Source organism: Paenibacillus sp. 79R4 (assembly GCF_013393165.1).
Lineage (GTDB): Bacteria > Bacillota > Bacilli > Paenibacillales > Paenibacillaceae > Fontibacillus.
The window spans coordinates 1-115,343 of the sequence record NZ_QJOT01000011.1 but is presented as its reverse complement, the minus strand read 5'-3'; the positions used below and the strand labels follow the sequence as shown (position 1 = coordinate 115,343).

103 protein-coding genes, 1 rRNA gene, 2 pseudogenes and 2 riboswitches are annotated in these 115,343 nt (G+C 48.6%); of the genes and pseudogenes, 85 read left to right on the top strand and 21 right to left on the bottom strand.

The window, feature by feature from the left end:
• Nucleotides 1-1,553 precede the first annotated feature (1,553 nt).
• A pseudogene (gene thrS / locus DMN77_RS16740) lies at nucleotides 1,554-3,227 on the top strand (threonine--tRNA ligase); the annotation flags it as partial.
• Nucleotides 3,228-3,594: 367 nt separating this feature from the next.
• On the opposite strand, the gene DMN77_RS16735 reads toward thrS, so the two are convergent.
• Nucleotides 3,595-5,073, bottom strand: coding sequence for an MFS transporter (locus DMN77_RS16735; RefSeq protein ID WP_179015746.1), 1,479 nt, complete (start codon nucleotides 5,071-5,073; stop codon nucleotides 3,595-3,597).
• 151 nt (nucleotides 5,074-5,224) lie between these two features.
• On the opposite strand from DMN77_RS16735, the gene DMN77_RS16730 reads away from it, so the two are divergent.
• The 3 genes from DMN77_RS16730 to DMN77_RS16720 all read left to right on the top strand — a co-directional run bounded on the left by DMN77_RS16730 (nucleotide 5,225) and on the right by DMN77_RS16720 (nucleotide 7,576).
• The gene (locus tag DMN77_RS16730; protein WP_068778425.1) at nucleotides 5,225-5,650 is read left to right on the top strand and encodes a MarR family winged helix-turn-helix transcriptional regulator; all 426 of its coding nucleotides are present in this window, start codon (nucleotides 5,225-5,227) and stop codon (nucleotides 5,648-5,650) included.
• Nucleotides 5,651-5,777: 127 nt separating this feature from the next.
• Nucleotides 5,778-6,707, top strand: a complete 930-nt coding sequence (gene panE / locus DMN77_RS16725; protein ID WP_179015745.1) for a 2-dehydropantoate 2-reductase — start codon at nucleotides 5,778-5,780, stop codon at nucleotides 6,705-6,707.
• A 35-nt stretch (nucleotides 6,708-6,742) separates the two neighbouring features.
• Nucleotides 6,743-7,576 (top strand): class I SAM-dependent methyltransferase, encoded by an 834-nt coding sequence (locus tag DMN77_RS16720; RefSeq protein WP_068778423.1) that lies wholly within the window; start codon nucleotides 6,743-6,745, stop codon nucleotides 7,574-7,576.
• 122 nt (nucleotides 7,577-7,698) lie between these two features.
• On the opposite strand, the gene DMN77_RS16715 is transcribed toward DMN77_RS16720, so the two are convergent.
• Complete coding sequence (locus tag DMN77_RS16715; protein ID WP_256872452.1) at nucleotides 7,699-9,213, bottom strand: aminotransferase class V-fold PLP-dependent enzyme; 1,515 nt, start codon at nucleotides 9,211-9,213, stop codon at nucleotides 7,699-7,701.
• 374 nt (nucleotides 9,214-9,587) lie between these two features.
• Nucleotides 9,588-10,064, bottom strand: a complete 477-nt coding sequence (locus DMN77_RS16710; RefSeq protein WP_068778422.1) for a DsrE/DsrF/DrsH-like family protein — start codon at nucleotides 10,062-10,064, stop codon at nucleotides 9,588-9,590.
• Between the two features lie 141 nt (nucleotides 10,065-10,205).
• Between DMN77_RS16710 and DMN77_RS16705 the strand changes: the two genes are divergently transcribed.
• Nucleotides 10,206-10,757 carry a hypothetical protein gene (locus tag DMN77_RS16705; RefSeq protein WP_068778421.1) on the top strand — a complete coding sequence of 184 codons (552 nt, stop codon included), beginning with the start codon at nucleotides 10,206-10,208 and terminating at the stop codon, nucleotides 10,755-10,757.
• Nucleotides 10,758-10,837: 80 nt separating this feature from the next.
• A complete protein-coding gene (locus tag DMN77_RS16700; protein ID WP_179015744.1) occupies nucleotides 10,838-11,011 on the top strand; it encodes a hypothetical protein in 174 nt (57 codons plus the stop codon).
• A gap of 117 nt (nucleotides 11,012-11,128) precedes the next feature.
• Here DMN77_RS16700 and DMN77_RS16695 read toward each other — a convergent pair whose 3' ends face one another.
• Nucleotides 11,129-12,127, bottom strand: a complete 999-nt coding sequence (locus DMN77_RS16695) for a ketoacyl-ACP synthase III (protein WP_179015743.1) — start codon at nucleotides 12,125-12,127, stop codon at nucleotides 11,129-11,131.
• A gap of 231 nt (nucleotides 12,128-12,358) precedes the next feature.
• Here DMN77_RS16695 and DMN77_RS16690 point away from each other — a divergent pair, with 231 nt between their 5' ends.
• The 5 genes from DMN77_RS16690 (at nucleotide 12,359) to DMN77_RS16670 (ending at nucleotide 16,844) form a co-directional block, all read left to right on the top strand.
• Nucleotides 12,359-12,667: a rhodanese-like domain-containing protein gene (locus DMN77_RS16690; RefSeq protein ID WP_179015742.1), complete on the top strand. Its 309-nt coding sequence runs from the start codon at nucleotides 12,359-12,361 to the stop codon at nucleotides 12,665-12,667.
• A 21-nt stretch (nucleotides 12,668-12,688) separates the two neighbouring features.
• The gene (locus tag DMN77_RS16685) at nucleotides 12,689-13,105 is read left to right on the top strand and encodes a rhodanese-like domain-containing protein (RefSeq protein WP_068778419.1); all 417 of its coding nucleotides are present in this window, start codon (nucleotides 12,689-12,691) and stop codon (nucleotides 13,103-13,105) included.
• 88 nt (nucleotides 13,106-13,193) lie between these two features.
• Nucleotides 13,194-13,454, top strand: coding sequence for a metal-sensitive transcriptional regulator (locus DMN77_RS16680; RefSeq protein WP_068778418.1), 261 nt, complete (start codon nucleotides 13,194-13,196; stop codon nucleotides 13,452-13,454).
• A gap of 249 nt (nucleotides 13,455-13,703) precedes the next feature.
• Nucleotides 13,704-14,588 carry a putative RNA methyltransferase gene (locus DMN77_RS16675; RefSeq protein WP_068778417.1) on the top strand — a complete coding sequence of 295 codons (885 nt, stop codon included), beginning with the start codon at nucleotides 13,704-13,706 and terminating at the stop codon, nucleotides 14,586-14,588.
• Between the two features lie 18 nt (nucleotides 14,589-14,606).
• Entirely contained in the window at nucleotides 14,607-16,844 is a 2,238-nt protein-coding gene (locus tag DMN77_RS16670) for an ATP-dependent helicase (RefSeq protein ID WP_179015741.1), read from the top strand.
• A 129-nt stretch (nucleotides 16,845-16,973) separates the two neighbouring features.
• Here DMN77_RS16670 and mgtA read toward each other — a convergent pair whose 3' ends face one another.
• Complete coding sequence (gene mgtA, locus DMN77_RS16665; RefSeq protein WP_372776076.1) at nucleotides 16,974-19,616, bottom strand: magnesium-translocating P-type ATPase; 2,643 nt, start codon at nucleotides 19,614-19,616, stop codon at nucleotides 16,974-16,976.
• 346 nt (nucleotides 19,617-19,962) lie between these two features.
• Nucleotides 19,963-20,130: riboswitch (M-box (ykoK) riboswitch) on the bottom strand.
• A gap of 197 nt (nucleotides 20,131-20,327) precedes the next feature.
• Here mgtA and DMN77_RS16660 point away from each other — a divergent pair.
• Entirely contained in the window at nucleotides 20,328-21,086 is a 759-nt protein-coding gene (locus DMN77_RS16660; RefSeq protein WP_179015740.1) for an SDR family oxidoreductase, read from the top strand.
• A gap of 184 nt (nucleotides 21,087-21,270) precedes the next feature.
• Here the strand turns inward: DMN77_RS16660 and DMN77_RS16655 are convergent, their stop codons facing one another.
• Complete coding sequence (locus DMN77_RS16655) at nucleotides 21,271-21,702, bottom strand: DUF2500 domain-containing protein (RefSeq protein WP_068778414.1); 432 nt, start codon at nucleotides 21,700-21,702, stop codon at nucleotides 21,271-21,273.
• Between the two features lie 805 nt (nucleotides 21,703-22,507).
• On the opposite strand from DMN77_RS16655, the gene hflX reads away from it, so the two are divergent.
• On the top strand, nucleotides 22,508-23,794 hold the full coding sequence (gene hflX, locus DMN77_RS16650; RefSeq protein ID WP_068778486.1) for a GTPase HflX: 1,287 nt from the start codon (nucleotides 22,508-22,510) through the stop codon (nucleotides 23,792-23,794).
• A gap of 70 nt (nucleotides 23,795-23,864) precedes the next feature.
• Here the strand turns inward: hflX and DMN77_RS16645 are convergent, their stop codons facing one another.
• Nucleotides 23,865-25,397 carry a sensor histidine kinase gene (locus tag DMN77_RS16645; protein ID WP_179015739.1) on the bottom strand — a complete coding sequence of 511 codons (1,533 nt, stop codon included), beginning with the start codon at nucleotides 25,395-25,397 and terminating at the stop codon, nucleotides 23,865-23,867.
• Nucleotides 25,394-26,080, bottom strand: coding sequence for a response regulator transcription factor (locus DMN77_RS16640; protein ID WP_068778412.1), 687 nt, complete (start codon nucleotides 26,078-26,080; stop codon nucleotides 25,394-25,396). Before DMN77_RS16640 ends, DMN77_RS16645 begins: the two co-directional genes overlap by 4 nt.
• 269 nt (nucleotides 26,081-26,349) lie before the next feature.
• Between DMN77_RS16640 and DMN77_RS16635 the strand changes: the two genes are divergently transcribed.
• Nucleotides 26,350-27,282, top strand: coding sequence for a manganese-dependent inorganic pyrophosphatase (locus DMN77_RS16635; protein ID WP_179015738.1), 933 nt, complete (start codon nucleotides 26,350-26,352; stop codon nucleotides 27,280-27,282).
• 107 nt (nucleotides 27,283-27,389) lie between these two features.
• On the opposite strand, the gene DMN77_RS16630 is transcribed toward DMN77_RS16635, so the two are convergent.
• The gene (locus DMN77_RS16630; protein ID WP_068778410.1) at nucleotides 27,390-28,661 is read right to left on the bottom strand and encodes an MFS transporter; all 1,272 of its coding nucleotides are present in this window, start codon (nucleotides 28,659-28,661) and stop codon (nucleotides 27,390-27,392) included.
• A 223-nt stretch (nucleotides 28,662-28,884) separates the two neighbouring features.
• Entirely contained in the window at nucleotides 28,885-29,187 is a 303-nt protein-coding gene (locus tag DMN77_RS16625; protein ID WP_068778409.1) for a hypothetical protein, read from the bottom strand.
• 216 nt (nucleotides 29,188-29,403) lie between these two features.
• Here DMN77_RS16625 and DMN77_RS16620 point away from each other — a divergent pair, with 216 nt between their 5' ends.
• The 22 genes from DMN77_RS16620 to trxB all read left to right on the top strand — a co-directional run bounded on the left by DMN77_RS16620 (nucleotide 29,404) and on the right by trxB (nucleotide 50,893).
• A complete protein-coding gene (locus DMN77_RS16620; RefSeq protein ID WP_179015737.1) occupies nucleotides 29,404-30,144 on the top strand; it encodes an MBL fold metallo-hydrolase in 741 nt (246 codons plus the stop codon).
• Nucleotide 30,145: 1 nt separating this feature from the next.
• On the top strand, nucleotides 30,146-30,721 hold the full coding sequence (locus DMN77_RS16615; RefSeq protein WP_068778405.1) for a TetR/AcrR family transcriptional regulator: 576 nt from the start codon (nucleotides 30,146-30,148) through the stop codon (nucleotides 30,719-30,721).
• A gap of 55 nt (nucleotides 30,722-30,776) precedes the next feature.
• A complete protein-coding gene (locus DMN77_RS16610) occupies nucleotides 30,777-31,034 on the top strand; it encodes a YqkE family protein (protein ID WP_179015767.1) in 258 nt (85 codons plus the stop codon).
• Between the two features lie 120 nt (nucleotides 31,035-31,154).
• Entirely contained in the window at nucleotides 31,155-31,736 is a 582-nt protein-coding gene (gene def, locus DMN77_RS16605) for a peptide deformylase (protein WP_068778403.1), read from the top strand.
• Between the two features lie 524 nt (nucleotides 31,737-32,260).
• Nucleotides 32,261-33,214 carry an ABC transporter ATP-binding protein gene (locus DMN77_RS16600; RefSeq protein ID WP_179015736.1) on the top strand — a complete coding sequence of 318 codons (954 nt, stop codon included), beginning with the start codon at nucleotides 32,261-32,263 and terminating at the stop codon, nucleotides 33,212-33,214.
• Nucleotides 33,207-35,357, top strand: a complete 2,151-nt coding sequence (locus DMN77_RS16595) for an ABC transporter permease/M1 family aminopeptidase (RefSeq protein WP_179015735.1) — start codon at nucleotides 33,207-33,209, stop codon at nucleotides 35,355-35,357. The genes DMN77_RS16600 and DMN77_RS16595 overlap by 8 nt, the downstream gene beginning before the upstream one ends.
• Complete coding sequence (locus tag DMN77_RS16590; protein ID WP_179015734.1) at nucleotides 35,354-36,076, top strand: hypothetical protein; 723 nt, start codon at nucleotides 35,354-35,356, stop codon at nucleotides 36,074-36,076. The genes DMN77_RS16595 and DMN77_RS16590 overlap by 4 nt, the downstream gene beginning before the upstream one ends.
• Nucleotides 36,077-36,104: 28 nt before the next feature.
• Complete coding sequence (locus DMN77_RS16585) at nucleotides 36,105-36,722, top strand: RNA polymerase sigma factor (RefSeq protein ID WP_069188274.1); 618 nt, start codon at nucleotides 36,105-36,107, stop codon at nucleotides 36,720-36,722.
• On the top strand, nucleotides 36,706-37,569 hold the full coding sequence (locus DMN77_RS16580; protein ID WP_068778400.1) for a hypothetical protein: 864 nt from the start codon (nucleotides 36,706-36,708) through the stop codon (nucleotides 37,567-37,569). The genes DMN77_RS16585 and DMN77_RS16580 overlap by 17 nt, the downstream gene beginning before the upstream one ends.
• Entirely contained in the window at nucleotides 37,556-38,416 is an 861-nt protein-coding gene (locus DMN77_RS16575; RefSeq protein ID WP_179015733.1) for an ATP-binding cassette domain-containing protein, read from the top strand. Before DMN77_RS16580 ends, DMN77_RS16575 begins: the two co-directional genes overlap by 14 nt.
• Nucleotides 38,417-38,597: 181 nt before the next feature.
• Nucleotides 38,598-39,890 carry a homocysteine synthase gene (locus DMN77_RS16570; RefSeq protein ID WP_179015732.1) on the top strand — a complete coding sequence of 431 codons (1,293 nt, stop codon included), beginning with the start codon at nucleotides 38,598-38,600 and terminating at the stop codon, nucleotides 39,888-39,890.
• A gap of 197 nt (nucleotides 39,891-40,087) precedes the next feature.
• Complete coding sequence (locus tag DMN77_RS16565) at nucleotides 40,088-40,429, top strand: cupin domain-containing protein (RefSeq protein WP_179015731.1); 342 nt, start codon at nucleotides 40,088-40,090, stop codon at nucleotides 40,427-40,429.
• A gap of 275 nt (nucleotides 40,430-40,704) precedes the next feature.
• The gene (locus DMN77_RS16560) at nucleotides 40,705-41,229 is read left to right on the top strand and encodes a hypothetical protein (RefSeq protein WP_179015730.1); all 525 of its coding nucleotides are present in this window, start codon (nucleotides 40,705-40,707) and stop codon (nucleotides 41,227-41,229) included.
• Nucleotides 41,226-41,879, top strand: a complete 654-nt coding sequence (locus DMN77_RS16555) for a phosphate starvation-inducible protein PhoH (protein WP_179015729.1) — start codon at nucleotides 41,226-41,228, stop codon at nucleotides 41,877-41,879. Before DMN77_RS16560 ends, DMN77_RS16555 begins: the two co-directional genes overlap by 4 nt.
• Nucleotides 41,876-42,481: a hypothetical protein gene (locus DMN77_RS16550; protein ID WP_179015728.1), complete on the top strand. Its 606-nt coding sequence runs from the start codon at nucleotides 41,876-41,878 to the stop codon at nucleotides 42,479-42,481. The genes DMN77_RS16555 and DMN77_RS16550 overlap by 4 nt, the downstream gene beginning before the upstream one ends.
• A gap of 26 nt (nucleotides 42,482-42,507) precedes the next feature.
• Entirely contained in the window at nucleotides 42,508-44,154 is a 1,647-nt protein-coding gene (locus DMN77_RS16545) for an ABC transporter substrate-binding protein (protein WP_179015727.1), read from the top strand.
• The gene (locus DMN77_RS16540; RefSeq protein ID WP_179015726.1) at nucleotides 44,141-45,136 is read left to right on the top strand and encodes an ABC transporter permease; all 996 of its coding nucleotides are present in this window, start codon (nucleotides 44,141-44,143) and stop codon (nucleotides 45,134-45,136) included. The genes DMN77_RS16545 and DMN77_RS16540 overlap by 14 nt, the downstream gene beginning before the upstream one ends.
• Nucleotides 45,133-45,912 (top strand): ABC transporter permease, encoded by a 780-nt coding sequence (locus DMN77_RS23990; protein WP_256872451.1) that lies wholly within the window; start codon nucleotides 45,133-45,135, stop codon nucleotides 45,910-45,912. Before DMN77_RS16540 ends, DMN77_RS23990 begins: the two co-directional genes overlap by 4 nt.
• A 27-nt stretch (nucleotides 45,913-45,939) precedes the next feature.
• Entirely contained in the window at nucleotides 45,940-46,755 is an 816-nt protein-coding gene (locus DMN77_RS23985; RefSeq protein WP_256872449.1) for an ABC transporter ATP-binding protein, read from the top strand.
• A 1-nt stretch (nucleotide 46,756) separates the two neighbouring features.
• Nucleotides 46,757-47,521: an ABC transporter ATP-binding protein gene (locus DMN77_RS16530; protein WP_179015725.1), complete on the top strand. Its 765-nt coding sequence runs from the start codon at nucleotides 46,757-46,759 to the stop codon at nucleotides 47,519-47,521.
• Nucleotides 47,522-47,839: 318 nt separating this feature from the next.
• Entirely contained in the window at nucleotides 47,840-49,774 is a 1,935-nt protein-coding gene (locus DMN77_RS16525; RefSeq protein WP_179015724.1) for a heavy metal translocating P-type ATPase, read from the top strand.
• Nucleotides 49,775-49,942: 168 nt separating this feature from the next.
• Complete coding sequence (gene trxB, locus DMN77_RS16520) at nucleotides 49,943-50,893, top strand: thioredoxin-disulfide reductase (protein WP_068778389.1); 951 nt, start codon at nucleotides 49,943-49,945, stop codon at nucleotides 50,891-50,893.
• Between the two features lie 217 nt (nucleotides 50,894-51,110).
• Here the strand turns inward: trxB and DMN77_RS16515 are convergent, their stop codons facing one another.
• A complete protein-coding gene (locus DMN77_RS16515) occupies nucleotides 51,111-51,308 on the bottom strand; it encodes a hypothetical protein (RefSeq protein WP_068778388.1) in 198 nt (65 codons plus the stop codon).
• 283 nt (nucleotides 51,309-51,591) lie between these two features.
• Between DMN77_RS16515 and DMN77_RS16510 the strand changes: the two genes are divergently transcribed.
• Nucleotides 51,592-52,713: a transglutaminase domain-containing protein gene (locus DMN77_RS16510; protein ID WP_068778387.1), complete on the top strand. Its 1,122-nt coding sequence runs from the start codon at nucleotides 51,592-51,594 to the stop codon at nucleotides 52,711-52,713.
• A gap of 5 nt (nucleotides 52,714-52,718) precedes the next feature.
• Here DMN77_RS16510 and DMN77_RS16505 read toward each other — a convergent pair whose 3' ends face one another.
• On the bottom strand, nucleotides 52,719-54,191 hold the full coding sequence (locus DMN77_RS16505; protein ID WP_068778386.1) for an amino acid permease: 1,473 nt from the start codon (nucleotides 54,189-54,191) through the stop codon (nucleotides 52,719-52,721).
• 180 nt (nucleotides 54,192-54,371) lie between these two features.
• Nucleotides 54,372-54,571: riboswitch (Lysine riboswitch) on the bottom strand.
• A gap of 93 nt (nucleotides 54,572-54,664) precedes the next feature.
• The gene (locus tag DMN77_RS16495) at nucleotides 54,665-55,798 is read right to left on the bottom strand and encodes a virulence factor (protein WP_179015723.1); all 1,134 of its coding nucleotides are present in this window, start codon (nucleotides 55,796-55,798) and stop codon (nucleotides 54,665-54,667) included.
• A 340-nt stretch (nucleotides 55,799-56,138) separates the two neighbouring features.
• Here DMN77_RS16495 and DMN77_RS16490 point away from each other — a divergent pair, with 340 nt between their 5' ends.
• The 10 genes from DMN77_RS16490 (at nucleotide 56,139) to DMN77_RS16450 (ending at nucleotide 73,325) form a co-directional block, all read left to right on the top strand.
• Nucleotides 56,139-57,251, top strand: a complete 1,113-nt coding sequence (locus tag DMN77_RS16490) for a BMP family lipoprotein (RefSeq protein WP_068778383.1) — start codon at nucleotides 56,139-56,141, stop codon at nucleotides 57,249-57,251.
• A 256-nt stretch (nucleotides 57,252-57,507) separates the two neighbouring features.
• The gene (locus DMN77_RS16485) at nucleotides 57,508-59,037 is read left to right on the top strand and encodes an ABC transporter ATP-binding protein (protein WP_179015722.1); all 1,530 of its coding nucleotides are present in this window, start codon (nucleotides 57,508-57,510) and stop codon (nucleotides 59,035-59,037) included.
• Nucleotides 59,034-60,110: an ABC transporter permease gene (locus DMN77_RS16480; RefSeq protein WP_179015721.1), complete on the top strand. Its 1,077-nt coding sequence runs from the start codon at nucleotides 59,034-59,036 to the stop codon at nucleotides 60,108-60,110. The genes DMN77_RS16485 and DMN77_RS16480 overlap by 4 nt, the downstream gene beginning before the upstream one ends.
• Nucleotides 60,094-61,047, top strand: coding sequence for an ABC transporter permease (locus tag DMN77_RS16475; RefSeq protein WP_068778380.1), 954 nt, complete (start codon nucleotides 60,094-60,096; stop codon nucleotides 61,045-61,047). Before DMN77_RS16480 ends, DMN77_RS16475 begins: the two co-directional genes overlap by 17 nt.
• Before the next feature lie 408 nt (nucleotides 61,048-61,455).
• The gene (locus tag DMN77_RS16470; RefSeq protein ID WP_256872446.1) at nucleotides 61,456-67,731 is read left to right on the top strand and encodes a 5'-nucleotidase C-terminal domain-containing protein; all 6,276 of its coding nucleotides are present in this window, start codon (nucleotides 61,456-61,458) and stop codon (nucleotides 67,729-67,731) included.
• 290 nt (nucleotides 67,732-68,021) lie between these two features.
• Nucleotides 68,022-69,371, top strand: a complete 1,350-nt coding sequence (locus DMN77_RS16465; protein WP_068778377.1) for a cytochrome ubiquinol oxidase subunit I — start codon at nucleotides 68,022-68,024, stop codon at nucleotides 69,369-69,371.
• Nucleotides 69,368-70,399 carry a cytochrome d ubiquinol oxidase subunit II gene (locus DMN77_RS16460; protein WP_068778376.1) on the top strand — a complete coding sequence of 344 codons (1,032 nt, stop codon included), beginning with the start codon at nucleotides 69,368-69,370 and terminating at the stop codon, nucleotides 70,397-70,399. Before DMN77_RS16465 ends, DMN77_RS16460 begins: the two co-directional genes overlap by 4 nt.
• A 6-nt stretch (nucleotides 70,400-70,405) precedes the next feature.
• On the top strand, nucleotides 70,406-70,507 hold the full coding sequence (gene cydS / locus DMN77_RS24295) for a cytochrome bd oxidase small subunit CydS family protein (protein ID WP_372776063.1): 102 nt from the start codon (nucleotides 70,406-70,408) through the stop codon (nucleotides 70,505-70,507).
• Nucleotides 70,508-70,620: 113 nt separating this feature from the next.
• A complete protein-coding gene (locus DMN77_RS16455) occupies nucleotides 70,621-71,571 on the top strand; it encodes an MBL fold metallo-hydrolase (RefSeq protein WP_068778375.1) in 951 nt (316 codons plus the stop codon).
• 128 nt (nucleotides 71,572-71,699) lie between these two features.
• Complete coding sequence (locus DMN77_RS16450; protein ID WP_068778374.1) at nucleotides 71,700-73,325, top strand: ABC-F family ATP-binding cassette domain-containing protein; 1,626 nt, start codon at nucleotides 71,700-71,702, stop codon at nucleotides 73,323-73,325.
• 122 nt (nucleotides 73,326-73,447) lie between these two features.
• Here the strand turns inward: DMN77_RS16450 and DMN77_RS16445 are convergent, their stop codons facing one another.
• Nucleotides 73,448-73,633 (bottom strand): hypothetical protein, encoded by a 186-nt coding sequence (locus DMN77_RS16445; protein WP_068778373.1) that lies wholly within the window; start codon nucleotides 73,631-73,633, stop codon nucleotides 73,448-73,450.
• Between the two features lie 281 nt (nucleotides 73,634-73,914).
• Between DMN77_RS16445 and DMN77_RS16440 the strand changes: the two genes are divergently transcribed.
• Together DMN77_RS16440 and DMN77_RS16435 are read left to right on the top strand one after the other, a co-directional pair.
• Nucleotides 73,915-74,802 (top strand): cation diffusion facilitator family transporter, encoded by an 888-nt coding sequence (locus DMN77_RS16440; protein ID WP_068778372.1) that lies wholly within the window; start codon nucleotides 73,915-73,917, stop codon nucleotides 74,800-74,802.
• Nucleotides 74,803-75,162: 360 nt separating this feature from the next.
• Nucleotides 75,163-76,173, top strand: a complete 1,011-nt coding sequence (locus tag DMN77_RS16435; RefSeq protein ID WP_179015720.1) for a C40 family peptidase — start codon at nucleotides 75,163-75,165, stop codon at nucleotides 76,171-76,173.
• 107 nt (nucleotides 76,174-76,280) lie between these two features.
• On the opposite strand, the gene DMN77_RS16430 is transcribed toward DMN77_RS16435, so the two are convergent.
• Nucleotides 76,281-76,595: a hypothetical protein gene (locus DMN77_RS16430; protein ID WP_068778370.1), complete on the bottom strand. Its 315-nt coding sequence runs from the start codon at nucleotides 76,593-76,595 to the stop codon at nucleotides 76,281-76,283.
• Between the two features lie 116 nt (nucleotides 76,596-76,711).
• On the opposite strand from DMN77_RS16430, the gene DMN77_RS16425 reads away from it, so the two are divergent.
• Nucleotides 76,712-77,284 (top strand): hypothetical protein, encoded by a 573-nt coding sequence (locus tag DMN77_RS16425; protein WP_179015719.1) that lies wholly within the window; start codon nucleotides 76,712-76,714, stop codon nucleotides 77,282-77,284.
• Nucleotides 77,285-77,333: 49 nt separating this feature from the next.
• Here DMN77_RS16425 and DMN77_RS16420 read toward each other — a convergent pair whose 3' ends face one another.
• A complete protein-coding gene (locus tag DMN77_RS16420) occupies nucleotides 77,334-77,504 on the bottom strand; it encodes a DUF1328 domain-containing protein (protein WP_082789908.1) in 171 nt (56 codons plus the stop codon).
• 264 nt (nucleotides 77,505-77,768) lie between these two features.
• Here DMN77_RS16420 and DMN77_RS16415 point away from each other — a divergent pair, with 264 nt between their 5' ends.
• From DMN77_RS16415 to DMN77_RS16375, 9 genes and pseudogenes are all read left to right on the top strand, one after another.
• Nucleotides 77,769-78,251: a DUF948 domain-containing protein gene (locus DMN77_RS16415; RefSeq protein ID WP_068778367.1), complete on the top strand. Its 483-nt coding sequence runs from the start codon at nucleotides 77,769-77,771 to the stop codon at nucleotides 78,249-78,251.
• Nucleotides 78,252-78,455: 204 nt separating this feature from the next.
• The gene (locus DMN77_RS16410) at nucleotides 78,456-78,797 is read left to right on the top strand and encodes a YflT domain-containing protein (protein ID WP_068778366.1); all 342 of its coding nucleotides are present in this window, start codon (nucleotides 78,456-78,458) and stop codon (nucleotides 78,795-78,797) included.
• A 296-nt stretch (nucleotides 78,798-79,093) separates the two neighbouring features.
• The gene (locus DMN77_RS16405; RefSeq protein WP_179015718.1) at nucleotides 79,094-80,254 is read left to right on the top strand and encodes a PP2C family protein-serine/threonine phosphatase; all 1,161 of its coding nucleotides are present in this window, start codon (nucleotides 79,094-79,096) and stop codon (nucleotides 80,252-80,254) included.
• Nucleotide 80,255: 1 nt separating this feature from the next.
• A complete protein-coding gene (locus DMN77_RS16400) occupies nucleotides 80,256-83,927 on the top strand; it encodes a response regulator (RefSeq protein ID WP_179015717.1) in 3,672 nt (1,223 codons plus the stop codon).
• 54 nt (nucleotides 83,928-83,981) lie between these two features.
• Nucleotides 83,982-84,857 carry a CheR family methyltransferase gene (locus DMN77_RS16395; RefSeq protein WP_068778363.1) on the top strand — a complete coding sequence of 292 codons (876 nt, stop codon included), beginning with the start codon at nucleotides 83,982-83,984 and terminating at the stop codon, nucleotides 84,855-84,857.
• Nucleotides 84,858-84,887: 30 nt separating this feature from the next.
• Nucleotides 84,888-86,072 (top strand): annotated as a pseudogene (locus tag DMN77_RS16390) (response regulator); the annotation flags it as partial.
• A 211-nt stretch (nucleotides 86,073-86,283) separates the two neighbouring features.
• Nucleotides 86,284-86,619: an STAS domain-containing protein gene (locus DMN77_RS16385; protein ID WP_179015716.1), complete on the top strand. Its 336-nt coding sequence runs from the start codon at nucleotides 86,284-86,286 to the stop codon at nucleotides 86,617-86,619.
• 19 nt (nucleotides 86,620-86,638) lie between these two features.
• A complete protein-coding gene (gene rsbW / locus DMN77_RS16380; RefSeq protein WP_179015715.1) occupies nucleotides 86,639-87,091 on the top strand; it encodes an anti-sigma B factor RsbW in 453 nt (150 codons plus the stop codon).
• Nucleotides 87,088-87,870: a sigma-70 family RNA polymerase sigma factor gene (locus DMN77_RS16375; RefSeq protein WP_068778359.1), complete on the top strand. Its 783-nt coding sequence runs from the start codon at nucleotides 87,088-87,090 to the stop codon at nucleotides 87,868-87,870. The genes rsbW and DMN77_RS16375 overlap by 4 nt, the downstream gene beginning before the upstream one ends.
• A 59-nt stretch (nucleotides 87,871-87,929) precedes the next feature.
• Here DMN77_RS16375 and DMN77_RS16370 read toward each other — a convergent pair whose 3' ends face one another.
• The 3 genes from DMN77_RS16370 to DMN77_RS16360 all read right to left on the bottom strand — a co-directional run bounded on the left by DMN77_RS16370 (nucleotide 87,930) and on the right by DMN77_RS16360 (nucleotide 89,034).
• The gene (locus DMN77_RS16370; RefSeq protein WP_068778358.1) at nucleotides 87,930-88,154 is read right to left on the bottom strand and encodes a hypothetical protein; all 225 of its coding nucleotides are present in this window, start codon (nucleotides 88,152-88,154) and stop codon (nucleotides 87,930-87,932) included.
• A gap of 33 nt (nucleotides 88,155-88,187) precedes the next feature.
• Nucleotides 88,188-88,505 (bottom strand): DUF5665 domain-containing protein, encoded by a 318-nt coding sequence (locus DMN77_RS16365; RefSeq protein WP_179015714.1) that lies wholly within the window; start codon nucleotides 88,503-88,505, stop codon nucleotides 88,188-88,190.
• Nucleotides 88,506-88,602: 97 nt separating this feature from the next.
• Complete coding sequence (locus DMN77_RS16360) at nucleotides 88,603-89,034, bottom strand: YtxH domain-containing protein (RefSeq protein ID WP_179015713.1); 432 nt, start codon at nucleotides 89,032-89,034, stop codon at nucleotides 88,603-88,605.
• 217 nt (nucleotides 89,035-89,251) lie between these two features.
• On the opposite strand from DMN77_RS16360, the gene yyaC reads away from it, so the two are divergent.
• From yyaC to DMN77_RS16335, 5 genes are all read left to right on the top strand, one after another.
• Nucleotides 89,252-89,788: a spore protease YyaC gene (gene yyaC / locus DMN77_RS16355; protein ID WP_068778355.1), complete on the top strand. Its 537-nt coding sequence runs from the start codon at nucleotides 89,252-89,254 to the stop codon at nucleotides 89,786-89,788.
• Nucleotides 89,789-89,823: 35 nt separating this feature from the next.
• The gene (locus DMN77_RS16350) at nucleotides 89,824-90,612 is read left to right on the top strand and encodes an alpha/beta fold hydrolase (protein WP_179015712.1); all 789 of its coding nucleotides are present in this window, start codon (nucleotides 89,824-89,826) and stop codon (nucleotides 90,610-90,612) included.
• Nucleotides 90,613-90,682: 70 nt separating this feature from the next.
• A complete protein-coding gene (locus DMN77_RS16345) occupies nucleotides 90,683-91,345 on the top strand; it encodes a DUF6483 family protein (protein ID WP_068778353.1) in 663 nt (220 codons plus the stop codon).
• Nucleotides 91,346-91,426: 81 nt separating this feature from the next.
• Nucleotides 91,427-92,620 carry a class I SAM-dependent methyltransferase gene (locus tag DMN77_RS16340; RefSeq protein WP_068778352.1) on the top strand — a complete coding sequence of 398 codons (1,194 nt, stop codon included), beginning with the start codon at nucleotides 91,427-91,429 and terminating at the stop codon, nucleotides 92,618-92,620.
• Between the two features lie 1,852 nt (nucleotides 92,621-94,472).
• A complete protein-coding gene (locus DMN77_RS16335) occupies nucleotides 94,473-96,842 on the top strand; it encodes an O-antigen ligase family protein (RefSeq protein WP_179015711.1) in 2,370 nt (789 codons plus the stop codon).
• On the opposite strand, the gene DMN77_RS16330 is transcribed toward DMN77_RS16335, so the two are convergent.
• Nucleotides 96,797-97,108 carry a dehydrogenase gene (locus tag DMN77_RS16330; RefSeq protein ID WP_068778347.1) on the bottom strand — a complete coding sequence of 104 codons (312 nt, stop codon included), beginning with the start codon at nucleotides 97,106-97,108 and terminating at the stop codon, nucleotides 96,797-96,799. The two genes, DMN77_RS16335 and DMN77_RS16330, sit on opposite strands and share 46 nt — an antisense overlap.
• 137 nt (nucleotides 97,109-97,245) lie before the next feature.
• Here DMN77_RS16330 and uptA point away from each other — a divergent pair, with 137 nt between their 5' ends.
• The 19 genes from uptA (at nucleotide 97,246) to DMN77_RS16235 (ending at nucleotide 112,984) form a co-directional block, all read left to right on the top strand.
• Nucleotides 97,246-97,863: an undecaprenyl phosphate transporter UptA gene (uptA, locus tag DMN77_RS16325; protein WP_068778346.1), complete on the top strand. Its 618-nt coding sequence runs from the start codon at nucleotides 97,246-97,248 to the stop codon at nucleotides 97,861-97,863.
• On the top strand, nucleotides 97,860-98,426 hold the full coding sequence (locus tag DMN77_RS16320) for a thioredoxin family protein (protein ID WP_179015710.1): 567 nt from the start codon (nucleotides 97,860-97,862) through the stop codon (nucleotides 98,424-98,426). The genes uptA and DMN77_RS16320 overlap by 4 nt, the downstream gene beginning before the upstream one ends.
• Before the next feature lie 5 nt (nucleotides 98,427-98,431).
• Nucleotides 98,432-99,058 carry an MBL fold metallo-hydrolase gene (locus DMN77_RS16315; protein WP_179015709.1) on the top strand — a complete coding sequence of 209 codons (627 nt, stop codon included), beginning with the start codon at nucleotides 98,432-98,434 and terminating at the stop codon, nucleotides 99,056-99,058.
• A 296-nt stretch (nucleotides 99,059-99,354) separates the two neighbouring features.
• A complete protein-coding gene (locus DMN77_RS16310) occupies nucleotides 99,355-99,567 on the top strand; it encodes a hypothetical protein (protein ID WP_068778343.1) in 213 nt (70 codons plus the stop codon).
• A 230-nt stretch (nucleotides 99,568-99,797) separates the two neighbouring features.
• Complete coding sequence (gene sigY / locus DMN77_RS16305; RefSeq protein WP_068778342.1) at nucleotides 99,798-100,328, top strand: RNA polymerase sigma factor SigY; 531 nt, start codon at nucleotides 99,798-99,800, stop codon at nucleotides 100,326-100,328.
• Nucleotides 100,318-100,653: a DUF5345 family protein gene (locus tag DMN77_RS16300; RefSeq protein WP_179015708.1), complete on the top strand. Its 336-nt coding sequence runs from the start codon at nucleotides 100,318-100,320 to the stop codon at nucleotides 100,651-100,653. Before sigY ends, DMN77_RS16300 begins: the two co-directional genes overlap by 11 nt.
• Nucleotides 100,650-100,862 carry a sigmaY antisigma factor component gene (locus DMN77_RS16295; protein WP_179015707.1) on the top strand — a complete coding sequence of 71 codons (213 nt, stop codon included), beginning with the start codon at nucleotides 100,650-100,652 and terminating at the stop codon, nucleotides 100,860-100,862. Before DMN77_RS16300 ends, DMN77_RS16295 begins: the two co-directional genes overlap by 4 nt.
• A 29-nt stretch (nucleotides 100,863-100,891) precedes the next feature.
• Nucleotides 100,892-101,083, top strand: coding sequence for a PLDc N-terminal domain-containing protein (locus tag DMN77_RS16290; protein ID WP_068778339.1), 192 nt, complete (start codon nucleotides 100,892-100,894; stop codon nucleotides 101,081-101,083).
• A 4-nt stretch (nucleotides 101,084-101,087) separates the two neighbouring features.
• Complete coding sequence (locus DMN77_RS16285) at nucleotides 101,088-102,014, top strand: ABC transporter ATP-binding protein (protein ID WP_218653010.1); 927 nt, start codon at nucleotides 101,088-101,090, stop codon at nucleotides 102,012-102,014.
• Nucleotides 102,011-102,790, top strand: coding sequence for an ABC transporter permease (locus DMN77_RS16280; protein WP_068778338.1), 780 nt, complete (start codon nucleotides 102,011-102,013; stop codon nucleotides 102,788-102,790). The genes DMN77_RS16285 and DMN77_RS16280 overlap by 4 nt, the downstream gene beginning before the upstream one ends.
• Nucleotides 102,791-102,954: 164 nt before the next feature.
• Nucleotides 102,955-103,620: an MgtC/SapB family protein gene (locus tag DMN77_RS16275; protein WP_306294256.1), complete on the top strand. Its 666-nt coding sequence runs from the start codon at nucleotides 102,955-102,957 to the stop codon at nucleotides 103,618-103,620.
• 144 nt (nucleotides 103,621-103,764) lie between these two features.
• Nucleotides 103,765-104,148, top strand: a complete 384-nt coding sequence (locus tag DMN77_RS16270) for an ATPase (protein ID WP_068778337.1) — start codon at nucleotides 103,765-103,767, stop codon at nucleotides 104,146-104,148.
• Nucleotides 104,149-104,302: 154 nt separating this feature from the next.
• Nucleotides 104,303-104,590: an Asp-tRNA(Asn)/Glu-tRNA(Gln) amidotransferase subunit GatC gene (gene gatC / locus DMN77_RS16265; protein ID WP_068778336.1), complete on the top strand. Its 288-nt coding sequence runs from the start codon at nucleotides 104,303-104,305 to the stop codon at nucleotides 104,588-104,590.
• Nucleotides 104,591-104,829: 239 nt separating this feature from the next.
• The gene (gene gatA, locus DMN77_RS16260) at nucleotides 104,830-106,284 is read left to right on the top strand and encodes an Asp-tRNA(Asn)/Glu-tRNA(Gln) amidotransferase subunit GatA (protein WP_179015706.1); all 1,455 of its coding nucleotides are present in this window, start codon (nucleotides 104,830-104,832) and stop codon (nucleotides 106,282-106,284) included.
• A gap of 262 nt (nucleotides 106,285-106,546) precedes the next feature.
• Nucleotides 106,547-107,986, top strand: a complete 1,440-nt coding sequence (gene gatB / locus DMN77_RS16255) for an Asp-tRNA(Asn)/Glu-tRNA(Gln) amidotransferase subunit GatB (protein ID WP_068778334.1) — start codon at nucleotides 106,547-106,549, stop codon at nucleotides 107,984-107,986.
• A 64-nt stretch (nucleotides 107,987-108,050) separates the two neighbouring features.
• Nucleotides 108,051-108,530 (top strand): GNAT family N-acetyltransferase, encoded by a 480-nt coding sequence (locus DMN77_RS16250; RefSeq protein WP_068778333.1) that lies wholly within the window; start codon nucleotides 108,051-108,053, stop codon nucleotides 108,528-108,530.
• 187 nt (nucleotides 108,531-108,717) lie between these two features.
• Entirely contained in the window at nucleotides 108,718-110,520 is a 1,803-nt protein-coding gene (locus DMN77_RS16245; RefSeq protein WP_179015705.1) for a DUF4097 family beta strand repeat-containing protein, read from the top strand.
• Between the two features lie 160 nt (nucleotides 110,521-110,680).
• Complete coding sequence (gene perR / locus DMN77_RS16240) at nucleotides 110,681-111,109, top strand: peroxide-responsive transcriptional repressor PerR (protein WP_068778331.1); 429 nt, start codon at nucleotides 110,681-110,683, stop codon at nucleotides 111,107-111,109.
• 132 nt (nucleotides 111,110-111,241) lie between these two features.
• A complete protein-coding gene (locus DMN77_RS16235) occupies nucleotides 111,242-112,984 on the top strand; it encodes a glycosyl hydrolase family 18 protein (protein WP_256872444.1) in 1,743 nt (580 codons plus the stop codon).
• Nucleotides 112,985-113,121: 137 nt separating this feature from the next.
• Here the strand turns inward: DMN77_RS16235 and DMN77_RS16230 are convergent, their stop codons facing one another.
• Nucleotides 113,122-113,499, bottom strand: coding sequence for a YgzB family protein (locus DMN77_RS16230; protein ID WP_068778330.1), 378 nt, complete (start codon nucleotides 113,497-113,499; stop codon nucleotides 113,122-113,124).
• Between the two features lie 439 nt (nucleotides 113,500-113,938).
• On the opposite strand from DMN77_RS16230, the gene DMN77_RS16225 reads away from it, so the two are divergent.
• Nucleotides 113,939-114,808 carry a nucleotidyltransferase-like protein gene (locus DMN77_RS16225; protein ID WP_179015703.1) on the top strand — a complete coding sequence of 290 codons (870 nt, stop codon included), beginning with the start codon at nucleotides 113,939-113,941 and terminating at the stop codon, nucleotides 114,806-114,808.
• 343 nt (nucleotides 114,809-115,151) lie between these two features.
• Nucleotides 115,152-115,343, top strand: a 16S ribosomal RNA gene (locus tag DMN77_RS16220); the annotation flags it as partial.

Sequence of the window (115,343 nt, the reverse complement as noted above, 5' to 3'; positions counted from 1 at the left end):
GAGGGAGTAAGAATTTACCGCCTTGTAGCTGCAATTTTGAAATCATGTTTGTAACGACGGAGTGCCGTAACGCAAGTTCTGAATGGGAGCGACGTGCGGTGCGAAAGGCTGCAGCATGAGTGTAAGGATTGCCGGGAATTCCCGTTACAGAAGTTATAAGGATTCGCTTCACAGTGCGAGTTCAAAAAGGGCCGGTTTTCAGCATGGAGAACATATTTTGTTCTACATCTGAATGTTCTGGCGGACTTTTTGAATCATCTCTAAATTAGCGAATTGAACTTGGGTGGAACCACGAGCGCGCTCGTCCCTATGCGGACAGTGCGCTTTTTTGAATTTTTTTAAGATGGGTTTCAGCAGCACTGAAGCTTATGCCTCGATAGGCGCTTTTTTCAAAACGTTTCAGTCGAATGAAGCCAGGGCATGAGGAGTGCAGTTTACTCGAAGTATACTGTGAGATACAGCATTTATGGATGATCAGCATGGGCTGAAGAAATGCTATATCGCAAGAAAGCCAACTTTTGGATCGCGGTCGCTGTTCTTTAAATGACTTCGACGGTTTTCTTATCAACAGCAGACTTTATGAACAACCTCAAAAAGCGAGGATCAAGGACAAAAGTGTTTATGGATACCATGCCAGAGAACGGGGCCTTAGGCTGGAAGCCCCTATGGAGGAAGTAAGGATTTACCGCCTTGTAGCTGCAATTTTGAAATCATGTTTGCAACGATGGAGCGCCATAACGCGAGTTCCCAATGGGGGCGAGGGGTGCGAAGGGTTGCAGCATGAGTGTAAGGATTGCCGGGAATTCCCGTTACAGAAGACATAAGAATTCGCTTCACAGCGCGAGTTCAAAAAAGCCGGTTTTCAGCACGGAGAAACCTTCCGTTTTACATCTGAAATCCCAAGCGGACTTTTTGAACGATCTCTAATTAGCGAGTTGAATATGGGTGGAACCACGAGCGTGCTCGTCCCTATGCGGACAGCGCGCTTTTTTAGTTTTGCAAATGATCAAAAAGCGAGGATCAAGGATAAAAATGCTTATGGATACCATACCAGAGAACGGGGTCTTAGGCTGGAAGCCCCTATGGAGGAAGTAAGGATTTACCGCCTTGTAGCTGCAATTTTGAAATCATGTGTGTAACGATGAAGTGCCATAATGCAAGTTCCCAATGGGGGCGATGTACGGTGCGAAAGGTTGCAGCATGTGAGTGTAAGGATTGCCGGGAATTCCCGTTATAGAAAACATAAGGATTCGCTTTACAGTGCGAGTTCAAAAAGACCGGTTTTCAGTACGAAGGACGCATTCCGTCCTACATCTGGAATCCAAGGTGAACTTTTTGAACGGTCTCTAATTAGCGAGTTAAATATGGGTGGAACCACGAGCGCGCTCGTCCCTATGCGGACAGCGCGCTCTTTTGTTCATATAATCATAAAATTTAGGAGTGATATTACAATGTGTAGTCCAATTTCAAAGCAAGTACTGGGAAGAAGATATGCTGCCATGCTGATGGCAAGAGTCGTACAGAACAAGATTCAAGGCATCAGACTGGGGATGTTCGCGGATACTCCACAGGGCTTCTACTATGATTTTGACGCTGCCAATCCAGTGACTGAGGAGGAGGTTGCAGAGATTGAGCAGGCCATGAAACAGCTTGCCGTTCAGGATGAGCCTGCGAATTGCCGTTACTACTCCCGAATGGAGGCGATTCAGCTTTTTGAGGCGAAGGGGGAGCATTGGAAGGTAGAATGGCTCAAAGAAGGGGCGATGGAGGAGCCGATTGTTATTTTTGAACAGGGGGACTATGCGGATATTCTTCCAGGGAGTTGTGCGGCGGAGTCTGGTCATCATAATGAGGAATTAGACCCGAGTGCTGCACGGGATTTGCTTCGTTCCAAGCCGTTCTTCAAGCTCTTAAATGTATCCGGGGCCTATTGGCAAGGGGATAGCCAGAAGCCGATGCTGCAGCGCATTTATGGGGTAGCATTTGCAAGCAAGCGGGAGCTTGATGAATATTTGAAGTGGCAGGAAGAAGCTCAGAAGCGCGATCACCGCAAGCTCGGCAAGCAGCTTCAATTGTTTATGTTTGCGGATGAGGCCCCCGGGATGCCGTTTTATTTACCTAAAGGCACAGTGCTCCGCAATGAGCTGGAGGGTTTGTCACGGGAATATTTACTGAAGTACGAATATGAGGAGGTTCGTACCCCGTTTATGATGGATCGCCATATGTGGGAGCAGTCCGGGCACTGGGATCATTATCGCGACAATATGTATTTCTCCGAGCTTGATCATCATCATTTTGCCGTTAAGCCGATGAACTGCCCAGGGCATATGTTGATGTACCGGAACAGCCTGCATTCTTATAAAGATCTGCCCATTCGTTATGCCGAATTCGGTCAGGTACATCGCCATGAATTCAGCGGGGCGCTAAATGGCCTGTTTCGGGTCAGAACTTTTTGCCAGGACGATGCTCATATTTTTGCAGCGCCGGAACAGATTGAAGCGGAGATTATGCATACGATCGATCTGATTAAAGAGATCTACGGAATCTTTGGCTTCGAATATTCACTCGAGCTGTCGACTAGGCCGCTGGATTCAATGGGCAGCGATGAACAGTGGGAAGCGGCGGAAGGTGCGCTTCTGAAAGTGCTCGAAGCATCGGGGCTGAAGTACAGTTTAAATCCCGAGGATGGCGCCTTCTACGGACCGAAGATTGATTTTCATATTAAGGATGCCTTGCATCGCAGTCACCAATGCGGAACCATTCAGCTGGATTTTCAAATGCCGGAGAAATTCGGGCTATCCTATGTGGATGAGCAGAACAATAAGCAAATTCCAGTCGTTATACACCGGGCAATTTACGGATCAATCGACCGTTTCCTCGGTATATTGATTGAGCATTATGCAGGGGCTTTTCCGATTTGGCTAGCACCGGTGCAGGCGGTGGTTGTTCCCGTTGCCGAGGCTCATGCCGCATACGCCAATGAGCTGCGTGAACGCCTGATCGATGCAGGGATTCGGGCCGATGTAGACTCGCGGGAGGAGAAGCTTGGTTATAGGATCCGGGAGGCGCAAATGCAAAAAATCCCATACATGCTGATCGTTGGTGATGCCGAGCTCGCCGCAGGAAATGTGCAGGTTCGGGCTTACGGCCAGAAGGAGCAGGAGTTATATGAGCCTTATGCCTTCATCTCCATGATGAAAGGGAAAATAAATGAGCGGGCGCAGTAACTTACCTTTCTATCCTGGCAGATCATCTGAGCGCGGTGGAGGATGAAGCCTTCCGTGTGATAAAAATCGATAATGGGGAAGTTGGCGATAGGGGGAGAGGTTGCTTAACGGGATTAGGCTTAACCCTAATAGCAACCTGAAGTAGAGGCAGAGTTGGAGGGTTAGAACCCGAAAACTGCAATCATGCAGGTTTTCAAGCCCTAAAATACAGAACAAAGAAACAACCTGCAAAAATGCAGGTTGTTTCTCGCTCATTAGAAGTATGACACGTAAATACGAGCCAAAGTTTCCACGTAAATCTTGAATCTCACGTCCTGCTCGCCATATCAGTTCACTGGCTGGAGGCCATAATTGCATAATCGTACTCTTAGTTCGAATGGACAGCTTCATTTTGCGGCGAACGTCTGGACGACCAAAGACGCCAGCCGGTTAGCAAAGCGGCTGCAAGGCAAATTATCGCTGACGTCTGGAAGACGACATGCATTCCGGTCAGAAAGATATCGGGGCGATCCGGAATCAACCCGGTGACACGATAGCCTGCTTTGTGGCTCATCACGCTGAACAGGGTTGTGGTTGCGACTGTAATCCCTACTACCATCCCTATATTGCGGATCAAGCCGTTGATGCTGCCGGCAATCCCAAGCTGTGTCCGCGGTACCTTGGACATGACAAGCGAGTTGTTCGGAGATTGGAAGATCCCGCTGCCAAGCCCAAGCATAGCAATCCATAGCGATACGAAGGCAATATGGCTGCCGTTGTGCAATGAAGCAAGGCCAAACTGGGCGATAACCATCACGATCAGACCGATGAAGGTTAACAGTTCGGAGCCAATCTTATCCGATAGGGTGCCGCTAATCGGGGCGATGATGACCATGACAATCGGGAAGATCATCAGCAGGAACCCGGCTTGAGACGGTGACAGATTAAGAATGCTCTGTGCATAGAAAGGTGCGATAATGTTGTAGCAGAAGTTCGCAACGAAGACGAGAAATCCGCATAAAATGCTCAGTGTGAACAGCGGATTCTTAAAGAGCGATAGCTGAAGCAGCGGCTCCTGCTTACGCATCTGCACCCAGATAAAGGCGATAAATACAACTACAGAAACGATCAATGAGGTAATGATGCGGTAATCTCCATAACCAACCTGTTGTCCAAGTAGCAATCCGGAGAATAGGGCAAGGATAAATAGCGTAAATAACAGGTTGCCTGCCTTGTCGATCTTTACCTGCAGCTTCGTAAGATCCTGTGGCAGCGTCTTAATGCCAATGATAAAGGCGATGATCCCGATCGGAACATTCACCCAGAATATATACTCCCAACCAAGGCCGGAAATGATAATGCCGCCGAGACTTGGACCGGCAATACTGCCCAGCGATACGAAGGTTCCAATGAACCCGAGCGCCTTACCGCGTTCACTTGGCGGGAAGATGTCAGTAACAATCCCTTGATTGTTCGCCATCGTCATCGAGGCGCCAAGGGCCTGTATAAGCCGCGAAGCAATCAAGGTGGTCAAGCTGTGGCTTAATCCGCAGAACAGGGACCCGATCGTAAAAATGATCATGCCCAGCTTGAATATTTTTATTTTACCAACGATATCCCCGAGCTTGCCGAAGAAGAGAATCGCCGCACAGATCATCATAAGGTAGCTGGTCACAACCCATTGCGTCTGGGCTACCGGTAAATCGAGCTGCTTCGAAATGACGGGTAGGGCGATGTTGACGATGCTTCCGTCCAGTGTGGACATGAAAGTGAATAAATTAATGACGATCAGTATCAGCCAGCGTCTCTTCTGGACAGCGGGATCATCCTGATATGTTTTTCTTACTATTCCTGGATTTGAACTCATGCTGATGACCTCACTTTATAATTGCGTTATAAATTTGTTGCACGTACAACTAAATCGCACATTCAAAGTGTACTCCAATTTAGTTGCGCCTGCAACAAAAATACGATAAAATTTTAGACATGTATATAAATCCCGTTATAGAAGGGCAAGGATGGACATGAACTCGATCGGCAAGTTGATATCTTTTATCAACCGAATCAATCAGAAGGAATTGGCCAATAAACTGAGAGATTATAATATAGGTGGTGGCGGACACCACAGCTATCTGAAGACGATCCTTATGAATCCCGGCTTGAATCAGGATCAGCTTACTTGTGAAGTAAAGTTCGATAAAGCTACTACGACCCGGTGTATCAAGCAATTGGAGGAGGAGGGCTATGTCGAGAGGATCGTCGACGATCATGATCGAAGATCCTACCGGTTATATCCGACCGCCAAGGCCAAGGAGTTCGAGCCCGTGTTGATCTCGATTCTGGATGAGTCCAACAGGAGCCTGGACGGGTGCTTGTCCGAGGAAGAGAAGGAACAACTGAGAGCATTGCTGCAAAAGGTGTATGACAACTACAATTCTCGCTAAGTAATATACGCAAAATGGTTGCAGTCATACATTGAAGCGAATTCGTCAATATAGAGATGGATTCGCTTTTTTCTTTTATCTAGTATAATTGGATTAATAGGATACAGGTCAGGAGATGAAACGATCGATGCGGATATTAGTGCTTGGTGCCGGAGGAGTTGGCGGTTATTTTGGCGGGAGATTGGTTGAACAAGGAGCAGATGTTACCTTTTTCGTAAGGGAGCACCGCAAGCAGCAGCTTGAACAAGAGGGGCTTGTGATTCGCAGTGTGCATGGGGATATGACTCTGGAGCCGCGTGTTATCACTTCGCAGGATGAAGCGAGGCCTTTTGATTTGATTTTGTTCTCGACGAAGGCCTACCATCTGAATGGTGCTATGCAGGATGTCAAGCCGTTCGTAGGGGAAAATACGGTGATTCTGCCGTTACTGAACGGTGTGGCCCATATCCCGGAATTGCAGCGGGAGTTCGGTAAGGACAAGGTCATCGGCGGACTATGCTTCATCGAGACTACTTTAAATGAGCAGGGGCATATTATTCAGACGAGCCAGGGACACTATGTTCGATTTGGAGAGTTCGGGAATAGAGCTACAGAGAGAATACGGGCAATTGAAGAAGCGCTGGGCGGAACGAAGGCTTCATTCGTGCGGAGTGCTCATATCGAGCAAGATATTTGGCATAAATATTTGTATATTACTACCATTGCAGGCGTTACTACTCTGATGCGGGCCCCGTTGGGTCCGATTCGGGACAGCGATAACGGATATGAGTACATACGCGGCGTGTTCCAGGAGGGGGCGGCGATCATGATGGCGCACGGTGCGCCGCTGGATCCGGAGATTGTTGTCAAGCATATGATCACGATGGAGAAGACGGGCTATATGATGAAAGCCTCTATGCTGCGTGACATGGAGAAGGGACTGGCTATTGAAGGCCGTCATCTACATGGTTATTTACTCGATTTGGCTAAGCAGCATAAGATGGAGGCTCCATTGCTTGAGGTCATTTATCGCAACCTGCAGGTTTATGAGATAACGCAAAAACAGCAAGAGCAGTAGTACCTAGCGAAAATATAGAAAATGGAGGAGATCATATGGTACCGGAGATTCCAAAGGGGAATTTACAGAGCAATGTCGCGAGGTTCTCAGGGTTCGCAGATGTATACGATAATTATCGTCCTGAAGCTCCTGAGCTGGTTACCGAGATTTTGACCCAATACTTGCAGAGAGAACCCGAACTGGTCATGGATCTGGGCTGTGGCACAGGGCTTTCGACACTGATCTGGAAGGGGCGTGCGACACGAATTATCGGGGTAGAGCCTAATGAAGATATGCGAAGTGTAGCCACTGCCAAGCTCCGGCACTTCCCGGAGGGATCGTCTGCGATCAGCTTCGTTCCCGGGTATTCCAATCAACTTGAGGTGGAGTCGGAATCGGCCGATATTATTACCTGCTCACAATCATTTCATTGGATGGAACCTGTAAGTACATTACGTGAGGTACACCGGGTTCTAAGGCCGGGAGGCGTATTTGCTGCTTACGACTGCGATTGGCCGCCGATGATCAGTTGGGAGCTGGAGAAGCAGTATATGGAGCTGTATGATAAAAGCGATGAGATTCTGGAGCGCGAAGCGACCGCGGAATCAAAGGCCATGAAGCGCGACAAGAATGAGCATCTGCATAATCTACAGGCCAGCGGAGCTTTCAGATATGCGAGGGAAATCGTATTTCACCATCGGGAGCTGTGCAATGCCGAGCGTTATATCGGACTGGCGCTAAGTCAAGGCGGCTTGCAGAGCGTAATGAAGCTCGGCAGCACAGAGCTTGATGGCGAGATAGCTTCTTTCCGCGAACGGACGGAGAAGTATTTTAACGGTCATACGAAGGAAATTATGTTCAGCTACCGGATGCGTCTTGGCATCAAATAAATCTTCAAGATTCACTTGCTGTGTTTCCTCAAAATTACTTCAAGAGTATTTCAAGAAAACCTGGTGCTGAATCGCGGTCATTCTTGCATTAAGCTTGATTGCCTTTCTTAGCAGTAGCGGCCTTAATTAAGTTCGAACATGGCTGCGACGTCTGGCACAAATTGCCCGTGAATATGAGACCAGTCATTGGTGAGCGGATTATAAATATAATCATGCCGCCAGGTCTCGATATGACGGGTTATTTCTGTTACGGCGTGAATAATATCGTCTACCTCCTGTAGGGTCATGACCGGATGCAATGATGTGCGTACCCAGCCGGGCTTAAAGGAGTAATCCCCGCTAATGACGCTCTGCTCAATCAGGTGAGACAGCTCAGCGGTAATGCCAAGCAAGTAATGTCCATACGGACCCGCACAGGAACAGCCGCCGCGTGCCTGAATGCCGAAGCGATCGCTCAGCAGCTTCACAACAAGATTGTAATGGTAACCGGGAAGCATCCATGAGACGATCCCCAGTCGATCTTCGGATTTCGAATCCAATACGGAGACCCCGGGAATCCGTCTCAGTCCCTGGAGCAGGCGGATAGTCATTTGATGCTCGCGCGCCAGAATCAGCTCCGTTCTCATTTGATCTTTGAGCTTCACGCATAATGCGGTCTTGATTGCCTGGATGATTGGAGGGGTACCGCCATCCTCACGTCTCTCTATATCATGGACATAATGCTTCGTTCCCCAAGGATTCACCCAATCGACGGTACCCCCGCCGACCTGGTCGGGAATTCGCTGGTTGCATAGAGACTTATGCATGATCAATACCCCACAGGTGCCAGGACCGCCAAGGAATTTATGCGGGGAGAAAAGGATGCCATCCAGTTGCTCCAGCGGCTGCTCGGGATGCATATCGATCGGGACATAAGGAGCGGATGCGGCAAAATCGACAATACCTATTCCCCCATGGAGATGCATCACTTTCGCTAACTGATGATACGGCGTCATTCTTCCGGTTACATTGGAGCAGGCGGTGAATGCGCCAATCTTAAAATGGCGATGCCGATAAAGGCTGAGCGACCGCTCCAATTGAGCGGGGCTCACTTCTCCGTCTTTTCCGGGCTCAAGCACGACAACATCCCCAATGGTCTCCGCCCAAGAGATATGGTTGGAATGATGCTCCATATGGCTGACGAAGATGACCGGGCGATCTGCCGCAGCAAGCCCATATGAAGCAGCTTGCCACTCAGGCACCTTCAGACCAAGCAGACGCTGCAATTTATTAATGCCCGAGGTCATTCCGGATCCCGTCAGCATCAAGATGTCGTCAGGGCCGGCATTCACATGCTGCTTGATCATTTGACGGGCCATTCTGTAGGCTTGGGATATCGTCTGGCCAGTCAGGCTGGACTCGCTATGTGTATTAGCTACATAAGGGCCAAACTGTTTGGCAATCACCGATTCAATCGGTTCATACAGCCGTCCGCTTGCCGTCCAATCGGCATAGATCATCTTTTGCTTGCCATAAGGCGTGGAATAAGGCTGCTGAATGCCGACCGTTTTATCGCGGAAAGAGAGAAAATGCGCTTCAAGGGCCTCCGGATTTTTGATGTTAGTCGCATCAATCGCGTGCATTGCATTTTTCAACATAACATTTATTCCTCGCTCATTTTCATTGATGACTCAGTATATGCCGGGGACAGTGGGGAAGGCGAATGCCTAGACCCGATTTTTTTGTATTTTCCAAGAAAAAAGCGATACTCCCGGCCTGCGGGAATATCGCTTGCTGGATTACTTCCTCTATCTGTAACGGACATCAGCAACGTTTATAAGCTAAATACTATCGTTTTTTAAGTTTTGTTGGACCCCAGGGACACCTAGATGCCGCAAACCGCTAAAATGAACGTTTTTACTGAATAGCCGGCAGACATGTCCGTTAGATATCATAGTGCAAAATGTTTGGAATTAGCTTGCTAAGCAGCCGTGGTGTCCGTTAAATGAGGAGGGCGGCGATCGTCTACCCTCTAAATGAATAGCTGAATGTCAGCTTCCAGGGCGTCCCTTAAGTAGCTTTGGGCATCAACGATGTCTACGCCAGGCAGAAATTCTTCGGGTTTCAGGCCCATAATTTCTACAGATAGCTTGCAGGCGGAGAATTTAATATTTTTCTTGCGCGCGCCTTTTAAGAAATGAATTAGCTTCGGAGCCTCTTGATCCTCTATCATTTCTTCAAGCATCCATTTGCCCAATCCGCTGAAATTCATTTTCGATAATGGCAGCTGCTCAGGACCTTTAGGCGTTGCCAGACTCATAATTTTTTCGTAAAGCGATTTATCCTCCAGAGTCATCTTATCGGGATCTCTGATAAGGAACAGACCCCAAAAGCTGAAGAACATCGTCACTTCCATATCCATATCATGCGCCGAGTTGGCCAGTATCAATCCGGCCATCGCTTTATCGTACTCTCCGCTGAACATGAGCAGACTCAGCTTCTTGCTCATTAGGAAACACCTTCTTTAATTGGAATGTTCATAGTATGAGACTACGGAAAGGGTTCTATGCTTTGTTCACATATGGGTAACGTACGACTGCAACCTTTCCGCAGATGTACCACGTCATTTTATATAAAAGGGAGGGTCGTGATGAAGAGAATAGGGTTAATTCTGTTTATACTACTGCTGCTGAATCCTTTATATGCGCGGCAGACATCGGCCTTATCATGCGCCGAGCTGCCCAGTATCTCCGAAGCGTATCAGAGATACGACGGCGTAGTCACCGGACGGGTGGAGAGCATCCGGGAGAGGCGGGAGAACAATCAGATCGGGCTGACGATCACGAGAAGCTTCAAGGGGATTACAGACCAGAAGCTGGTCATTTTCGAGGATAAAACCTGGGGAGCTGTTTCAGGACCAAGCATTCTTCACGGGGAGTATCTATTCTTCCTTAGTTACAAGGAGGGGACAGGCTGGGAAAATCCGCTCTGTTCACCATCCAAGATGGCTGTCAATATAACTAGTGAGGAATCTGCATTTCTCGATGCCAGGGAATTAAAGCTTGCAGACGAAGATAGGGGAGCGGTGGCAGGTTCGCTGTTTCATACCAAGGGATCTTATGTCCTGTGGGGCTCTGTCTTTACTGTAGTTATTGTGGGGATATCTGGGTATTATTTATGGATCAACAGGCGCAGATCCTAGGCAAATCCCTACCAAGTTGAATATTTCCTCTTATTGTTGTGGAAAATAGAGGAAACGGCTTCTTGGAAAGGAGGATGAGGATGGATATTTCAATGGGCGCCGATGAGGTCATTCACCGCATCAAGCAGCTGCAGAGTAATGGAGAGCCTATCAGCAAGAAGCAGGTGAAGCAGCAGAATCCCGAGTTGATGAGAAGCGCATTGTACTATTTTCCAAGCTGGGAACATGCCTTGAAGAATGCGAATATTTCGTAGGTTACGTACATCGATGCTAATGCAGAAAGGTGAACCATGTGCAGATAAATAACGAGATAAATAATTAAACCGGTGAAATTGTGCAATAGCCCAACCCACCGGTTTTTTGTCGTTGGATTATACGCGGGGCACGCCCCATTTGATGATCTGGCCGCTATGAGTAAGTCCGCCTCCAAATCCATAGAGCAGCATCGTATCCCCGTAATTTAGACGTCCTTCCCGTACCCCGAGGTCGAGCGCTAATGGGATGGAAGCAGCGGAGGTATTGCCGAAGTATTCCATGCTATATAAGGTTCGCTCCAACGGAATGCCGGATTTCTCGCAGATCGAATCAATCATGCGCAGATTTGCGCTATGCGGAACAAACCAATCAATGTCATCCACACTCATATTTGCTTGCTCCAGAAGCTGCTTAATGCCTGCAGATACGGTTTGGACTGCCCATTTATATACTTCCCGCCCGTTCTGTACCATCTTTCCATCCCCGGCAAGCCCCGCTCCTTTGAAAGTATGAGACAAGCCTGAACGATATACATGGATACCTCCTTCGCCATTCGTACCTTGTACGGAGGAGATGAACCCAGGATGGGAATCGTCGTATTCAACGAGTACCGCACCGGCCCCGTCCCCAAACAAAATACAGGTGGAGCGGTCAGTATAGTCCGTGACCTTGGATAGGGTCTCGCCGGCAACGACAAGAATCTTTTTGTGTAGGCCGGACGTAATCAACCCGTTAGCCAGATGCAGGCCATATACGAATCCAGCGCAGGTCGCATTCAAGTCGAAGGCGCCAGTGCGGCTTATCCCGAAATAATCCTGAATCTTACAGGCTACACTGGGAAACGGGTAATCCGGGGTTGTCGTTGCCACAATAATGATATCGACATCGTCCAGGCTTTTGTTATAACGCTCTGCGAGATTCTGCACCGCCTTAATGCACAGATCCGAGGTGAATTCGTGCTCCGCGGCGATCCGGCGTTCCTTCATGCCAGTTCTTTGTACGATCCATTCATCATTGGTGTCGACTAGCTTAGATAAATCATCATTCGTCAGCCGCTGTTCGGGAACATGGGTACCAATAGCTGTTATGCGTGCTTGCGAGAACTGAGCTTTCATGAAAATCACCTCTTTTTTTCTTTATTATAACACCAAGTATTAGTATCTGGTACTAAAATATGCGAATGCTTTGTTTTTCATTCATCCGGAGTCATCTGACTTGGTTATATAACGATATTCCTGTTGACGCAGAAAGCAAAACAATATAACTTAGTATCATACCCCCACGGGTATGTGATAATTGTAATATTAGTGCTAGAAAAGTTGAACTACACTTAGGAGGCAACAGAGATGAGCAGTCCTTATCCAGAAATGTATCCATTTGAAGTAAATGAACGTCTGCAGCGGAAAGATCAATTGGCGATAGTGGATGTTCGCGAACCGGATGAGTTTGCCGCGGGGCATATACCAGGTGCGAAGAACATTCCGCTGGGGACCATTCCCGGTGCACTGAATCTCATCGATCCGCAGCAGGAGACGATTGTTGTCTGCCAGGCAGGCGGGCGCAGCACAAGGGCTTGCGAGTATTTGTCTTCACTCGGCTATCATGTATTAAATATGGTCGGCGGCATGTCCGCCTGGTCAGGAGAGATTGACTAAACCAAATGGGAGGCCGTTATCTTGGCGATCTACTATTTTATTGTATGCCTGTTTATCGCAGCTATCGCTTGGCGAAGCAGACCGGTTCGCGGATTGAGATATATTAACGAAGACCAGTTCTGCGAGTTGTTAAAGGGAGAGCCGCAGAGCTTCAAGCTGCTTGATGTCCGGGATCAGGTGGATTACTATGAGGCCCATGTTCCGGGAGCGCTCAACATTTCGGTAGGCAGATTACGGTATGTACGGAAAAATGACTTATTTTTTGAAGATGATATTATCATTATTTCCGCTACGAAGGCTCAAGGCAAAAAGGCGGCAAGAATTATGAGACAAAGCGGATACAGCCATCTGACCTTAGTCAGCGACGAATTTATGTCGATCCCTTGCTTCCAGGAGCTGATCTCCCGCAAGTGTAAATGCAATAGCCCATGCGCATGATCGATCCGCCGGTACTGATGGGCACATTGTTTTTAGGCAGAAGATCGGAAATAATAGATATAACATGTTTCGCAGAGGAGATATTGTTATGCAGTACGATGAGGATATTAAGAAAAGACTGAAGCGGGCTGAAGGCCAGGTCCGTGGCGTACTTAAAATGATGGAGGAAGGTCAGGACTGTCAGAATGTCGTCTGTCAGTTATCCGCGATCCGCAGTGCGATCGATAAGGCGATGGCCTACGTGGTAGCCTCCAATTTGGAGCATTGCATCCTGGCTGAGAAGGAAGCTGGCAGGGACAGCAGCAAGGTAGTTCATCAGGCCGTGGAATTGCTGGTGAAGAGCCGTTAACGGCGGTTCGTGAACCACGGAGCGGCAGCCCGGTAGTGAGCTTATCTGATTCCGTGGGATATGCTATAATGATGAAGGTTCGTTGTTAATGTGAGGAGAGCTGCAGGATGATCATCCAATTCATTCGGTTTCGCTAATGAGAGGTACAGACATTAAGCTTGGTTATTTTCTCAAAAATGGGAAGTTGACTAGGTTTATTTGACTGTGCCTTTTTCATTCAGCAAAAACGAATGAACGGGGTGTTTTTTTGTGTCCAAAAATAATTATGCCGTGAATTTACTTTCACAGCATATTGCTATTTTTAGCTGTCCGGTTTGTCATTTTGAATTGTTCATTAATGAAAGAAGTCTAGTATGTCGCCATGGGCATCGTTATGACCTGTCCAAGCATGGATACATTCACTTATGCTTGCAGGCGGCGAGAACTAAATACGATAAATCCCTGTTTACAGCCAGACGGATGCTCAGCCGGGCAGGCTTGTTTGAACCATTGGCCGAAGCGGTGGCCACCAGAATTGGGAAAAGGCTGGAAGCTGTGGAGGAGCATGACAGATTTAAAATTCTGGATGCAGGCTGCGGCGAAGGCTCGCATTTAGAGCGGGTGCATTCGTTGCTCCAGCAAAATGCAGTCCTGCCGACACCAACGCTTGGGGTTGGAATCGACCTGGCCAAAGATGGCGTTGCCTCCGCGGCAAAGAGCTATAAGGAGCTTCTATGGTGTGTAGGCGATTTGGCCAATCCGCCACTGGCAAGTCAACAGTTCAATGTCATTCTCAACATCCTGTCACCTGCGAATTATGATGCTTTTCATAGATTACTGTGCAAAGACGGTATCGTCATTAAAGTCATTCCCAACCGCGATTATTTGCGTGAACTGCGCGAGGCACTATGGGAAGGGCGTGGGCAAAGCTTCAGTAATGACAGGACGATGCAGCTGTTCAGGGAGCATTTTGAACCTGTCGAGGTTCAGCGGGTGAGGTATACTTATCCTCTGGAGCCGGAGCAGGTACTACCTTTGCTTGCTATGACCCCTTTGGCATGGCGGGCTGAGGAATGCAAGCTAAACCATTTTACCACTCATCCTCCAACCGGGATTACAGTCGATCTTACCGTTATGACCGGCAGTAAAAGATAAAAACAGTAAAGGTGCTTTATGTATAATCGCTCAATAAATCAAGCAACACCTACCCAATTTATAGATCGCAAGCAAGCAGAGCTTGGGATTCAATTGAATGAGGTGCAGCGGAAGGCGGTTCTTCTTACCGAAGGACCGCTGCTGTTGTTAGCCTCGCCCGGATCAGGCAAGACAACGACGATGATTATGCGCATCGGCTATTTGATTGCCGAGAAGGGGGTACACCCCGCACGTATTAAGGCGGTGACCTTCAGCAGGGCTGCTGCTCAGGATATGAAGTCGCGCTTCAACGCCTTTTTTCCGGAACTTGCTCCCGTATCATTTTCTACGATTCACAGCTTGGCCTTTGAAGTGGTCAGAGCCTATTTGCGGAAGTGCCAGATCGACTTTCAGATTATTGAAGGGCATATCGATCCGGAGGAGGAAGAGGGGACCGGGGCGGAGCAGCTGCCGCTGCACAAGAGAATTATTTTGCGGCAAATCTATCACTCCATTCACTCGGATAATATTACGGACGATCAGATGGATGAATTAACGACCTATATTAGCTATATTAAAAATAAAATGCTGCCTGCCGGGCAATGGTCAGAGATTAAAGTGGATGTTCCCAAGGCGGAGCAGATTTTTCGCGCATATGAGGAATTCAAGCAAAGGGATAGAGCAAGGCTGCTGCTTGACTTCGACGATATGCTGACGCTCGCCAATAGAGCCTTGGATGAGGATGCTTCACTGCTGCGAAAGTATCAGACGAGATACGATTATGTGCTGACTGATGAGAGCCAGGATACCTCGCTGGTGCAGCACGCTATTATCGAGAAGCTGGTGCAGCGTCATCACAATCTGTGTGTGGTTGCTGACGATGATCAGTCCATCTATAGCTGGCGAGGGGCTGAGCCGTCTTATTTGCTGGCGTTCAAACAGGTATATTCCAAGGCGGAGATCTTGTATATGGAGCAGAATTATCGTTCCTCCAGAGATGTTGTACACGCGGCTAACCGCTTCATTAAACGCAACAAGCATCGGTATAACAAAAACATGTATACCCATAATCCTCCGCAGGAGCCGATCCGCTTTACCTGTCTGGCCGATGATATTTCCCAGGGCGACTATTTGGTACGGGAGATTGCTGGGCAGGACAACCTGGCGGAGATTGCGATTCTGTACCGCAACAATTCGTCTTCCGTCGGCCTTATGAATGCACTTGACCTGGCCGGGATTCCTTTTTATTTAAAGGATTCTGACCTGCGTTTCTTCTCCCATTGGGTCGTAGAGGATGTGCTGAACTTTATGCGGCTAACGTTCACCGATAAGCGGGTGGATGTCTTTGAGAAGATTCATATGAAATTCAACGGCTATATCAGCAAAAAGCAGATGCAGGAAGTCAGGTTGATTCATAATCAGGAATCGGTGTTCGATAATCTGCTGAACCATGTGCCGCTTCAGGAATATCAAGTGAAGCTGCTGGAGGAGAGCAAGCAGACATTCCAGGAGATGCGCGGAATGCCGCCGCAGCCGGCGATCCAGGTTATTCGCAGCCGCCTCGGTTATGAGAAAGCGCTGGAGAAGATGTGTGAACGCCTCGGCTTCCGTCAAGATACGCTAATTGGCATTCTGAATGCATTGGAGCAGATCGCGGCTCCTTTATCGACGATGGAGGAGTTTGCCGCCCGGCTCAAATATTTGGAGTCGCTTCAGAAGACGGCGAAGCGGAGGAGAGGGCAAAATGTTGTAACCTTGTCTACACTGCATAGCGCCAAAGGCCTGGAGTTCGATCGTGTCTACATGATCGATCTGGTTGACGGCATTTTGCCTTCCTATGAGGATCTGAAGGATTCGTCTGAGGATCTCGCCCAGCTGGAGGAAGCGACCCGTCTATTCTATGTAGGTATGACGCGGGCAAAGCGCATGCTCCATTTGGTAACCTACCGGGAGCGCGAGGGCAAGAAGGCTGTAGAATCCCGCTTTGTAAATGATATCCGGAGGATTGTGAACCCGTCTGCCCCGCGGATTGTGCAGGGAGAGAACTCTACAGTGAAGCTGAAGAAGCCGGAGGTCGTCTATCGTCCGAACGCGATTCGAAATGCAAATGACTTCGTTGTTGGCAGGAGGGTCAAGCATGCTCGGTTTGACGAGGGAGTGATCACAAAACTCTACGAGGATAGGCTTGAGATCCGGTTCGAAGCGGGGGATAAGGTGCTGTCCGTTAAGGCCTGTCTCGAAATGGGGTTGCTTGAGCGAATAGTGGAGGACCTATAGAGGAGAAAACAAAAAAACCTTCAAATACTTTCCCTGCGTTCTGGGAGGTATATTGAAGGTTCTTTTTGTTCAGTATCGCAGATTGGATTCAGGCGTAACGACGGATCTGCATCTAGGTTTTCCATGTTTTTAGAGCCATTCGCCAAAGCGGCGGATGTACCAGCCCTTGATGATCTGGGTGAGCAGGCAATATCCGAGCAGGATGGCGGCAAGCCAGCCAAAATAGACAAGCGGCAGGGCCTGTAGTCCAAGACTGTTTCCAAATGGGCTGAATGGCAGATAAATACCGGCGAGCATGACCGCTCCGGTTAACAGCAGCACGGGTCTGCTGGCCCGACTTTGAATGAACGGTATTTTGTGCGTACGAATCATATGGACGATCAGCGTCTGTGACAGCAAGCCGACAACGAACCAGCCGGATTGGAACAAGGATTGGCTGGCCGGTGTATTGGCCTGGAACACATAGAACATGACAAAGAAAGTAATATAGTCGAAAATCGAGCTGATCGGTCCTATGAAGATCATGAACCGGCCGATGGAGCTAGCGTCCCATTTACGCGGTTTAGCCAGGAATTCATCATCTACGTTGTCCCATGGAATTGACAATTGCGAGATGCTGTAGAACAGATTCTGGATCAAGAGCTGCAGCGGCAGCATCGGCAAAAAAGGCAGAAAGGCGCTCGCGCCGAGTACGCTGAATACGTTGCCGAAGTTGGAGCTGGCTGTCATTTTGATGTATTTGATGATGTTTCCGAAGGTCTTGCGTCCTTCAATAACCCCATCCTCAAGCACCATCAGATCCTTCTCCAGCAAAATAATATCCGCCGATTCCTTGGCGATGTCAACGGCTGTATCCACGGAAATACCTACGTCAGCCTGACGCAGCGATGCGGCATCATTGATGCCGTCGCCCATGAAGCCTACGGTATGTCCTTTACTCTGCAGCGCAAGGACGATTCTTGATTTCTGCAGCGGATTGAGCTTGGCGAAGATCGTCGTCCGTTCAGCCAGCTCTGCCAGCTTCTCATCGGATAGATCGTCAATATCCTGCCCGAGCAGAATACTGTCCGTACTCAGTCCGATATCATTGCACACCTTGCGGGTAACGGCTTCGTTATCTCCGGTCAACACCTTGACGGCAACACCGCTGCTTCGCAATGCTTCAATCGCTGGCGCAGCACTGCTCTTGGCCGGATCGAGGAAGCAGATGTAACCAATCAGGACCAAATCCTGTTCGTCCTGTACAGAATACTGTTCAGAGTGCTGCCGAGGTTCTTTAATAGCAACAGCTACGACCCGGTAACCGTCGGTATTCAGGTTGCGGACGATGGCTTGAATGCGGACACGCATGTCATCAGTCAGCAGCACTGTTTTTCCGTCATCCAGAGCATGGCTGGAGATGCTGATGATTTCTTCCATTGCCCCTTTGCAGATTAACAAATGCTGTCCGCTTTGCTGCTTCAGCACAACGGACATACGGCGGCGATGGAAGTCGAAGGGGATCTCATCGATCTTCTGATATGCATGCTCGGCGTTTAGGCCCTTCTGTAACTCTGCATGTTCGAGCACGGCGATGTCGAGCAGATTTTTTAGTCCTGTCTGATAGTAGCTGTTCAGATAGGCATGCTTCAATACTTCATCATTGTCATGGCCATGGATATCAAGATGCCTCTTGAGGACGATTTTGTCCTGGGTTAATGTGCCGGTCTTGTCGGTACAGAGAATGTCCATTGCTCCGAAATTTTGAATGGAATTCAGCTGCTTTACGACCACTTTGTTCCGAGCCATCGTACTGGCTCCCTTGACGAGATTGGAAGTAACGATTACAGGCAGCATTTCCGGGGTTAATCCGACGGCTACGGACATGCCGAACAGCAGCGCGTCCATCCAGTCACCTTTGGTAAATCCGGTGATGAAAAAAATGATGGGGACCATGATCAGCATAAAACGGATAAGAAGGAAGCTAACCTTATTCACGCCTCTATCGAAGCTGGTCATCGGTCTTGCTCCGCTTAGGGTTCGGGCCATCGCCCCAAAGCAAGTTTCGCCCCCGGTGGCGATAACGATTCCGGTTGCCGAGCCGCTGATCACATTGGTTCCCATATAACAAATGTTGCTAAGTTCAAGCGGGTTAAGCTTCCTGGACTGTTTTCTCTGTTGCTTCAGCTTGGGATCCGTCGTTAATTGTATATCTTCCTTCTCAACAGGCAGGGCTTCTCCGGTAAGAGCCGATTCACTGATGAACAGATCCTTGGAAGCGATCAGGCGGATGTCTGCGGGTACCAAATCTCCGGCTGATAGATGAACCAGGTCACCGGGAACGATTTGCTCCACCGCGATCTCACGGGCTGGCGATTGCCGGATCACAGAAGTCGTTGTCTTGACGAGATTTTTGAGACTCTCGGCGGTTTTCTGCGAGCGGTATTCCTGGGTGAAGGAGATAGCCACGCTAATCGTGACCATGGTGCTGATAATGATAGCCGCATCGAAATCCTTCGTGATTAGGGAGAACAGACAGAGTCCCAATAAAATCAGGATAAACGGATTTTTGAAGCAGCCGAGGAGCTGAACATACCAAGCGCTTCTCCGATCCTGGGCGATTTCGTTGCTGCCGTGCTGTTCTAGTCTCAGTTCGGCTTCTTGCTCGCTGATGCCTTCAGGCAGGGCTCCAAGCATTTCCATCACGTCATCGATATGCCATAGTGAAGCCTGAATCAGACGTTCGTTCATTTGTTCTGTACGGATAGGCTCCGTAATCTTCTTCTTAAACATGGTCTTCGCCTCCATTTTTGCAGCGGAGGACATAAAAAAACTCTCCAATTTGGAGAGTTTCATACAGCTAACTCATATTCCGAAGATTGCAGGGCAGATTCAAATACACCTGATCAAATCGTGCATGATAGGCATGGATCCGCTGGGACAATCCTTGGAGCTGAGCGCAGTATCTCTCCGCTGTAATTTTTGGTTGTTGAGTTCGCTCATAATGAGCTTTGCGGGGTCTGGTTGGCTGCTTAACTGACTACTGTCTTCCACGGATTGTCCCTCCCTTCAAATATAAAAGGCCTCCCAGTCAGGAGGCCTTGGAAATTAATTACATTCCAATATAAAGCTTTAACAAGCTTAGCCCCTTACCGAGTTTTGGCACTATACAACGTAAAGACGGTTTGTCTTAGCCACATTATGAAAAGCCTTAGTCCGGCAATTCCTGTTCTACCCATAGGCATCTTTCGATATTTCTGGGCAGTGGCATGTGTTTGTATAGGAGCCTCACCTAACGAGGTCTTGCCTTTTAATCATAGAGGGGGTGCTCACGAATGTCAACGGAATTTAGCGGATTTATTTTGCTCAGGGCGGGGAAATTCTTCGTTCTGTCACTTTTCTAGCAATCGATAAAGTATAAAATTGCGATATTTATATAATATAAATGGTGGTAATAGTATAATTAAAAAATGTAATAAATAATTTTAGAAGGAGGCATCATCAATGAAACTTCAAGGCAAAGTAGCGGTCGTTACAGGTGCAGCATCAGGTATGGGCAAGGCGATTGCCAAGCTGTATGCAGCCGAAGGCGCGAAGGTTATTGTATCGGACTTGAATCTGGAGGCGGCGAACGCAACGGTTGAAGACATCCAAGCAAGCGGTGGTGAAGCGATCGCGGTTGTGGCCAATGTGGCCCAGGAAGCGGATATTCAGAATTTAATGGATACAGCAGTGAGCACCTACGGTACTTTGGACATTCTGGTCAACAATGCCGGGATTATGGATAACTTTGTACCTGCTGCCGATCTGACGGACGAATTGTGGAACAAAGTGTTTGCTGTAAATGCAACGGGCCCAATGCGTGCGATCAGAAAGGCTTTGCCGATTTTTCTTGAGAAGGGGAATGGGGTTATCATTAATGTTGCCTCGATCGGCGGCCTGATGGGTTCGCGCGCGGGTGCCGCTTATACAGCTGCGAAGCACGCAGTGGTGGGGTTGACGAAGAACGTGGGGTTTCAATATGCCCTTAAAGGGATTCGTTGCAATGCTATTGCTCCTGGTGGCGTAAATACGAATATCGGCACCACGATCAATCAGTCTGATGAATTCGGAATGGCAAGAGCGACAGCCGGAGCCAGCTCGAACCCGAGATCCGGAGAGCCGGAAGAAATCGCCAGGGTGGCGCTTTTCCTGGCTTCGGACGATTCCAGCTTCGTTAATGGCGAAGTGATAACAGCCGATGGCGGTTGGACGGCGTACTAAGGATAAGCGCCAATGCAGAAAAGCGAATAAAGCAAGCTAAGCCGCGAGAATGGGTTCATGCCTGAACTGTGATTCTCACGGCTTTTTTGTTGTTTATACTAAAAAAGTATTGCAATCGTTTTTCCAATTAGCCAAGGGACAAAAACACTTATACTAATACAAGCAGATATTGTGAGCGCGCTGATCAATATCGGGTGGAACGCTCATCCTGACGCGGAATACTCCGCTCGAAGGCCACGATCCAATCGCCTTGAATAGCGGCATAGCCTTCATCCCCCTCGGCGACGAGGCCGTACAGATTTTTTACATCCAGATACTCTTTACGCTCTCCGTTCTCAAATTCCAGGGTAATGTAATAATAAGTGTGAGAAGAGGAGAAGTTATTATGATCGTTCATATTGGAGTGGTGCCGCACGTCCATCCGTTTGGATACAATTCTGACAAAGGTGGACTCGCGGGTTGAGGTGGCGTTCTTCACATATTTTACTCCGTTGACGATAAGCATGATGATGACGACGACAAAGATGATCCCGATCAAGACGGGAACTACGCTGAACATAAAACCGCCTATTCCCCCAAACGGCGAGGGCCCAAAGCCATCGAAACCGGATACCATGTAGCGTTCCTCCTATCTCTTGTAAAGCTTTTCAATGCTTTGAACTGTATTTAGAATACTTAAAATAAAAACCCAGTTACAGTAAATTTTTTACATTCCGTGTACTTGATTATAACTGTCTTTATCGGCGAGTGTCGTTGTATAGAGGTTTAAAGTATGGTAATATGTATATAATTTACATGAACGGAGGGTTCCTGGTGTTGTACATTAAATTCCGTCTTACTACTTTGCGCGGCTAATTGAATACTGCTCAAAGGCTCTGTTCTGTGCAGGGCGAACGGGATAGGTGTGCTATCATAAAGGGGACCTTTATAATAGAATATGCCGCTTTGAGAATCACTTGCAGGAGTATGTCTGCAGGTGTCTTCTTGTTTGCTGCACCGTTTGTACCATAGCACAGCCAGAGGACTGTGTTTTTTTATTTTTTAGAGGTCGTTTAAAAAGTCCGCTTCTGAAGAAAATCAATCGAAGTCATTATCAAGATGGTGACCGCGATCATCTAACACGATGTGAATTAAGAAGTAATTCGGCATTGAAATTTTTGAATTTTACAGGGTCTAATGCGGCAGGCTTCGGAAGTGATGTTTCCTGCGGGACATCTCAGGTGCTTACGTGCAAATTACAAGCAGAGGTTTCCAAAGTTTCTCTATGGTTTGCTCAAACACCTCTGACCCTCGCTTCATCCAATGAAGCATTTTGAAAAACGCACATCGGAAGCATAAGCTTTAGCTTTAGTGCTGGAACGGGCCTTTTTGAACTAGTCATTTTTGATCTGAGAAAAGGAGGAATACGATATATGGAACAATTGGTGGAATTGGAACAAAAGGCAATTTTGGTGGGTGTTAATCTGAATGACCAGGAAGACTTTGCCTATTCGATGGAGGAGCTGGCCAATTTGGCGGACGCTTGCGAGGTAGAGGTCGTAGGGACATTATCGCAAAATCTGCCCAAGGTGAATCCATCCCATTATATCGGGACAGGGAAGATTCAAGAAGTGACCGCCCTGCTTGAAGGGAATGGAGGCAATCTCGTTATTTTTAATGATGAGCTGTCTCCGTCACAGATTCGCAATCTTGAATCCGAACTGAAATGTAAAGTTATTGATCGGACCATACTCATTCTGGATATTTTTGCAAGGAGGGCCAAGACGAGAGAAGCTCAGCTTCAGGTCGAGGTGGCGCAACTGAAATATATGCTGCCGCGTCTGGTTGGCCTGCGCGAATCGCTGGGACGTCAGGGCGGCGGGGTGGGTACAAAGAACCGCGGCGTAGGGGAGACGAAGCTCGAGCTGGACCGCAGACGTATTGAAGAGAAGATTACGATGCTGAGCAAGGAACTGGAAGCCTTGGTTGCTCATCGTCAGATTCAGCGCAAGCAGCGCAAGAAGAACGATATTCCGGTCGTCTCGCTCGTTGGATATACAAATGCAGGCAAATCAACGATTATGAATGCCATGCTGGATACCTACAATCCGTCGTCGCAAGAGAAGCAGGTTTTTGAGAAGGATATGCTGTTCGCTACGCTGGAGACTTCGGTGCGCAGCATTCCCTTGCAGGATAACAAATCGTTTTTGCTCACGGATACAGTTGGCTTCGTCAGCAAGCTGCCCCATCATTTGGTGAAGGCATTCCGCTCCACCTTGGAAGAAGTAGCCGAGGCGGATTTGCTCATTCATGTAGTGGATTATGCTAATCCGGAATTTGAACGGCTGATCCAGATTACGAACGAAACATTGAAGGAGATTGGAGTAACAGATATTCCGACCATCTATGCCTATAACAAATCGGACTTGACGGAGCATCACATCCCTGAGGTGCAAGGGGATAAGGTATATATGGCGGCCAAGAGCAGGATCGGGATCTCCGAGCTGGTAGAGCAAATCCGGCGCCAGATTTTCAAGGATTATATCCGCTGCACTATGCTGGTACCCTATGATCAAGGCACGGTTGTATCGTATTTAAACGAGCATGCCAACATTATCGAGACCTCTTATGAGGAAGAAGGAACGAAGCTGTACATGGAATGCCGGTTGAGTGATTATGGCAAGTATAAGCAGTTCGTCATTGGGGGAGCGGGGAAACAATCGGAGTAACCGTCCTTAATTCAAAGGCCGGGAACGTTAGCATCGTCATGATATGCTTAACGTTCCCGGCCTTTATTGCTTACAGGGAGGGAAGGGAGACCTCAAAGGTTGAGCCTTGTCCGCGCCGGCTTTTTACACGGATCTCACCGCCATGAGCGGATATAATCGATTGCGTAATCGATAGTCCCAGTCCGAATCCGCCATGCTTGCGTGCGCGGGAAGTGTCACTGCGGTAGAAACGCTCGAAGATATGAGGCAGATGTTCACCGGCAATACCGGCTCCGTTATCCTCGACAGCGATGACGGCGTGCTTGTTCTGCCTGGATAGGGTGACATGGACCGTCCCACTAGCCGGGTCTGTATGCTGGACAGCATTATGAAACAGGTTAAGAACCACCTGCTTGATCTTGTCGCTGTCGCACATGACATGGAGCTGTGGTTCGAGCTGGAAGCTGACGGCCCGTTCCCCGGCGAGAATACGCAGATGAGGCTCCATCTCGGAGATTAGCGCATCTAATAGCACATCGCTCCGTTGAACCACCGGGGTTCGATCCAGCTTGGCCAGCATCAGCAGATCCTCGACCAGCTTCTTCATTCGCTTCGATTCGCCCAGCATACTGTTCAGGGCCGGATACAGCTGATCGGGGCGTTCAGCAGCGCCGCGCAGCAGCACCTCCAGGAAGCCATGAATCGAAGTCAGCGGAGTTCTAAGCTCGTGGGAGGCGTCGGCGATAAAGCGCCTCATCTGTTCCTTGGCTTCTCGCTCCGACTTGAAGGAGCATTCAAGTCGCTCCAGCATGCCGTTGAAGGAAGCGGCCAAGCGGTCGACCTCCGTCTGTCCCAGCGAGGCTGGAAACCGGTGGTCGAGGTTGCCTGCATTGATCTCTTCTACGGTCTTTACCATCTGATCGAGCGGCTTTAAGGTGCGTTTGAGCACAGGCAGATAGAGCATGAGTCCGCCCAGCAGAGCCAATATCGCCAGGCAAATAAATATAAATAACTGCCGCAGCGCCACGGATTTGAGAGGAGCTGCCAATACTCCTAACTGGACGATGTCATTCCAACCACCGGGTCCTGAGAGCGGGCGGAATATGACCAGTTGTTCATTTCCGTTATCATCCTTAATGATCCGGTATTGGTCAGGCCGCTCCTTCCTAAGGTCATCGCGAATAGCCCCATATTGCTCGGAGGATAACTGCGGAGCGGGCAGGCCTGATTGCTCGGGGCGGTTAAGGAATCCGCCGTCCTCCTTAATGATGGCCAGCGAGGTATCGGGAAGGAACAGGAAGGGTACGCGCTTGCCTTTGCCGGAATCCGCACCGCCCGGATTAACCGGGCTGGTCGCATTTCCTTGGTCGTTCGGATTCGCAGCACCTGCAGGGTGATAGGGATAGAGTTCCATTTGCTCAATCATCTCTCTGGGAAAACGAAGAATTTGCGAGCCCATGGATTCAGCCTGATTCTTATATAGAAAATTGATCATCAGTACATATTGCAATCCGCCGATGAGAATCAGCAGTGCGGCCAGAATAAATAACGAACGCGATAAGAGCTGTGAACGCAAGGAACGGGGGGACAACACGGTCCTTAATCGACGGATTAAACGTTTCATGGCAGATCAACGCGATAGCCGGCGCCGCGGAGCGTGCGGATTAGACGATGCTCTTTATCATTCAGCTTCTCTCGCAGGGAACGGATATAGACCTCAACGATATTCTCCTCCCCGCCGAAATCATATCCCCATACCTGATCCAGTATCGTTGTCTTGCTCAGCACAATTCCATGATTGATAAGCAAATACTTAAGCAGTTCATGTTCAGTGGGCGACAGGTCCAGCACCTGACCCTGATAGCTGATCTCCTTCCGACGGTCATCGATACAGAATGGCCCGTAGGACACTTCTCCGAACAGGGCCGGGAACTGATTGCGCAGCCGCGCTCCAATCCGGGCCAACAGCTCCTCGAAGCTGAACGGCTTCACGACATAGTCGTCGGCTCCGATCGTCAGACCTTTGACGCGGTCTTCGACCTCATCTTTTGCGGTCAACATAATGATGGATACATTGCTGAGTTCTTTCTTCAGTAAACGGCACACTTCCCAGCCATCCATACCCGGCATCATAACGTCAAGCACGACGATATGGGGGCGGAAGGTACTTGCCTGATTGACGGCCGTCATTCCATCCTGGGCCGTACGAATCTCAAAGCCTTCATTGCTAAGCCCCAACTCGAGGAATTGAATAATATGCGGTTCGTCATCGACCAGTAATATTTTTACGCCTTTAAGATTTCTCATGTCGCTCCCCCTGTAACAAGCAAGACTACTAATATTATTATCTATTATCTATGATTAGGCTGAATATTCGCTGAAATTCGACTTAAATAATTCTTAATTCAATTAAAATATGAAAATGTACGGTTCTGATAAGGAAACCGGGTCGTAGCCAGCATCAAGGAAGAGCGATCGCGAAGCCAAGGCGGTTTTCCTTGAAACCTCGCCCTTGATTGATGATCAGTTTCTGGGATATACTTTTCTAAGCGAATGACGAAAAGGGGAGTTAACAAATGGAAAAAGTATTGATTTTCGGACATAAGAATCCGGATACGGATACGATCTGCTCGGCGATTGCTTATGCAGACCTGAAATCGAAGCTTGGCTGGAATGTTGAAGCGGTTGCTCTCGGCGCTCCTAATGGGGAGACGCAATATGCATTGGATCGTTTTGGCTTCAAGGCGCCTCGCGTTGTCGAGACGGTAGCGAGCGAAGTGAAGGACGTAATTCTGGTTGACCACAATGAACGTCAGCAGAGTGCTCCCGATATTACAGAGGTTCGTGTGGCTGAGGTTATCGATCATCACCGCATCGCTAATTTTGAGACAAGCGGCCCCCTATACTATCGCGCTGAGCCTGTAGGCTGCACAGCGACAATTCTGAATAAAATGTATAAGGAAAATGGAATTGCTGTTCCTGCGAACATTGCCGGACTGATGCTGTCAGCGATTATTTCCGACTCGCTTCTGTTTAAATCTCCTACTTGCACGGAGCAGGACGTAGCTGCAGCACGTGAGCTGGCGGGCATTGCTGGAGTGAACGCCGAGGAATATGGCCTAGAGATGCTTAAAGCTGGCGCAGACCTGAGCGACAAGAGCATCCAGCAATTGATTACGCTTGATGCCAAGGAATTCGATATGGGCGGAGCTAAAGTGGAAATCGCCCAGGTTAATGCCGTGGATGTGCAGGATGTGCTGTCCCGTCAAGCGGAAGTGGAAGCTGAGCTTGGCGCGATTGTTGAACGCAAAGGTCTTGATTTGTTCCTGTTCGTCGTAACGGACATTTTGAATAATGATTCCGTTGGTCTTGCTATTGGTAAAGCAGCGGATGCAGTGGAACAAGCTTACAATGTGAAGCTGGAGAACAATACGGCCTTGCTCAAGGGTGTCGTATCCCGCAAATCGCAAATCGTTCCTGTACTCACGGATATTTTCAACAAACGTTAATCAAGATTAGGCAAGCTGACTACCTTAAATATGAAAAGAGCCCTGATGGCCGACCGGATTACCGGCTGCATCAGGGCTTTTTTAATAGTAATTGTACGAGTCCGTTTTTACGGGGTCTCCGGTGCAACCGGAGCTGCAGCTACATTGTCTTCCTTCGGCTTGTACTTGAAGATAGGCACGAGAATGACAGCGCCGAGCAGCATCACAATCGCCGAGATCGAGTAGATTCCTGTGAGTGGGAACAGCTTCTTAAGCACGCCTGCTGCGGACATCATTACGACCATCATCCCGGTGAACAAGGGGCTAAGTACTCCATTCACCCGTCCTACGTAGGATTGCTCTGTCCATTTCAGGATCATCGTATTGATACCAATCTGAATGCATGGCAGGGTCAGGCCGTTAATGAATTGTAAAGCCAAAGTCAATGGAATGCTGGTTGACCAGCCGATACCCAAAATACATAATGCGCTGACGAGCATTCCGAAGGCGAGCAGGATTTGCGGCGCTATTTTCTTGGCAATGATCATAACGATCACGCCGCCTATAAGCATGGCAACCCCGTTCACCATGAGCAGAAACTGCAGGAATTCCTTCGGCTTGCCCAAGCGTTCAGTAACAACGAACAAACCAAGCGTCTGGATGATGCCTACGGAGAAACCGGCGATAGCAAAAGTAATGCCGAGCACGCGCAAAGTGGTGCTCTTCCATACATAGCGGAACCCGTCCGCCAGCTCTTGCATAATTTTTGTCTCGCGTTTCTCCTTCTTTTCCTCTTCCACATCCGGTGGCAAGCGGAACAGAACAACGGCCGAGATCAGGAAGGCCACGCCCATTACTCCGATGGAGATGTAGATGCCGAAATGCTGATAGGCGAAAATCCCGAGCGAGGGGCCAAGAACCATAAAGATGGCCATTAAGGACTGGAACAAGGCCATTCCTTGCTGCAGCTTGTCAGGATGAATATGCTGCTTGAACATTTTCATAACCGAAGGTTGCGAGAATTGCGATAGAATCGCGGACACGAAGGTCGCCAAATATACGGTCTCCCAGGATTCGAACATCAACGTAATTAAGACGGCGAAGACGGACACAGCGGACAAGAAGTCGCACCAGATCATCGTTCGCTTCGGCTTCCAGCGGTCGGCAAAGGCACCGCCGATAAATCCGAACACAAAGATAGGGGCGAACTCGACAACCGAGATCAGGGAGATAGCCAAAGGGTCGCTATTGGTTTTCTCCGTGACGAACATCAGGATAGCGAAGTTTCTGACCCAGATCCCGATTTGCAGGAAGATGTTCGAGATGAGCACAGTCTGGTAGAACCGGTTCCTGAATAAGCTCTCGGAAACGGCAGGCGAAGCATGGGCTTCATTTGACATGTGGTTATTCCTCCAATATGGTTTTCTCTTCTTTCTCTACTTCTATAGATGCTGTTCGAAAAGTCCACCTTTGCGGCTTTTTTAAACATACATTTTAAATAGATAAATATACAGCTACAAGAATAAGGCATTTACAATCATATGGGAAGGGAAAAAATAAATAAAAATTAAAAGTATTTTTTACATAAATAGTAGAGCTTTGGAATCCGACTAGGAATCCCTGCTAAATGAGGCGGAAACGCTGAAGCTGATCCCACAGCTCCTCTTCAATCAGCACCTCCCGCTGCTTAGGGCCAATCAGGTCAAAATGCGGAAATGGAGATCGATTGTGGATATACTGAGGGTCGAGTCCATGCTCCAGACACCAGGTCACAAGCTTGTCATGGTCGCTGCATCCCACCTTTGTAACCGTGGTAATGCCCGGAAATCTGGCATCCAGCCAATAATGGGTGAGATAGGCGATTTCTCCTTGGGAGACGGTCTTCTTCCAAGCCTCCAATTCTTCTCTGTGTACTCCAAAAGCCATTCAATATCACCTGACTTTCATGTCATCTATATATGAAGCTTAGCTGTTTGTATATTAAGAGAGCAGACTGCCGAATTATTATACCATACGAACAAAAGGGGAACAAAGCATCCAGTTACTGGTACATGCGGACTAATCAAAAAAAGTTCTTGCATAAACTAATACCATTAGTTTATATTATTGCTAATGGTATTAGTTTATTGAGGAGGTAACAGGATGAAAACGACTCGAATAGATCATTTGATACAGCTATCGTTCATGCCGCGAATATTTCCGGTGAATTGTTATTTGGTTGAGGAAGAGGATGGCCTCACACTGATCGATGCCGCATTGCCGTACAGTGTGAAGGAGATCAGCCGGGTGGTTCGCGAGCTTGGTCGGCCTTTGACCAACATCGTCTTAACCCATGCGCATGGAGACCATATCGGTGCGCTGGACGGGTTAAAAGAGCTCTATCCGGATGCAAAAGTATGCATTTCCAAGCGCGATGCCAAGCTGCTGCGCGGGGATGCCACGCTGGAGCCGGAGGAGCCGCAATTCAAGATTCGTGGCAGCGTGCCGAAAGGAATCAAGACGGCTCCGGATGTGCTGCTCGGAGAAGGCGACCGCATCGGTTCGCTACGGGTCGTCTTGACTCCCGGGCACACACCGGGCTCGATCTCGTTGCTCGACACGCGCAGCGGAGCCCTGATCGCCGGCGACGCTTTTCAAGCGCGAGGCGGCTTTGCGGTCAGCGGTACCCTTGTACCGCTGTTCCCTTTCCCGGCCATGGCGACCTGGCATAAGGAGCGAGCGCTCGCCAGCGCGCGCAAGGTGGCCAGCTTGAAGCCAGCGCTGCTGGCGGTCGGACATGGCCGGATGATCGTGAAGCCCGCGGCTGAGATCGCGCGGGCCATTGGCGAGGCCGAGCGCTCGATCTCGCGCTCGGCCAGCTCATCCGCAAAGGAGCGGATGTAGCATGGCGCGCAAAGCGAGAATCACACGCGAGGCGGTGCTGCTGGCCGCGGTTCAAATCGCCGATGCGGAGGGCAGCGAGGCGGTGACCATCGCCGCTGTATCCAAAGCGCTCGGGATTAAGCCGCCATCGCTGTACAATCATATCGGCAGTCTCGATGAGCTGCGGACGATGGTAGCTGTCTACACGCTGCAGGATTTGTATGCGAAGCTGGCCGAGAAGATTCAAGGATTATCGGGCAAGGAGGCGGTTCTGGCCTTCTCACATGGCTTCATGAGTTATGCCAGAGAGCATCCGGGGCTGTACGAGACAGCGCAGATTCTACCTAACCTACGGGGGACGGAGCTTCAGCAGGCCAGTGAGCAGATCGTTCAGCTCAGCCTTGAGATGCTGGAGCCGTACGGATTACCGGAGGAACAGGGCATCCATGTCGTGCGGGGGCTCCGCAGTTTAATTCACGGATTTATTTCTCTGGAGCGGGCCTCAGGCTTTGGAATCCCGCTGGAGGTCAAGGACAGCTTCGAATATAATCTTCATTTATTGTTCGCCGGATTGGATGCACAAGTGAATAAAGGCTAGTTGACTTTGTTTTTGACTATATGCTACCGTAGGCATGAAACAGAGGTGATCAATGATGGCGAAGAAGAAAGCGCAGCAGCAGCCTGCAGCTAGATCTCAGGATAAACCGGCTACGCTGAAAGACCTGCTGAATGAAGATACACTCTCCAAATTGAAGGCGCAAGCTTCGGAATTGAAGCGGGAGGCAGAGCAGCGCCAGGAAGAAGAGCGAATTCAGGCCGAGGAAGTCAAGCGGGTTGAACGCAAGAAATTGGAGAATAATTTTGAATATTTACTGAATAAGAGTGAAATGGATTGGCATAAATACAAATAAAAAACACACATGGGCCATAATATGGAATAGTTATAGGAGTAAATGGTCTTTCATCATGAAAGGCACCGTGAGGTGCCTTTTCAGGCTGTTACCAGAAGTTGAGGAGGACAAGAGAAGAAGATGAGTAAATTTACCAGCGATTATATTATCACGATGGATGACATTATTCGGGAGGGTGATCCGATTCTCAGAACCGTAACCGAACCCGTTAGTATACCGCCGACCGAGGAGGACCGCGGGGAGATGGCGTCGATGATGCTGTTTCTGAAGAACAGCCAGGATCCGGAGCTGTCGAAGAAATACAAGCTGCGGGCCGGTGTCGGCCTGTCCGCCAATCAGATCGGTTTGAACAAACGAATGTTTGCGGCTCTGCTTACGGATGACGAGGGAAATGATCGCGAGGTTGCTCTTTTCAACCCGAAGATTGTGAGCACTTCTGTATCGATGGTTTATTTGCCGGAGAGCGAGGGCTGCTTATCGGTAGATCGGGCGGTTCAGGGCTTCGTACCGAGGTACGAGAAGGTCACGGTAAGAGCTTATAACGCGGAAGGCAAAGAGGTGAAGCTGCGCTTCAAAGGCTTCGATGCAATCGTAATGCAGCATGAATTAGATCATCTTAACGGTATTATGTTCTATGATCATATTAACAAAGAGAACCCGTTCAAACTGCCGGAAGGCGTTCCGATCGAGAGCCTATACTAAAATATACTTACCTTATACGTTGAAACCTGCATAATTGCAGGTTTTTTGATTTTCCAAGCCGATTGGTGAAATTGACCAACCGGACAATTTAAAAGTTGATTTCAACCTTTTGAATCACAGTTACGTTACAGGTACAGAAACGATGGATGCACCGCGCGGGTCTGTCCAGTAGTGGTAGTTCAAAAAGTCCGCATTTGAGAAGAATACCCTTCGAGGCTAATTCAAGGTAGAGCGACCGTGATTCACGGGGCAGGTTTTCTTACAATACAGAATTTTGTCCACTCCGTTGATAACTTACAAATTCTAGATCTAACCCCGAAATCTTACGGAGAGCTTATTTGACGTCGAATTCTTGAATTTAGCGGGTCTAAGCAGATGCTTTTGAAGTTGGGTTTCCTCCGGAAACCTTTCACGTTCTCACAGGACATAAGCTCCTCAGCCCCCGGATTTATCAATCCTTGTTGGTGCTGAAGATCGGCCTTTTTGAACACACTTTCAATAACGTAAGGAATGAGGATGAATCCATGATACAAATCAATCATTTATCCAAAAAATACGGCGGAAGCTGGAAGGCATCGCGCGACATAAACAAAGACGCTGCGGCTCAAGTATCCAACCGTGGAAATTGGGCGCTGCACGATGTGAATTTAACGATTACAGAAGGTATGGTCGGATTGCTTGGGCCGAATGGGGCGGGCAAATCAACCCTGATGAGAATCTTATCAACACTGTCCACGCCTACGTCCGGAGAGGCGTTTATCAACGATGTGCCGCTGCAGAAAGCAGAGGATATTCGCAAAATGATCGGTTATTTGCCGCAGCAATTTCAGGTTTATCCCCAGCTGACCGGAACAGAATTTCTGGACTATGTCGCCGCGATGAAGGGAATTAGCGATAAAAGACAGCGTAAGGCGGAGATTGATAAGCTGTTGGAGCAGTTGAACCTCCAGGATATAGCCCGGAAGAAGATCCGTACTTATTCCGGTGGGATGAAGCGCAGACTTGGCATTGCTCAAGCCCTGATCGGTTCACCGCAGGTGCTTATCGTTGACGAGCCGACGGCCGGTCTCGATCCGGAAGAACGGGTTCGCTTCCGCAATCTGCTTACGAGATTCAGCTTGGGACGTGTCGTATTGCTGTCGACGCATATTGTTGCGGATATTGAGAGCAATTGCCGTCAGATCGCCGTGCTCGACCAGGGGAGAGTGCGAATGTCAGGCGAATTGGCTGATTTGCAAGCCTTAGGACAAGGCAGAGTATGGGAAGGGGTATTAACTGAACAGGAGTATGCGATGCTGGACCCCTTGTCCGTAGTCTCGACGCGTCGGACGGAGGAAGGAATGCTCTGCAAGATCATTGCTGACAGTCCTAACGTAAATTCTCAAATGAACCTGGTTAGCCCGACACTGGAGGACGGTTATTTGGCATTGCTTAGTAATGGGGAATTGGGGCAGAGAGGGGCTACTTCCGATGCATAAATGGCTGCGTCAATTCCGCTTTGAGCTGGACATGATTTTGCGCCGACCGTCTATACTGGCGCTGCCTCTCCTGTTTGGCGCCTTACTCTGGTGGAGTCTAAGCCGAATCAAACCTGCGGACCAATTGTTCTCAGAAGCCTACAGTTATTATTCGATGCTTCATACCATGACCCTGGGTCTTGTCATGCTGCTTGGCATCCTGACGATCCGTAGGGATGTTAGACGACCCTCCTATGAATGGAGCGCCGGATTACCGGTGTCATATGGAACGATTATTTCGGCGAAATATTTGGCTGCATTGCTTTATTTTACGAGCTTTACCGTGCTGGCTGGCGCAATTTATTATTGGTTCTCATCGCAGCAGGTCACATCTCAGATCACGATGCAATATACGATGTTCTTCACTGCGAACTTTGAAGTGTCTTATGCGGTCACTTTAGCACTGGCCATGCTGCTGGCGATTACCATTCCTAACCGAATCGTCTATTTAATTGGCTTCTGCGCATGGATGTTTGGCACCTTCTTTATGGAAATATTTATTTTGGAACGGTTCCGTCTGGATATGCTGCGTACTTTTCATCTAAGCCAATTGTTTGTTGGCAGCGGGAATTACACGGATACATGGGGGCTTGTTCTGGCCAGGGACGGGCTGCATAGTTCCCATCGGTTTGTCCTTGCCTTCACATTGATGCTGCTCATTGTCGGAGTGATGGTATTGCAGCAGCTCCGCCCAAGCAAGCATCGCAGGCGAACGTGGGTACTAGGCATTTGCTCGGTTATGCTCGCGGCAGCCCTATTTGTCCCTTATGCTATACTTTGGCAAGGACTAAATGCATTGGATAAGAGTAGATTGGCAGACCCATCATTATATAAATTGGAAAATATTCAGTATGACCAACTACCTGAGATATATGGAATTAAGGATTACAATATTCGCCTGCAGAAACTGAAGGATGATACTTTGCAAGCTGAGGTGACGATGAACCTGCCGGCCGAGGATTTGGTCGGGAAGAAGGAACTGCCTTTGACATTAAACCGAATGTTCCAGATTCGGCAAGTTAAAGTTAACGGTCAGGAGGCAGCGATAAAGCGACAAGGGGAGAAGCTGAGCCTTGAATTATCCCAGGTTGTGACTGGTCCGCTGACGATTGAGATGAGTTATGCCGGGAAGGTCATGGATTATTCGAAGACTTTCCATGGTACAGGGAGATATTATGCTTTTGTTAAGGGAGAGAATATATTCTTGCCCGGTTATCTTGCCTGGTATCCAATCCCGGGAGATCAGCCTATTTACCTGAAGGATCAAAATGGTATTGAACTGGGTACGACGTTTGCGATTATAAATTTCCCTAGATCGGATTTCAAACTGACACTCAGCGGTTTTGAGAGGCCGGTTTACACCAGTCTTAATGAGGTCACCCGTGAATCCGGTGAGCAGGTTTATTCCGGTGAGGTTCATGATGGCGTGACTCTATTCGGCGGCGAATTGGAGGAACTTGAGCAGGGTGCAACACCGCTGCATGTCGTGTATACTCCATACAACAAGGGATGGACGGAGCAGATCCTGCAAAGGATCAATGAATTGAACCAATACTTCAGCACATGGCTGCCTACCGATCTGGGGAAGGTTAAGCAACTGCTCTTTGTTCCATACCGGGATTACAATCATTCTGATATGGAAAACAATGCATATGTGCTGAACTACATTAGCATGGATCAGGAATACATGTCACAGATCATAGCCAACAGGATGCTGGTTGGTACAAGGCATGGCGACTACTTGATAGAAAATGTTCAGGACGATATCCGTATGCAGCTTCGGGCGCTCCTATGGTATGTGTATTATAAGGAGAATGGATTGCTCGATAATGAGAAAAATATCAACGGGTTTATGATAGCGGAGTTGTATGCGAGAGATTGGGCCAATGATAAGAAGGAACTCGGGATACAAATGCGAGAACAGGTTGATAAAGCTCTGAAGCTTGGTAAGAACGATCAGGTCAAAAAATTGCTTAAACACTTCTATGTCCAGGGATTGGAGATTCCGATTGAATCGGGTCAAGAAGCCTCCGGGTTGAATCAGAGCCATCCGATTCCTTATTCGGCATGGGAGGAGCAGTGGAAGAAGGTGATGGGCCAATGAAACTGGCGCTTAAACACTTCTGCCGCGCTTCCCGCTTTGACTGGAGATTGCATAAACAGCCTGCTGCCTTATTAGCGATTCTTCTGTTGATTTCCTATTTATTAGGGATTGTTACCGGTCAGCCTGATAAACCGCGGGCCGTGAATTACATCGCAGAGATGGGGATGTTCCCGCTAGTAATCATGTTTACGATTCTGATGTTCCAGCATGAAATCGGTGGCGGGGGGATGGAGATCATCTCCACCTATCCCGTATCGCTTCGGCTCATCGCCCTGCGCAAATGGTTGAATGCCGTATTTTTATCGCTGCCGGCCAGTCTGGTGTGGATGATCGTATATTTATACAAGAACGGAGCGATAAGTACGTATATGTACCCCTGGAACGGGGCAAAAGCTGTATTCCGCGCGGCAAGCCTACCGGAGCTGCTGATACAAGTCCTGCCGGCCTACTTGCTGCTGGCTTCGTTAACCATGGCAGGAATTATCGTCTTTCGCAGCATTTATGGCGGGCTCATCGCTGGGTTTGCGCTTTGGATATTAGATACAATAAGCGGCGGCAGTCTATTGTCATCTTTTACATTGTACACCGCCTATTTGCCGCAAAAGGCTTCCTTTCCGGTCAATCGGTTGGTTCTGCTGCTGGCCTCAGCGCTGCTGCTGGCTGTAGCATTATGGCTAATCGGTTATCGGGAGAGATGGATCGGGAGGGAAGAAGAATAGGAGCGATAGGCAGAAGAGGGGGAAAGAAATGATATCCGATCAACAACTGGCACAGCAAATGGCCGAAGGAGATCAGGAAGCATTCGAGCTGCTGGTAACGCGCTATCATGGACCATTGCTTAGCTATGTTGCCCAGCAGCTTAAGGATCGGGGCAAGGCGGAGGACATCGTCCAAGAGACATTTATCCGCTTGATCCGGCATTTACAGAGATATGGTGAGCTGGAGCAGCTGCGCCCTTGGTTGTACAAGGTAGCTCTTAATTTATGCCGGGACTACTGGCGCACTGCTTCTTATCGCTCTGAGCAAACTGCGGCTCTTGAGCTGCCGGAGGAGGCGGATCCGTCTCCCAGTGCTGATGAACTGTTGGAGAAGCAGGAGCAGGCCCAGGTGGTTGCCGAATCGCTGGAATGGCTGCCTGAGATCCAGCAAGAGGTTGTTCGCATGCGTTTCTTTCATGACCTTAAGCTGCAGGAGATATCCGAATTGATGGATATTCCGCTCAGTATAGTTAAATCGCACCTGTATGGCGCGCTGCGTAAATTAAAACGAATACTTGCCAAACGTGAAGAGATCCATGTAACGGAATATAGAGAACCAGAGAAAAAACAAGAAAGAGAGGTGCTTCAGCATGAGACCTTCCATTGACCAGGAATTGAAGCAACTGGAGCAGGAACTGTCCGAACCGCTTCGTCAAGCGGTTATGCCACCGCCATCCCCGGCGGAGACGGCGGCCCTGATTGCTGCGCTTCAACCGGAATTCGACGTATTAAGAGCTAGTCAGGCCAAGTCGCTACAGTTCAATACGCAGGTGGAAGAACCCTCCTTGTGGAGACTGCTGCGCAGCCAGTTCCTTATGAACTGGAAGACGCTCGTATTAACAGGATCAGCTGTGTTCTTGATGTTGATTTTGCTGGTGGATCCCAAACGCCCTCTGAGCAGCTTCATTTTTGCTGATATTGTACCGACCAGTCTGTTTCCTGTTATCACACCGCTTCTGCTTATTGCCTGCATGCTGTTCAGCTACCGTTCATGGAACCCGGGGATGCGGGCTGTCGAGAGCATAACCCCATATCCACCGGCATTGGTGCTGTACAGCAGGATGCTAATGATTATGGGACTCATCCTTAGCTGGGCCCTGATCAGCTCGGCGATTGTGGGAATTCGGGTTACCGTAGCCGGGGAATATCATATCCCGTTCATTCCATTTCTACTGCAGTGGCTTGGAATCTCACTGCTGATCGGCGGGATTGCCATGTATGTGCTATTCCGCAGAGGTATGAGGATGGGGATCATTTGTGCCAGCACCGTATACGTGATGTGGTTCATATTCAATGAGTACTTCCGCTTCCATCAGTTCAAGGTAGAGCACGGATCTGTGCTGGACGGAATTATGCTGCTGATCGGAATAGTGCTGCTCGTTCGTTCCTATTATCGCAGTAGAATTATCCGCTCGGGCGCAGGCGGAGGCAACGGTGCATATGATTGCGATTGAAAGGCTGGAGCAGAAGGTAGGAGATTTTTCCCTTCGCATCCATGAACTGCGGATCGCCCGGGGTATTACTTTGCTCGTTGGCGCGAACGGAGCAGGGAAATCAACGCTGCTGGAACTGCTGGCAACGGTGCAGTTGCCCCGCGGCGGAAGCGTTCAATATGATGGGCGCTCCGCCCAGGAGGCTCTGCCTCTGCTGCGCAGTCAGATTGGCTATGTCCCCTCCGATATTGAATTGTATGAGGACATGACCGTGTATAAGCTGCTGAAGTATCTAGGAGAGCTCAAAGGGATGTATCACCTGGAACGGATCGAAGCTCTGCTTGAAGATTTCCGTCTGTCGGCTTACCGGAATACACGCATTAAGCGTTTGTCCGCAGGGATACAGCGGCGAATTGCCATTGCTCAGTCTTTACTGGCCTCACCGCAATTTCTCTTCCTGGATGAACCTTTGAACGGGATGGATTCCGCGGAGCGCAAGCTGGTGATCGCTTATTTGAATAAATACGCGGAGGGACGAACTATTATTGCTGCGGTTCATGAGCTGGGTGAATGGGAGGCGGCCAGCGATCGACTGCTCTGGCTGGATCACGGTCAAGCCGGATTTTATGGAAATCAAGAGAAATGGCTATCCGATTTGCCGTATAAAGTATGGCAGGGCCGATTAACGAAGGATCAGTTCCAGTTCTATTTTACGTCAGATCGCAGCATCATAGAGTTTCGCGAGGTCGACCATGGGATGATGGTCCTGCGGGTTGTAGCTGCAGAAGCGCCGTTTCACGGCTGGAATGAAGTCTCCCCTACGATGGAGGACGCTTATTTCATTCGCAAATTCACGAGGAGCAGGTAAGCAGATAAAATAAATATTTTCATCAAAAAAACAAAGGGTGGCCGAGCTTCGGTGCCCTTTTTTTAATAATCCATATAAAATTTATCGGATTTATAGTTTTCAAATGAGAAATTATGTGAGAGAATATGAAAAACATTTTATGTGATTTTTTTAATTTCGTATTCAAAAAGGAGGAATTTCCATGTCTGATGAGCGTAAATTTGCACCTGAAACCTTAGCGATTCATGCCGGGCAAGAACTTGATCCAACGACCTATTCCCGGGCAGTACCTCTGTACCAAACTACTTCCTACGGGTTCCGTGATACGGAGCATGCCGCCAATCTGTTCGGTCTGAAGGAATTCGGCAATATCTATACCCGTATTATGAACCCGACGAATGATGTATTCGAGAAGCGTGTAGCTGAGCTAGAGGGCGGGATTGGCGCATTATCTACGGCGTCAGGCCAAGCGGCGATTACATTCTCGATTCTGAATATCGCCGGTGCCGGGGATGAGATTGTATCGTCTGCAACTCTATATGGCGGTACTTACAACCTGTTCTCAACTACATTAGCCAAGCTGGGCATCAAGGTGAAGTTCGTCGATGCTTCCAATCCTGAGAACTTCCGCGCGGCAATTACGGATAAGACCAAGGCGCTGTATGCCGAGACGCTGGGCAATCCGAAATGCGATGTGCTGGATATCGAAGCGGTTGCTGCCATCGCTCATGAGAATGGAATTCCATTAATCGTGGATAACACATTCCCAAGTCCGTATTTGCTCCGTCCTATCGATTTTGGTGCGGATATCGTAGTCCATTCGGCCACGAAGTTTATCGGTGGTCATGGTACCTCCATCGGGGGAGTTATCGTAGATAGCGGCAAATTCGACTGGAAAGCAAGCGGAAAGTTCCCGGGCCTGACTGAGCCGGACCCAAGCTACAACGGCATCGTCTATGCTGATGCACTTGGTCCTGCCGCCTATATTACCAAAGCGCGTGTCCAATTGCTGCGTGACCTTGGCGCATCCTTGTCTCCGTTCAATGCGTGGCTGCTGCTGCAAGGGTTGGAGACGCTGCATCTGCGCGTAGAGCGTCATAGCCAGAATGCACTGAAGGTAGCTCAATTCCTGGAAGATCATAACCAGGTGGAATGGGTCAGCTATCCGGGTCTGCCAAGCCATGAGTCCTATGAGCTGGCGAAGAAGTATTTGCCTAAGGGGCAAGGTGCGATTATGACCTTCGGAATCAAGGGCGGTGTGGAAGCAGGCAAGAAGCTGATCGATAGTGTGAAGCTATTCTCTCACTTGGCCAATGTCGGCGATTCCAAGTCCCTGATCATCCATCCGGCAAGCACAACACATCTGCAGCTAACAGAGAAGGAACAGGCAGCGGCAGGCGTTACTCCTGGGCTTATCCGTCTATCGATCGGTACCGAGTCTATTGATGATATACTTTATGATTTGGAGCAGGCGATTGCTGCAAGCCAGAACTAATCTTAAATCATTCCGTAAAATAGCCGCTATCGGACTTTGCGATAGCGGCTTTGCTTGTGTCCCGAATACATGAGTCACTGTCCGTTTTCATAGATGTCAAAAAAGATGTGCATTGGATCACAATCTTGGCCTGGTTTGCGGCCTACGATAGAGAGGAGGAGATATCCTACAATTTGCCGGATAGGAGTGGAAGCCATATGGAAAAAATCGCGTTGAAAGAACGTATTGAATATAGCAATGAGAAGTTTACGAAGAGGATCTTATTCAAGGATCAGCAGAGCCTGATATTTGTACTGAACTTTATGCCTGGGCAGCAGCTTCCTGCCCATCGTCATCCAGGGGCGGTTGTGTATTTGACAGTTCTGCAAGGTGAAGGCGTTGTTACGACAGATGGACAGGATACGGCTGTCTCTAAAGGCGATGTGGTTCGCTGCGAGGGGGAAGAAGTCTTTTCCTTCAGCTGCACGGGAACTGAGCCTACAAGCCTTTACGTCTTGCTTAGCTCGATTCCGGATGAGCGATACGCGCAAGAAGTATGATGTAAGGGATCTGGAATCACTAGTGTACAAATATACGACGAATATATAGGTTTTTAGAACGGGGATGCTGTGAGCATCTCCTTTTTTTATTTTTCCGCCTATAGTGACTCTATCTCCAGGGGCAGTCACTCCAAATAAGTACAATCAGGTAGGCTCAAAAATAGCGTATTTTAAAATTGACAGTAGTGTGAACAAGCATGGTTGATATTGATAATCATTATCAATTAAATTATGATAGTTATGTTTTTAAATAAATGCTGAAAAGGGGAGCTTCGATGTCAGTCATTCATATCCGTGATCTTCATGAAGTGATGGAGATTCATTTTTTGGAAGTGCGCAAATATCATGGCAGCGCTGCTTTGATGGCTTTGGCTGTAGGTTTTAGAGTTCTGCAGGCAGCATTTGCTGAATTATATCGGGACAAAGTTCCGGATCGTGAGGATATATCGATCTTATCGGGGCATGGCGGACCAGGCTTTCGCGATGTATATGAATTTGTCACCCGGGCGGTGACGCGTCAAGCCTACAGGGTGGACACGAACTATCCGCGTGGGCAGTACGATCCCTATCGTTCCCAATCATACTCTTTTGTAATATCGAGTCATGAAGGGGCAGCGGTAGAAGTAACGCTTAAAGAAGATTTTCTTCCGCCTGTTTTTTATGAGTACCTGAAAAAAGGGCGCGAAGGGACGATGACTGAATCCGACGCTGAGGCAAACCGACAATTAAAAGAGCAATGTTGTGAGCGTGCGTTGGCGTTACCGCAGCATGAGCTGCTGTACATAAGGAGGCTCCAATGAATGCTGGTGATTTGAAGAATCCGACTGATCTACTGCTGCTGAATTCCGGGACGTATTTTAGTACTCAGACTGCGACCGCGCTTCAGCAGGACCTGGGGATTTCGGTGCTGGATATGTACAGTTTGCCGGACTATGATTTATCCGCTCACAAGTTCCTGGTTATCGATAACTATGTGGATCAGGAGCTGATGAACCAGCATAGCGGGCTAATTGGGGAATTTCTGGATCAAGGTAAAATATTGGTGTTCAGCGGGAATTTGTTTCTTCCCTGGCTTCCTGGAGGCTCGTTATTTGTGCCCAAGACGATCCGGGATCATCAAGACTATACCGTTACTCTGACCGGGCTGCATTCTATTTTTGAAGGGGTGAATCCCGATGATCTGACCTATAACAAAGGGGTATCCGGATTTTTTGCCCGCGGACATCATCCGATTCCACCTCATGCGGAAGTGCTGCTGACCTTGCCCGGCGGCGAACCTATCACCTATATTGACCGGCATAGTACGAAGGGAACGATCCTAGTCCATTCCGGCAATAATTTGCTTGGCTATACGCATTCGAGGAATACGTCCGGCCGGATCGGTGCTCAACTTATTAGATGGCTATATGAAGAGTATGAGCAAATGACAACAAGGAGTTCAGAGATATGAGGAAAATAGCGGTGCTGTACAGCGGGAGTTCTCACCAATACCGCACGTTCAAATCATCTGCGTTTAGTCGTTATATACATCAAGTCATTTATTTGCCCGAACTGCCGCAAACCTCTTTGCAGGGAATCGATGTGTTGATCGTTCCTTCGCAGCTCAATCAGCCCCAGGTTACGAGTTTTCTGGAATACATCATAAAATTTGTGGAGGGCGGAGGCACGGTTGTTGCTTTAGGAGCCCAGTCGCAGGAATGGTTCCCCAATCATAACTGGGAGTTCAGACCAACCAACTTCTGGTGGTGGCTGGAGCCGGGCGCGAAGAGCGGGCTTGTTGTGACGAAGCCGGAGCATGATCTGTTCCGGTATATCAGCTTGGAGGACGCCACCTGGCATTATCATGGCGTGTTTTTTCCACCGCAAGGTGTTCAGACGCTAATTGCTGTTGAGAATGACGGGGCTATTCTATATATCGATAAAGTAAGCACGGCGGGGACGCTCATCATGACCACATTAGATCCGGAGTATCACTATGGATCATATTTCATGCCGGCAACAGAGCGGTTTTTGAGCGGATTTTTGCCCTGGCTGACGGAAGGGAAAATCTAATGAAATCATTTGGGGGAAATTATAGAATGTTATCTCGAATCAAGACTTCGGTCCTCTTAAGTATAGTATGTTTTGCTTTGGTATTATCTGCTTGCGGTAATAGTAACGACAGTACTGCGTCACCTTCAGGAAATAAGGGAGACTCAGCGTCTCAGACAGCGGCTTCCAAGCCGGAAGCCGAGGCGGGTCAGACGGAGCTTGTTCGCATCGCCTGGAGCGATAGCGGTTATCCGTCCCCGTTTGCCTTTTCTCCAACCGGCCCTGGCGGTTTTCTTCACAACTCTTTTCTGTTTGATACGCTAACCTGGAAGGATGCATCCGGAATTATTCCGTGGCTGGCCAAATCCTGGAGCATTTCCGAAGACGGATTATCCTATACCTTCAAGCTGGAGTCGGGTGTGAAATGGCATGATGGACAATCGTTCACCGCAGAAGATGTAGTATTCAGCTTCAATTATTACAAGACGCATCCGTTTAACTGGACGGGAGACATTGAACAAATCGAATCCGTTACAAAAATGGGAGAGGACAGCGTCGTCTTTAAACTGAAAAATAAGTATGCGCCATTCTTGAGCGATCTGGTAGGGATTGTCCCGATTATTCCAAAACATGTATGGGAGCATGTGGACAAGCCTGTTGAATATCGTGCTTCGGATGCGTTAGTAGGTACAGGACCTTATACTTTGAAGGAATATGACGAGAAATCCGGGCAATATTTGTTTGAGGCTAATCCGGATTATTTCAAGGGGAAAGTGAAAGTAAAGGAAATTCAGTATTTGAACGCGGCTAACAAAGCGCTTGCTTTGCAAAACGATGAAATCGACGGCGGTCTTACGATGAGTTATCCGGAAGTAGAAGATTTGCAGAAGCAAGGCTTCGAGTCGATCAAGAGTGAGCCAACAGGTAGCGCGCTGCGCATTACCTTTAACTTGGAGCATCCGCAGCTGGGCGATAAGCGTCTGCGTCAAGCGATCACCTACGCCCTGGATCGCTCAGAGATGGCCAGTAAACTAACCGGCGGCGAACCTATGGTGGGAAATGCGGGGATTATTCCACCTGACTCGCCTTGGTATAACCCGTCTGTGAAGCAATATGAATACAATCCGGACAAGGCCAATCAGATGCTTGATGAACTGGGCTATGCTAAAAATGCCGCAGGGATCCGAGAGACACTGAAGCTGAATGTCATGGTATCTTCTACTTCTCAAGAGGCGTTGATTATGCAAGAAATGCTTAAAAAGGTTGGAGTTCAACTTAATATTCAGCAGGTCGATCCAGCTGCCTTTACCGCGGCTATGGGTGAGAATAAATACGATATGGCGATTACCGGGCATATTGGACTGAGTGGAGATCCCGATTATTTGCGGCTGTGGTTCCTTGGAGAAGCCAGCAATGCCTATGCGGCACGGGGGAAAACCTGGAACAATAGCGATTTCCAAAAGCTGGCCATCGAGCAAATGCAGGAGCTGGATCCGGATAAACGGAAAGAACTGGTTGGGAAAATGCAGGATATCCTGGCGGATGAATTGCCGACTTTAGTGTTGTATCATCGACCGTTCTACTACATGTATAACCCTAAAGTATATAATGGCTGGTCGAACACGTACGGAGGCATCGCTGATGGAATCCCGCTATGGGACAATAAGGTGTTCTTGATCGATGTCAAGAAGTAAACATCTCTATACCTACCTGGGAGTGCTTTTATTTGTCCTTTTGCTTAATTTCTGGCTTCCCCGACTGCTGCCAGGGGGGCCGGCGGATTTCCTGACCGGAGGCTCCGAGGACGGCGCAATTTTCGTCTCGGAAGAGCAAAGAGCAGCAATGCTTGAATATTACCATCTTAACGATTCATTAGGGGAACAATTTCTCTCCTATATGAAAGGTATGGTTACGCTGGATTTTGGATTGTCTATCACGTATAAGGCACCCGTATTTGACGTGATTCTTGTCCGTTTGCCATGGACACTGACGATTGTTGGGGCGGCCACGATCCTGTCGATTTTGATTGGGATGCTCTCCGGGTTGATATCGGCGTGGCGGTATCCTGGGAAAATAGACCGGGGTTTATTTTTATCCATGCTGGGTTTTAGTGCTATTCCGGAATTTATTATTGGGATGGTATTGCTGATTTTGTTTGCAGTGAACTTGAAATGGCTTCCTCTAGGCGGGGCGGAGACGGCCTTCTTAAGATCAGACCAGTGGCTTGATCACGCATTGGATCTGGTCAAGCATATGATCTTGCCGGTCATTACGCTTACGATAAGCAGTCTGGCCAGTATGTACCTGCTTATGCGCAATGAAGCCATACGGATTCGTAATGAGCCGTTCATCGAGTTTGCCGCGGCCAAAGGAATCGGCGGACGAGCGGTGCTGATGCGTCACATTGCTCGTAATAGCGCGCTACCACTGTTGACCATGATTGCCATCCGCATCGGTGGTTTGCTTGCCGGGTCGGTGCTCGTTGAGACGGTATTTTCCTATCCGGGCATAGGCAAGCTGCTTCAGGAGGCTATATTAGCGAGGGATTACCCATTACTTCACGGATTGTTCTTAATGCTAACCGTGGTTGTGCTGTTACTGAATATGCTTGCCGAGCTGATCTACCCATATCTTGATCCTCGTATTCGTGTGGAACAGAGGGGGGAGCATTCATGAGATTAGCGCAAAAAATGGCCCTATGTGGTCTAGGCCTGTTTATTATGGCTGCGGTATTTGGTCCGTTAATCGCCCATGATTCGCCCTTCTCTATTGATGGGGAGAGATTGATGGCTCCTTCGGCCTCACACTGGCTTGGGACCAATACCATCGGACAGGATTTGTTTACCCAATTTGTATATGGAGCACGGACGACCTTGTTGATCGGTGCGATGGTCACTTTGATAAGCACATTCCTGAGTACCAGTTTGGGGCTGATTGCGGGTTATTCTTCGCGGATGGATACCGTTTTGAATGCTGCTGCCAATATGCTGATGGTGCTTCCTTCCTTGCTGCTGATTCTGATTGTGGCTTCCTTTACGGGCGGAGGAACCTGGCAGTTGATTCTCACCCTGGGCCTGCTGACCTGGCCGGGATATATGAAGCTTATACGAGCTTCAGTTCTGTCGCTTAAGGAACGGGAGTTCGTAAAGGCGGCACAGCTGTATCAAGGAGGAAGCTTGTATATAATACGCAAGCATCTGCTTCCTTTTATCTGGCCGCTTATTCGAACCAAGTTTATCGTGTCTTTCAAAACGGCGGTGGCGATGGAGGCCAGCTTGTCTTTTCTGGGAATCGGCAATCCGAATGTTCCCTCATGGGGGAAGATGCTGCAGCATGCTTTTTCACAAGGCGAGACATTCATGACGGCTTCATGGCAGTGGACGGTGCTCCCTCCGGCACTGGCAATTTTAGTCGTAACGATTGCGCTGGCCTTGCTTGGGGAATCTGGCTAAGTTAAGTCTGGGGCAGCTGAAGTATCGTTGCGCAAGAAAAAGAGCATCGTGTTGGCAAGCGTGGAAACTGACGGCGAGGTTGAAAGGACTGCGGCTATTGATGTTCAGAATTTGAGCGTCTGTTATGGCAAGCGTACCGTGATTCATTCGCTCTCCTTTGAGGTGGCGTCAGGGGAAGTCACGGCTTTGATCGGCGAATCCGGATCAGGAAAAACCACATTGGCCCGCACCTTATATGGGTTAATGCCCCCGGAAGCTGTAACAGGAGAAATTGCCATTGCCGGCAAACCTGTGTATCAGGAACAAGGGACAGCCTTGCAGCGTTGGCTGGATGCCGCTTTTATATTTCAAGACCCGAGATCCAGCTTCGATCCGCTATTAACCATAGGTGCTCAGTTTTACGAAACGATGCTGCTTCACAAGACGATGGAAGAAAAACGATGCGCAGCGGCCAGCGTTCTGCGTGAAGTTCATCTGGATGAGCAGGTCCTGAAGCAATATCCGCATGAATTGAGCGGCGGTATGCTAAGCCGCGCATTGATCGCGCTCGCTCTGGTGAATCACCCGAAGGTGTTAATCGCCGATGAACCTACAGGGGCGCTTGATCCGATTACGAAGCGTGAAGTGCTGGAACTGTTGTCCCGGAAAGTACGGGAACACCAGATGACCCTATTGTTCATTACGCATGATATCTCCGCAGCTATTCATATGGCGGATGAGATTATACTGCTGCGAGAGGGGCGGATTGCGGATGAAAGGGAGAAGCTTCAATATACGGAGCGGTATGGACAATCCGGCAAACCATCCGGGCAGGAGCGGACTGTATGGGTAGAGGAGTGGTGAGATGCTGAATATTGTGCAGATCAGCAAAGAGTTTGGTCGAGGGGATCAAGCCCAGACAGCAGTGCAAAATGTCTCACTGACATTGCAAAAGAATGAGATTTTTGCTCTGGTCGGAGAGAGTGGGTCGGGGAAATCAACATTGGCTGAAATCGTGATCGGCCTGCAGCAGCCCACTAGCGGTTCGATTGTCTGGCAGGAGGAAGCTGGTCTTAATTGGGGGAAGGGGCGGAGCAGGACGAGGAAAAGGATGTCCCCTTGGAAAGTACAGATGATCTTCCAAAACCCCGATCGCTCGTTAAATCCTTATTGGAAGGTTAAAGATATCGTCAGTGAACCGCTCGTACTTCAGCAAGTCTCGCGTGCAGAGGCAGGAATAATGGCTGCGGAACTATTGGAACGGGTTAAGCTTCCACTTTCTCTGATGGAGAAAAGCCCTTCTGAATGCTCCGGCGGTCAGAAACAGCGGATTGCGATTGCCAGGGCCTTAATGATGGCGCCAAGTTTGCTTATTGCCGATGAGATTACCTCCGCGCTCGATCCTTCTACCGAAGAGGAAATACTCAATCTGCTCCGGTCTCTGAAAGATGAACACCAGATGGCGATACTGTATATTACGCATCGGTTGGAGAGTATAAGCGGCTTTGCCGACCGGATGGCCGTGATGAAGGCGGGGACAATCGTTGAGGAGGGGACTGTTGAGCGGGTTCTCAGCAACTCGCAAAACACCTATACCCGGGATTTGATTAAGGCATGCTTTTATGTATAGCGTATGGAAAACCGGCCTTTTATGGGCCGGTTTTTTTGCGTCGGGTACAGGTTTCATCGTACCAAACGTATCCATACTTCACAGAAACAACGCAAAGTGCCATGGAAAATATTTCAAACCGTATTTACAAATGTTTAATAATGGTTTAAAATTAAAGAAAAGTTTCGTCAAGGAAAAATAATTGTACAACTGCAAAAATGATTATCATTCTCAATTACATGCTGCTCCGGGATCTTCCCGGAGCAGCATGTGCCATTTTAAGGGCATTAACAATAGTATTCATTCTCAATTAGCTTTTGATTTAAGGAGGAGAAAAACATGCAAGCCATACAAAAATCTAACTCTGCGGTTAGTTCTGCTAATCAGCCGACCCCGCACCAAAAGCCGCGCATGAATTTGATACATCTGCTTAAACACAAGGAAATGGTGTTTGCCATCAGCAGCGGGGCGCTGATGTTGCTGGCCTGGGGAATTGGAAACTGGTCACATGTGCTGTCGATCATTCTGTACATTGCTGCTTATGCCGTTGGAGGCTATATTAAGGCGCGGGAGGGAATAGAGACGCTTGTTAAGGAGCGCGACCTTGATGTGAATCTGCTGATGATCGCGGCTGCGCTTGGAGCGGCTTCCATCGGCTATTGGAACGAAGGGGCGATGCTCATCTTCATCTTTGCGCTTAGCGGTGCATTAGAGTCATTCGCAAGCGAGCGGAGCATGAAGGATATCTCGGCCTTGATCGCCTTAAGACCGGAGACCGCGCTAAAGGTGGATGGAGATGGCATCTCCATAGTAGCGGTTGGGGAACTGGTTGTGGGTGATCTGTTGCTAGTGAAGCCGGGGGAGGTAATTCCTGCGGATGGGGTCGTACAGAGCGGCGGCTCCTCCGTGAACCAATCAACGATCACAGGAGAATCGATTCCAGTGGATAAGGGGATGGGCGATGAGGTGTATGCGGGTACTCTAAACGGTCAGGGCGCATTGTATGTTGAAGTGACTAGCCCGGCAGAAGGCACTTTATTCTCGAAGATTATTGCGATGGTGGAGCAGGCCCAGCATGAAACTCCCGCTTCCCAGCGCTTTATCAAGAAGCTGGAAGGGATATACGCCAAATCGGTTGTAGCTATTACGATATTGCTGATTGTGTTCACTCCAATGATATTGGGGTGGACCTGGTCCCAGGCCTTCTATAAGGCGATGGTATTCCTTGTCGTCGCTTCCCCATGTGCGGTCGTCGCTTCTGTGATGCCCGCCACATTATCGGCGATGTCCAAGAGCGCCAGGAAGGGCGTTCTGTTCAAGGGGGCCGCGCATATGGATTTGCTTAGCGAAGCGAAGGTCGTTGCTTTTGATAAGACAGGAACATTAACCTCAGGCTCGCCAGAGGTCACGGACCTGGTCGTCTTGGAGGGCTATGACCGCTTGACAGTGCTGGCGGCATGTGCGGCGGCAGAGAGTCTGTCCCAGCATCCGCTTGCCCGTGCTATCGTACGCAAGGCCATGGATGAGGGGGTTGCGCTTAGAGCTGCAGACGAGCTTCAGGACTTGCCCGGCTGGGGGATCGAGGCTCTGGTTGAAGGCCATAAATGGAGGATCGGCAAGGCCGAGGCGGATGCGGAGGGGTTGCCAGCTGAGCTTCGTTATCAGATGCAAGCTTTAACGGAAACGGGGAATACGGTATCGATGGTTCAATGCGACGGGGAATATATTGCACTGATTGCCTTGCGCGATAATATCCGTCCGCAGGCGAAGGAGACAATCCGCAAGCTGCGGGAGCTGGGTATTGCCACCGCAATGTTAACCGGGGACCGGAGTGCAACCGCCCAAGCCATTGCCAATGAAGCCGGCGTTGATTATATCTTCGGTGATCTTTTGCCTCAAGATAAGGTATCTCATGTCTCCGAGCTTAGAAAAAAATATGGCCATGTCGTTATGGTTGGCGATGGAGTCAACGATGCCCCTGCGCTGGCTGCAGCTACAGTCGGGATCGCGATGGGGGGAGGAGGCAGCGGCGCAGCGCTGGAAATCGCAGACGTTGTGCTGATGAATGATAATCTTGAGCGCATTGCCGATACGTTCTCCCTGGCACGCCGCACCAAGCGGATTGTCAGACAAAATCTGGTGTTTGCGGCCTGTGTGATTCTTACCTTGGTCGTGAGCAATTTTGTGCAAGGTATCGCTCTTCCACTTGGCGTCGTGGGTCATGAGGGAAGTACGATTCTGGTTATTCTGAATGGGTTGCGTCTGCTGCGATAACAGGAGGGAGGACACAGGAAATGAACGCCATTCATCATTTCTTCATTTGAACTTCACTGAACCTGGCTGTTACGAACATTGACTTTCCCTAACCTTTAATAAGATAATGATGAATATATAGTAGTTTTGATGAGTTGTGTGTATCTTGCGTTTAAGGAGGAATTATTTATGTATAAGACGATTATAATCGGTACAGGTCCTGCAGGACTGACGGCAGCGATTTATTTAGCAAGAGCCAATATGAAGCCATTGGTTATAGAGGGACCGCAACCTGGTGGTCAATTGACGACAACAACGGATGTTGAGAACTTCCCGGGATTTCCGGATGGAATTATGGGGCCGGAATTGATGGATAATATGCGTAAGCAAGCGGAGCGCTTCGGTGCAGAATTCCGCACAGGCTGGGTGAACAGCGTTGATATGAGCCGCCGTCCATTCAAGCTGGATGTCGATGGATTGGGTGAATTGGAGGCCGAGACATTGGTGCTGTCCACAGGCGCATCGGCAAAATATCTCGGAATTCCGGGCGAACAGGATAATGTGGGCCGCGGCGTCAGCACCTGCGCTACCTGCGACGGATTCTTCTTCCGCAACAGAGAGATTATCGTTATCGGTGGCGGGGACTCCGCGCTTGAAGAGGCTGGCTTCCTCACCCGCTTTGCCTCCAAAGTAACGGTCGTTCATCGCCGCGACGAACTGCGCGCCTCGAAAATTATGCAGGATCGCGTTCGGTCTAATGAGAAAGTGGAATGGGCACTGGATCGTACACCGCTTGAAGTTCTTACGAATGATATGGGCGTAACCGGGCTGAAGGTTCGCAACAATGCCACCGGGGAGGAAGAAGTCATCAACGCGACCGGCGTGTTCGTTGCAATTGGACATACGCCGAATACCGGCTTCTTAGGCGGTCAGATCGATACCGATGTGAACGGATATATCATCGTCAAACCAGGCACCTCGGAGACGAATGTGCCCGGCGTGTTCGCCTGTGGCGATGTTCAGGATACGCGTTATCGTCAAGCGATTACCGCAGCTGGCAGCGGCTGTATGGCAGCGCTCGATTGCGAGAAGTATATCGAAGCTCTGGAGCATGAACAGAAAGAGCTTGCCGCGAAGTAACGGGGATGATCCGGTCATGAAGCGGTGAAAATAGAGAGGACGGATCGTTATTGATCCGTCCTCTTTTTCATACACAAAAATCGAGCCCATTTATATAATTGTGTTTTCACACAAATTTTGCTATTTTCTGAGCAGAACCCTCTTTTATTACGTATATCCTGAAATCAAAGAAGATGCCGTTCAGCATAGTTATGAACTGACATCCTCTATATGGGTATCAATTAAGCAATATCATGATGAGCTGAAATACTAAATAGACAACAACTCCGCCACCGATCAGACTAAGTCCGACCTTTTTCTTGCCCTGAAACAGACGTAATATGCCGAGACTGACAAGTGGAGCAATGAAAAGCAGAAAGAGCATGACGGTGACGAACATTTCGACGGATATATCCGAAAGGTCCACGATGGTCATAGTTAGAGTGTCTCCCCATTCTACTACGCGTATGATTTGCAGTGATATATATCACAGTTATAAGCTTTTTTATTATATCAAAACTTCAGGTAGATGAGGTAGAAAATTCCGTGAAATTCATGTCATATTATTGAAATTATTGCCATGTTCCTCTTTTAATTCATTCGTTATTGCTCGACAAAACTAGAAAACCTTTGCAGTACAGGCTATGTTACAATGGGCTTACATAGGGGTTGGCCAACACTTGTGTCATAAACTTTTTGTGAAGGGGGCATGAAGAGGCATGAGACGAAGCATGGTTAGACGCTGGCTGGCGGCAGGATTGTTGGGTGCAGTGATGCTGGGAGTGATTCCGCCCCATTGGGGAGTTCCCCATGTGCACGCTGCGTCGGATTCGGTCTATGTTACATCGTCTACGGACTTGCAGTTGAAGCTTGCTGAAGGATTAGGAGCAAGAGAAGCCTCTATCACCTTAAAGTACAAAGGGCCGACCAAGGAACTGGAGCAATTGCTCAAACAGGCGATCAATGAGGCGCTGGACAGCGACCCATACACTAAATATATTGTGGACCGGTACACATATTCCTGGAAAGGAACATCCGGCTACGCAAAAATAAATTTGCAAGTAAGCTACCGAGAGACAGCGGAGCAATCCGCTTATGTTAAGCGGCGCGTACAGGAGATTTTGCGGGAGATTCTAACCCCCGAGATGAATGTCCACCAGAAGGTTAAGGCGATCCACGATTATGTCGTGCTGCATCTTAAATATGACCGCGATTTGCAGAAATATACGGCCTACGAAGGTCTGCTTACAGGTAAGGCGGTATGTCAGGGGTATTCACTGCTGACCTACCAATTATTAAAAGAGGCTGGATTCAACAATCTGATCGTAGAAGGTACTGCGGGGGGGCAGCTTCATGCGTGGAACCTCGTTAGTCTGGGCAACTTGTGGTATCACCTGGATACGACCTGGGATGATCCTTCGCCGGATAATCCGGAGCGGGTCAGGTACAACTATTATTTGCTTACCGATGAACAAATGAGGCAGGACCACCAGTGGACCAAACTTTATCCTGCAGCGTCTACGCTGTACCGTGACAGCCTGCGTTCTTTAGCTGTACTGAGCGAGGACAAGAGGGATATGTATCATGCGCTTGAGGAGCAGCTTGGCTATAACCTGTATTACCCGAACGCCGCGATAACCGATTCAGCCGCCATGCAAAAAAAAGTGAAGCAAAGTCTCAAAACCGGGAGAACGACCATTACGGTACGTTATGGCGGCTCTGAGAGACAATTGCTTCAGGATCTGGTTAGTTTATATGATCTGTCGATCGATAATATTAGCTATCTATCGTCTCCGCTCTACGGAACCGATGATCTCCAGGTGGAGATTCATTGGGAATAGACCGCCTATTGCTTGCCGCGAGTAGGGGAGGAGAGATCACATTCCTTGAGAGGGACAAGCTTAATATGATGTTTCCATTTATACCCGAGCCAGACGATCAGGAAGACCGGGATCGTAATATAGGCGGCGATTAAGCCTTGCCAATCGAAGCCATGCTCCGTAATCAGGGACATGCTCTGTCCGATAATAACGATCATACACAGAAGGAACGCAAAGATAGGACCGAACGGGAACCATTTGGCTCTATACGGCAGTTCATTCAAATCATGGCCTTGAGCCATAAAGGCACGGCGGAACCGATAATGACTGATGGCGATGCCAAGCCAAGTGATGAAGCCGCACATTCCGGATGCGTTCAGCAGCCAGGTATAGACGACGCCATCGCCAAACAGCGAAGCCAAGAAGGCGATCATGCCAACCGCTGTCGTCAGCAGCAGAGCATTCATCGGGATGCCGTGACGGTTCAGCCTGCCCAGGGACCGAGGGGCCTTGCCGCGTTTGGCCAGGGAGTAAAGAACGCGTGAAGAGGCGTACATTCCCGAGTTGCCAGCGGAGAGCACCGAAGTTAAGATGACCGCATTCATTGCTGAAGCAGCGAAGGCCAGACCCGCTCGCTCAAATACGAGGGTGAACGGACTGACGCCGATACTATCGATTCCGCTCTTGAGCAGGTTTGGATTCGTGTATGGAATTAGCAGTCCGATCACTAGGATCGCGAAAATATAGAACAGCAGGATACGCCAGAATACTTGTCGGATCGCCCGTGGGACATGCTCCCGCGGGTTATTGCTTTCTCCGGCAGCAACCCCGATCATCTCGGTGCCCTGGAAGGAGAAGCCGGCGGCCATAAATACGCCAAGGAAGGTGAAGAACCCGCCGTGAAACGGCGCATCCCCGATCGTGAAGTTCTTGAAGCCGACAGCTTCGCCGCCTAATATGCCCAAGATCATGGCAACGCCGACGATCAGGAACACGATAACAACCACAATCTTAATAATAGCGAACCAATACTCAGATTCTCCATAGCCTTTAACAGACAATACGTTCAGCCCGAAGATCAGAGCCAGGAACAGGAAGCTCCAGACAAACGAGGAGCTGTTCGGGAACCAGTATTTCATAATAAGCGTGGCAGCTGATAGCTCGGCTGCAATCGTGATGGCCCAGTTGTACCAGAAGTTCCAGCCCATGGCGAAGCCCAGGGAAGGGTCAACGAAGCGGGAGGCATAGGTCTCGAAGGACCCGGAGTCCGGTATATAAGTGGCCAGTTCTCCCAGACTGGTCATGAGGAAGTAGACCATGATGCCGACCGCGGCATAAGCCAGCAGGGCACCGCCCGGACCTGCGGAGGCAATGGCTCCGCCGCTGGCGAGGAACAGGCCCGTTCCGATCGAACCGCCGAGGGCGATCATCGTCATATGTCTCGCTTTGAGTCCCGGTTTAAGAGACGACGAATTCGACTTGCTAGGTTGTTTGCTCATTGAACAGCACTCCTTAAGATGAATGTTCCATAAAAGATTGAATTACATTCGGGTGCAAAGAATTTTGTACCCACTCTCAGAGGCCGCAGCTGTTGGAAAAATAAAAAAGGACCACGGAAGAATATCCGCGGTCCTGTTATGGACATGTAATATATACACGAAATCTCCGCACCATTCCTTCATGAAGATAGCTCAACACAATTCCCCATATGGCATAAAGAAATTGTGACAGTTCTGTCTCTTTCGACGACAGCCCCAGCGGCTCAATCGGATTGAAGCTGATTGAACGCTTCGGCAACGGTGCCTTTCCTCCGGATTCATAGGCGGCTTCATACGCCTCCTCCGGTATACTCTTCACAGTTGCGACCTCTACCTCACCCGCAATGATGAGGCTCAAATATTCAGTTACCTTACAACATTAGCAAGTATAGCCTATGCCATCTGGTAGGGCAACCACTAAAAATTAACTGCCGTTATCTTTCGCGCTGCGCCATTTGCTGCCAGACGGTACCCGCGGCCTGTTCTCCGGATTCGATTCGCTCTACGGCCATTCTGGCTTGCAGGCTAACCTCGAATTCCGCATCGTCCGCTGCGGCACGCAATGCTTCAAGCGCATCGTCGGTGCCCGCCTCGTAGAGGAAGCGCGCCGCGCGCCAGCGAACCAGCTTGCTCTTGTCCTGCAGCGCCTCGATCATCGGTCCCGTCGCAGCCGGGTCGCCGATATCGGACAACGTATCGCCAGCGGTGCGGCGAACGGCTGCGGAAGCGTCACGCAGCGCCCCATAGAGAAGCTCCATTGCTTCTGGCGTACGGATGTCGCCAAGGTAGACGACAACCAGACGACGGATCTGCATCTGTTTGTCACGCAGCGCCTCCGTAAGCAGAGGCATCGCCTCTGGTCCAGGCTGCTGCAGCGCTTCAAGCCCGGCATATCGCACATGCCAGTCGCTATCTTGCATCTGTTGCTCAACGTCAGCTAAGCTGAGCACGCGGCGATGCTCGACGAATTCGGCCTGGTTATGGCCATGGGCAATCGCCTGGCTTACGATTTCCTGCAGCCGTTCAGCCGGATAAGCAGCTTCAAGCTCCTGTTCTACTTCGCGGGCGATATCCGCCAGCTCACCATAACGCACACCGTAGTCAACAAGTTTACGCTCCTTAATTAACGTGGCGCTGGCGACCTCAGTGACGGCATCAACAAAACGGGAGGACAGACCAATGCGCTCCTCCTGATTGCCGGATTTAACACGGATCTGCATCGGGATACCGCGGAAGAACTGTACGAATACTTGCGCTTCGCCGAAGCCATGGGCTTCTCCATCCTCCGGATTCCAGGCGGATTCCACATGGTCCTGGCCGAATTGTTCCTGGACGGCGGCCAGAATAGCAGCCCAGTCTGCTCCACCCTTACGATCCAATGCTACGAAATCCGCGGTGTGGAAGACGCTTTTTACCCCCGGGATGTTCAGCATCTGTCTGATCCAGGCCGGAGCGGAGCGTTCATTGTCCAAGGTGTATGTTCTGCGTATTCCCGGCTCCAGGCTTTCGTCCAGATGCAGCTTCATAGAGTTGGGGCTAGGAGTAGGTTCTATAAAAATAATTTTCATAATTTGTTCACATTTCTCCCTTCACAAAGAAAATTAAAAAATTTGAATTTTTGAATTCGTGCTATTATTTTTATTTTACCTTAAGCAACCGCTAATCCCAAGCCTGTTAAAGGAATTAGCAATTTATACTGCAAAAATACGTGAGCATCCGTTCAATGGTATTTTTACATAATTTCTACATATTGCATTTTTAACAGCTTGATTGATTTACCGCGGTGCTGAGGTAGTTTAATATAATCCAAAGAAATCATGTTGAAATGTGTAAAATTTATTAATATATTGTAGGTAGCACGAATCTAGCATTTCATTTGTGCATACATTTATAGGAGGGTTGTCCTTAATGAAAAAAGGGGTCATAGCTTTATTAAGTGTGGTGTTATCGGTCGCCATGTTGGCAGGATGCGGAGATAAATCGGCATCGGAATCCAGCGGCAACGATGGAGGAAACGCGCCTAAAGCGAACTTCAAGGTTGGGATGGTTACGGACTCAGGCACTATCGATGACAAGTCTTTTAACCAAGGTACCTATGAAGGTATTGTAAAGGCGAACAAGGATTTCAAGATGGATTACAAATACTTGAAACCAGCCGGAACAACGGAAGCGGATTACACAAAAGAGGTAGGTAATCTGTTCGACGCTGGCTACAAATTCATCGTAACGCCAGGCTTCAAATTTGAAACCGCTATTTTTAAAGCTCAAGACAAATATACCGATGCTAAATTCGTCCTGATTGACGGAGCACCAAACTCAGGGGAGCCAGATGCTCAGCCGGTTGTAAAAGAAAATACCGTCTCCATCTTCTTCGCAGAGCATGAAGCAGGATTTTTGGCTGGTATAGCGGCGGCCCTGCACGTGAAGGACGGGCAAGCCGGATTCATCGGCGGCATGGAAATTCCTCCTGTACAGAAGTTCAACTGGGGCTTCCAACAAGGTGTTAAATATGCAAATGAGAACCTCGGAACGAATCTTGTAATTAACAAAGAGAACGTAGTATACCAAGGTTCTTTTGATGATTCTGCGGCAGGCAGCCAGTTGGCTGCACAAATGTATGACCGCGGCGTTAACGTTATTTTTGCAGCTGCAGGCGGCGTAGGCGTAGGTGCGATCAACGAAGCGAAGACTCGCGTTAAGAACGGGGCCGATGTATGGGTCGTTGGCGTTGACTCCGACCAATACCAAGACGGCGTGTATGAAGGAGATAAGTCGGTTATTCTGACTTCCGCAATCAAGAGAGTTGACCAAGCCGCTTACGATATGATCAAAGCGGAATTGGACGGCAAATTCCCAGGCGGACAAACACTTACACTGGATGCAAAAAGCGATGGCGTAGGTCTTCCGGATGAGAACCCTAACCTTAGCGATGACATTATTAAACAAGTAGGCGAAGTGTTTGACAAGATTAAATCCGGAGAAATTACTGTAGCTGGTGAGCAAGGCGACCTGATCAAGTAATCCCTAATACGGATCTATATGAATCGACGTAATCATAGTAGCAAGCGACATCGAGTTTAATAAAAAAGACGGAGTCTCCTCCGTCTTTTTTTAAGGTAACGAAGAGCATGAGCAGCAGGAGCTATACATCCTGATATCGCAAGCAAATTGACCATTTGCCGAGGTCTTTCTCGTTGAGGTGCGTCGATTGGCGTTTTTCTGGTTAACTTCCAAACCACACAAAACTTACTATTGAAGAAGGAGAGATACCTAAACCATGGACTATGTTGTCGAGATGGTGGGCATCCGCAAGGAATTTCCGGGTATCGTAGCCAATGATGACATTACGATCAGACTGGAGAAGGGCGAGATTCATGCCCTGCTGGGGGAGAACGGGGCAGGCAAATCAACGTTGATGAGCATCCTGTTTGGTATGTACCAGCCTGACCGCGGAATCATTAAGGTGAAAGGCCAGGAAGTGCGGATTTCGAATCCGAATGTGGCTAACAAGCTTGGCATCGGGATGGTGCACCAGCATTTCAAGCTGGTTGAACCGTTTACCGTTACCGAGAATATTATTCTGGGCAGTGAGACTCGCAAATTTTTCTTCGGCCTGGACGTGAGAACCGCTGCCAAGCGGGTTGAGGAACTGTCCAAGAAATACGGCCTCAATGTAGACCCCTATGCCAAAATCGAGGATATTTCGGTGGGCATGCAGCAGAGGGTTGAGATTCTTAAGATGTTATACCGCGATGCGGAAGTACTCATCTTTGATGAGCCAACCGCTGTGTTGACCCCACAGGAGATCACGGATCTGCAGGATATCATGAGAAATCTGGTTAAAGAAGGCAAGTCTATTATTTTGATTACCCACAAGCTGAAGGAGATCAAAGCAGTAGCAGACCGATGTACCGTTATTCGCCGCGGCAAGACGATCGGAACTGTGAATGTTGCCGACACAAGCCGTGAAGAAATGGCTGAAATGATGGTAGGCCGCAGCGTCTCCTTCAAGGTAGACAAGGAGGAGAGCAAGCCGGGCAGAACCGTGCTTGAAGTCCAGTCGCTCACAGTGAAGAACAGCAAGAAGGTCGAAGCGCTTAAATCCTTCAGTCTTGGTCTGCAAGCTGGCGAGATACTAGGGATCGCCGGGGTAGACGGCAACGGGCAGTCCGAGCTGATCGAAGCCATTACGGGGCTGCGTTCGATAGAGAGCGGTACTGTAACCTTGAACGGGCAGGCACTTAATGATTTGTCTATTCGCCAGCGTAATGACAGCGGGATTGGACATATTCCCGAGGACCGTCAGAAACGGGGACTGGTGCTGGATTACACCCTTGAGGAGAATCTAATTCTTGAAGTGTATAATCGGCAGCCATACTCCAAGTCAGGGCTGCTTCAGCCGGCGGCGATCAGCAAGCATGCGGAGCATATTATTCAAAGCTTTGATGTGCGGTCAGGAACTGGCGGAAGTTCAATCGTTCGCTCGATGTCCGGCGGCAACCAGCAGAAGGCGATTATCGGTCGCGAGATAGAACGCGATCCTGATCTTCTGATTGCGGTTCAACCGACCCGGGGGCTTGATGTGGGCTCAATCGAATATATTCACAAACGTCTTGTAGAGCAGCGAGACAAAGGCAAAGCCGTTCTGCTCGTCTCGTTGGAGCTGGACGAAGTAATGAATTTGGCAGATCGTATTGCAGTTATTAATAATGGCGAACTGGTAGGGATCGTCAATGCCTCCGAAACGAACGAAAGAGAACTCGGGCTGATGATGGCCGGGTATCATAAGGAGGAGGGCACCGCATGAATAACAGCGTTAAATCGTTGCTTGCCGTTGTATTCGGACTTATCGCAGGGGCATTGCTTATGGTGCTGACCGGTCATAATCCGGTAGAAGGATATATGTATCTCATCCAGGGCGGACTGAAAAACCCGGAAAGAATCGGAAATACGCTGGCTACAGCAACTCCGCTTATTCTGACCGGACTTTCGGTTGCGTTTGCATTCCGTACCGGATTGTTTAATATCGGAGCGGCTGGACAGATGCTTATCGGCGGCTTCGCTGCAACAGCTATAGGTCTCTCGCTGAATCTGCCTAGCCTGATTCTCCTGCCGTTAATGGTAATTATCGGATTTATCGGCGGTGCTCTGTGGGCTGTGATCCCGGGCTTCTTGAAGGCCAGATATAATGTGCATGAAGTTGTATCCACGATCATGATGAACTGGACCGCTTATTGGACGGTATATTATGTTATTCCGGCTTATTTCAAAGGGACTAGCCTGGAGACAGAATCGCGCCAGCTTCCGCCGGAAGCGATGCTGCATCAGCAGTGGCTCAGTGACTTATTCCAAGGCTCCTACATCAATTTGGGCTTTTTTATCGCGGTAATCACCGTACTGTTGGTTGCATTCCTGATTAACAAGACGACGCTTGGTTATGAGCTGAAGGCGGTCGGATTCAACCGTCACGCAGCTGAATACGCAGGTATTGCCGTTAAACGGAGCATTGTACTATCCATGTTCATTTCCGGCGGTATCGCCGGCCTGGCAGGGGTGGCCCAATACACAGGGAATGCCTCCAGCATCCAGATCGGTATTTTGCCGACCCAAGGCTTTGATGGCATTGCCGTTGCTCTGCTTGGCAGCAATACACCATTGGGCGTATTAATGTCAGCCCTGTTCTTCGGCCTGTTATATTCGGGTAGAGGTTTCCTGAATGCCATGACCGAAATCCCGCCAGAGATAGCAGATACCATCATCGCCATCATCATCTATTTCGCCGCGACAAGCATTCTTATCGAACGATTGCTTCACAAGCTGAAGGTGCGTCGTGCAGCAAATAAAAAGCAGGGGGAACAAGACCATGTGGACAACGCTTGAACAGATTTTTCCGTATGCTATCGTGTTCACCATCCCGCTTTTGATTACCGCCTTGGGCGCACTGTTTAGTGAGCGAAGCGGGGTCGTGAATATCGGTCTCGACGGATTGATGATTGTCGGCTCCTTTACAGGCGCTTTTGTCGTATCGAAGCTGCAGGAATATTATTTGGGCTCATGGTGGGTTCTGTGGGTAGGACTGCTGGCTGCTGCTGTGGTTAGCGCATTGTTCTCCATGTTGCACGCCTTCGCGAGCATCAATCTGAGCGCCAACCAGATCATTAGCGGCACGGCGATCAATATGATTGCCGGTGCTTTGACCATCTTCCTGGCGCGCAATATTACCGGTAGCGGGAATATTCGAATCAAACAAGGATTTATGCCCTTTAATTTCCCTGGGTTATCGAAGATTCCGATCATCGGGGACTTATTCTTTACCAAAATGTATGCTTCGACCCTGTTTATCATAATCATCCTGTTGCTTAGTGCATTTCTGTTGTACAAGACGCCTTTTGGCCTCCGTCTTCGTTCCTGCGGTGAGCATCCGCATGCTGCCGAAGCAGCTGGGATCCACGTGAGATCAATGCGTTATATCGGTGTTATGGTCTCCGGGGCATTTGCCGGTCTGGGCGGCGCGATCATTCTGTTAACCTATTCCGGTGAATTTACCGGAAATGTGGCAGGACTCGGCTTCCTTGCCTTGGCTTCGCTTATCTTCGGCCAATGGAGGCCGCTGGGCATCTTGCTGGCAACGTTCTTCTTTGGATTTGCCAGCACTATTGCTAACGTATCGCAGGTTATTCCGTCGCTGGCGGTATTCCCGCCGGTGATTCTGAAGATTTTCCCGTATGTGGTGACCCTGATCGCCCTGGTTATTTTCTCGAAATCGTCCAATGCACCGAAAGCCGTCGGAGAGCCTTTTGATTCCGGAAAACGGTAAAATCGGCATAGGAATGTGGATAGTAGCATTTTAGACATCCAAGACGATCATACAATAGCATGAAGACCCTCTTACACTAGTTCAGTCTCTAGAAGGCAAGAACCCGGTAAGAGGGTCTTTTTACGCTATAAGGTTGTTCAAAAAGGAGAGGACGAGTACCAAGGTTCACGGATCTTGCTATCGTTATTCAAACGTCCTAGATCGATCTCAGTGGCGGACCCTTTTGAACGACCACAACTCACTTTGAAAGGGGGACAATTTATATAACGACAATAACATTGCAATGAAACGATTGCGCGGTCAATCTGGCGGTCTTTTTACACAAAACATACTATCAGTTACTTCTGCTATAACAATGCTGGCATATATTGAAAGTGAGTCTATAAAATTTTGATAGAGGAGTGAATCATGAGAATGGGCTTGCGATTTAAAAGCTTCTGTAAGCAGATGAGCTTAGCGTTGGCTGTTGTTATGTTCCTGAGTACGATCGTTCCTTTTGGTTCTGAGCAAAGGGTACAAGCTTCACCGCAAAATGATCAAATTGTAGTCAGCCAGGTTTATGGGGGCGGCGGGAATAGTGGAGCTGAGTATAGCAACGACTTCATCGAATTGTTCAACCCTACAAGTCAAGCAGTCGATCTTACAGGCTGGAAAGTTCGTTATGCCAGTGCAACAGGTAATTTCAGTGATAGTAATAATATAACTTCCTTGAACGGTATTATCGAACCTTATTCCTATTTATTGATTCAGGAGAAGAAGGGGGCTGGTGGCGCACTAGCTCTGCCAACGCCTGATATTCAAGGGCAAATAGATTTAAGCGGTACAAATGGTAAAGTTGATCTGGTAGATGCCAACGGTGATCGCATTGATCTAATCGGGTATGGCAATGCCTCATTATCAGAGGGCAAACCTACGCAAGCGTTATCAAATTCAACGGCTGCGATTCGCAAACAATTAACCAATGGTCAATCAGATGATCGCGGTCTGGATACGGATCATAACGACAGTGATTTTCGAATCGATACACCCGATCCGCGCAACAGTTCATCTCCTCGCACGCCAGTAGATCCGAACAGCGGGCTGGGACGTGTAACGGCGAATCCAGAGGCTAATGCTTGGCCGCAAGGGACGGAAATTACGTTAAGCCCTCCTTCAGTCACGGCCTCGGTCTATGCCGATATTTATCGGTCAGGCGGAAACGGAACAGGATTCCAGCCTGTAAATGGCCCCATTGTGCTTGATAAGCCGATGCGCATAGAGGCTTATGCGGCCATGGATGGAGTTGCAGATGGCCCAATCGCCTCCTACGAATACGATATTCTAACGGAGACATCTGTTGCTGAAGCGCGCCTCAAGGCAAAGGGCGAGCATGTCTGGACATCAGGTATCATCACGCATATCGAAGGTAATGAGATTTATATGCAGGATGATACGGCTGGCATTGTACTCTACGATTATCCGCAAACCGTGGGTGTCGGAGATCGGATCAGTGTGGCCGGGGTTATGGAGATTTATAACAATCTTCAGGAGCTTAAACCGCATCCTCTGCTGCCGTATCAAGTAACCGACAAAGATATCGGATCGCCGCAAGCTATTCAAATCCAAGGAGCAGATCTCTCTGCCAACCAAGGGGAAGCCTATGAAGCCAGGCTCGTCTACCTGGAGGATATCTCTATTAAGTCCGAGAATCGACCGAACGAGTACACGGCTGTACAAGGCGGAGCCGAATTTACAATCTATTCCGGCCTCTCCAAGCTGAAGGCGGGTAAGACCTTTAGTCGTATAACGGGCGTGGTGAAGCAGTATGGCAGTATATATGAGCTGATCCCGCTGAATGATGCGGCCCTGATTGAAGATATGTTCTCTGTCATTGCAAGTCCGGGGGCAGGTCTGATTATTACCGGGAGTACGGTTGCACTATCCAGTCCGACCCCGAATGCAAATATTTATTATACCGTCGATGGAAGTGAGCCAACAACGGCAAGCCCGCCTTACAGCACGCCGATTCAAGTCGACCATGATATGACCATCAAGGCGATCGTTGAGTCCGGCGGGAGTGTAAGTAAAGTGTTCGAATTCGCCTATGTGGCGACAGAGCAGCCGCGCATCGCGAATATTCAGGGAGAGGACCATTCCTCGCCATATAATGGACAGACGGTCAAAAACGTCGAGGGAATCGTTACGCAATATGGATATACCTTCTCTAACGGAAATATCAAAGGTTTCTATATTCAAGATCCCGCACCGGATTCCAATCCGAACACCTCGGATGCCATTTTTGTATACACTACAAGCATAAATCGGCCTAAAGTAGGCGATCTGGTATCCGTTAGCGGCAAAGTTGCTGAATATAACGAAGGAAGCTCCAGCAATTTGACGACAACCCAGATCGAGCTTCAGTCTTACCAGACGATCAAGGAGAATCAGCCGCTGCCGGAGGCGGTTACCTTAGGCAAAGGCGGGCGTCCGATCCCTGCATCGATTATTGATAATGACGGATTGCAGAGCTTCGATCCGGATGAAGATGCGATTGACTTCTATGAATCATTGGAAGGGATGCGAATCAGACTCGCCGAACCGACGATCATCAGCCCATACTGGACAAGCAGTGGGACATACAATATTGCCACTCGCGTTGAGAATGATGAGCCGGACGTAATTACGCCGGCTGGAGGGCTGGTGCTGAAGGAGCAAGGCAACTTCAATCCGCAGCGCCTCATTATTGCTTACGGTAATCCTGGTCAGGAAGTAAGCACGGGCGATACATTCGCAGGCGATGTCATCGGGGTAATCGGCTATAACAACGGTAATTTTAAAGTGATTCCGGAGCTGGGAGGGCTGCCAGCCATCAACAGCAGTCCTTTCCAACAAGAGGTATCCACTATTGACGTTAAGGACGACCAGTTAACAGTAGCGACCTATAATATTGAGAACTATTATCCTGGCGTGGGCTCCGCCAAAATGAACAAGCTGGCAGAGTCGATCGTCATGAATATGAAATCGCCGGATATTATCAGTCTGGTTGAGGTTCAGGACAACAATGGGGAGAAGAACGATGGAACAACAGCGGCGGATCAGAGCTATCAAGCCTTGGTCGATGCAATTCGGGCTGCTGGTGGACCAGCTTACAGCTATACGGACATTGAGCCGGTCAATAACAACGATGGCGGGGCGCCTGGGGCAAATATCCGGGTAGGCTTCCTCTACAATCCAGGCCGCGTTCAATTGTCGGATAGCGTACTCGGCAAGAAGGGATCATCTACGGATGCGGTTGCTTATGATGCAGACAAGGATCAGTTGACTCTTAATCCAGGCCGGATTGAGCCGACCCATAGCGCATTTAATGCTTCGCGTAAACCGCTGGCGGCCCAGTTCGAGTTCCGTGGTGAGAAAGTGATTGTTATCGCCAATCATTTCAATTCGAAGTCCGGCGACCAGGGGCCTTTTGGCAGCACGCAGCCGCCAGTACTCTCCAGCGAAGCTCAGCGCCATGAGATTGCCGCTGTCGTGAACGGATTTATCCAAGAGGTTCTGAAGGGAAATCCGAAGTCGAACATCATCGTGATGGGTGACCTGAATGATTTTCAATTTACCGAAACGGCTAAAATCTTGAAAGGAAATGCATTGGACAGTCTGATCGAAACATTGCCGCTAGAAGAGCAGTACACATACACCTATGACGGCAACTCCCAGGTACTGGACCATATTCTGGTCAGCAAGAACCTGACTCGGTCCGCAGAGGTGGATGTTGTTCATCTCAATGCAGATTTCCCGGCCTCCAGGGGCCGTGTGTCCGATCATGATCCGGTCGTGGCCCAGATCGATCTGCAAAAACAGACGATCGACGGATTCCCGCTGACGATTTTGCATACGAATGATACGCATGCCAACCTGGATACCGTGAGCTCACCGGATAACATTGCCCGTCGGGTTGCCGCTATTCGGGAACAGAAGGCGAGCTCGGTCAATCCGCTGCTTCTGGATGCAGGGGATGTATTTTCCGGTACGCTGTACTTCAACAAGTACTTTGGCCTGGCAGATCTGGAGTTTATGAATCTGGTTCAATATGATGGCATGACCTTCGGCAACCATGAGTTCGATAAAGGCTCAGAGGTGTTGAACGCATTTATAGAACATGCAGATTTCCCGTTCATATCCTCGAACGTTAATTTCTCAGCCGATCCTGTGTTAAAAGGGAAATTCAAGAATGAGATCTCGCGGAATACAGAAGCTGGCACGATCTATCCGGCGATAATTATGGAGGTGGATGGCCAACAGGTTGGTGTGTTTGGTCTGACTACGGAGGATACAGCCAATATTGCATCGCCAGGGTTAGTTACGTTTGATGATGCGGTGCAGAAGGCTAAAGATACCGTCGCCATGCTGCAGCGTGAAGGGGTTAACAAAATTATTGCCTTAACACATCTCGGGTATGATGTTGATGTGAATCTTGCTAAAGCGGTTGATGGGATTGATATTGTCGTCGGTGGACACAGCCATACCAAGCTTGATCAAGCGGTCGTGGACCGTACTGGAAGTGAGCCGAAGCTGATCGTGCAGACAGGTGAGAAAGGCCAATTCCTCGGCAAGCTCGAAGTGGTCTTCAATGACGAAGGAGTGCTCCAGGATTGGGACAGCCGTCTTATCTCCATTGATGAGAAGGATGCGAACGGGCAGTATGTCATCCAGCCCGATCAGGAAGCACTGGATCTATTAAATACCAAATATAAACCGGGCATCGAGGAACTGAAGCAGATCGAAGTGGGTCAGACTGAAGTGGTGCTGAACGGGGTGCGCGCTGATGTGCGGACGAAGGAGACCAACCTTGGCAACCTGATTGCCGACGGGATGCTCGATGCGGCCCAGGCAGCGGGGACAAATGCCGTGATTGCCTTGCAGAATGGAGGGGGCATCCGGGAGTCCATTGCCGCCGGTAAAATAACAATGGGTGACGTTATGACGGTTCTGCCGTTCAATAATGATCTGGTCACCATTACGCTGACAGGCCGGGAAATCAAGGAAGCGATGGAGAATGGCGTATCCAAAGTTCCTGGTCAGGACGGGCGATTCCCGCATATTGCCGGAATGAAATTCTACTATGATTCCACGAAGCCGGAAGGCGAACGTGTGATGCGTATTGAGGTAAAGGGCAAGAACGGCTATGAGCTGCTGAACCCGAATAGGTCGTATGAGGTAGCTACGAACGTGTTCACCGCAAAAGGCGGCGACTTCTATGCTTCGCTTGAAAAGGCGTATCTGGAAGGACGTGTAAATCTTCTCTACCTGCCGGATTACGAGGTCTTCTCAGACTATGTGAAGAAAGTAGGCACCATTACGGATAAAACCTCGGCGGTAGAAGGGCGAATTATTGATTTGAAGGGGGCACCGCTTCCTGAAGGACCAGGACAGCCTGGAGAAGGAGGAGGGACTCCGGGTACACCGGGTACTTCCGGTTCATCAGGATCAACGGGTTCGACAACTCCTGCAAGCCCGGGAACAGTACCGTCGGTAGAGCCTGGGAAGGTGAAGGTACAGCTTCAAATCAAGCAAGGCGAGGCAACCGGTACGATGAGTGCTGAGGAAATGAAGGAAGCCTTGAAGCGGCCAACCGGCGGCAAGGTCACCGTCGAGGCGGCAAGCGAAGAGCCGTTCCAGTCCGTTGCTATTACCGTAAATCACGGAGCGCTTCAAGCCTGGCTTGCTCAAGCAGATGCTTCGGTATTAAGTTTCGTAACGCCATTCGGAAGCTATGATCTGCCTCAGAAGGAAGTTGATCTTGATGGATTAGCGAGGCAGATAGGTTCCGATGCTGCCAATGATATTGGACTGGTGGTTAAGCTCGCCGTAGATGCCAATGCAGTAAAAACAGCAGCGGCCCAAGGGTACCAGGCTCTGCAAGCGATAAGCTACAATGTAGCTGCGCAGACCGGCGATGGCAAGACGATTGCTTTGAACGAATATGCTTCCTATGTGAAGAGATCGGTTGTCTTGGAACAGCAGCCAAACCAGGCGGCGATTGCGGTGCTTCGTCAGGTTGGCAGCAGCTATATCCCTGTTCCCTTCAAAGTGAACGGAAATCAGATCGATATCTACAGCCAGGCGAACGGAACTTATCTGGTGATCCAGAACTCCGTCACCTTTGCGGATATTGCCGATCACTGGTCCAAAGTCGATGTGGAGTCTCTTGCCGCTAAAATGATTGTTGCCGGGCGCACGCCAACGACTTATGTACCGGATGCTCCGGTAACACGGGCCGAATTTGCATCGCTGATCGTGAGGGCGTTGGGATTGTCCGTTTCATCTGAGGCAGAAGGCTTCCGTGATGTAGCAGCAACTGATTGGCATGCCGATCAGGTACAAGCCGCTGTGAATGCGGGGATCGTTAATGGTTATGCTGACGGCACATTCCGGCCGGATCGGACGATTACGCGTGAAGAGATGGCCATAATGGTGTCCAGGGCGCTTCAGTACGCTGGATTCCAGCGCGCTGATATCTCTCCAACGGAGTTCGCCGATGGTGCCCAGGTTAGCATTTGGGCCAAGGAGGCGGTGCAGCTGCTGAACGGGCTTCGTATTATGAACGGCGACCATCGCAATCAATTCGTGCCGAAGTCGAATGCAACGAGAGCGGAGAGTGCCGCTGTGCTGAATCGGATGATGGAGAAGCTGACATACGAGAAGTAAGGCTATGTTTGACATATGACAATTTTAGGGCTGTCCCGTTGGGGGCAGCCCTTTGCGTTGTATTCAGGAATAAAAAGGAACATGAAAGACACAATAAGCTTATGGAAATTTAAGGGGGCAGGATCATGAGTTCTAGAAGACAGGAGAAGAGGCTGGCGCTGGTCAGCCTTGTGATAGCAATTATTATGCTGTATGCCTTCATCAAGAGCCTGCTGAGATTTCTGAATTACTATTGATATAAGCAGGTCCATCCTGCAGACCACTATGTTCAACTAGAGAGGAAGATCGTCATGTCTTACGATCCGGTTACGCTCAGTCGTATTCTTACCGGACTTACCCTGTTTGTGCATATCGTGTTTGCTTCGCTTGGCGTTGGTGTGCCGTTAATGATTGCATTGGCGGAGTGGAGAGGGATTCAGACCCGCGATCCTCATTATTCCTTGCTGGCCCGAAGATGGGCGCGAGGTTTCGTGATCTCCGTCGCCGTTGGTGTTGTGACCGGAACCTCAATCGGGCTGCAGCTTAGTCTGCTCTGGCCGACCTTTATGCGCGTAGCAGGACATGCCATCGCTCTGCCGCTCTTTATGGAGACCTTCGCTTTTTTCATCGAAGCGATTTTCCTCGGCATTTATTTGTATACCTGGGATCGCTTCAAGCGTCCGATGCTGCACTTGCTCCTATTGATACCGGTAGCGATCGGATCGTCCGCCTCAGCCTTCTTCATTACGACTTTGAACGCTTTTATGAACACGCCGCAGGGCTTTACGCTCAAGAATGGAGTATTTACCGATGTGCATCCGCTCATCGCCATGTTCAATCCGGCTACGCCCACCAAGGTATCTCACGTACTCGCTTCTTCCTATACGGTGAGCGCTTGTCTCTTGGCGGGGATTGCTGCGTACAGCCTGCTGATGGGGCGGAAGGAAGCCTATTTCAAAAAAGCGTTGAAGCTAACGGTCATGTCCGCCTTTATATTCGCTTTGGCTACAGCGATCATCGGGGATTTCTCGGGCAAGTTCCTGGCCAAATATCAGCCGGAGAAGCTGGCCGCCGCCGAATGGCATTTCGAGACGAGGCGAGAAGCGCCTTTGGTCTTTGGCGGCGTGCTGGATGAGAACAATAAAGTCAGGTACGGGCTTGAGATCCCTTATGCACTCAGCATTCTGGCCGGTAATAAGCCGAATACGAAGGTGATCGGGTTGAATGAATTCCCGGAGGATGAACGCCCGCCGTTGTTCATTCACTATATGTTCGATTTGAAAGTGACGATCGGTATACTGCTTGTTCTGATCCCTTTTCTATATATGATCAGGCGCTTGCTGCCTGGGAACCGGCATGGTGGATATCCGAAATGGCTGCTGCTTGGGATCCTGCTGCTTGGACCATTGGCCATCGTGGCGATCGAGTTAGGCTGGCTGTTTGCCGAATTCGGCCGCCAGCCCTGGATTGTGCGCGGATATATGAAGGTGGGGGAAGCGGCGACAACTTCGAATCATGTAGGCTCCATGCTATTGTTGTTCGCTGCGCTGTACATCGTGCTGTGCGGCTCCTGCGTCATCGTATTAGCCCGCTTGTTCCGCAGCAAGGATGTCGTTGAAGAAATGCGTGAGCTTGGGATTGAGGGAGGGACGGTAAAATGAGCTATGAATTGGTTGGTATCACGGTACTGTGGACGTTTCTGTTCGGATATTTAATTGTTGCCTCTGTCGATTTCGGAGCGGGATTTTTCAGCTATTACAGCGTAATTACGGGGCATAAGAACAAAGTGCACAGCATTATCCAGCGCTATTTGTCCCCGGTATGGGAAGTCACTAACGTATTTCTGATCTTTTTCGTGGTTGGCCTTGTTGGCTTCTTTCCCGACTCCGCTTATTTTTACGGGACAGCGCTGCTCATTCCAGGCAGCCTGGTGACCGTGCTGCTTGCCCTTCGGGGTGCCTACTATGCCTATAACACCTATGGCAGCAGTAAAGAAGACAATAAAATATATATGGCGATCTATGGTGCAACCGGCCTTCTGATCCCCGCGGCTCTCTCCACGATCCTGGCCATTTCCGAAGGCGGCATCATTACAGAGATAAATAACAAAGTGCATCTGAACTGGGGCTCCTTCTTCAGCAATCCGTACACCTGGTCGGTCATCATCCTGGCGCTCGTATCCGTACTCTACATCTCCGCGATGTTCCTGACCTACTATGCGGACAAAGCGGGGGATCGTGCTGCCTTTGAAGTACTGCGCGGTTATGCGCTCTGGTGGAGCGGTCCGACTATTCTTGCCTGCGTGTTTGCCTTTTTCCAGATCAACCGGCAAAATCCCGAGCATTTCAGCAATATGCTAAGCATCGCCTGGGTGTTCATTCTCTCACTGATCTGCTACCTGGCTGCAGTCTATCTGGTATGGAGACGGAGGAACCTTGGCTGGACCTTCATCCTTGTTATGCTGCAGTTCGGGTTCGCCTGGTATGGCTATGGCCATTCGCATCTGCCGTATATTCTGTATAAGCAGGTTAGCATTCATGAGAGCTTCACCAATGAGTCGATGGCGGTGGCCCTAATTACCGTTTTTATCGCCGGGCTGTGCGTGCTCATTCCTTCGCTGATCATTTTGCTCCGATTGTTCCTGTTTGATGCCAAATACGTGCGCGGCAGTTCGCCAAAGAAAGGATAGGAGAGTATGGAAAAATTTATTATTTTTATAGCTCCTGAGCTGGTGGTCGTGATCGCCGTCGCTTTTCTGTTCCTGTATTCGTTCCGGTATAAAGATCCCTCGGATTGAAATTGAAATTTGGAATGACGGGATAGTTGTTTTACAATGGGGGTAAGTCGTACAGGCGGAATTTTAATGGCTCTCATAGGATGAAGGGGACTGGAAGGAGGAGCCAATACAAGATGGCAAGGAAGCGTTACAACAATTTGGACAATATCGGGACGGACCGGACACTGAAGCAGTTTAAGCAGTGGCGGGATGAACGCCGTAGAAAGCGTAAGGATTATTCGTACGTCATTCCTAATTTCCCCCCGGATCTGAATTTTCTACAGGGGAACCGCTCTGAACTATCTGTCACCTGGATTGGGCATGCAACCTTCCTGATTCAGTATGCGGGTTTGAATCTGGTTACCGACCCGGTGTGGGCTAAGCGGATGGGATTCCAGCGGAGGCTGGGCACGCCGGGAATACCGCTGCAGGACATTCCGGAGATTGACGTAATTCTTATATCTCATTCTCATTATGATCATATGCATTTAGCTTCGATCCGCAAATTATATGGGAGCAAGACAAAGCTCGTAGTCCCCAGCGGGTTAAAGCGTAAAATGGTCCGTAAAGGTTTCGAGCGCACTTATGAGCTTGGCTGGTGGGAGGAGCTGCAGCTTGACAATGTGAAGATCACATTTGTCCCTACGCAGCACTGGACACGCCGGACGCCGTGGGATACGAATACGTCGCATTGGGGCGGATTCGTCCTGGAGTTATGCGGTGAGACGGTAGAGGCAAAATTACAGAAGCATCCTATCGTGTATTTTGCTGGCGATAGCGGATATTTCAGAGGGTTCGCCGAGATCGGCGAGCGTTTTGAAATCGATATCGCTTTGTTGCCAATCGGTGCTTATGAGCCGGAATGGTTCATGACCTCTCAGCATACGACACCGGAGGAGGCGCTGCAGGCGTTCGAGGACGTTCGGGCCAAACTGATGGTGCCGATGCATTATGGCACATTCAGACTGGCGGATGATACGGCGCGCGAGGCGCTGGATCGACTTGAAGCGGATCGGCTTCGCCGCGGCATTCCGGAGGAACAGATTCGCGTATTGCACCATGGTGAGACCTTAAGGTGGCCGTAAAAGAAACGGTTGCCTTATTTTTTTGCAGAGTCGTTCCTGATCGCTGTGCAGTACTCAACTTATATCTGGAACTATGCTATAATGTTGAACCAGTAGTGTCATTATTTAAAAAGGATGGTAATGCCTAAATGATAAGTACTAGCGGTGTAACGCTCCGTTATGGAAAACGAGCACTTTTTGAGGATGTAAATATAAAATTTACGGCAGGTAACTGCTACGGCCTGATCGGAGCAAACGGAGCGGGTAAATCGACGTTCCTGAAGATTCTGTCCGGCGAAATTGAACCGAATCAAGGCGAAGTATTCATGACGCCGAATGAGCGCATGGCAGTCCTCAAGCAGAACCATTATGAATATGATGAGTTCCCTGTGTTGGAGACGGTAATTATGGGTCATGAACGCCTGTATTCAATTATGAAAGAGAAGGATGCCTTGTATGCCAAGGCGGATTTCTCCGAGGAAGACGGCATGCGTGCTGGCGAACTGGAGGGCGAATTTGCCGAGCTGAACGGCTGGGATGCTGAACCGGATGCAGCCGCATTGCTGATTGGTCTGGGCATTCCGCGCGAAATGCATGATAAGAAAATGTCGGAGCTCAGCGGGAATGAGAAGGTCCGCGTCCTCCTGGCCCAAGCATTGTTCGGACGTCCGAACAATTTGCTGCTTGACGAGCCTACTAACCATTTGGACCTGGAATCGATTCAGTGGCTTGAGAACTTCCTGATGGATTATGAAGGCACGGTTATCGTCGTATCCCATGACCGTCACTTCCTGAATAAAGTATGTACCCATATCGCTGACATCGACTTTGGTAAAATCCAGCTCTATGTTGGCAACTATGATTTCTGGTATGAATCCAGTCAGCTTGCACAGCAGTTGCAGCGCGATGCGAACAAGAAGAAGGAAGAGAAGATCAAAGAGCTGCAAGCCTTTATTCAGCGCTTCTCGGCGAATGCCTCGAAATCGAAGCAGGCAACTTCCCGTAAGAAGCAGCTTGATAAAATTACACTCGATGACATCCGTCCTTCGAACCGTAAATATCCGTTCCTGCATTTCAAGGGTGAACGCGAGGCGGGCAAGCAGTTGCTGACCGTAGACAGCGTTACGAAGATTGTGGAGAACGAGAAAATACTGGATAATGTCAGCTTTGTGGTGAACAAGGGCGATAAGATCGCTTTTGTCGGACCAAACGGGCTGCCGAAGACGACGTTGTTCCAAGTGCTGATGGGCGAGCTTGAGGCGGATTCCGGTGAATACAGTTGGGGCGTAACGACCTCCCAAGCCTATTTCCCTAAGGATAATTCCAGCTATTTCGATGGGGTGGAGCTGAATCTCGTGGATTGGCTGCGCCAATATTCCAATGATCAGGATGAGACATTCTTGCGTGGCTTCCTCGGCCGGATGCTGTTCTCTGGTGAAGAGGCGCTCAAGAAGGCTTCAGTGCTGTCCGGGGGCGAGAAGGTGCGCTGTATGCTGGCGAAGATGATGCTGAACGGCGCTAACGTGCTGCTGTTCGATGAGCCGACCAACCACCTTGATTTGGAATCGATCACGGCGCTGAATAATGGATTAATCGATTTTGATGGAACGATTCTGTTCACTTCGCATGACCATCAATTTATTCAGACGATCGCCAACCGCATTATCGAGATTACACCAAGCGGAATCATCGATCGTATTATGAGCTATGATGAGTACCTGGAGAGCGAAGAGATTCAGGCTTTGCGCAAGAGCATGTATCCTGAAGAAGCTTAATATCCCTTCGAAAATTTGCTTTCACCGCTTGAATATCGGAAGACAATATATTAAAAGAGCCGGGAACTGTCTAAATCGACGGTTTCTCGGCTCTTTGTCTTTGTACTTACTGTAAGGGTTGCCTATGATCCGCCAGTACGGCGGCGCTGATTGTTCGGCTTTTTGTTGTTTTGGCTTTTGAGTGCTTTTATTTGATTGGCATTTTTGGCTCCAGGCTTGTTGGCCGCTTGCTGCTCCTTTTTTTGCTGAAGTTTCTGGCGCATTGCTTCGGCCAAGCCAATCTTACGAGGCTCATTATTTTCTGTCATCGATATCATCCCCCTCTGGTTCAAGAACAAGCTTGACCTTATTGTATACGTTTTTAAAAAGGGGAACAACGGGAATGATGATTTAAATTGAAAAGTACACGAAATGGGGAGTTTCGGGCGGTCTTAGCTGACTTTTCCTTGGTGCAACACTGTTTCTGTAGACCCACACGATTTTTATCTGGTACGATGTAGTAACGCTTTTGATATTAAAGGTAATTTATAGACGCGCACTAGTAACTGGTAGTGTTGCAATTTGTCAGGCAAGTGTGGAGGTGTGGGGCTTGAATGTATACGAGGATATACGCAAAGGTGAACGAGGGGCTTGGTTAAGCATCGCAGCCTATGTCATATTGTCTGCTTTTAAGCTGATTAGTGGTTATTTATTCGCTTCGAGCGCGCTGCTCGCGGACGGATTCAACAATTTAACGGATATTGTCGCTTCGCTCGCTGTATTGATCGGGTTGCGAATTTCCCAGAAACCGCCCGACTCCGATCATGCTTACGGGCATTTTCGTGCGGAGACTGTGGCCGCGCTTATCGCTTCTTTTATTATGGCGATGGTTGGCATTCAGGTCATTATCGGGGCGATCCGCTCGCTGTTTGCGGGGAATGAGACGAAGCCTGATTTATGGTCAGCGGGGATAGCCATCATCTGTGCCGTCGTGATGGGCGGCGTATACTTATATAATCGTGGACTGGCCCAGCAGATTAACAATCAGGCGCTAATGGCTGCGGCTAAGGACAATTTCTCGGATGCTCTGGTCAGTGTAGGGGCGGCGGTGGGAATCATCGGGGCGCAATTTGGCATGCCATGGCTTGATATCGTAGCTGCTCTGGCCGTAGGGGTATTGATATGCAAGACCGCTTGGGACATATTCAGGGACTCGACATATCGGTTAACGGACGGCTTTGATGAGGAACAGCTTGGGGACCTGCGCGGGACGATCTCACGGATTCCCGGAGTGGAGAAAATTAAGGATTTGAAGGCTCGCGTCCATGGCAACCACGTGCTCGTCGATGTGGTGATCGAGGTCGATCCACATTTAACGGTGCTTGAGGGCCACGAAATCTGTGATACGGTGGAAGAGCGGATGAGGCGGATCAAGAATGTGATGCATGTCCATGTCCATGTGGAGCCTAGAGAAGAAGGGTTAGAACAAGAGGAATAGAAGTCCATAAGCCTGGGTGTTACAAAATAGTAGATTGCCCTAAGCGAAGTCGGTAGAGAGAGCTCTGCCGGCTTTTTTTATGGAGTTTTATAGTCTAAGTGCAGAACACGTAATCCCCTTGAAATAGTCGCAAAAAGATCCTTTTGGCAAAATGGCTGTTGGTTAATGTTGGGTTTGTGGGTAATATGTCCTTCTTTTTAGGGTATTATTTAGGCATTTTGTCGCGAAGGCCATACATAACACGAAAATCGACGCATTTAGACAAAATTCGATAAGGGATATAATGGGGACGAGTCCAGAGAAAGGCGACTTATATAATATTCGTCTAATCAGACCAATATCATCCATAAGGAGGCAACTATGAAACGCAGCACGACAATCCTGATATTAAGCGCAATTCTACTAACTACCTCTTACACGGCTGTACAGGACAGAGCATCCGCAGCTTCAGCTGCGACGCAGACGTCGACGACGGGACAAATTGTAAGCAGCGTCAATCTCCGTGAACAACCTTCCACTTCCGGGAAAATTATCGGCCTGGTGAAGAAGGGGACTACGGTAACTATTTTGGACAATAGCAACAGTTACTTCTATAAAGTGAAGACCTCGGACGGGCAGACCGGCTATGTCAGCTCGTCCAGCAAATATATCACTATTGGCGGCGGAAATTCGGCGCCTGCGGCACCTGAGCAAACAAGCGCAACGGTCATCTATGGGGTGAATTTGCGAACCGCTCCGTCTACCACCTCGGGCAAGATAATTACGATGCTCAAGAAGGGAACGGCAGTTACAATTCTGGAGAAGAGCAATGACAGCTTCTACAAGGTGAAGACCTCGGACGGGCAGACCGGGTATGTGAGCAGTCTAAGCAAATACTTGCAGATCAAAGGAGCCGCTCCGGGTTCTAATGATGGAGTATCGGAATCCAATCAGGCGAAGATTGCCAAAGTTATTAGCACAGGCAAGAAATATTTAGGGACTCCCTATGAATTCGGATCGGACCGCAATTCAACGACGACATTTGATTGCTCTGCTTTTGTAAGACAGGCCTATAAAGAGGCGCTTGGGATCGTGCTGCCAGCAGATTCGCGGAAGCAAGGGGCATGGGTGAAGGACAACGGCACGGCGGTATCGAGCATTAGCAAGCTGAAAGCAGGCGATCTGGTCTTTTTCATGAGCTACAAGGGCTCCTCTGCGGCAGCGTATAAGAATGTCGACAAGAGCAAGGAGACGATTACCCATGTGGCTATGTATTTGGGTGATGGTAAAATGATCCACACCTATTCGAAGGAGTCGGGTGGAGTGCGGATCGATCAGCTTGATGGTTCGTGGGAATATCGTTTCCTGTATGGAGGAAGCGTATTGAAATAGATCAATTTAACTAGAGCTATAAATTAAGAAGAAGACTCTCCGATTTGGAGAGCCTTCTTCTTTTGTCACATAACCTACAGAGAATGATAGTCTCAGGTCCTTATTGATTAATAACTCGGAATGTATCCTGGGATATTGATCCAGGCATCTCCGAACCAGGTGTAAATCTGCACCCAGTCACCGAGGATATTACCGGTTGGACGGACTACCTGGGGTTCCAGAGAGCCCAATGATTTGCCTCCCGGTGCAGCGTAGAACACAGTAATGGCGGACAATTCGATGGGAGTTGGCTCTGCAACCGATATATACGGGGACCATTCATCGGTTTGCTGCACAGGATGAAGTGAATAGTCCGCTGATGCGCTGCCTGCAACTAAGGCCGAGAAAATAATAGAAGTTAATATGACTGTAAATTTCTTCATAATTTAAATCCTCCCTGGTTTATCAATTTTGAAATGCTTGTATCCATGTATTAAACTTTAGGGAGGCGTTAGAATCAGGAAAGCCAAAATTACATCAGAAAATGAGGTTCTTTTGAATGAAAAAAGGCAGGCTTATCATAGGCAGCATCATTATTTTGTTCGTTGTTATAATGACCGCTATCGTGCTTTATATCCGGCCATCACAAACATTAAATATGAATTATTCGGAGTTGAATTGGAAGAACAAGCTCGTAGAAATGGCAGAAAATCGGCACACCACATTAACCTTAACGGAGAGCGATGTAAACAATTTATTGAAGAAGGGGTTAGCGGAATATGCGGCAGAGAATGAACTGCCATTTCAAATAACAGGAGCAGATTTCAAGCTGAATGGAAATCAGATTATCGCTAATGTAAATGGGGCCTGGGGGCTTATGGACGTTGGGGCTGCTATAAAATATAGGGTGGAATATGCGGGGGGAACCCTGCTGCTTCACCCCAGCTCGCTGGAGGTAAGAAATTTATCGGTTTCGCCGGAGAAATTTGGACTTGAAGCGATGACAATATATTTAAGCGACTATATTCCAAAACTGGTTACGATTAATGATGTGAAGTTTCCAGGTAAGACGATTCAAATAAAGTTTACACTTGATTTACCTGAATTAATTCATTTTCTTCAATCTTCATAAAGCGATAAGCAGGCCCGCCTGATTTTAGGCGGGCCTGCTTGGCGTATTGCTATCTAATAGAGTTCCTTCGATTTCCTGTAATTAGCGAAATGATGAATAGGACCAGAAAGATGAAGAATAACACCTTGGCGATGGAAGTGGCGGCGGCGACGATATTAAAGAAACCGAATATACCGGCGACCAAAGCTATAATCAGAAAAATTAATGACCATTTTAACATGAGAATTACCTTCCTTTCATTGAAAATTATTGTATAGTGTTAAGTAAGTCTTAAGTGAACAGAAATACATAATTACCGTACAATCAGGAATAAGCTGATGTTCACTTGCTTTACCATTAAACCAGGAGACTTAAGAATGAAACATTAGCCGGAACCTATGACCCGGTGCGTTACCGAACCATAAGATGGTTTTTGCAATTGTTTCGTCAATAATCTCCAAGGGTAACAAGGAGTAATGACATAGGCAGAAGGTGAGGGAGAGCTATGATTTGGCAAATTAGCGTTGCAGTGATTGCCGTTGCATTTTCAGTTCTTGTCGTATTTTTGGTCAAAACTCTGGTGTCGGCACAGCAATCATTGAACAAGACAACTGAAACATTGCAAGAAATCAAAGAGACGATTGATGAGCTAAGTACAGAGGTTCAAGGGGTGGTCAGGCAAGCCAATACGATCACAAGCGACCTGCAGCATAAAATGGAGCAGATAGACCCGGTTATGGAATCTGTCAAAAATGTAGGTGAAGTGTTAAATGAAGTTACGGTAGCTGCCAGGCAGGTGTCGACTGCTCTGATCGGCAGGATGAAGAAGCCAAAAGCATCCCGATCAGAACGAACAGAACAGGTGACTGCAGTTAAAGCGGAAGCCCCGGCGGATCAACATATCCATGAATCTTCAGGTGGGCAGCAGCAGCGTTGGGTAAAATGGGTAGATATTGCAGCCACGGTGTGGCAGAAATATCGCGCTTGAGATCTTGGCACTTTTATATCGACTAAAGATAACTCCGCATTCATCCTTCCAGGGTGAGTACGGAGTTGTTTTTATATTGCTTTGTAATCTCCGAGATTTAATGGAATAGATGTTTCATAGCAAATAAGCGAGGGTAAATACAATTAAGCCGGTAGTAGTCCTAGTGAAAGAAACAACCATCTTCATGGAAAAGGAGCGATTACAATGAGTACATTCGATAATAAAGCATATGCTAGAGTGGTTGAGAACGGTATCCAAGCTGTGGAGGCAGTGCAAGAACTCCGTAATGCCGGTTACCTTTCCGAAAATATTTACGTTATAGATCATAATGAAGCCACAACTGACAAGATTGCTGAAGTAGCAAGGGCGAACAAGGTAGGGATTGAAGAGGAAGGTGCCTTGTCGGCAATTGCCAATATATTTCGATCCCGAGGCGATGAACTTAGAGCGAAAATCGTTTCTCTCGGCTTTACCCAATCCGAGGCGGAATTTTATGAAAGAGAGCTGGATCTTGGCAAAGTATTGGTAATTGTCAGCCGTGTCTAAGATTCGTGCATATAGGTCAACAAAATTGAAAATCAGGGATAAGGAATGGGCGGGAAGCGCCCATTCCTTATCTTGGTTTTTAAATTAGCGATATGTTCACTTTGCAAGTGGTTGTTCAAAAGGTTCAGAATCCGAAAACCCATCGAGGCCCATTCAAGGGCTGAGCAACCGGGATTCTCTATATACTTATAGCTGTTTTTCAAAAATGAACGAAGGGAACAATTGGGAAAATGCTATAGTTATACATAGGTAGAATTATATGATGATTTACAAGTAGAGATCGTAAGGAGATTAATATGCGGATATTAATTGTGGATGACAATCCAACCAATATATTGGTGGTTCGAGAGATTCTTAAGAGAGAGAACTATCAGGACATCGTTGATGCAGCTTCTGCTTTCGGAATGTTTCAAAGACTGGGCATTAAGGGCAACGAGGAGGATACGAATCTGATAACATCGGACATCGATCTGATTTTGCTGGATATGATGATGCCGGAAATAGATGGAATCGAAGCCTGCCGTATATTACAGCGGTATGAGAAATTGAAGGATATTCCGGTCATCATGGTAACGGCTATTGGGGATTCACGCAAGTTGGCCGAGGCGTTGGACGCCGGTGCGGTGGATTATGTAACCAAGCCAATTAATAAGGTGGAGCTCATGGCGCGGATTCGCCTAGCTATACGCCTTAAAGAAGAGAAAGACTGGCACAAAGAAAGAGACCAGCGAATTCAGGCCGAGCTGCAGCTGGCTGCCTTAGTGCAGAATGCTGTATTAAGCTCACCGCTTCAGGAGTCGGGGATTGCGATTGATGCCATATACAAGCCCTCCTTCGAGCTCGCGGGTGATTTATACTCCTGGTATCCGCTTGGAGAGGGGAAATATGGAGTCATTTTGCTCGATATTATGGGACATGGTATTTCCTCATCGTTATTTTGCATGTTCATTGCTTCATTATTGAAGGGCATCATGAGTTCCTTTGTTCAGCCGGATCAGGTTATATCGGAATTAAACCGGCGCTTTAACCAATTACATATTGATAATCAGCTGATTCAGTACTATTTCACAGCCATCTATCTATTGGTGGATACGAAGAATCAAAGAATAGATTATGTCAACGCGGGACATCCCCCGGGCTTGTTCTATCAGGATGGAACAGTCACTCGCTTGGAGACTGTTTGTCCGCCCGTTGGATTGCTAGATAAGCTGGAGGCAGAAACTCAAACCCTCTACTATGAGGGGGAGGGGCGAGTTGTGTTGTATACGGATGGGTTAGTGGAAGGATTAGCAGGAACATCAGAACAACAATTTGAATTTCTGGAAAAGACGCTTTTGGATCGGCCCCACTATGACCGTGAGGAAATGGAAAGTTTATTGTTTACTGATGATTCATCCGGAGAACGTGAAGATGATAAATGCCTGGTATGGATTTCGCTTATAGGAGGAGAGATGTGATTTGAAGATTAGAAGCAAGCTTCTGTTGGGCTTTAGCCTGCTGTTGATGATTATCCTGGTGCTTGGTTTTATCCATTTGGATCGTCTTAAGTATATGAACTCGCAATTAGATCGCATTTACACGGAAAGATATCTGATGATCAAGAATTCAACCGGGATGCATGGTGATATTAATGATTTGGCGCGGATCTCGACGAATTTAGTGCAGCTACAGGATGAAGCAAAAATTACGGCTGGAAGAAAGATGATTGAGAGTAAGCAGGAGTCCGCAATGCAATACCTGTCTGCAATTCAGAGTATGGTGGATACAGCAGAGGAACGTAGGTTAATCAACATCAATGAGACATTCTTTAATGAGTTCATGAGTTATGAGGAAAATCTGCTTGATTTGCTTGATAAAGGCCAGTATGAGAGCGCACAATCCTATCGCATATCTAATGGTCAGGGACTGCAGGATGAGCTGTTGAACGCTCTGAGCGATACCAGGGATTATTTCGATGCTCAGATTGAGACGGAAATCGCAAACACGAAGCAGGAATACAACCGCTCCATCAATATTATGGTCATTACTATGGCGCTAGGTTTGCTCGTAGGCATCGGGGTTGTCTTATGGGTACTCCCAAGTATTGCCCGGGGGCTTTTTACCGTCAGCGGGATGATACGACATTTCGCCCAGGGAAATCTTGAAGCCATCATGTCAACGCCTGTTCCGATGAAAGACGAGATTGGTGAGGTGGCCACTACCTTCAAGGAGATGACCGAGGATCTGATCGAGAAGCAAGAAATCGAGGGCAGGTACATGAAGCATCAGGAGGATCAATCCTGGCTTAACAAAAATTTAGCGCGGATTAACGAAATGCTGCATGGTATAGATTCATTGGATGAGGTCGCGCAAATGTTTATCAGTGAGTTTACCCCTGTGCTTGGAGCAAGATATGGAACCTTTTATATCAGACGGATGGAAGAGAATCCGAATGAGCTTCAATTATGCGGGTCCTATTCCAGGGATGATGCAATCGAGTCTCGGAATGTGTTTAATGTTGGCGAGGGTTTGATCGGACAAGCCGCCATGGACAAAAAACCGATTATTTTGCTGGAGGCTCCTGTCGATTATGTCTCGGTTCGTTCTGGCCTGGGTGGTGCGACACCACCGCATATTTTAATCTACCCTGTAATGTTTGAAGAGGAAGTGCTAGGGGTAGTAGAATTAGCGAAATTTAATTCATTCACTCCATTGGAAGAGCAACTGCTATCGAAATTATCCGATAACCTAGGGATTATACTAAATAATATTATGGGACGGATTCGTGTGGAGGGATTGCTGCGGGAATCTCAAGCTATGACTGAAGAACTCCAGGTACAATCCGAAGAACTTCAGACTCATCAGGAAGAACTGCGCAGATCGAATGAGAACCTTGGCAAACAGACAGAGGCTCTAAAAAGATCCGAAGAGCTGCTGCAGCGACAGCAGGAAGAGCTTGAGCATTACAACACAGAGTTGATTGCAAAGACGCGCGCTTTGGAAGAGCAGGTTCACCGTGTAGAGGAGAAGAATAACGAAATTGAGAAAACGAAGCGTGAGTTGGAGCAGCACGCGTCACAGCTGGCGGTAACCAGTAAATATAAATCTGAGTTTCTGGCCAATATGTCGCATGAGCTGCGGACACCGCTGAACAGCTTGTTAATTCTTTCGCAGCTTCTCTATGAGAACAAAGAGAATAATTTGTCCCCTAAGCAGGTGGAATATGCGCAAACGATTCATCATTCAGGATCTGACCTGCTTAAGATGATCGATGAGATCCTTGATTTGTCCAAGGTTGATGCAGGCAAGATGGAGATTCATGAAGAGCTGTATACCCTACATGATCTCACAGAGTACGTTAAGCAAAATTATGGGCCGGTAGCTATGGATAACAATATTGGTCTGCAAATTGAAGTGGCCGACTCCGTTCCCGATCAGCTGCGTACGGATGGGCATCGCGTGAAGCAAATAATACGCAACCTGCTGTCCAACGCCTTGAAATTTACTAATCGGGGTTATGTATCACTCATGATTGATTTGGCAGAGTCGGAGGAAGTCCCATATTTCCTGGATAGCAGCAGTGAATATATAGCTTTGAAGGTGAAAGATACCGGCATCGGCATACCTGAGGATAAGCTCGAGTTGATCTTTGGGGCCTTTCAGCAGGTTGACGGCACTACAAGCCGGAATTACGGTGGAACGGGACTAGGACTATCTATAAGCCGAGGTCTGGCTGAATTGCTTGGCGGCGGTATTACGGTAGAGTCTGTAGAAGGAAAGGGGAGTCAGTTTACTTTATTTTTGCCAAAGGAACCTTCGCCTGAATTATTTATTTCAGACAAGGAGGTGGCGGTGGCACATCAGCTGCCGGCCCTGTTTGGCCAGACTGAACCGTATCCTCATCATCCTGCCGGAACGGAGCTGGAGTTGTCAGAGTCCAGCAGGCCTGCTGATGATCGAGACGATTTGTCTGCGGATGATAAAATACTGCTGATTATTGAGGATGATGTTCATTTCGCTCAAATATTGCAGGATATGTCACATGAGCACGGATTTAAATCACTCGTTGCCGTACAGGGGGATGAGGGCCTGGAAATGGCCCGTAAATATTTGCCTGAAGCCATTATTCTCGATATTCAGCTGCCAGTCATGGATGGTTGGGCTATTTTGAATGAATTGAAGAGTAATGCGGCTACAAGACATATTCCGGTACATGTGATTTCTGTTGTTGATGACGTTAAACAAGGGCTTATGATGGGAGCTATCGCTTATTTGAAGAAACCGTCCTCCAGGGAACAGCTGGAAAAGGCTTTTAACTATATTGAATCGTATACGGAGAAGGATCTTAAGTATCTACTAGTCGTTGAGGACGACGCTATCCAGCGACAATCCATTACGGCGTTAATCGGACATGATGACGTAGTTATAAAGGCCGTGTCAACCGGCAGAGAGGCTATCCAAGAATTGATTAACAGACACTATGACTGTATGGTGCTTGATTTAATGCTGACGGATATGACAGGGTTTCAGCTGCTGGACAAGATTCGCGATAATGAGAGCTTGACCAATCTGCCGATCATCATCTATACAGGCAAGGATCTGGATGGGAAGGAGGAAATGAAGCTAAGAAAGTATGCGGAATCTATCATCATTAAAGATGTGAAGTCTCCTGAGCGCTTGCTGGATGAGACCACGTTATTCCTTCATCGGGTGGAGGCTGATCTGCCTGAGGACAAACGAAAGATTCTACAGAAGCTGCACAATAAGGAAGAGTTGTTTGAGAAGAAGAAAATCCTTCTAGTCGATGATGATGTTCGCAATGTCTTTGCGCTGTCCAGCGTGCTTGAAGGTTATCGTATGAACGTAGTCTTTGCCGAGAATGGCCGGGAGGCGCTGGATATTTTGCAGAAGCATAAAGACTTTGACCTGGTACTGATGGATATGATGATGCCGGAGATGGACGGGTACGAGGCGATGCGGAGGATTCGCGAAATGCCGGAGCATAAGAAGCTGCCTATCATTGCTCTTACAGCCAAGGCTATGAAAGAGGATCGTTCCAAGTGTATTGAGGCCGGGGCGTCCGACTATGTGAAAAAACCGATCCAGACCGATCAGTTGCTGTCGTTGATGCGTGTGTGGCTGTATTCATAATGAGCCCGATATAAACACGGTATAAATAAGTTCAGAGAAATCGGAGTTGGTGTTATGACATCAAGTGGGTATACGCAATTAGAGGAGTATAAAGCGATTGACGATGAGCATCAAAGCGAGCGTGAGCTGATCGAGATGGAATTGCTGCTGGAGGGAATTCATCGATTATACGGCTATGACTTTCGCAATTATGCCCTTCCTTCCCTGCGCAGAAGGATATGGCATCATGTTCATGTGGAACAGCTGCAGAGTATTTCCGGGCTGCAGGAAAAGGTGCTGCATGATCGCTCCTGCTTTGAAAGGCTGGTGTACGCCCTTTCTATTCCAGTCACAGAAATGTTCCGGGACCCTTCCTTGTTCCGGACTTTTCGCGAGAAGGTGGTACCGATACTTCGCACCTATCCTTATATCCGCATCTGGCATGCCGGCTGCTCAACGGGGGAAGAGGTCTATTCCATGGCGATATTGCTGCATGAAGAAGGATTGTATGACAAGTCTCGAATCTATGCTACGGATATGAATGACAGATCGCTGCAAGCCGCAAAAAATGGAGTTTTTGATATTCAAAGAATGAAGAAATACACCAAGAATTATATCGACGCCGGAGGGATGCATTCCTTTTCCGAGTACTATACGGCACAGTACAACTCCGTTATTTTCCAACCCTTTTTGAAAAAGAACATTATTTTTGCAGAGCACAATTTGGCTACGGATCGTTCTTTTAATGAGTTCAATGTTATTTTCTGCAGAAATGTGATGATCTACTTCAACGAGACGCTTCGTAATAGGGTGCATGCCCTGTTTCATGAAAGCTTGGGCCATTTTGGCGTGCTTGTATTGGGAGCTAAGGAATCGGTCAATTTTTCGAATTACCAGAGCTGTTATGAACCATTGGATCGGAATGAGAAGATCTATCGTAAAATCAAATGATTATGAGATAACGGAGGATTTGAAATAGCTATGGATAGTGGGAGTAAGCCCATTCGCATCATGTTGGTCGACGACCGCCCCGAGAATCTGCTAGCCTTGGAAGCCGTTTTAAAGAGTGATCAATATAGCTTGGTTAAGGCCACTTCAGGAGTAGAAGCTTTAAGGTACCTGCTGCGGGATGAGTATGCCGTCATCGTACTGGATGTACAAATGCCCGGGATGGACGGTATTGAAACAGCCAAGCTGATTAAGGCGCGGGACAAAACCAAGGATATACCGATTATTTTTATATCGGCCAATAGTAAGGATGCTGAGCATTTGTTTGAGGGGTACTCCGTTGGGGCCATTGATTATATGGTAAAGCCGTTCATTCCGCAAATATTAAAATCAAAAATCGAGGGTTTTATCGACATGTATTTAGCGAACCAGCGTCTGAAAACCCAGAGCATGCTGCTCAAGCAAAAGACGCAGGAGCTGGAGCGAACGAATCAGGAACTGGTCAAAGCGAAGGAAGCTGTCGAGCTGGCTGCTAATGCGAAGACAGAATTTCTGGCGATGATGAGTCATGAAATCCGTACCCCTATGAATGGGGTAATCGGGATGATTGATCTGTTGCTGGATACCGAACTTAAGGATGAGCAGAAACAATACGCTGAGATTATTCGCCGGAGCGCGGATACCTTGGTAGCGGTAATTAATGATATTCTCGATTTTACAAAGATGGAGTCGGGGAAAATGGAGCTGGAGGAAATTCCGTTCGAAATCAAAGCGGTCGTTCAAGAGGTGATCAGCTTGTTTGCCGTCGATGCGAGCCGTAAGGGGCTGAAGCTGACTTATGACATCCATGAAGCAATCCCCCCGATGATCTATGGGGATATGAACCGACTGCGACAGGTGTTGATTAATTTAATTGCTAACGCAGTGAAGTTCACGGATGAAGGCGAGATTTTCCTTGAGGTTGTACCCGAGCCTGAGGCGGCTGCTTCAGATCGTTATCTGCTTGAGTTTTCGGTTAAGGACACGGGGATCGGCATATCTGGCGATCAAATGGATCGCCTGTTTAAGCCCTTCTCTCAGCTGGACTCGTCGATGACCAGAAAATATGGAGGGACAGGTCTTGGCTTGGCTATCTGCCAAACCCTGGTGCAAATGATGGGCGGAGAGATTCGCGTAGAGACCGGTCAGGAGAGGGGAGCCAAATTTATTTTTACAATATCCGCAGCTCCTTATAAAGTTTATGTTTCAAATGAGGATCCAGCGGGTTATATATAGTGTGTGTTCAAAAAGGCCGGTTTTCAATACCGAAGCTATACCTCTGATGTGTATTTCTTTGAAAGGCCTCAGATTGGATAAAGCTAGGGACTGAGGAGCGGAGCTGCACGTTTTCGTAAAAACCGTTGGATATTATTTTTCAGGAGTGAATGCTATGGTAACCAATAAAAATGATAAATTTGCCGTAAATACGATTTGCGAGAATGGCTCTTGTACCATTTATATGCATGGTGAGTTGGACTTATCCGTTGCTCCTGATTTTCGCAAAATGATAGAGCCGTTTGTGACGGATCAGAATACCGAGTTGATCCTTAATCTTAAGGAGCTTGAGTATATTGATAGTACGGGAATTGGAATCCTGCTCTCTATTCTAAAAGCAAGAAATGGGATGAATGCTGGATTTTATATTGAGGAAGTGCCGGGACAAATTCAAAAGCTGTTTGATATGACAGGGATAACCAAGTTTTTCACTGTACAGGAGAATTCCTAAGGGAAAGGATAGAGTAAGAATGATAGAGGAAGTACAAACCGTTGTAATTAGTTTGCCGGCCACTGCGGAGTATGTAGACATTGTAAGATTAAACCTGTATGGTATAGCCTCCAAAATGGGATTCTCCTATGAGGAGATTGAGGATATGAAGGTCGCTATATCTGAGGCATGCAACAACGCGGTTCTGTATGCTTACAAGCATGGGAACGGTGTAATGGAGGTAACCTTTGAAGTATCTTCTGAGGCCTTGATCATGACAGTCAGAGACGAAGGGGAGAGCTTTGACATGTGGAACATGGCGGATGAGGCAGCTTCGCTTCACGACAAAGAGTTAAGTGACATACAAGTTGGCGGTCTGGGGTTCTATTTGATGCAGGCGCTGATGGATGATGTGGATGTCGTGAGCGAAGCTGGTAAAGGCACAAAGGTCGTTATGACTAAGCGGCTGAATATAACCAGGGAGCTTGTATGAAGGGAAATACGACTCCCCAAGAGTCCTGGAAAGAATCAACCCGTATGATCATGGAATATCAACAGAGCCAAAGTAAGGAATTAGCAACTCAATTGATACAGAAATATGAGCCTATCGTTAAAATGGCCGCTGGTAAAATTTCGCGCAATCGTCCGGATCTGTATGAAGATCTGAATCAAGTAGGCCAAATGGCTATGATCCGCCTGCTGCAGCAGTACGATGCCCAGCTGGGTATACCTTTTGAGCCCTATGCGATGAAAAGTATTATAGGCCATATGAAGAATTTCCTGCGGGATAAATCGTGGTATCTGCAGGTGCCGAGACGGATTAAGGAAAAGGGAGCGACGGTCCAGCTTGCGATCGATGAGTTGACCGTGAAGCTGGAGCGATCGCCTCGCGTGGAGGAAATTGCCAATCACTTGGAGCTTTCGGAGGAAGAGACATTAGAGATCCTTGCCGGCAGGGAGTGTTACCATTACATCTCATTGGATTCTCCAATATCTCAAGAGGAAAGCGCTGCCACGCTTGGCGAAATGATCAGCTCGGAGGCGGATGATTACGATACGCTTGAGAAAAGAATGGACTTGCTGCAGGCGCTGGACGAGCTTCAGGAACAAGAGAAACAGGTGCTGTTGTTAGCTTTTGAGGAAGGCCAGTCCCAGCGTGCGATCGCACAAAAATTGGGCGTCTCGCAAATGAGCATATCCCGTATTCAGAGAAGAGCGACGGAGAAGCTAAGGCAAATGATGTCTGGCAATAATCAAGTTGATTATATATAGATTTAAAAAACACACCGTATTTTGCATACGGTGTGTTTTAGTTTTATGAGAAAGCCTGTTTATTGTTCCGGATCAGACTTTAGGCCGTTCTCATGATCTTCACTGTTAGTTTTCATTTGCTCCATATCTTCTCCGAGCTGGACCAAATCCTCCATATCGTTAATCATGGATCCGTTCTCGGCTTCCTCCACCTTTTTATGTTTCGGATAATCCCCCTGCTGGGTCTTATTGATCTGCTGTCTGACATAATCCTCTTGTGCTTGCTCCGGAGTTTTAAAAGCCATGTTTAACAATCCCCTTTCTGAAATGATATTTTGTTACGGCTGTAACTGAATATAATCCTGCAGTTCTTTAATGTAGTCCCCGATCATCGGCAGATTAACGAACAGACTGAGAATCCAGCCAAGCAAGCCCAGAACAATAAAGGTTCCAATACTGAGTCCTAGTCCGCGCGATAAACCCGCCATAAAATTGCTAAGGATTAATCGTTTGGGATTTGTGTAATTCTCAATAATATCTTTTATCTTTGCTTTTTCCAGCTTTGCGGCTATGAAATCAAGCCGTTGATTTAAGCGTCCGACTTCGTGTTGCAACTCGGTAGAGGTGCTTGATTTTTTAAGATAGGGTTCAGCCATTTAGATTTCCTCCTAACCTACCTTTTTATACAAGAAATCAGCCAGTGGACTGAACTGGCTGATTTATGAATTTCATAAACTTATGAAGAAGCCGGCGTTAGCTTTTTAGATCTCGTTTGGCATTGGCAGCCGTTTTCTCTACTTCGTCAGCAGCTTCATGAGAGAGCTGCTTTGTCTTATCGAAGACTTTAGTGGATTCTTCAGAAATTGTACCGGAGACATCAGCCGCTGCTTCCTTCACGCTGGACATCACTTGACTTGCACCGGATCCCACTGAATCGGCAAGATCCGAAGTCTTTTCTGAGACGGTCTTGGCCAAGTCTGTGACCTTGTCTTTAGCAACATTTGCGATTTCCTTTGACTTATCCGCTGTTGCACTGATTTTCTCCGACAGATTGCTGCGCAGCTCTCGTCCTGATTTAGGAGCGAACAAGAGGGCTGCTGCTGCTCCAAGCAGAGCTCCGATGACGATTCCTTTTGTCAAGTTTGAACTTCCTTGTATTTGAGCGTTAGTCTCTTCTGTATTCATGTAAATCACTCCTTAATACGTTGATAAAGTTAACTTAATTTACTGCTGAGTTCCTATGCTTAGTTAATATATAACCTGCTTGCATGCTAATGAAACAACGCTGATCCAGGAGGAGAACAAATTTCAACAGTGGCGCTTGCTTGTATTTGCTGTTTTGCGGTTCATTTAGCGGTGCGGTACAATCATGGTAACCTGATAAGCATGAGGGGGGTGGAGAATGGTTCTTAATGATTCGTGTGAAATGTCAAACTTGGGAATGGAACGAAAAAGAATAGTGGGCAGTGAGCTGGCAGTTTTTTTCAAAGAAGTTCGCAGGAAGCATGAAAGGGAGGACATTACCTTTCTATGTATCGGGACGGATCGTTCAACTGGGGATGCGCTGGGCCCACTGGTTGGTGCCAGACTTGAGGAACAGGGCATGGCTAATGTAGTTGGCACCTTGCAGCATCCTTGTGATGCGGACAATCTGGAGCAGCGAATCGCGTCTATTCCTAAAGAGCATATTATTGTCGCCATTGATGCAAGTTTAGGTTCTCCAGCCTCAGTAGGCTGTTATCTTGTTTCTGCACAGCCTTTATACCCCGCCCAATCAGTTGGACAACAGCTTCCGGCAGCAGGTCATTATAGCGTAGCAGCGGTTGTTAATGTGAAGGGACCCAAGCCGTATTGGACGCTGCAAATGACCTCGTTATATAAGGTTATGCGGATGGCGGATGAGATCACGGGAGCGATTGTTAAGGTATTTAAGTCATGATTCAATAATTATAAATAATGGAGAGGGGATTTGTTATGACAAGCCTATTAGCCAATGGAATATCTGTAGCCTACCAGGAGCAAGGGCAAGGGCCAACAATTGTATTGCTGCATGGATTCTGCGGAAGCTCTGCCTATTGGGAGAAGCTTGCCCCTCTATTATCTGGGGAATATCGCGTTGTGATGCCAGATCTGCGCGGGCATGGCGCAACCGGAGCTCCTGCGGGCCCCTATACAATAGACCAGATGGCTGATGATATCGCCGCGTTGATGGAGCAGATGGGTGTCCCGAAGTATACACTTTTGGGTCATTCCCTTGGAGGTTACATCACCTTGTCCTTGGCAGAACGTTATTCATCCCGCTTGAACGGCTTCGGGTTGATTCATTCGACTCCTTATCCTGATAGTGAGGAAGCGAAGGAGAAGCGGCTTAAAGCGGTGGAGAAAATAGAGGACGAAGGAATCAATGCTTTCGTAGATGGCCTGGTACCGGGATTGTTTGCACAGGAACATCTGCAGACGATGGAGCCGGAGGTGAATCGGGCTAAGGAGATCGGGTATCTTACCCCGCCGCAAGGGGCTCAAGGCGCAGCTCTGGCTATGCGGGAGCGTGTGGATCGGCGCGAGGTGTTGAGCGAGTCCGATTTGCCGATTCTGCTTGTGGCCGGGGAGAACGATGCAGTTATTCCTTTGGAACGCACATTTACGGTCGAAGGCGATCGGGTGATCAAAGCGGTTATTAAGGGCGCCGGTCATATGGGCATGTACGAAGCACCGGATCAGCTTGCCGCTGTCATCAGTGATTTTATGAGGAATATCAAGTAGCATCGCGGCCAGAAATGCCGCATGTGCGCGATATTTTCGGATATAATGTTCGGTGAAGGGGCTGGGTATCATGCTGAGAAAGGATTATCTGGTCCGCATGATTGAAGAAATGGTGGACGTCATCGGCCAAGTTTTCGGACTTAAGCAACAGAACAAGCTGATAGAAGCGCTGTGGAAGCTGGACGATCTATATAAAGAACAGTTCAGGCTAAATTCACGGATGATCGGTTCTTTGTCAGCTCGTGATATTGTGGAAATATTCCGCACTGGTGGAAAAGTAGAGGCCGATAAGCTTCAGAGCTTGGCAAGGCTGCTGCAGGAGGAGGGGGATATCTATATCGCCCAGGGACGGCAAGATGAGGGGCTGTTTCGGCTCATGAAGTCGCTCCATCTCTATCTGGCGGCAGACCTGCACGGTGCTGATTCTTCGTTATGGAATTTACAGACGGAGACGGCCAAGCTGATGTCGCGCCTGAAGGATTATCGACTGCCCTTGGATACTGAGCGCTTGCTGCTCGATTATGAAGAAGCTCATGAGCGATTTGATCAAGCGGAGAACGTATTGTATCGTCTGCTTGATGCCGGGGCGATCACCAAGCAGCAGGCGTTAGCCTTCTATGAACGTCTGCTGTTGTACGAGCCCGAGCGGCTTAGTAAGGGAGGGCTCCCCTTGCATGAAGTTCGTGAAGGCCTTGCGGAAGTAGAGAAACGGGAGTATACCCAAGAGGTATGACTCTAGCAAATCGGAAGCGAACGATTTTGCGTTGCCAATTTCAGTTTGTGGCAGCAGGAGTTAACAATATGTATATTTGGAATGAAAGTGAGCTGTTATGGATTCATGGAAGCACTAAGACATCTTATACAACAAATAGCTCAGGAGGGCAGCTTGATTACCGCAACGCTCAGCCAGCGGCGCAAGCCCGGGGAGACGGAATACAGCAAGGTAACGGTGAAGCCTGCCCTGTTGAAGCAGCGGCTGCATTATCAGTTCACTTATTATTACAGCAACAAAGTGACGCATGAGAATATACCGGCTGAGCAGTTGGCCGAGTATTTGATAGAGCAGTTCGAGGAGACTTTCCGGCAAGGCCTGCTTTGCACGGAGGCAGCGGATTATCAGGTGCTGATCAGCAAGAAATACAAGGTATCGATTCTGACGAAGTCGCCGAGCAAGCAGCCGGGCTCCTTGCATCATAACCGGCGTAAGGAATATATTCTGGAGGATGGCCGAGCTGTTCCTTTTCTGGTTGAGCTCGGTATTATGAATCGGGATGGGAAGGTACTGGCCAAGAAATACGATAAATTCCGTCAGATCAACCGCTTCCTTGAAATGGTTCAGGACGTCATGCCTCATCTGCCTGCGGATCGACCGCTTACGATTGTGGATTTCGGCTGCGGCAAATCTTATCTGACATTCGCTCTCTATCATTATTTATCGGTGGAGCAGCGCAGGGAGCTGAAGGTCGTTGGCCTCGATTTGAAGGCAGATGTAATTGAGCATTGCAGTGCACTGGCGGAGAAACTGAATTACAACAACCTGCGCTTCCTTGTCGGCGATATTGCGGACTATGACGAGCTGAGCAAGGTGGATATGGTTGTTACCCTGCATGCCTGTGACACCGCAACCGATGCTGCGTTGGAGAAAGCGGTACGCTGGGATGCTGCGGTAATTCTGTCTGTGCCTTGCTGCCAGCATGAATTGTTCGCACAGGTTCGTAATGAAGTGATGGAGCCGCTGCTTAGTCATGGCATTTTGAAGGAACGCTTCTCCGCTCTGGCAACAGACGGAATCCGGGCCAAGCTGCTCGATATTCTCGGCTACAAGACGCAGCTGCTTGAATTTATCGATATGGAGCATACGCCGAAAAATATTCTCATCCGGGCGGTAAAATCTCCCGCCGGAAATACCGCTGCCCTATGGCGCGAATATACCGCCTTCCGTGATTTCCTCGGCGCTTCTCCCTATCTGGAAAAAGCCTGTCGCGATCTTCTGCCGACAGAAGCATAATGCATCGGCAGAAATGTGCCTAGGTGCGAACGAGCCTTGCTGCGCTGCTCTGTTGCACAGCGAAAGGCGATATAGCAGTCCGCTACTGTTCGGGGATAGGCCATAACTGCGATGCACTACTATTCAACCAGCGATACTGGCGCGGTTCCACTGCAAAGCGATAAGTGAACATACGGTGGGTTCTATTGCTTAGCGAAATGCGGTGTTCTCTGTGGCTCTACGATAAGTGAGCATGCAGTGGGCTCTATTGCTTAGCGAAATGCGCTGCTCTCAGTGTCTCTATGAAAAGTGAACATACGGTGGGTTCTATCGTTTAGCGATCAGTGATGATGTTTTCAACTGCTCCTTATTACTCAACGAACATGCGCCGCGCTTTATTGCTCACGATCATGGAGGAAAAAGGCTAATCGCGATTTGAAAACTTATAGCCACAGCGAGTATTTGAGTATTCGTAGTACAGAACAAATTCAACACTCACATACAATACGAGTTGAATATTTAGCCATAGTGAGATTTGAATATTTGTAGTATAGAATAATGTTAATATTCATAGTACAGCTCGATTTGTATACTCTTAGCACAACGCAACGGTTTGCAGCCGTAATTTCAGGTCAACACTATATGTGTTGGCCTTTTTATATTGGAAACTGCTTCTTCCGTCTGCCCTTTAGTCTCTAACGAACCTACGAATCGTTATTTCCTCAAAAACGCCGGCAAATAAAATCTAACGAAACACCATAACGCTATTCGGGGAGAAAACGGCGCTTTACCGCCTAAATTGCCACAATAACGATACCCAGTTTCGTTAGAATTGGAAGAGGCTCATTTTGGTCTAAATAGCGATATCCAGTTTCGTTAGAGCTAAGTAGAAAACTATCTCTGTCTCGACTGTTCGATAGGAGGTGGGGAATCAAATGGAAGATCCACCGGTTTAGATACATGTCCGCCCTTTGGATCCTCTAACGAACCTACGAATCGTTATTTCCTCAAAAACGCCGGTAAGTAAAATCTAACGAAACACCATATCGCTATTCGGGGAGAAAACGGCGCTTTACCGCCTAAACTGCCACAATAACGATACCCAGTTTCGTTAGAATTGGAAGAGGCTCATTTTGGTCTAAATAGCGATATCCAGTTTCGTTAGAGCTAAGTGAGAGAAAACTATCGCTGTCTCGACTGTCCGGTAGGAGGTGGGGAATCAAATGGAAGATCCAACGGTTTAAATACACGTCCGCCCTTTGGATCCTCTAACGAACCTACGAATCGTTATTTCCTCAAAAACGCCGGTAAGTAAAATCTAACGAAACACCATATCGCTATTCGGGGAGAAAACGGCGCTTTACCGCCTAAACTGCCACAATAACGATACCCAGTTTCGTTAGAATTGGAAGAGGCTCATTTTGGTCTAAATAGCGATATCCACTTTCGTTAGAGCTAAGTGAGAGAAGACTATCGCTGTCTCGACTGTCTGGTAGGAGGGCGAGTGAGTCGATATTTCGACTTGTCTTACAGAGGCCCTTTTTGTGTAACCATTATGTGGCGCCCTATATTGTTATTGGTCAAATTACTGGGCAGGTTTGATCGTTAGCATCCAGTCTTGGGTATGCGGTTTCGTTATTAAGAGAGAGGTTCGCGAAAAAATGCATTTTTTTGCTTTAATAGGTCAAAGTGTCCTTTAATAGGGCGCAGTTACTTTTCTTGCTCTAGCAGTTGCTTTTGAGCGCTTGATATGTTCGATCACATAATGCTGCATTCATGTAGTTTTATATTTGCAGAACTCCTCTTTATTGCGCTTGCGGCCTAGCGAAATTGGAGGAAGGGTTGGATTTTACCTATGAGAGGGGGGATAACGGTGTGGAGATGGAGGGATGAGCCAATTAGGGATAAGATTTCGTTTGGACGGTGGCGGGATACTTTTATTAGCTTGATCAAGCCGTTGGGGGCCATAGGGGGATTAGGCGCATTTGTATGGATTACTATGGTGGCCATTTGTCTGAACAGTGGAATGTTCTTCACGGACAGCATTTCATCTCTGGTTCTGATGGGCTTGTGGTTTGTTTGTGCATTTCTTCTTATGGTTGGATACCTGGTAAAAGGGATGATCAGGAGACTTGGCCACAAAAAAATCATGCTCCCGCTCTCCAATCCATCCTCTAACCGACGGAGTCTTCGTTTGTATGTATGGATTTGTAGCGGGCCATTCGTTATCGCAGGGATTTATAGCTTGCATCTAGTGATTCCGTCTGTACGGCTATCGGTGTATGCAACGATGATCTCTGCTCTCGAATGGCTATTTTATGCTTTGCTTGGGTTAGCAATGCTTAGACTGAGTATGAGTGACCGGGAGAGGGGGAGGAAGCTAATCCGGCAGGGCTTGTCCTGGACCTCCTGGTTATTCAGCTTGTCCGCAGTTGGAGCTGTTCTCGGTATTGTTTCCATACCTTATGCAATACTGCGTACAGGCGACTGCGAGGTTAGCTTTACAGGCGCAAGGTTAGGCGGATTGCTGCAATATCCGAATACTTTTGGAGCAGTTGCCGCGGCCCTGCTGTTGGAGCGTTTACTATCCCTTGTTCGTCAGCCTTCCTCTGACTTCAAGCGCTCCGCGGGCTGGAAGGGGCAGCAGAGTGGAGCGCAGGTGCTGCTGCTTCTGCTCTGCCTGCTGCTGACGGAGTCGCGCGGCGCGTACCTCGCCGGCGCGGTTGGCTGGGCCGCAGCCTGGCTGCTGCTGCGCGGTGCCGAGCGCAGCAGGTTTGTGCGGCACAGCGGCGTGTTCCTCGCCGCCGCTGCGCTGCTTGCCCGCCAGTTGAGCGCTGCGCAACTGGCGCCGTCCCCGCTGCCCGGACTGCTGCTGCTTGCCGCCGTGATGGCGGCTGCGCTGGCCCTGTCCGGGCCTGCCCATCGCGGCGGCGGGCGGGCGCATGGCGCCGCCGCGGCGCGGGGGTCAAGCGGCCCGCTTGCAGCCGCTTGGGGTGCGGGCGCGGTGCCGAGCACCCGCACCAAGGCGCTGGCCCTGTCGCTGACGGGCCTCTGCCTGCTCCTGGCGCTCGCCCCGCTGCTTGCGCGCGGACTGAGGGTCGCTACGCTCTCTGCGCGCTGGGATATGTATGCCGACGCATGGAAGCTGTTCCTGCGCTCGCCTTGGATCGGGCGTGGCGGGGATACATGGCGGCTGTCGTTTCGCAGCATACAGAGCCGCCCCTATGTCGGCACCGAGGTGCATAGCGGCTTCATTGATATGACGCTTGATCTGGGTTTGGCCGGGCTGCTGGTCGTGCTGCTCTGGCTGGGAGCTATCGCTTGGCAGATGCTCCGAGAGCATAGGGGACGCAGCGGCTTATTTCCCTCTTGGATCGTGTTATGCTTGCACAGCATGATCGATTTTGATATGAGCTATGGTCTGTATTGGGCACTGCTCTTGATGTTTGCCGTGGCAGCGCTTGTCCCCACGGTTTCATCGCCTGAAGTGCCAATCGCATCGAAGCCGCGAGGCAGGGGGGCTTCGGCTGTCCATAGCGCTGTCATGCCGGGGATGATTGCCGCCATCGTTCCGGATCGAACAGCAACAATGGCTGCAGCCGCGCTGCGCTTTGCGGCCGCCGGGCTGCTTGCCGCCGCGCTGCCGGCGGCAAGCGTGGCTGGCTTGCGCCTTGCGGCCAGCCAGCTTCTGCACGCTCGCGCCGAGGCAGCGGCAGGGCCAGAACAGCCCTTGCTGCTGCAGCGAGCGCTTGCCGCATCGCCGTCTAATACCGCCGCCCGCCTGGCTCTGGCGGCCCGCTCTCGCCCGCGGGAGTCCTTGCCGCTTCTGCAGCAAGGGCTTCGCTATGAACGGGAGAATCCCGAATTGTTGGCGGCGCTGGGGACGGCGGCAGGGCAGCGCGACGACCTGCGCGCCCGCCCGGCTTTCCAGCGGGCCGCCGCTCTGGACCGCTTCAATGGAGCGGCCCAGACGGATATGCTGCCGCAAGCTTATCTTCTGGCGAGAAGGCTCCAGGCAGCCGGGAGGGAAGATGAGGCTGAAATCGCCACTGAAGCGGGCATTCGAATGTATCGCAACTATTCCCGTTTGGTTGAGCGGATGGCTCACAATACATCCTGGCGTAATGATCGCAAGTTTAGATTAACCTGGGAAGCCAGAGTGAGAGGCAGGGAATTATACGCGCTTAAGCATGGGCATCAGCCGCCAAACGCGTTGCGGAATGCCCGCTTCAGCTGGCCTTGATCGACCTGCCATAGCTCTGCCAGCTCTCCGCTAACCGCTTCATCCCACCAATCGGCGAGCGCCTTGCGGTTGCTGTGTTGTTCAGCGATCCAAAGCAGGTTTTCAATTACCTTTTTATAATATAGCGCCTCTCCCTCAGCGATTTTATCCTGTGGTATATAGATGCCCAGTCGTTTAACTGTTCGGTATAGTTCCTTGCTGCACCCTCTGCGTATTTTACGCGGCGTTGGGAGGGAAGTCCGATGTTTGCCGGGGGAATCCTTCATAGGTGTATGCCTCCTTTTCCACAACATATGCGAGATTTCCCACAAGCGACACCGGAACTGGGTGTCAAGTAGAATGCATGTCCTCGGCTATGATAGAATAGATTAGAAAAAAAGGAATGTTAGGAGAGAGACGCGCGGTGGAATGGATTTCTAATTTAGTTGGAACTCTGTTGGATTGGGTTCAGCAACTGGGGTATTTCGGCATTATGCTCGGCTTGATGATCGAGATTATTCCTAGTGAAATCGTATTGGCATACGGAGGCTACCTGGTACACACGGGCCGGATCAACTTTATCGGAGCTGTCGTATTTGGTGTTGTAGGCGGCGTTATCGCACAATTGTTCATTTATTGGATCGGGCGGTATGGCGGGCGTCCTATTCTCGAGAAGTACGGCAAATATATTTTTATTCATAAAAAGCATATCGACGTTGCCGAGAACTGGTTTTTGAAATACGGCCCTGGAGTTATTTTTAGCGCTCGCTTCATTCCGGTCGCAAGACACGCCATTTCGATTCCAGCTGGGATGGCCAAAATGCCGATTGGCAAATTTATAAGCCTGACCACCCTGGCCGTTATTCCGTGGTCGATTTTGTTCGTGTACTTGGGAATGCTGCTTGGGGATCAATGGAAGCATGTCGATGAGAAGGCGGGCCCTTATGTTGTACCAATTCTGCTAGTTGCGCTGGCTCTGCTTATCGTATATGTACTTATTAAGTGGTTTGGATCTTCCAAAAAGAAAGGAGATGCAAAATGACTATTAATCTGGCCCATAAGTTCGGACAAGGAATTACCCCCAGGCAATTTATGGAGGGGATGCAGAAGAACAAAGAGGAATTTGCGGCAGGATATGAGGGCTTTAACTGGATAAATGCAGACGATCGCGAGTTTTTTAAAAGCTTGAATTATCGCGATGACTTGCGTGTATTGATCCTCGCGGCTGATTGGTGCGGCGATGTTGTCCGCAGTGTGCCGGTAGTTTTTCGCGCACTTGAGGAGTCCGGTCTGGAGACAGAGGTACTCATCCTCGAACAGCATCAGGATACAATGGATCATTTTCTGACGATGGGAGGACGCTCCGTTCCGATTATTATTTTTGCGGATACGGGCGGACATGTGCTTGGCAGCTGGGGGCCACGCCCACAGCATGTACAGGCTTTAATGATTCAGTTTAAGCAGGAGAACCCGGACCGGGAGGCCCCTGACTATCAAGACAAGATCAGTGTAGTGAGACAACGGATGGCTGATAAATATAAGGAAGGGGGCGGAGTGAATGCGACGGTTGTATCCGAACTGCGCGCACTCATCTCCGGGTTTTAAATCATATGTTAAGAATAGAGACATTCTCCCTGGGACCTTTGCAGACAAATGCTTATTTATTGCGGGGAGAGGATGAAAATAGGGCGATTATCATCGATCCGGGCATGAATCCGGGGCCGCTATTGCGCAGGATCGAAGGATTGGAGATTGAAGCAATCCTGCTGACACATGCCCATTTTGATCATATTGGTGGAGTCGATGAGATTCGCAAGCTGAAGAATTGTCCGGTTTATTTGCATGCCCTGGAGAGCGATTGGCTGACGACGCCTGAGCTGAACGGTTCACTAATGTGGCCGCAGATCGGCGGTCCGATGGCGCTTGAGCCAGCCGAGTATGAACTCGCGGAGGGACAGAAGCTGCATCTGATCGACCACGAATTCACGGTATACCATACGCCGGGGCATTCGCCGGGCAGCGTCAGCTTCTTATGCGGCAAAGACCTGTTTTCAGGTGATGTGCTTTTCCGTATGGGGGTAGGACGAACGGATTTGCCAGGGGGTAGAGAGGTCGATCTGTATAATTCAATCCGTGGCAAGCTGTTCCAATTTGCAGATGATGTAATCGTCTATTCAGGACATGGACCTAAGACAACGATCGGTTATGAACGCGTAAATAATCCATATTTAACATAAGTTGGGCAAGGAACGACTTAACCAGCAAATTTGCAACAAATTTGTACACAAAAAGTACAAAGATACTGGACAAAAGTGCATACACTTGCTAGAATATAGACATTAAATATTTGTAACTTTTGCGAAGCACGCAAGCTGAGGAGTATTCCCGGTTTGCGTTCTTTTTTATGCCTGTTCAAGGGATCGGTTTTATTTGGTGATGCCAAGCGGGCATTTTTTGGACAACATCTATAGCGGTTTTTTAGCTTCTGGGATACATTGAACGGATTGTTCGAGAGGTAAAAGGAGGCAAATCAATGAAAAGCCGATTGTCGCATATTAGAGATGCGGGTCAGTCTTTGACATATTCACAGGATTATAAGAGGGAGAGTCAGAGTCCGGAGGATTCAAATCAATACATACATAATCAAGAACGGCTGCTCCTGTGGGATCGGCTTGTACTCCGTTCCGGTACAATTCGTCAGCCTTGGCATGAAAAGCTTTGTGAGCTTCGGAGGAGCCGAGATTAAGATTCCATTCTGCTTGGGCCGGGATAATTTAGCCGAAATATGATAAATAGTTAAGATGAACTGACACGTTAGAGCATTAGCAAGGACTGCTAATATTTCTGGGGTGTCTTTTTTCTGGCCCATCTTCTCAAAAAATTATGAGGGACAAAATATTTTTTAGGTGGATTGAACGAAATCGAATAGCAGATCGTAATATAGATGTTTACCGGTAAAACAAAAGGGGTGCTTGGATGGAGCTGATGAAGGAACGGATAATGGAGGCGCAAAACGGGGATGATGCAGCCTTGGCTTCGCTTATTCATGAGCACTATTCCTTCGTATTTAAATATTTGGTGAAGGTCACAATGGACACGAAGCTGGCTGAGGATTTAACGCAGGATACGATGCTGCGGTGTATTGAGAAGCTTGAGTATTATGACGGCAGCTCGTCCTTCTCCTCCTGGCTGATTACGATAGCTACGCGTCTGTTCATAGATCGAACCCGGCGTAAGAAGACGGAAAGGCAATGGCTGAAGAAGGAAGGCGAGGCACGCTCCTTACGCTGGCAATTCTCACATGTGCGTGAGGAATGGTCGGAAGCGCTGGAGCTGTTGTCCAGACTGCCGTCAGAGCAGCGAATCGCCATTTTGCTTAAGCATTACTACGGATACAGTTATGACGAGATCGGAGATATATTGAAGGTTTCTCCCGGAACGGTCAAATCCCGCGTTTCCTATGGACTTAGCGCGCTGCGAAAGGAGCTTAAAAACAATGGGACATAAACGCATATCCGATAACGAAGATCAGCTGCTTACTGATCTGCTTAAAGATTTTAAAAAAATCGATCAAGCGGTATCGCCGAATCAAAACTTTACTCCCGAGACCTGGATGGGGATCGTCCACGAAAAGCGCAGAGAGCGCAGACGTTGGAAACAGTGGGAAACAGTTCTGTTTGTCATCGTTGCGCTTATGCTGACCCTTGGTGGAAGTTGGTTCTTATATCGCGAGCCGCTGCTATTCGTCATGCTTCAGGTGACGGCCGCTGTGATCGGGCTTGGTGTCGTCGTATGGGCCATGCCTAAGTTCTGGAGGGAGGGGCGGGAATGAAAACGGACAGTTTGCCGCTGTGGGCCTGGTTGCTGATCGCCACGACTTTGTTAACCCAAGGCATTGGCATGTTCCTGGATGCGCGCAGAAGGGGTGGAAGGGCCTGGCTATGGGGACTATGGGGACTTACCAGCTTTCCGCTTCCCTCTGTGGTCTATTTGATCGTCGTATGGTTGTTTAGCCGGAGGAAGAAGATGTCCAGAAAATAAATAGGGACGAGGAAGTGAGGAGAGTATTGATGGGGATTCAGTGGCAGCTAATCGCCCCTGTTATTTTATTGCAATTAATACTGGTTGTCATTGCGCTCGTATCGCTGGCCAAGGCGGAGGCAGAAACGATTCGAGGCTCAAAGCTGCTGTGGGTCATCATTATTCTGTTTGGAAATATCCTTGGCAGCATCGTCTATTTCGTCGCGGGCAGAAGGGATTAGGGACATGATCATACAAGTTAATCAGTTAACGAGAAAGTTTGGGGAACGCACTACAGTGAAGGGAATATCCTTTGCCCTTGAGAAGGGCAGCTGTACAGCGCTGCTTGGTCCCAATGGAGCGGGCAAGACAACAACTTTGCGGATGCTGGCGGGACTGCTTTCGCCCAGCGGCGGAACAATTAGAAGGTCAGGGCACCAGAGTAAAGGACGATTCTCCAATAATTTTAGTCAGATCGGATACTTGCCGCAGCATCCGTCCTTTTATAAATGGATGAGCGGCCTGGAGTTTGTCGTCTACACAGCCAGACTTAGTGGAATGAGCAAGCTGGAGGCCAGAAGCGAGGCCGAGGCTGTCCTGGATCGGGTAGGTTTGAAATCAGCAGCTCGGCGTCGAATCTCCGATTACTCTGGCGGCATGAAGCAGCGCCTTGGTCTGGCACAAGCGCTTGTTCATCACCCGGATCTGCTGCTGCTTGATGAGCCGGTCTCAGCGCTTGATCCGGTTGGACGAAGAGAGGTTATGGAGCTGTTGCAGGAACTGAAGGGGGAGACGACGATCCTTATATCTACGCATGTCCTCCATGATGCCGAGGAAGTCTGTGATCGCGTGATGATGATGAGGGAGGGCGAGATTGTTGAGAACGGCGAATTGTCCGATCTGCTCGACAAGTACAGCTTGCCGGTACTGAATCTGCAGCTTGAATATCATAGCAGTCAGCATGCTGCGGACTGGCTGAAGTCGCTTCGTGAGCGTTCCTTCGTGCTGGAATATGAGCAGCAGGGTAGCGCTGCATCAATTACGGTCAGCGATATAAGGGAGGCCAGAGCGGTTATTTTATCTGAAGCGGCAGAGCGGCATATCCCTTTGCAGCGCTTCGAGGCAGGTTCATCCTCACTGGAGAAAATGTTTATGAAGGTGGTTCAGTCATGAGGAATACGCTGTTGCTTTATGGCAAGGAAATGCTGGAGATGAGCCGAAGCTATAAATTGCTATGGGTTCCCGTCGTTTTTATATTGCTTGGTGTTATGCAGCCGGTTGTAATGTATTATCTGCCTGAATTGCTGGCCTCTTCCGGGGATATACCTGCTGAGCTGGCAAGCACCCTTGCTGCGCCTAGCGCACCTGAGGTCATGGCTCAGGTGTTGAACCAATATAATACAATCGGTGTCCTTCTGGTTGTGCTTGCCGGTATGAATTTGGTTGCCGGGGAACGATACTCAGGAACAGCAGCCTTAATATTAGTTCGAAAAGTAAGCCCTGCACAATTTATCGTGGCCAAGTGGCTAGGACATATAACGCTTATCGCGATCTCGTATACGCTCAGTTATTCGGCGGCATGGTATTATAGCCGTATTATGCTGGGCAGCCTGGCATGGGAGACAACCCTTCAAGCCGGGGCGATCTATTTATGCTGGATGCTGCTGGCGGCCTCGATTGTGCTACTATTCAGCACAGTGCTGAAGGGGGGAGCGGCTGCGCTTGCTTCAATTCTGCTCCTGGTGGTGTTAACGATGACCCATAATCTGCTTCCTTCTTGGTTCAGCTGGAGTCCGGCCAAGTTGGCGGCAGATGCGATGAGTCTGCTTGGCGGAACGGGCACCGTAAATCTGGCTGGACCATTGCTTTTAACTGTATTGGCTGTCCTGTTATGTATTGCGGGAGCATCATATATTATGCGTAATCAAGTGATTCAGGATCAGCCTTAAATATCTGTCATTGACCCATAGGGCATCTATCCGGCAATTGAGAAAGCTTGCCGGATAGATGCCCTATGTTCCTTTGTTTTCCATCTGGTCTCCACAACGCTCCCCGACTTTGTTATACTTGTAGTTCCAGATAGTTGCGATATGTCAGCAGGAAGGTGAGTATTATGAACATGGATTTCGAACTGCTGTTACGGGTTCTGATCGCCGGAATCTGCGGTGTTACGATCGGTTTTGAACGCAAGAACCGCATGAAGGAAGCCGGGGTTCGTACCCATTTTGTTGTCTCGGTTGGTGCGGCATTGATGATTATTGTGTCCAAATATGGATTTCAGGACCAGATAGGCTGGAGCAATCTGTCTTTGGACCCATCAAGGGTGGCTGCAGGTGTGGTTAGCGGTGTAGGCTTTCTCGGTGCGGGTATGATCTTTATGCAGAAGAATACCGTTCGCGGACTTACAACGGCCGCAGGGATATGGGCAACCGCTGGTATTGGCATGGCGGTTGGCGCAGGGATGTATTTTATGGGAATCGGGGTTATGATCATTATCGTGATCGGGCAGCTCGTGCTGCATGGTCGCTTCAACTGGCTGGCATCTCCCAAGACCGAGAAGCTGCTGGTTACGATCGACAATGATGAAGCGATTATTCCCGGATTCATGGACAGATTGTCAAAGCGGCATATCTCGATTGTCGGCTTTGAAGCAGAACGTAAGGATAAGGAGATAGTTCTGCGACTTACTGTGCAATTCAAAGCGGGATCGGACATGGAGAAGTTGTTGTCATTTATGGAAGAAGAGAGCGTTGTTAAGAAAATGAAGATCGGGGAGTAGTCATTTCATAGCCGGATAATCGTTCATAGTAGAGATATCTTGCCCTTCTCTTTGTTTTTTAGTAGGATTATATAAAAGTAAGGAGAGCCCGCTTACAAAGCGTGTTCAATAATATATCTGAGTATATATCAGGGAGGTAAGACGATGCTGCCTTTGGGAGAGAGAATTGTAATCGTCGGCGATGCTTTTGAGCAGAATCTTCCTGTTGGGGAATATGGTTACGTCATTGCTTATGACCGTAATCCAGACAATGCTTTTGATTATCTTGTTCGGTCTCCAAAGACTGGACGGAATTATTTCGTCCCTTCGAGCGATATCGAATCCGAAGAACTGCTAACCCAGCAAGAAGTAGAGTGGACTACAAGAGAAGCTCTAATCGACTATGCTCTGGCTACTTATAATGAAAAACTGTTCATGCATATTATGAATGGGGAGAATGAAGAAGTAGAAGAGCAGGAGGAATCCGCCAAGGAACCTCTATCGCAGGCAGAGTTTATTAAGCAAGTGAATTTGCGAGCTTGGATATAAGTGTGTCCAACCTCTATGAGAGAGTCGGCCTGTGTAGGGCGGGCTCTTTTTTTCTGTATGGATAGATGGCTTTTATTTGGTTTCGCGTTAATGGATTGAATTGGACCTCATTCTACAATATAATTTTATTCATCCGAATAAAGGGAGGACGACTATGAGTATCCAGGTGCAAGACGTGGAACATGTTGCAAAGCTGGCCCGTCTGAAATTGAATGATGAAGAGCGGAAAATGTTCACTGGACAATTGAATGCGATTTTACAATATGCCGAGAAATTGAATGAACTCGATACGGAAAATGTGGAGCCGACGACGCATGTTCTGCCGCTTAGCAACGTCATGCGGGAGGATGAGGTTCATGAGAGCCTGTCGCAGGAGCAGGTATTCCGTAATGCGCCGGACGAGGAAGACGGACAATTTAAAGTGCCGGCCGTATTGGAATAGAAGAGGTTGTTCAAAAGCTCGCTTTGGATAAGGAAACCGTATCGAAGTCGCTTAAAGATGAACGACTGATGCAAGGTAGGTTTTCTTGCGATATAGAATTCCATCAGCTACGCTGATAACTTATAAATTCTATTTCTATCACGAAGTAACACGGGGAACATATTTCGGTGCTGAAAGTCGGTCTTTTGGAATGTGTAATTACAGATTAGTGCTGAAAATTTTGGAAGGAGGAAGATGGAGTGACGCTATTTGATTTGCGCTTGCAGGAACTACATAATCAGCTCAGCAAGAAGGAGCTGTCCGTAACGGATCTGGTAGGGGAAGCGTTCGCCAGAATTCAGGAACAGGATGAACGTGTAGGTGCTTATTTGACTTTAAATGAAGAGGGGGCCCGTGCTGAGGCGGCCCGCCTTGATAACAAGCTTGGCAGCGATGAAGCCAAAGGCTTGCTGTTCGGTTTGCCGGTAGGAATTAAGGATAATATGGTGACAGAGGGTTTGAGAACGACTTGTGCCAGCCAATTTCTGTCCAATTATAACCCGATCTATGATGCTACGGTTGTAACCAAGCTGAAGCAGGCTGAGACCGTGACGATCGGCAAGCTGAATATGGACGAGTTTGCCATGGGCGGCTCGAATGAGAATTCAAGCTTCCATCCGGTGCGTAATCCGTGGGATTTGACTCGAGTACCTGGTGGTTCCAGTGGCGGCTCGGCAGCGGCGGTTGCGGCGGGTGAAGCCTATTTCACTCTTGGTTCCGACACAGGCGGATCGATTCGTCAACCGGCATCCTATTGCGGAGTAGTAGGGTTGAAGCCGACCTATGGACTTGTATCGCGGTACGGCTTGGTCGCATTTGCATCTTCTCTGGATCAGATCGGACCCATTACGAAGAACGTCGAGGACGCCGCGTACGTACTGCAAGCTATTGCCGGGCATGACGCGAAGGATTCTACGTCAGCGAATGTGACTATTCCGGATTATGTGAGTGCATTATCGGGTGAGATTTCCGGGCTGAGAATTGCAGTGCCTAAGGAATATCTGGATGGGATTGATCCTCAGGTCAAGGCTGCTGTGCTTGAAGCGCTGCGGGTATTGGAAGGCCTTGGCGCTGTATGGGAAGAAGTATCGCTGCCACATACAGAGTATGCCGTAGCTGCTTATTATCTGCTGGCTTCCTCAGAGGCTTCATCCAACCTGTCGCGTTTTGATGGTGTGCGTTATGGAGTACGTACGGAGGAAGGCGGCAATCTGCTGGATCTGTATCTGGATTCACGCAGCCAGGGCTTCGGGCCGGAAGTGAAGCGGCGGATTATGCTTGGAACTTATGCCCTTAGCTCCGGTTATTATGATGCTTATTATTTGAAAGCACAGAAGGTCCGTACGCTGATCAAACAAGACTTCGATCGGACCTTTGAGAAATATGATGTCATTATCGGACCTACTGCTCCGACGACGGCTTTCCAGCTCGGTTCGCAGGTAGATGATCCGCTTACGATGTATCTCAACGATATTTTGACGATACCGATGAGCTTGGCTGGGGTGCCTGCCATGAGCGTTCCTTGCGGCTTTGCAGATGGCTTACCTGTTGGTCTGCAAATTATCGGCAAGGCATTTGATGAGAGCACAATTCTGCGTGTGGCTCATGCCTATGAGGCGCATACGGATCATCATAAACAACGCCCATCTCTATAAGAGATAGTTTAAAAGTCGCCTTTCGATAAGAAAACCGATTGAAGTTTTGTTTCCTTCGGAAACATCCCAGGTGCTCATCTAGGTTTCACCTATGATCAGCCCTCTCAGGCTTTAGCTTCATTTTAACCTTCTCGATGCTGAAAGATCCGACTTTTAAAACAGGTACTATAATGGATGGCGTCTGCTTAGACGCGCTTAAGTTGATGGGACCGCCCTTCGCAGCTTGCGATGAGGCAGTACTAAAGTTAGCAGGAGGATCGATATGTCAACATCTAAATATGAAACGGTGATCGGACTGGAAGTGCATGTGGAGCTGCATACGAAATCGAAGATTTTCTGCGGATGCTCCACGGAATTCGGCGCGCCACCCAACAGCCATACTTGCCCGGTCTGTCTTGGACATCCCGGCGTGCTGCCAGTGTTAAACCGCCAGGCGGTGGATTATGCGATGAAGGCGGCGATGGCGCTAAATTGTGAGATCGGTGATGTGTGCAAGTTCGACCGCAAGAACTACTTTTATCCGGATTCACCAAAAGCGTATCAAATCTCTCAATTTGATCAGCCGATTGGATTAAACGGCTATATCGACATTGAGATGGACGGATATACGAAACGCATTGGGATTACTCGTCTGCATCTGGAGGAAGATGCGGGTAAGTTAACGCATGTGGACGGCGGTTATGCTTCCCTGGTGGACTTTAACCGTGTCGGAACGCCACTTGTAGAAATTGTGTCTGAGCCGGATATTTCTACACCGGAAGAGGCGAAGGCTTATCTGGAGAAGCTGCGGGCTATTATGCAGTACTGCGATGTATCCGACGTAAAAATGGAAGAGGGTTCAATGCGCTGTGATGCGAACATCAGTCTTCGTCCTCATGGGCAGAAGGAATTCGGAATTCGTGCCGAATTGAAGAATATGAACTCCTTCCGCGGTGTACAACGCGGCCTGGAATATGAGCAGTATCGTCAAGCTGAGATTTTGGACGAGGGTGGGGAAGTTGTCCAGGAGACCCGCCGCTGGGATGACTCCCAGGGCAAGACTTTCTCGATGCGTGGTAAGGAAGAAGCCCATGATTATCGCTATTTCCCAGATCCGGATCTGGTTAAACTGTATATCGATGAGGATTGGAAGGCGCGGATTCGCGCATCAATTCCTGAGCTTCCGGATGCCCGTAAAGCGCGTTATACGAAGGACTATGGTCTGCCGGACTATGATGCCGCAGTGATTACATCCTCAAAGCCGCTCGCCGATTTGTTCGAGAGCAGTCTGGAGCATACATCTGATGCAAAATCCGTATCCAACTGGATGATGGGCGAATTGCTCGGCTATTTGAACAGCAACGGATTGGAATTGGCTGCAGTGAAGCTGACAGGCCAGGGGCTTGGTGAGATGGTCAACCTGATCGAGAAAGGGACGATCAGCTCCAAGATTGCCAAGACGGTCTTCAAAGAGATGCTGCAGAGCGGCAAGCTTCCACAGCAAATTGTTGAGGAGCAAGGCCTTGTGCAAATTAGCGATGAAGGTGCAATTCTGGCTATCGTGCAGGAAGTTGTGGCTAATAACCCGGCCTCTGTACAGGATTATCAGGCAGGCAAGGAGAAGGCGATCGGCTTCCTCGTGGGCCAAGTGATGAAGCAAAGCAAAGGAAAAGCGAACCCTGGACTTGTGAACAAGCTATTAATCGAAGTGCTGAAGCAATAGAGATCCGGCTTCAGCACGCTATCAAAATTATCAGATTCGGGCTGCGTAAAGGATGGGAAGCCATGTGATCAGATTGTTATCTCTTCAGGACCCGGACGTAGTGGAGCAGATATGGAGCCTGCAGCATATGGCTTACCGTCTGGAGGCATTGGCGATAGGACTTGCTTCATATCCGCCTCTGGGCGATACGTTCGATTCAATCAGGAGCAGTGGGGAAGATTTCTATGGATACTTATCGGATGAGCTGGAGGAGGATGGAGAAGTCGGGGAGCTGCTGGGCGTGATCTCAATTTCGGCAGAATCATCGGTCCATCTATCAGTTACCCGGTTAATGGTACATCCTGACCATTTGCGCGAAGGTATCGGAGCTGCCTTAGTGAGCTATGTCCTCGATCATTATGATGATATCCGGCATTTCTCCGTGACGGCGGGAACGCTGAATGCTCCGGCGGTATCCTTGTACCGGAAGTTTGGCTTCATGCCGGGAGAGACGGTAAGGTCGACGGCGGGTGTAGATCTGACGTTGTTTCATCTCGATCGCTAGTTACAGATGATGATTTTATAGATGTAGTTCAAAGAGTCAGCAAATAGCACACTTGTCTGTCGTGAGGCGGATAGGGAGTGCTATTTTTTTGAATTAGGAGAGCATTTCTTGAAAAGAGAAATTATTATAAATTACAAAGGGGCCTATTTCGGTTACAATTAGTCCAAGAGGGGAGGAGATGGTGTAAATGGAACCCTCAAATTTGTTGATAAGTCCGGAGGAGCTTAAGCAGAAGCATAAGGCTGGTTACAAACCAAGGCGGCGCAAAAGAAAATTCATCGCCTGTCTGCTCTCTGCCTTGTTCCCCGGCTTTGGTCATTTATATTTGCAAAAATTTATAAAAGGCAGTCTTTTTATAGATGTTTTCCTTATCGATTTGGCGCTGCTTGTGTACTTCTCTTCGGCTCATATGCGAATCAACGTGCCGCTGTTGCTCGTGCTTGGCTTGCTGGTGACCGTAGTATATTTCTATAGCATTTATGATGTTCTACAGACGACGGATGCTGTCAACGCTGGCTTGAAACGCAACGAAGAGAGCGAAGCAGCGGATCCAATGGGCTCGGAGGTAGGCGCATTAACCGGAATCATTCTGATCAGCGGAGGAATTATCGCTTTTATATTGCGAATGAAGCCAGTCTGGCTGGAGGGAATCATTCAGAATTATGGCAGCTACGGTATATCGGTAGCCATGATGCTCACGGGGCTCATCTGGATTGTCAGGGAGGGCAGGCGCCGTATATTTCGGCCAGGTCGGCTTACGGCTTCAGCAATATTGATTGCAGTCGCTGTGCTCATGTGGAGCGATGTTAGAAGCGGACAGGATGATATGCTCTTATTGCTTAAATGGTGGCCTCTGTTGCTGGTACTTGCTGGATTAGAGCTTATGCTGGCTATGATCTGGAACCGGAGGAAGGTATACAGACCAATTCGCAGACTGCGTATCGACTTCAAAGGGCTGCTCTTGTCGCTATGTATCGGCGCTTCGGTATTTGCCATTACGCAGCAGGATCATTATATGCATTTATGGAACCGGGTCAGCCTTGATCTTGCTTCTGCAGGCGCCGAGTTCAGCGGGGAAGAAGGATACAGGACGGACAAATCAGCTGTAGAGATTCCCATTGATCTGGACACTGGCAAGATAGTAGTGAACGGGATAAATGGCGACATCGATGTCAAGAGCGCAGAGATTAATGAGGTGATTCTGAAATCCACGATATGGATCGATCAGGCTTCCGAGGAGGAGGCGAGGGACCTTGCCGAGGATACTTCTGTTGTTGTGGGTGAAGGCAAGACGCTGGATTTATCGGTAAAAGATCATACCTATGGCGAGAGCGGCAGACGCCACCCGCGTGTGAATATAACGCTGATTGTTCCGCAGAACCGTTTCCTTGATCTCGATATTAGTACGACTAGCGGATCGATTACATTAACTGGACTTCAGGCGATGAATCAATTCAAGCTGCAGACCGGAGGCGGCAACTTTAAGTTCTGGGATATCGTCGGCGAGGTCTCGGCCAGAACTTTAAATGGCAGCGCAGAGCTGTATCGGATATTCGGCAACGTACAAGTGGATACGCAGGGCGGTAATATTAAAGCCAAAGGGATTGCCGGAGATGCAGCGCTATCTACGCTGGTCGGCAATATTTCGCTGGTCAACTCGCAGGGGAATATCAACGTTACGACCAAAAACGGAAATATTCAGGTTGATGCTGTTCCAGAGGAACTTAAGGCAGAATCGCTTAATGGCAAGATTCAAGTATCCTCGGCAGTTGTCGGCGGAGATTGGAATGTATACAGCGCTGTAGGAGAAATCAGCCTGGCGCTGCCGGAAATTGGTGATTATATGATCATGGGTTCAAGTGGATATGGGAATATCACGAGTAACCTGCCGTTTACTATAAATGGTAAAGAAATTTCCGGTATTTTCGGCAATGGCGATCATGAGATCCAGGTCGAGGGCAATAGCGACTTAATTGTGAATAGACGTTAACGTGGCAGCGCGGGCATAGAATGGGCCTCATTGGCTTTTCTTATCAAAAGTGGACTTTTTGCGTAACCTTTAATGTTGCGTTGACAAACGTTTTAACCTAACCGTACAATAACATTGCAGGGGTTAGTGCTTCTGCACTATCAAAAAGGCGGTGGACATAATGGCTTCGCGCGTTCAACATGCGTTAGAACAACTGAAAATGAATGGTGTCCGCATAACGCCGCAACGTCATGCCATCCTTAGCTATCTTATGGATACGATGGGACATCCAACCGCGGATGAGATTTACCGCGCACTGGAGCCTCGTTTTCCCAATATGAGCGTGGCTACGGTATATAACAACCTAAAAATGTTCATTGAGGCTGGCTTGGTCAGAGAGCTGACGTATGGCGATAGCTCAAGCCGTTTCGATGCCGATGTTTCTAATCATTATCATATTATTTGTGAAAAATGCGGAAAAATCGAGGATTTCACTTACCCTTCGCTGGACGAGGTAGAACGCAAGGCTGAAGAGGTAACCGGTTTTGAAGTACATGGGCACCGACTGGAGCTACACGGCGTGTGCAAGGATTGCCGTCGTAATCATTGATTTCACCTGATGTTTGAGAGAACGTGCAGGGTTCCTTCGGGGAATCCTTCACGTTTTTATTTTATTAGAGGTTCGGGGCTGCCAATTGTACTTATTGTACACGGACTATTAACGCAACGGAGGTACTATTATTTGAAGAACACAAGAAGCGCATATTACAGAGGCAGAAGGCGAAAGAGACGTGGCGTTAAATGGCTGTTTGGACTCATTCTTATTATTATTGGCGGTTATTTAATCTCTTCGCAATTTCTGCCAAATCGTCAGCATGTCGACCCGGATTGGAAGGGGAAATTTGACAAGCCTATTTTCTATGATGGAGCTATTATGGATTATTCTGCTCTGGGCTCAGAGGATTCGCTGAAGCTTCCTCTACCGATCATCCAAGAAGTGATCGACCCACATATCCGCTATGAGGAGGAGAGCAGGTCGGTGATTTTGACAACGCCTAAGAAGCTGGTCTTTCTGAAGACGGATGAGAAGACAGCGAAGGTGAACAATAAGCCGATGAACCTGTTGTTCTCTCCGGAAGAGAAGGATGGAGTGCTGTATTTACCTGTTCATTTGCTTAAGGAACTATATGGCGTAGAGATTCATGAAGATGCAGCCTCCGGAGCAGTCCTGCTGTATACGGCTGGGGAGAGTGTTCAGAAGGGTGAGGTGTCAGGACCTGCCAAGCCGAAGGAAAGCTTGAAATACCCGCTGCGGGTAGAACCGAACATTCATAAGCCAATTGTGGCAGACGTGAAGCCCGGTACAAAGCTTCGTATATTGGACCATGGAGATTACTGGTATCATGTGCAATTGGACGATGGATATACGGGTTACCTGCAAGCCAAGCATGTTAAGATTGGTGAATCGGTCGATATTCCGAAGGTAGCGGAAGAACTGTCGCCAGCCAAGCAGAAATGGAAGTCCAAAGTGGTGAACCTGACCTGGGAGGCAGTTTATGAGGTCGCTCCCAAGCCAGCGAATATCGGAGAAATGCCTGGAGTGAATGTTGTTAGTCCAACCTGGTTCTCACTGATCGATAAAGAAGGCAATGTGAAGAGCAAGGCGGATATCAATTATGTTAAATGGGCTCATGGGCGAGGCATGCAGGTATGGGGTTTGTTCAACAATAGCTTTGATCCAGATGTGACCTCTGGAGCGCTGGCCAGCTTTGACAATCGGATGACAACGATTCTGCAAATGCTGCAATATGCAAAATTGTATGATCTTGATGGGATTAATATCGATTATGAAAATGTATATACCAAGGATGGAGACAACCTGACCCAATTTATGAGGGAGCTGCGCCCGCTTGCCCAAGAATATGGCCTTGTCGTTTCGATCGATGTAACGCCAAAATCGAACAGTGAGATGTGGTCCGCGTTCCTGGATCGCAAATCGCTGGGTGAGATTGTAGACTATCTGATTCTGATGGCCTATGACGAGCATTGGGCGGCTAGCCCTGTAGCGGGCTCCGTAGCTTCTCTGCCATGGACAGCATCGTCAGCGAAACGGATTCTCGATGAGGATCTTGTGCCGCCTGAGAAGATGATCATGGCTGTGCCGCTTTACACTCGGGTATGGTCGGAAACAGAGAAGGATGGCAAGGTAGAAGTGAAGTCGAAGGCGATTGGCATGACCAAGGCTCAGAAGATTATTGAGGAGAAGAAGCTGAAGCCTGTATTCTCGGAGGAAGTCGGACAGAACTATGTAGAGTATACGGAAGACCAGGTGCGTAACCGGATATGGCTTGAGGATGAAGTATCATTGCAAGCGAGAGTGGAGTTGATCAAGTCTCTCAAGCTGGGGGGAGTCGCTTCCTGGAATCGCAGCTTTGCTTCGGACAAGGCCTGGGAGGTCTTGAAGGGAGTAACGCAGGCGAAATGATCCGGACCAAGGCAGATCCGAGGTCTGTAAAGCAGCTATAAGTCAGTTAAAAGAAGGCAAAAGGACCATCCATTCCGCTTATGCGTGAAGATGATGGTCCTTTTTTTGCGAATATTTATGTATGTTCTCGTTGACGTCTATTCATTTACGGTGGTTGCCGCGGCTTGCTGTTCCAGCTCTTCGGCAGTAATTGTCGCCTGCTCGGGATCGCGAGTCAGAATGGTCTTGCAGAACATGCAGCGGTCAGTTTTACCAAGCATTTTCGTTAATTTATGGCATTCGGGGCATTCTAACTGTACAGCGGAGGTCGAGAGCATACCGGCCCAGAAATAAACTGCCAGACTGGCTAGCATGGCGATCAATCCGATGGCAAGGCCTATAGCGGCGATAATCTTGCCGGACTGTCCCCAGAAGACGATGCCAGCTGTGCCTAACACCATCAGTCCCATTCCGAACATCGTCAGAAGCAGGCCCCACAAGCGAAACTCGTTAATTTTGCTGGATTTGAAGAACATTAGCAGCAACCTCTATTCTTATTTTAAATTTGAACTATATAAATGAAAGAATTGAATGACGCGATCCCTCTATAAGCAAGTGCGTGTTCTGAAAGTATGGTTTTTAGCACTAACCAGGCCAGGGAACGGAGCGTACGCTTTGTGTAAGTATGTACCAGAAGACCTGGACCTGACTGAATTCAAGATTCACTGCCGAATATGCTCTCCGTGTAGCTTTGTGTTAAAAATAGAATTTATTAGGCAATCTGTCGCAGCCGATGAAATTCTATATGTCAAGAAAGCCTGCCTTAGCATTGCAGTCATTCATCTTTCTACGACTTAGCTCGGTTTTCTTATCCAAAGCGAACTTTTTGAACAAACTCGCAAGAAGGAAACTTGAATGTGGTGTAGAACTATATTATATCGAATTGGCAAGGATACGCCAAGGTAGGAGGATACTGTGGAGCCGACCATTTTTTCTTTTCCGGATACAGATCGTTGCCCCGGGGCAATCGGAGCTATAGTCTATCGTCAAGAAGGGGAGCGCCATTCCCCGCTGCCGAATGATTTTGATTTACTAATCATAGCTGTCTGTGATGATCTGGAGGATGACGTCAGGATAGAACATTTTATCAACCGAGATGTGCGTTATCAATTGCTGCAGGTAGGGAAGAGCTGCTTGCTGCGTTCTCTTGTCTCCGGGGATCATCCAGATATTCTGCGCTGCTTCTTGCAGGGGGATGTGATCTGGGATGTTGAAGGAGAGCTCACAACGTTCCGCAGCGAGCTGATTCAATTCAAAGGGGACTTAAGAAGCCGTCGGCGCTTCAAGGAGTATTCACGTATGCTGCGAATGTACACTGAAGCCAAGCATTATGAGCAAGCAAAAGATCTTATGGACGCTTATTACTGCGTGATGCAGGCATTAAAGCATTATGCCAATATCGAATTGATCGAGCAGGGAATATTGCCGGAGAGTGTTACTTGGGAACAAATGCTTTCTTTGAACCCTGTGGTATATAAATTGTTTCATGAGCTTACCAATAGCCAGGAGACCTTGAGCCAAAGGATCGATCTCCTGCTACTAACCAACGAATTCGCGATTGTATCCAAGATGGAGGAGTGCTGTACACCTCTATTACGTGTGATGGAGTGCCGCAAAGATACGTGGAGCGTTCACGAGCTGTCCCAATTTCCTGAACTGAAGCATGCGAAGGAGGATCTTCCGCTTGTCCTTAGCAAGCTGGTGCATCATTCCCTAATAAAAGAGGTAACGTTAGCAGCGGCAAATGGTTATGGGGAAGGTAGAGAGATACGCTATAAGACATAGTTTTCAGGAGGGAATTGCCTTTGCTTTGGTGTAATGTTTTTCCAATAAATTTAATATGCTAAATTGCTTGACTCCCTAGGTAATTCTATGATAAATTAAATCTCGCCCCTGAAAGACAAGAAGATATTGAGTGTGGCAAACAAAAAATCTCAAAAAAACTTCTTGACACAAACGAGGCGAACATGATATATTATAAAGGTCGCTGCTGAGAACGAAAGCGACGCTAAAAACGAAGTTGATCTTTGAAAACTGAACAACGAGTGAGCGGGTTTCACGTCAAGTGAAATCTAAGAAATAAGTCAGATTCAAAATGAGCTAATCGCTCTTTTCAATGAGCAACACTTTATTGGAGAGTTTGATCCTGGCTCAGGACGAACGCTGGCGGCGTGCCTAATACATGCAAGTCGAGCGGACTTGATGGAGAGCTTGCTCTCCAGAGAGTTAGCGGCGGACGGGTGAGTAACACGTAGGTAACCTGCCTGTAAGACTGGGATAACTAGCGGAAACGTTAGCTAATACCGGATAATTTATTTTC

What these genes read in the sequence shown, in the direction of transcription:
- DMN77_RS16735 (WP_179015746.1), bottom strand. Translation starts at nt 5,073, where the DNA reads ATGAGTTCAAATCCAGGAATAGTAAGAAAAACATATCAGGATGATCCC.
- DMN77_RS16730 (WP_068778425.1), top strand. Translation starts at nt 5,225, where the DNA reads ATGGACATGAACTCGATCGGCAAGTTGATATCTTTTATCAACCGAATC.
- panE (WP_179015745.1), top strand. Translation starts at nt 5,778, where the DNA reads ATGCGGATATTAGTGCTTGGTGCCGGAGGAGTTGGCGGTTATTTTGGC.
- DMN77_RS16720 (WP_068778423.1), top strand. Translation starts at nt 6,743, where the DNA reads ATGGTACCGGAGATTCCAAAGGGGAATTTACAGAGCAATGTCGCGAGG.
- DMN77_RS16715 (WP_256872452.1), bottom strand. Translation starts at nt 9,213, where the DNA reads ATGTTGAAAAATGCAATGCACGCGATTGATGCGACTAACATCAAAAAT.
- DMN77_RS16710 (WP_068778422.1), bottom strand. Translation starts at nt 10,064, where the DNA reads ATGAGCAAGAAGCTGAGTCTGCTCATGTTCAGCGGAGAGTACGATAAA.
- DMN77_RS16705 (WP_068778421.1), top strand. Translation starts at nt 10,206, where the DNA reads ATGAAGAGAATAGGGTTAATTCTGTTTATACTACTGCTGCTGAATCCT.
- DMN77_RS16700 (WP_179015744.1), top strand. Translation starts at nt 10,838, where the DNA reads ATGGATATTTCAATGGGCGCCGATGAGGTCATTCACCGCATCAAGCAG.
- DMN77_RS16695 (WP_179015743.1), bottom strand. Translation starts at nt 12,127, where the DNA reads ATGAAAGCTCAGTTCTCGCAAGCACGCATAACAGCTATTGGTACCCAT.
- DMN77_RS16690 (WP_179015742.1), top strand. Translation starts at nt 12,359, where the DNA reads ATGAGCAGTCCTTATCCAGAAATGTATCCATTTGAAGTAAATGAACGT.
- DMN77_RS16680 (WP_068778418.1), top strand. Translation starts at nt 13,194, where the DNA reads ATGCAGTACGATGAGGATATTAAGAAAAGACTGAAGCGGGCTGAAGGC.
- DMN77_RS16670 (WP_179015741.1), top strand. Translation starts at nt 14,607, where the DNA reads ATGTATAATCGCTCAATAAATCAAGCAACACCTACCCAATTTATAGAT.
- mgtA (WP_372776076.1), bottom strand. Translation starts at nt 19,616, where the DNA reads ATGTTTAAGAAGAAGATTACGGAGCCTATCCGTACAGAACAAATGAAC.
- DMN77_RS16660 (WP_179015740.1), top strand. Translation starts at nt 20,328, where the DNA reads ATGAAACTTCAAGGCAAAGTAGCGGTCGTTACAGGTGCAGCATCAGGT.
- DMN77_RS16655 (WP_068778414.1), bottom strand. Translation starts at nt 21,702, where the DNA reads ATGGTATCCGGTTTCGATGGCTTTGGGCCCTCGCCGTTTGGGGGAATA.
- DMN77_RS16645 (WP_179015739.1), bottom strand. Translation starts at nt 25,397, where the DNA reads ATGAAACGTTTAATCCGTCGATTAAGGACCGTGTTGTCCCCCCGTTCC.
- DMN77_RS16640 (WP_068778412.1), bottom strand. Translation starts at nt 26,080, where the DNA reads ATGAGAAATCTTAAAGGCGTAAAAATATTACTGGTCGATGACGAACCG.
- DMN77_RS16635 (WP_179015738.1), top strand. Translation starts at nt 26,350, where the DNA reads ATGGAAAAAGTATTGATTTTCGGACATAAGAATCCGGATACGGATACG.
- DMN77_RS16630 (WP_068778410.1), bottom strand. Translation starts at nt 28,661, where the DNA reads ATGTCAAATGAAGCCCATGCTTCGCCTGCCGTTTCCGAGAGCTTATTC.
- DMN77_RS16625 (WP_068778409.1), bottom strand. Translation starts at nt 29,187, where the DNA reads ATGGCTTTTGGAGTACACAGAGAAGAATTGGAGGCTTGGAAGAAGACC.
- DMN77_RS16620 (WP_179015737.1), top strand. Translation starts at nt 29,404, where the DNA reads ATGAAAACGACTCGAATAGATCATTTGATACAGCTATCGTTCATGCCG.
- DMN77_RS16615 (WP_068778405.1), top strand. Translation starts at nt 30,146, where the DNA reads ATGGCGCGCAAAGCGAGAATCACACGCGAGGCGGTGCTGCTGGCCGCG.
- DMN77_RS16610 (WP_179015767.1), top strand. Translation starts at nt 30,777, where the DNA reads ATGGCGAAGAAGAAAGCGCAGCAGCAGCCTGCAGCTAGATCTCAGGAT.
- def (WP_068778403.1), top strand. Translation starts at nt 31,155, where the DNA reads ATGAGTAAATTTACCAGCGATTATATTATCACGATGGATGACATTATT.
- DMN77_RS16600 (WP_179015736.1), top strand. Translation starts at nt 32,261, where the DNA reads ATGATACAAATCAATCATTTATCCAAAAAATACGGCGGAAGCTGGAAG.
- DMN77_RS16595 (WP_179015735.1), top strand. Translation starts at nt 33,207, where the DNA reads ATGCATAAATGGCTGCGTCAATTCCGCTTTGAGCTGGACATGATTTTG.
- DMN77_RS16590 (WP_179015734.1), top strand. Translation starts at nt 35,354, where the DNA reads ATGAAACTGGCGCTTAAACACTTCTGCCGCGCTTCCCGCTTTGACTGG.
- DMN77_RS16585 (WP_069188274.1), top strand. Translation starts at nt 36,105, where the DNA reads ATGATATCCGATCAACAACTGGCACAGCAAATGGCCGAAGGAGATCAG.
- DMN77_RS16580 (WP_068778400.1), top strand. Translation starts at nt 36,706, where the DNA reads ATGAGACCTTCCATTGACCAGGAATTGAAGCAACTGGAGCAGGAACTG.
- DMN77_RS16575 (WP_179015733.1), top strand. Translation starts at nt 37,556, where the DNA reads ATGATTGCGATTGAAAGGCTGGAGCAGAAGGTAGGAGATTTTTCCCTT.
- DMN77_RS16570 (WP_179015732.1), top strand. Translation starts at nt 38,598, where the DNA reads ATGTCTGATGAGCGTAAATTTGCACCTGAAACCTTAGCGATTCATGCC.
- DMN77_RS16565 (WP_179015731.1), top strand. Translation starts at nt 40,088, where the DNA reads ATGGAAAAAATCGCGTTGAAAGAACGTATTGAATATAGCAATGAGAAG.
- DMN77_RS16560 (WP_179015730.1), top strand. Translation starts at nt 40,705, where the DNA reads ATGTCAGTCATTCATATCCGTGATCTTCATGAAGTGATGGAGATTCAT.
- DMN77_RS16555 (WP_179015729.1), top strand. Translation starts at nt 41,226, where the DNA reads ATGAATGCTGGTGATTTGAAGAATCCGACTGATCTACTGCTGCTGAAT.
- DMN77_RS16550 (WP_179015728.1), top strand. Translation starts at nt 41,876, where the DNA reads ATGAGGAAAATAGCGGTGCTGTACAGCGGGAGTTCTCACCAATACCGC.
- DMN77_RS16545 (WP_179015727.1), top strand. Translation starts at nt 42,508, where the DNA reads ATGTTATCTCGAATCAAGACTTCGGTCCTCTTAAGTATAGTATGTTTT.
- DMN77_RS16540 (WP_179015726.1), top strand. Translation starts at nt 44,141, where the DNA reads ATGTCAAGAAGTAAACATCTCTATACCTACCTGGGAGTGCTTTTATTT.
- DMN77_RS23990 (WP_256872451.1), top strand. Translation starts at nt 45,133, where the DNA reads ATGAGATTAGCGCAAAAAATGGCCCTATGTGGTCTAGGCCTGTTTATT.
- DMN77_RS16530 (WP_179015725.1), top strand. Translation starts at nt 46,757, where the DNA reads ATGCTGAATATTGTGCAGATCAGCAAAGAGTTTGGTCGAGGGGATCAA.
- DMN77_RS16525 (WP_179015724.1), top strand. Translation starts at nt 47,840, where the DNA reads ATGCAAGCCATACAAAAATCTAACTCTGCGGTTAGTTCTGCTAATCAG.
- trxB (WP_068778389.1), top strand. Translation starts at nt 49,943, where the DNA reads ATGTATAAGACGATTATAATCGGTACAGGTCCTGCAGGACTGACGGCA.
- DMN77_RS16515 (WP_068778388.1), bottom strand. Translation starts at nt 51,308, where the DNA reads ATGACCATCGTGGACCTTTCGGATATATCCGTCGAAATGTTCGTCACC.
- DMN77_RS16510 (WP_068778387.1), top strand. Translation starts at nt 51,592, where the DNA reads ATGAGACGAAGCATGGTTAGACGCTGGCTGGCGGCAGGATTGTTGGGT.
- DMN77_RS16505 (WP_068778386.1), bottom strand. Translation starts at nt 54,191, where the DNA reads ATGAGCAAACAACCTAGCAAGTCGAATTCGTCGTCTCTTAAACCGGGA.
- DMN77_RS16495 (WP_179015723.1), bottom strand. Translation starts at nt 55,798, where the DNA reads ATGAAAATTATTTTTATAGAACCTACTCCTAGCCCCAACTCTATGAAG.
- DMN77_RS16490 (WP_068778383.1), top strand. Translation starts at nt 56,139, where the DNA reads ATGAAAAAAGGGGTCATAGCTTTATTAAGTGTGGTGTTATCGGTCGCC.
- DMN77_RS16485 (WP_179015722.1), top strand. Translation starts at nt 57,508, where the DNA reads ATGGACTATGTTGTCGAGATGGTGGGCATCCGCAAGGAATTTCCGGGT.
- DMN77_RS16480 (WP_179015721.1), top strand. Translation starts at nt 59,034, where the DNA reads ATGAATAACAGCGTTAAATCGTTGCTTGCCGTTGTATTCGGACTTATC.
- DMN77_RS16475 (WP_068778380.1), top strand. Translation starts at nt 60,094, where the DNA reads ATGTGGACAACGCTTGAACAGATTTTTCCGTATGCTATCGTGTTCACC.
- DMN77_RS16470 (WP_256872446.1), top strand. Translation starts at nt 61,456, where the DNA reads ATGAGAATGGGCTTGCGATTTAAAAGCTTCTGTAAGCAGATGAGCTTA.
- DMN77_RS16465 (WP_068778377.1), top strand. Translation starts at nt 68,022, where the DNA reads ATGTCTTACGATCCGGTTACGCTCAGTCGTATTCTTACCGGACTTACC.
- DMN77_RS16460 (WP_068778376.1), top strand. Translation starts at nt 69,368, where the DNA reads ATGAGCTATGAATTGGTTGGTATCACGGTACTGTGGACGTTTCTGTTC.
- cydS (WP_372776063.1), top strand. Translation starts at nt 70,406, where the DNA reads ATGGAAAAATTTATTATTTTTATAGCTCCTGAGCTGGTGGTCGTGATC.
- DMN77_RS16455 (WP_068778375.1), top strand. Translation starts at nt 70,621, where the DNA reads ATGGCAAGGAAGCGTTACAACAATTTGGACAATATCGGGACGGACCGG.
- DMN77_RS16450 (WP_068778374.1), top strand. Translation starts at nt 71,700, where the DNA reads ATGATAAGTACTAGCGGTGTAACGCTCCGTTATGGAAAACGAGCACTT.
- DMN77_RS16445 (WP_068778373.1), bottom strand. Translation starts at nt 73,633, where the DNA reads ATGACAGAAAATAATGAGCCTCGTAAGATTGGCTTGGCCGAAGCAATG.
- DMN77_RS16435 (WP_179015720.1), top strand. Translation starts at nt 75,163, where the DNA reads ATGAAACGCAGCACGACAATCCTGATATTAAGCGCAATTCTACTAACT.
- DMN77_RS16430 (WP_068778370.1), bottom strand. Translation starts at nt 76,595, where the DNA reads ATGAAGAAATTTACAGTCATATTAACTTCTATTATTTTCTCGGCCTTA.
- DMN77_RS16425 (WP_179015719.1), top strand. Translation starts at nt 76,712, where the DNA reads ATGAAAAAAGGCAGGCTTATCATAGGCAGCATCATTATTTTGTTCGTT.
- DMN77_RS16420 (WP_082789908.1), bottom strand. Translation starts at nt 77,504, where the DNA reads ATGTTAAAATGGTCATTAATTTTTCTGATTATAGCTTTGGTCGCCGGT.
- DMN77_RS16415 (WP_068778367.1), top strand. Translation starts at nt 77,769, where the DNA reads ATGATTTGGCAAATTAGCGTTGCAGTGATTGCCGTTGCATTTTCAGTT.
- DMN77_RS16410 (WP_068778366.1), top strand. Translation starts at nt 78,456, where the DNA reads ATGAGTACATTCGATAATAAAGCATATGCTAGAGTGGTTGAGAACGGT.
- DMN77_RS16405 (WP_179015718.1), top strand. Translation starts at nt 79,094, where the DNA reads ATGCGGATATTAATTGTGGATGACAATCCAACCAATATATTGGTGGTT.
- DMN77_RS16395 (WP_068778363.1), top strand. Translation starts at nt 83,982, where the DNA reads ATGACATCAAGTGGGTATACGCAATTAGAGGAGTATAAAGCGATTGAC.
- DMN77_RS16385 (WP_179015716.1), top strand. Translation starts at nt 86,284, where the DNA reads ATGGTAACCAATAAAAATGATAAATTTGCCGTAAATACGATTTGCGAG.
- rsbW (WP_179015715.1), top strand. Translation starts at nt 86,639, where the DNA reads ATGATAGAGGAAGTACAAACCGTTGTAATTAGTTTGCCGGCCACTGCG.
- DMN77_RS16375 (WP_068778359.1), top strand. Translation starts at nt 87,088, where the DNA reads ATGAAGGGAAATACGACTCCCCAAGAGTCCTGGAAAGAATCAACCCGT.
- DMN77_RS16370 (WP_068778358.1), bottom strand. Translation starts at nt 88,154, where the DNA reads ATGGCTTTTAAAACTCCGGAGCAAGCACAAGAGGATTATGTCAGACAG.
- DMN77_RS16365 (WP_179015714.1), bottom strand. Translation starts at nt 88,505, where the DNA reads ATGGCTGAACCCTATCTTAAAAAATCAAGCACCTCTACCGAGTTGCAA.
- DMN77_RS16360 (WP_179015713.1), bottom strand. Translation starts at nt 89,034, where the DNA reads ATGAATACAGAAGAGACTAACGCTCAAATACAAGGAAGTTCAAACTTG.
- yyaC (WP_068778355.1), top strand. Translation starts at nt 89,252, where the DNA reads ATGGTTCTTAATGATTCGTGTGAAATGTCAAACTTGGGAATGGAACGA.
- DMN77_RS16350 (WP_179015712.1), top strand. Translation starts at nt 89,824, where the DNA reads ATGACAAGCCTATTAGCCAATGGAATATCTGTAGCCTACCAGGAGCAA.
- DMN77_RS16345 (WP_068778353.1), top strand. Translation starts at nt 90,683, where the DNA reads ATGCTGAGAAAGGATTATCTGGTCCGCATGATTGAAGAAATGGTGGAC.
- DMN77_RS16340 (WP_068778352.1), top strand. Translation starts at nt 91,427, where the DNA reads ATGAAAGTGAGCTGTTATGGATTCATGGAAGCACTAAGACATCTTATA.
- DMN77_RS16330 (WP_068778347.1), bottom strand. Translation starts at nt 97,108, where the DNA reads ATGAAGGATTCCCCCGGCAAACATCGGACTTCCCTCCCAACGCCGCGT.
- DMN77_RS16320 (WP_179015710.1), top strand. Translation starts at nt 97,860, where the DNA reads ATGACTATTAATCTGGCCCATAAGTTCGGACAAGGAATTACCCCCAGG.
- DMN77_RS16315 (WP_179015709.1), top strand. Translation starts at nt 98,432, where the DNA reads ATGTTAAGAATAGAGACATTCTCCCTGGGACCTTTGCAGACAAATGCT.
- DMN77_RS16310 (WP_068778343.1), top strand. Translation starts at nt 99,355, where the DNA reads ATGAAAAGCCGATTGTCGCATATTAGAGATGCGGGTCAGTCTTTGACA.
- sigY (WP_068778342.1), top strand. Translation starts at nt 99,798, where the DNA reads ATGGAGCTGATGAAGGAACGGATAATGGAGGCGCAAAACGGGGATGAT.
- DMN77_RS16300 (WP_179015708.1), top strand. Translation starts at nt 100,318, where the DNA reads ATGGGACATAAACGCATATCCGATAACGAAGATCAGCTGCTTACTGAT.
- DMN77_RS16295 (WP_179015707.1), top strand. Translation starts at nt 100,650, where the DNA reads ATGAAAACGGACAGTTTGCCGCTGTGGGCCTGGTTGCTGATCGCCACG.
- DMN77_RS16290 (WP_068778339.1), top strand. Translation starts at nt 100,892, where the DNA reads ATGGGGATTCAGTGGCAGCTAATCGCCCCTGTTATTTTATTGCAATTA.
- DMN77_RS16285 (WP_218653010.1), top strand. Translation starts at nt 101,088, where the DNA reads ATGATCATACAAGTTAATCAGTTAACGAGAAAGTTTGGGGAACGCACT.
- DMN77_RS16280 (WP_068778338.1), top strand. Translation starts at nt 102,011, where the DNA reads ATGAGGAATACGCTGTTGCTTTATGGCAAGGAAATGCTGGAGATGAGC.
- DMN77_RS16275 (WP_306294256.1), top strand. Translation starts at nt 102,955, where the DNA reads ATGAACATGGATTTCGAACTGCTGTTACGGGTTCTGATCGCCGGAATC.
- DMN77_RS16270 (WP_068778337.1), top strand. Translation starts at nt 103,765, where the DNA reads ATGCTGCCTTTGGGAGAGAGAATTGTAATCGTCGGCGATGCTTTTGAG.
- gatC (WP_068778336.1), top strand. Translation starts at nt 104,303, where the DNA reads ATGAGTATCCAGGTGCAAGACGTGGAACATGTTGCAAAGCTGGCCCGT.
- gatB (WP_068778334.1), top strand. Translation starts at nt 106,547, where the DNA reads ATGTCAACATCTAAATATGAAACGGTGATCGGACTGGAAGTGCATGTG.
- DMN77_RS16245 (WP_179015705.1), top strand. Translation starts at nt 108,718, where the DNA reads ATGGAACCCTCAAATTTGTTGATAAGTCCGGAGGAGCTTAAGCAGAAG.
- perR (WP_068778331.1), top strand. Translation starts at nt 110,681, where the DNA reads ATGGCTTCGCGCGTTCAACATGCGTTAGAACAACTGAAAATGAATGGT.
- DMN77_RS16230 (WP_068778330.1), bottom strand. Translation starts at nt 113,499, where the DNA reads ATGTTCTTCAAATCCAGCAAAATTAACGAGTTTCGCTTGTGGGGCCTG.